Below are 98,720 nucleotides of genomic sequence, written 5' to 3' on the forward strand. Positions count from 1 at the left end.
GCGTGGCGGATTTCACCGCACGCTCGCCGGGGCTGACCGAGCAGCAGAAGACGGACATCGGGCGCTGGTACGTCGCGGAGCAGAAACATGTCGCCCGCCTGGTGACCGAGCACATCGCCGACAGCATCCGCGCGGCGGAGGAGCAGCACCGTATCGGCTTCAGGCGATGGCTGCGAGGAACACTGATCGCGATGGTCCTGATCACCGTTGCCATGGGAGTGTGCGTGACCGTGATCCTCGGAACACTGGGCTGAACCGGCGCGGCCGTGTCGTCAGGAACGCTTGGCGCAGGCCTCGGTCGGTGTTCGCCCATGTCACATATGGGCCGCCCATCGGTCTCAGCTACGAGAGGCGTGAAGCGTTCCCTACGGCGAGGAGGCTTCCGTTGGCCGGCGTGGCAGGGCGATCTGCTGGGGCGAAGACCCGGACCTGTTCTTTCCCGTGGGAAACAGCGGCAGCGGTCCGACGCCGATCCAGACGGACGAGGCGAAGGCCGTGTGCCGTCGGTGCCCCGTGCTGCGGCAGTGCCTGCAGTGGGCCATCGAGGCCGATTCCGTGGAAGGAATCTGGGGCGGCACCGAACCAGGTGCCGGGGTGAAGACCAGCAGCCGCTGCGCCCGATCGGGAATGAGGGTCTTCCACCGTGGGCAGCGGGCACCAGCCGGTCATGAGGGTCGACGTCGCCGTTCAGGGTGGCTGCGGGCGGCGTCGAGGTCGCCGAGGGCGATGGGGGCCTCGGCGGTGCGGGAGCGGCCAGGGTCTACGGGCCGATGTGGACGTAGCCGGCCCATCTGGCTGGGAATTGTGGGTAGCGGGTCCGTAGTTCGACCGCTGTCGTGTGTAAGGCCTGTGCTGCCTGGTCCGCGTCCAGGTCGGGGGGCAGGTTGTCGTAGAACAGGCGTGCTGTTTCCGTGGCCGTGCCGTCGGTGACGCGCCACAGGGTGCCGATGACGTGGCGGAAGCCCGCCGTGTGGAAGGCGGAGCCCAGGTGGATCACCTCGTCGGCCAGAGCGGAGCCGGCCAAGCGCCAGTGATACGGCGAAGGCCACGTGGATGACAGACCGCATGCCCTGGCCCCGGCTCCCCCCTGGGCCACCCATCAACTGCAATCTGTGCACTGGTCGGGTTGTAGTTGACGCGGCTCTCTCCGGGGACGTGCCGGGATTGAAGCGTCACTGGTGAAGTTACCTGTACCAACGCGACCGTCGGGATGCCCTCATGCAGTGAACTGTGTCCCGTCCTGAACACCTGGAGCCCGTTGCTGGGCGCGAGCCGGCCTCGTCTTGTCAACAAGACTCTCAGGCCCGGGCATACTCGAAGGCTCGGCTCGCGCCCTTAAGGCCAACTCGTGCCGACCTTCGCTTCCCATTAGGCCTACTCGTCCCGCGCCAACCGCGCCTACCTGCGCAAGCGCCACATCAAGGCGGTCATCCCGGAGAAGAAGGGCCAGGCCGTCAACCGCAAGAAGAAGGGCAGCCGGGGCGGCCGCCCGAGAAGAAACGGCCTGAGCGCCCGTCAGGGGGCATCTGCCGCAGCCCGCCCGTCGGCAGGTGCCCTCCGCGGGTCCGCGTACATCCACGAAGCCGGGAACGTCGGCCCGATTCCAGCGAGCCAGGAACTTTCCTGCGCTCCGGGCGGCGCTGTCACCACTCGTCGTGGTCGCCGATCACCCGGAAGCTGCCCACGACGCCATCGTCACCGAACACGCCCCCGTGGACGGTACGGGTCACCACGCCATTGGTGTCGCCGTGGGGACCCACGGTGGCGACCGGAGCGCCGTTGTCACAGGTGAAGCCGCGGTAGACCTCGACAGTCTTCCGGCTGTCATTGAAAATACTGAAGCTGCTGGAGCCCAGTCCGCTGGCTGCAGTGATGCAGCCATCAGCGGTGGCGGAGTACTCACGCTCGTTGAAGTAGATCCTCCCCGCGTCCTCGTGGCCTTGGCCTCGTCCGCCACCCTCACGGTCGCGACCCTCGGTCTTCTCTCCGCTTGCGCTGCCGCTGCCCGCGGGAGCCGCGGCAGGGGCGGCTCGTTGGACGGGCGGGGCTGCCCGGTGGGCAGGCGGGGCTGCTTGGTGGGCAGGCGGGGCTGCCTTGTGGGCAGGCCGAGCTGCCTGGTGGACAGTCGGGGACGCCGGGGCGGCTCCGGCGGTCGAGGTGTAGGCGATAGCGGTGGCTGCAAGGACCGCCGCGCCTACTCCGGCAGCGGCAACAGCAAAGGTGCGTGTGGGCATGTCACATCTCTCCCTCTCGAGGCGTCGGCAGGGAAACCGACCTGCGATGAACGTAACGACAGCCCGCATAGCCGTCATTTCGGACATGTTCAAGGTGTGACACGGCGAGTCCAGCCGGGTGAAAACGCGGCACTCATCGCATATCGATGAAACATCTGCACCTCGCGCGACGCGTACTCCCAGGGCATGTGCCGAGCTCCGCAGCCCCGATGAAGATCTGAACTGATACGCCCCTAGGGTCTGTTGCGAAAGTGGATCTCGGTCGTGGATGATCACGTCCTGGGGGGGGTGATCTGACGAACGGCCAGTGGGCCAGGCTGGAGCGGCTGTTACCGAAGGGCATCAAGCCGGGCCGTCCGCCGGTGTGGATGCGGCGGCAGCTGATAGAGGGCATACGGTGGCGGACCCGGACCGGTGCCCCCTGGTGTGATGTGCCCGAGCGGTACGGCCCGTGGGACCGGGTCTACGACCTCTTCCGCCGTTGGCAGCGGGACGGCTCCGGGGCGCGGATCGTCACCCACTTCCAGGCCGAGGCGGGCGCGAAGGGCCTGATCACCTGAGACGTGAGCGTCGACTCAACCGTTTGCCGGGCCCACCGGCCCGCGGCCGGTGCGGCGAAAAGGGGGACCTCCCAAATGAGCTGCCCGGCGGCGTCGCTGTTGAGCCGGCCGGCCACGGGCTCGGACGCTCCCGAGGCGGACTGACCACCAAGATCCACCTCGCCGTCGAGCAGGGCAGAAACCTCTGTCGGTGCTGATCACGGCCAGCCAACGGGGCGATTCCCCGCAGTTCGAGGCGGTCCTGGAGGTGATCCGGGGGCCCGGCTAGGACGCGGGCGCCCCCGCAGGCGCCCGGACCGGGTCCGGGCCGACAAGGCGCACGGCTCCCGCCGCAACCGGGCCTACCTGCGCAGACGCGGGATCAAGGCGACCATTCCGGTTCCCGCGGACCGAGTCCGCAACCGACAGAAACGCGGCTCCCGGGGCGGTCGGCCGCCGAAATTCGGCAAGACCGACTACCGCGAGCGTCACGCGGTCGAATGCGGGATCAACCGCCTGCTGGAGCTGCTCTTCGCTCTCGACCATCGCCCCCGCCCCTACAACAAGTACCTGGAGTGGGAACTCGCCCGACACCCACTGCCGGGCTGGGACACCGACGTGCAGCTCCGTGCCGTGGACCGCATCTCGGCAACAGGCGACGTATCCCTGCAGCGGCACCTTTTCGCCCTCGTCGAGGCGGCGGCCCGACAGGCCGGGTACGGCGAGGTGCTGGACGCATGGAGCGAGGACCTTGACCTTATGCGACCGCAGTAGGGGGCAGAAAGACTTCCCTCCGGCCGTGGTCTACGGCCGTAGGCGGTGCTCTGACCTTCCCAACAGGCCCTGTGCCAGCCCCAGGCCCTGTCAGGTCGCTGTAGCGGACGACGAGTCACGGGCCCGGACCGTGGTGGTACACCACGCCGCTGCGAAGGCCGCCGCTGGTGGCGAAGAGCTGGGGAACGGTGACGAGCTTGTATCCGCGAGCCCTGAGCACGTCGATCAGACGGGGCACGGCCGGTGGGGTCGTCGCGTAGCGGTCGTGCAGATCGACGATTGCGCCCGGCCGCACCCGGGCGAGGACTGCCCGGTCGATGAAGGCCGGGTCGTGGTGCTTCCAGTCCCGGGGGTTGACGTTCCACATCACCACCGCCATCCCCGCGGTGCCCGCCGCCTTCCGCACACGGGCGTTCCACGCCCCGAAGGGCGGCCGGAAGAGCACCGGCCTGTGGCCCGTGACCGAGGCGATCTGCTGCGCCGCGGCCTCGATCTGGTGGTGGACCCGGGGCAGGGTCAGGAGGGTGAGGTGGGGATGGGTGACTGTGTGGTCGCCGATCGCGTCGCCGTCCCGGTACTCCCTCAGCACGTCCGCCCGGTGCTGGAGCGCGTGTGGTCCGATCAGGAAGAACGTCGCGAGGGCGTGGCTGTGTTCCAGGGTGGTGAGGAGGGCGGCCGTGTACCGGGTCGGGCCGTCGTCGAAGGTGAGGGCCACACATTTGACGGCCCGGCAGTCGACGGTGTGGGGGTGCACAGGGCGCGTGAAGGGTGGGTGCTGCGCTGCGGCTGCTGCCGTCGTCGTACCGAGTGCGGATACGGCGACCGACAGGACGGTGGCGCAAAGAGCCGCCGCCGTACGGTGCCGACTCGGCCTGGCAGTCATCGTGATACCTCGCCGTCGCGGCCGCGCCTTCCAGCGACCTGGCCAATTCCAGTCTGGTCGGTCGTCCGGACCCGCGCGCGCCGGCAAACAACGGGAGAGGTAAGAGGAGCGCAAGCTGCAGCGCAGACCCGGCGGCACCACGGTCCACAGCCTGACGATATTCAAGTATTCCTCTTACCTCGCCCTCGCGGTCCGTCGGGTGCCACCGACGGGAGGTGAGGCTTCTGGTCGCCCCAAATGCCGGCAAGCAAAGTTGCAGCGCCCAATGCTGCGACGGACCGCGAGACCCGGCTCTGCCGGTTTGCACAGGTCGCCCGCCGTCGTCCTCGCCCTTCCCTCGGTCGGGGCGGCGGCCAGGTGCGGGCCGACCTGCGCGGCCGGATGCTCCGCCGCCAGCCGTCCCGCCCCGGCCGACGGCGGCGTCCGCTCGATGCTCCACTGCTCCTGACTCGCGTCACATGAGGCAGTAGGACCGCGGGACACCGAACCGACTACAGCCCGCCCCGGCGGAGCCCACCAGTCCCACGGCCGAGGTGGTCAGGTCGGGTTGTTGGCGTGGGTGGCCGGATCAGACTGAGTGGTCGGTGGAAGGGCGGTGTGCTGCATCGCGCCTGTCAGGGGTGCCTGCCGCACAGCCCGGTTGGCCGTGGTGAGGAAGGCCAAGGCGAGTAGCCATGCCCCGCAGAGCCAGACCAGAGGCTTGGCGCCAAGTGCAGTGATCAGCACACCGCCTGAGAGCGTGCCGACCGACAAAGCTCCCGTGGTGAGCGTCGAGACCGCACTCGTCGTGCGGCCCCGCAACTCGTCGGGGGTAATGGCCAGCTGGTGAGTAGTCATGGCCACCATGTACACCGGAGCCACCAGCGACTCGGCGGCCGCGACCGCGGCCAGCAGTATCGGATTGGGGGCGAGCGCGTACAGCGGGAACATCAGTGCCTCCAACCACAGCATCACCACGGCGATCCGTCCGAGCGGGAAGCGGCGTGTGGCCCTTTCCGAGACCAGCGCCCCCGCCAATGCGCCGACCGCCGCACCGCTGAAGATGACGCCGATCCACAGCGAGGAGGCACCAAGCTGCCGGGCGAGGGTGATGATCAGCAGGTAACCCGCGCCGTAGCGCACCTTGTCAGCGGCCGATACCAGGGTGAGAAAGCGGATGACCGGCTGGTGCCGGAGCCAGCCGAGCCCGTCGCGGATCTCGGTGGCGAGCCCGGCTTTCGTCCGCTGGGCGTGCCCGTCCCCCTGAAACCGGGCGCGCATGAGGCGCAGTGAGGCAGCGGACAGTGCGAAGGAGACGGCGTTGACGGCGAAGGGCACGGTCCGACCGAGGGCGTAGAGTGCCCCGGCGAGCGAGGCGCCGAAGACGCCCACCGCGTTGCCGGCGGACTGCGAGTAGCCGAGTGCGGCGGACAGTTGCCGCGGACCGACCACGTTGGGCAGCGCGGCGGTGTTCGCCACCTGGAAGAGAGTGGTCAGGATTCCGGAGAGGACGGCCGTCGCGTACAGCTGGGGCATCGTGAGCCTGTCCAGCCACAGCTCGACGGTGACGCCGGCCGTGAGAGCGGCCCGGCCGAGCTCGCACCAGATCATGGTGCGCTTGCGATCCCATCGGTCGACGAGCGCCCCGGCGATCAGCCCGAATGCCAGGAACGAAAGGGTGCCCAAGCCGAGTACGTACCCGGCGTGGGTGGCCGACCCGGTGAGGGCCAGCACGATCAGCGGTAGGGCGATGGACTGAGCCTGATCGCCTATGGAGGAGACCAGCTGGCCGCTCAGCAACAGAGAGAAGTCCCGGTTCTGGAGCACGCCGAGACCACGAAAGGTGTCCACCGAAGTTACGCTCCGTAACAGCTCAAGGATACGAGGGTGGTGTCGAGGCCGGTATCCGAGCTAGACGTCACAGAGCAGAACGGACATGTGCGGACCGTATCCATCGCATGGCCGAACCACAATCGATTTGTCGGCGCACTCGCTGGTGGGTGCCCGACGGACGGCACGGCGAGTCAGCCACACCCGCTGCTGCTGGTCTTCAATCGGGTCGTCGTCAGGTGAGCCTGACCGTCCCGCAATTCCGCGTACTGAACGCACGTGAGGAGATGAACCTCGCCTGGAGCACGTGCTCCGCCCCGGAGGAGGACGTCGCCGCGTAGCAGTCGATCCCCGGAGTTCCGCAGCAGAGGCGCCGTCATAGTTCACGAAACCCAGGGCTGACCAGCGAGAATGTGCGATGGCATGGCGACGGACAGTGTCACTAGGCGCGGACGTTTCCGCAGGTCAGCGCGCTAGACTCGTCAAGTCCCTTGTACCGGTACCGGATTGCGGAGCCCCAGAGTACTTGATCTACTCCGCACCGATCCTTGCCGCCTTCGCCGACCCGTCGCCTCAAGATGCGGACAGAAGCGGACAATCGGTCGCTGCTTCGTCTCCTATTCCTGCTTCGGATCGCCGCTGGCGCAGTGCGCTGACCAGGGCGTTCTCCCGGCCCTAGTGACACGCCTCAGCCTTGATCGTTTAGGTCTTGCCGCAGGTCAGCGATGCTTTTCGTGCACTATTACGGCCCCGCTGCTGCGGAACCCTGGGATCCGGTTGTACCACTTTGCGGCCAACGATTTCCTTCGGGCGGCGATCAGCCGGGCGGCAGGTGACGGTGAAGGATCTGCACCTCGTGCCCTGCCGACGCGTGTGCGCTCGCATGCCGGAACACCGCGCGCCGTCTCGTCGGCCTCGTACGCGTTCAGCAGCGGGAAGCGGATCGTCAACAGACCCGCCCGCGTGTGCATCTGAGGGACAGATTTTTCTTGATCGTGAAGTACGGCTCCACCACGGCTCCCGCCGCATGCTGCGACGGGCCGTCGATGATGTCTTGCCTGCCGGTCGCGCCGTCCGGATGCCTGCCCAGCCGTAGGGGCTCCTCCCCGGTGCGGGGGTCGACGTACAGGTCCCAGATCCACTGGTGGGCGGTGCGCGCGGTGGCCAGGGATTCCAGGCGAAGGCGGATCTGGAATTGATCTCCGGTGGGGACGGCCGGCAGGCGCATCTCGCAGTGGCCGCGGCCCCGGGCCATGAGGAGGAGAACCGCCCTGTCGGTGTCCGTGCCGACCAGGGTCCACAGCAGCCTGATCTGCCCGTCGCGGAGCGAGACCTCGTCCACTTCCGCGCTGCGCGTCCGGGAGTCGCGGGTTAGCTTGACCATGTTCTGATCCCTCGCTCTCGCCCCCTGTCCTACAGGCTGTAGGGTTCAAAAATTACCCTACACGCTGTAGGGGTGAAGGGCTGTGAATGACCAGGACGTTGAACACGAAACGTGGGCACACATCCCGCAGCGGGCCGACGCCCGTCACCGACGCCTGGTGGCACCGACTGCGGGACGGCGGGACCGCAGCGGTCGCGGGAGCCTTCACCCTCGCCCAGCTCGCGCTCGTCCGGCCCGGCATGGGGCTGGGTTGGGACGAGTCGGTGTACGTCAGCCAGGTCAGCGCGCATGCCCCGGCGGCGTTCTTCAGCGCGCCACGGGCCCGCGGCGTCCCACTGCTGGTGGCACCGGTCGCTTCCTGGTCGTCGTCCACTCCGCTGCTGCGGATCTATCTGGCCCTGCTGTCCGGGTTGGCATTGTTTCTTGCCCTTCGCGCCTGGCACGGCCTGTTCTCCTCACGCGTTCTTGCCCTCGGCGGCGCGCTGTTCGCGTCGCTGTGGGTGACGCTCTTCTACGGCCCGCAGGCCATGCCCAACTTCTGGGTCGCGGTCGGTGCGCTCGCCGGTGTCGGCTGCTTCCTGCGGGCCCAGGCGGACCGGGCGCGGCGCGGTCCGGTGTGGGGGCTGGCGGCGAGCGGGGCGCTGATGGCGCTGATGCGGCCGATGGACGCGGTCTATGTGTGCCTGCCGTTGCTGGCCGCGCTGGTGGTCGTACGACGGTGGTGGCACTGGCAGTTGCTGGTCGCGCTCGCGGCGGGGCTGGTGGCCGGGGTGGGCGAGTGGGTGGTCGAGGCGTACGTCAGTCATGGCGGTCTGGTCCAGCGATTGGCCGACGGCTCCCGGATCCAGGGCGGCTTGGGCTGGAACCTGGCCGTCGATGACCAGATGCGGAGCCTTGCCGGCCGCACGCTGTGCCGTCCGTGCGGCGGCGCGATGCCGAATCCGGCGGTGTTCGCCTGGTGGTTCGCGCTCCCGGTGCTCGCGGTGCTCGCGCTGGTGATTGCGGCCCGGGCCGGGCGCACGGCCCGCACGCTGGTGCCGCTGGCCTGCGCCGCCACGGCCGCCTTTCCGTACCTTTTCATGATCGGCTACGCCGCTCCCCGCTTCCTGCTCCCGGCCTACGCGTTGCTTGCGATCCCTGTCGCGGATGCCCTCGTGTACCTGGTCACCGCGGCGCCCCGCGCCTGGCGTGCGGCGGCCGTGACGCTGGTGGCACTCGGGCTCGCCGGGCATCTGGCCGTCCAGTTCGCGGTGCTGGAGCACACGGTGCGGGGGAGCACCGCCGCGCACCAGGGCTGGGCGCGTACGGCGGCGGCGCTGCACCGCCTGGGAGTTCGGCCGCCGTGCCTGGTGACCGGCGACAACGGCCCTCCGGTCGCCTTCTACGCCGGATGCGCCTCCGTCGACACCGGCGGCCACAACGCGAACACCACGGCTGCTGCCCTCACCCGGACGGCCCAGCGGACACCGGTGGCGATCCTGACCGCCGACACGAGCGCTCCGCCCTCCTACGCCCGCACCTGGACGTCCGTCCGGCAGGAAGGACTGCTCATCTACCTGTCCCCCGCGGTCACGAGGACGTCGGCGCATGAGTCCTGATGATCTGCGGGAACTGAGGCTCGGCCCCGCCGTAGTGACGCCGCGCCCCCGATGCGGTGTGGCCCGGTGGATCAGCCGGTCCGAGGGGTGCGGCGACCCGGCTGCGCGCGTCCCGCTGCGGGCTTGGTCGGCCAGCACGGTGGGTGTTCTCGTCATCGGTGTGATCGTCTCCCGATGGTCCTCCATCGTGTCGGGAGCCGTACGGCTTGGCTTCGCGGACCCCGGCTGGCTTCCGGTGGCGGCTGGGGCGACCGCGATGACGTGACGTGGGTGTGCTCGGCGGTGGCCCTGCAGGGCGCGGTGCCTGACCGGCTTCCCCACGGGAGGCTGGTCGCGGCGCAGTTCGCCGCCTCCGCCGCCGACCACGTCCTGCCCACCGGCGTGGTCAACGGGCGTTTTCCGTCGACTGCGGGCTGTCCACGGGCGGGTGTGCGGCGGCCCTGGCGCTGAGGGCGCTCGTCGCAGGTGTGGTGCGGTTGGCGCCGGCTGTCTTACCCGTGTTCGCCTCGGCCGGTGTACTGAGCCTTCCGCACCGTGTGTTGGCGCCGTCCGGCCCGCTGTTGTGGGGCGCGGTGGTGGTCGGCGGGTTGTTCGGGCCGGTCCTGGCGACACCGGGGCGGGCGCGGGTCTCGCGGGTGCGGGCGGCCGCTGCCGGACACGCGCGCGTCGTGCACGCCGGCGCGGCCAGGGCGGGCGCGCTGTGGAGCGGGGCCCTGGGATTCGTCTGCCTGCACACCGCGGTGGTCGTCGCGGCCGTACGGGCACTGAACGTGCCGGCCTGGAGACGGTAGGCCTCGCGGGTGTGGAAGTCCACGGCCGTACGCACCCCTGGCGCCGCAGCGGTCGCGTCCCTGCCGGCGAAGCTCATTCGTCCTTCCCGACCCGACAGCGCCACAGCCGCGACGCCAGACACCGTGGGCAACGCCAGACGTCCCAGACACCCGAACGCCAAGCCACGTCCGGCAGTTGGGAAAGCCGGCGGCATCCCGATCCCGGAGGGCCCCGGCTTACGAGTCCGTGACGCCGTCGCGAAGTGCCGGCGCAGCGGGATGGGCGTCCGTATCGGCCGGCCGGTGAGCGGCGTGGGCAGGACGGACCGAGGCGAAGGCTGTCGCAAGTTGGTCGAGCAGGGGAGCTGTGCAGGGGTGGGGGCCGCGACCTGGCGTGATCGTGTGGATGCCGCGGGTCGGGGGATCGACGAGGCTCACCGTGGTGACATCGGGCCGCAGCGCGCGCGTCAGCACCCCGGGTATCAGCGCGATGGCATGGCCGGTTGCGACCAGGGCCAGCTTGCCGGGCAGATCGGCCGCGGTGAGGTCGATGCGGGCGCTGACCCCGGCGCGGGCGGCGTGCTGCCGCAGGAGTGCCGCTGAGCCGTCGTTGTCCTCGGCCCAGGTCTGGTCGGCCAGCGTCTGCATGTGTACCGGGCCGCGCCCGGCCTGTGGATGGTCCACGGGCAGCGCGACGACCATGTCGTCCAGCCCGAGGAACCGGCGTTCGACCCGCGGGTCATGGGGCAGTCCTGGCGGTGCATCAGTCACGACGGCGATGTCGAGCTCGCCGACGAGCACACGATGGTGCAGTTGCGTACTCAGGCCGGGGAAGAGGCTCCACCGGACGGATCCGGCTTGCTTCAGCAAGGAACGAATGGCCTCGGGGACGATCCCTGCGGCAAGAGAGGGTGTCGCGCCGACGGCCAGCGGCCGGTCGAACGCCCCGTCGCCGGCCTCCCGCGCCGCGCGAACGGCGCGGTCGGCCTCGTTGAGCGTGGCCAGAGCGTGGTGCCGGAACACCTGGCCGGCAGGCGTCGGACGCACACCGCGCGCATGGCGCTCCACCAGAGGCACGCCGAGCTGCCGTTCCAGCCCGGCGATCTGCCGGGAGACGGCCGACTGCGTGTGATGGAGCTCGGCGGCCGCCGCCGACAGCGACCCGAGCCGGCACACGGTCACGAAGGTCCGCCACACCGTCAGTTCCATGGCGCCAGTATGCCCGACCGGTATGCGAGTTCCGCAGGGCTGGCCTGCGAAATCTGCGCTTGTCGCAGTCCTCGTGGTGCACCACTCTGGTGCGCATGACCACACCGCACACGATCGCCGTCCTCGGCCTGGGGCGCATGGGCGAGGCGATCGCGACACGACTGGCCACCCAGGGCTGGGACGTCGTCGGCTGGACACGCTCCGGGCGCACATCAGGCGCCGTCAAGACGACCGGCGATCCGAACGACGCCGTGGCGAACGCCGACCTCGTGCTCCTGGCGCTGTTCGACGGCCCGGCCTGCCAGCAGGTCCTCGACGACGTCCGTGACTCGCTGCGAACGGACACGATCGTGCTGAACACCAGCACCATCGCCCCCGCCGAAGCGTCGAACCTGGCCCGGCAACTCGGCCCGGCCTACGTCCACGCGCCTGTACTCGGCTCTGTGCCGACCGCTGCCGCCGGCGCTCTGCAGATCCTCGCCTCCGCAGATCAAGATGCGCTCGACCGAGCGCGGCCCGTTCTGGAAGCACTGGGCACCGTCCGGCACGTCGATGACGCCGCCACAGCCGCCGCGCTCAAGCTGATCGCCAACAACAGCCTCACCGGAGCCGTCCTCGCGCTGCGCGATGCACTACGGCAAGCCGACGCCCTCGACCTGCCCCGTGCCCAGGTACTGGACGTTCTCGAACTCGGCCAGCTCGGCGGGCTCGTGACCCGCAAACGCCCCTTCCTCACCAACCAGCAGGGAACTGCCACGGCCGAATTCACCATCGGCGCGCTGACCAAGGACATGGCTCTGCTGGCCGCCGTGTCCAACACCCCCCTGCGCAGCGCAGCCGGCCTGGCCGACACGCCTGCCGGCTCTGAAGCCGACATCGCCGTTGCCGCCACGGCGCCGGCCGTGGAAGGCGCCGTACTCGAACCACTCCGCGCCTACATCCGCGGACACGCCACCGGCGACCCCACCCACTTCCGCGACGCGTTCCTTCCCACCGCCCACATCGAGGGACTTCGCGACGGCGCATTCGTCTCGTGGCCCCTGGACGAGTACTGCGCTCTCTTCCCCGGTCGACCGGCCCCGGACGAACCGACGCGATCCCGCCGCATCGACACCATCGACGTCCACGGCACCATCGCGACCGCAACCATGACGCTCTCGCACGGCGCAGACACGTTCACCGACATCTTCCTGCTGGTCCGCGTCGATGACAGTTGGCGCATCGCCAACAAGGCTTATTACCGACATCCTTGAGGAGCCGGGGAACGACCACTACGTGAACGGGGAACGATCTTCAGCGAGTCGCGAAGGCGCTGGTCAGCCGTAGACGGTGGGCTCGACGCCGTCGTCCGGCTGCGGTGTGCCGAGAGGCGCACTCACTCGGAACGCACCTTTCCGGAGGCCGGCTGTGCAGGCCGCGCACGTCACCGGACGGCCCACAGCAGTGTGGTGTCGGCGCGAGGGCGGCCGGTAAGCACCCGACCAGAGCGGTGAATACGGCAGAAGGGGGTCCCCGGGCTTCATCACCGGGGTGTTGCCACGTGCATGACGCGGATCTTCGACTGGCCGTGCGGGCGCTGTTCCCAGTCGTCCATGAAACGGGCGGTCAGGCCGTGCCGTTCGGCCAGCGAGATGAGGGTCTCGGTGCGGTAGTAGAAGTCCTCGCGGAGCACGTGGTGTTCGGAGCCCTCGGTGCGGTCGAAGGTGAAGTCGAAGAAGCCGCCCGGCGCCAGCACCCTCCCGACGTTGGCCAGGCACTCGTCGATCACCTGCAGCGGCGAATGCGAGAAGACGCTGTGGGCGTGCACCACGGTGAACCAGCGCGAGGGCAGGAAGCCGAGCGTCAGATTCTCGACGAGGGCGAGGTGGGCGAGGCGGTCCTGCAGGCCGTGGCGGACGAGGGTGCGCTGTGCCTCGACGAGGATGTCCGGCGAGATGTCGATCCCGTAGTAGTGGCCGGGCTCGAGGTAGTCGATGAACCGCCACCCCGCGCGCAGGTTCCCGCAGCCGATCTCCAGCATCCGGTCGTGCGGCTTCAGGCCGTGTTCGATCAGGTAGTCGAACTGCATCGCCCCGAGTGCCAGCCAGCGGGCCTGCGAGCTGCTGCCGACGGCCAGCTCGGGGCTGCGCGCGGTGTCGCAGGCCATGACGGCGCGGTAGTACGCGACGTGGTCGCGGTGGCGCAGGCGCAGCCAGGTGTCCCGCGCGGCGCGGTGCAGGAAGGGGCGGATCCATCCGGGGTGCTGCAGGGCGTAGCGGACCTTATGCCGCAGAGACGACCGGTTCTTCGACAGTTCGGGCTTCGGCATGGCTGGCTCCGTGATCCGCGACAGCCCCCGCCGGGCAGCGTAGCCCGCACGGCGCGGTGTGGCCCCCGCGCACAGTGGCGTGTCCGGGCGGGGCGGGGATGTCCGCCGGAGCGGTCCCCGCCCGGTGCGTCGTACGCGGGTGCTCTGCCGTCAGTCCTCGTCGTTGTCGCCGGAGGTGCTGCTGCCGTCGACCTTGGCGAGGGCCGCGTCGACGGCGTCGGCCAGCTCGGTCCTGGCGGACCTGGCCAGGGCCGCGTCGCCGCCGCGGTCGTCGAAGTCATTGTCCTGGTCGGCCTTGGCCGCGGTGCCTTGCCGTCGGTGGCGTCGACGGTGACCTCGTGTGGCGGCCACCGGGGTGCCGTCGTGGTCGCCCTCCTCGGCGAAGGAGGAGGCGGTCGCGGCCGGCGCCGCCGAGGACCACGGTGGCCGCAAGCACGCCGCCGACGGTGCGACTGCGGCCGGTCAGACTGCGCTTGAGGGACTTTATGAGGACGCCCCTTCTGTCTGGTCTGTCTGGGTGACGGTGCTGTCCTGAGGCGAACCACCATGGGGAATGCTCCTGAAGCCCGCTGAAACTTCCTGGCCCGCCGCACATGGGCCGCGGCGCTATGGAGGCGCAGTAGTTCGGCCACTCCTGAGGATGTAGGTGCGGGCTGCCGGATCGCTGGTCGCGGACAGGCGCACCCGGCGGGCCTCGCGAGTGGCGAGTCCGTAGCGGGTTGCTCAGGACGGATACGGGTCGTAGCAGTCCAGGGCAGGATGGTAGAGCACGTGCCAAGTGCGGTTCTCGATGACACCGCTCTGCGGCAGGCCGTGGCAGCCTTGGATCCACTCGATCTTCTTCAGCATGGTGGAGCCGAACACCCCGTCGAGGGCCAGCTTGGGCGGCTGGCCTCCCCAGATGTTGCTCAGGCACTGGGCCTGCTTGACGGCCGTGCCGGTGTCACCGTACGTAAGCGTGGGTCGAGACGTCGGTGATGTGTGGGAACAGTCGCCGGGGGCGGCCAGGGCGGGATGTGGCGATACCAGGCCCAGCGTTGCGGCTGTGCACAGTCCTGCCCCCAAGGTGAGCAATCTGCGCTGTCTCATGCCGCTCCTTTCGGTCTGGCCTCTTGCCGGCGAGGCTCGCGTCCGGAGGCTGGTGATTCCTCATCATGCCCACCATGAACCAACGACCGCGAGTTTCGAGCCTCACGCATGGTGAGCAAGGAGCCGAGGAGCGGTGGCGGCTTCCCCTGGCCCGGGCGGTCAGTGCAGGCGCGGGGCCTCGCGGATCGGGGTGAACAGGTCGGTCTGCCTGGTGTTACTCGCGGACGCCCGCCAGCTCCACCGCCCTGCGGCGCAGGGCGAGTGAGGCGGGGGCCACGGACGAGACCACGGCGAGCACCGCACAGGCGCCCACTGCCGCGCCGATGGCCGTCCAGGGAAGCTGGATTGTGGTCCACACCGACAGCAGGCCCAGGGCGCTCCATATGCCCGCCAGATTGAGCGTGGCGACGAGGAGTCCGAGCACTGCGCCGACCGCCACGACCATCAGTGCCTCGGCGCCCACGAACCGCAGCACCTGCCACCTGGTGGCCCCGGCCAGCCTCAGCACCGCCAGGTCGCGCGCCCTGTCCGAGGTCGCCATGACCATGGTGTTGGCCAGCGAGATACCGGTGTAGAGAAGGGCGATGCCGAGGACCAGCAGGAAGCCCATCCGGGTGGTCCGGTTCGTCTCGGGGTAATTGGCCTGCACCCACTGGTCCCTGGTGAAGACCTGTCCGCCCGTGGTCCGCACGGCGGAACGCAGGCGGGCGGCCACGTCGCTCATGTCGGCGCCGTGCTCGAGGGCCACGTCGATCCGGTCGATGGACGCGCCGGGGGCGTTGCGCGGGGTGACGTAGACGCCGTTGTTACCGGTCCCGGCGGTCATCACCGCGGCGATCCTCAGGGTTTTCTGCGTACCGTCGCCGAGCCACACCCGCACCCGCTGTCCGACGGTGTGCTGCCGCCACTCCTCGTTGACGATGATCGAGCCGTCATCGAGGTCGCTCGCCTTGCCGGAAGCGATCGGCAGACGGGTGGTGGCGGTGAGCGGACCGGGGTTCGCCGCGCGGGCCTCGTCCTTGTCGAGCGATACGCCGTCCTCCAGGACGTAGACGGCGCTCGAGGAGGTGGGGGACACCTCGGCGCCGTGCACGTTGCGCAGCTTGCGCAGGGTCGCCGCGTCGAAGCCCGCATCGTCCGTCGGGGTGACGACGAAGGCGGCGGCCGTCTGCTCGCGCGTCTCGGTGGCCTTGGCCTCGTTCAGCGTCGCGGTGGCACCGAGCAGCGAGCCCGCGAGGGCGATCGTGACCAGGACCGGCGCCGCGATCGCAGCGGTGCGCCGCACGCCGGCGGCGGCGTTCTCCCGCACCAGCATGCCGCCGGCACCGGGCAGCCGGGCCGGAAGACAGGCGAGCAACCGGGTCGACGGGCGCACCACCACCGGCGCGAGCAGCGCCACCGCGGTGATCAGCAGCATCGGCCGACTCACATAGGTCTTGCGGTGCAGCAGGTCACCAGGGTCGCTGAACAGCGACAGGGCCAGTGTCACGACCGCGGTCAGCAACAGCGCCACGCCGCACAGCCAACGGCCCCACGTCATCGTCCGGGTGTCCACGGACGCCTCGCGCAGCGCCTGGGTGGGGCCGGTACGGCCCGCCCGCCAGGACGCCGCCACCACACCGCACAGCGCGACGGCCAGACCCGTCGAGAAAGCCATGTAGTACGGCCAGATGGCGGCGCCGATGCTGAACCAGCTCGGGGCGAGGCCGCCGTCGACCACGCACGCTGCCAGCCAGGGCGCGCCGTACACGCCGAGCACGCAGCCGGTGGCCGAGGCGAGCACGCCGACCAGGAAGGCCTCGAGGAACACCATCCTGCGGATCTGCCCCGGGGTCGCGCCGGCCGTGCGCAGCAGCCCGAACTCCCGGCGCCGCTGCGCGACCGAGAACGCGAAGGTGGATGCCACCACGAACAGCGACACGAAGGTGGTGACGCCCCCCGCGGTGCCGAACATGGCGTTCATCGCGGTGAAGGCCTCGCTGTCCCGGTCCGGGTCGGCGTCGGCGTAGCGACGCCCGTCACCGGTGAGGACCCGCACGCCGTCGCTGCCGCGCACCGCCGAGCGCACCGCCGCCGCGTTCGCGTCCACGACCAACTGCGTGCTGTTCGGAGACAGTTGGACGGCGCGTGCGTCGGTGTAGAAGACGGCGTGCTCGAAGCCACGCCCGGCGACGTTTCCCACCACCTGCACGGTTCCTCGATCGGTCCGCACGCGCTTGCCCGGCTTCGCCCAGTCGCCGCTGACGACGACCTCGTCGGCCGCCCGGGGCGCTCGACCCGCGTCGATCTCGTACGGGGCGTAGGCGGCGGTGGACCAGGGGTGCCCGACCAGGTCGCCCGGCCCGCTCCGGGCCCGTACGGCGAACGACCGGTCCTGGACGACGGTGCCGAGCTTCTTCAGCCTCGCGACGACCTCGGCCGGCACGGCGCGCGGCAGGGCGAGCTTTTGCACCCGGTCGCCGATGGGCGTGGGGACGCGAAGACTGTCCGCTCCCTTGACCACGACCGGCGCTGCGGCGAACCGCTCCGGCTTGCGGTCGGGCGCGTCCAGCGACGAGGCCAGGGCCAGGCCCATCACGGCGATCAGCGCGACACCGAGCGAGAGCGCGACGAAGCTGCCGACCAAGGTGATCCACCGGGCGCGCAGGGTGCGCAGGGCGACACTCAGCACGGCGCGGCCTCCAGCCTGGTCATGCGTGCGGCGATGGCGTCGGCGCTCGCCCCGATCAACTCGCCGTTGACCCCTCCGTCCACGAGGAAGACGACACGGTCGGCGTAGGAGGCGGCCACCGGGTCGTGCGTGACCATGACGACCGTGTGCTCCTCGGAGTCGACCATGCTGCGCAGCAGCTTCAGCACCTCACGGCTGGTCTGCGAGTCGAGGGCGCCGGTCGGCTCGTCGCCGAAGAGCACCTCGGGGCGGGTGATCAGGGCGCGGGCGAGGGCGACGCGCTGCTGCTGGCCCCCAGACATCTCCGTCGGCCGATGCCGCGCATGCCCGCCGAGCCCGACCTGTTCCAGCACCTCGCGCACCCGGGCCCTGGTGGGGCGCCGGCCGGCGAGCCGCAGGGGCAGCGCCACGTTCTGTTCGGCGGTCAGGCACGGCATCAGATTGAACGCCTGGAAGACGAATCCGATGCGCTCGCGCCGCAGCAGGGTCAGCTCGGTCTCGTTCAGCCTCGTCAACTCGGTCCCGCCCACGGTGACCGCCCCCGACGTGGGCCGATCGAGCCCCGCGGCGCACTGCAGCAGAGTCGACTTGCCCGAACCGGAAGGCCCCATGACCGCGGTGAACGTTCCCTGGGAGAAGGACAGTGAGACTTGGTCGAGCGCGGTGACGGTGCTGTGGCCCGACCCGTACCGTCTGCTGACGGAGCGCAGCTGGATCGCCTCGCCGTTGCTGCGTCTGTTCCCGGGTTCGTGCATGTGTCCCCCCACTGGTCCGGCCCGTCCTCAGGGCGCCGTCGTCTGTGGCTACACGAAACCGCGCGGGGCATCGCGGTGCACTACGGCAGAACCGAGACCTGGGGTAGGGCTACGCATACCCCCGTTCCTCCCCCTGGACCGATGGCACCGGACGGGGCCGGTCACCTACGGTGATCGCCATGCATGCTCGGAACGTGTGGCAGGCCATGTCCCGGCCGGACTTCCTGCTGTCGCCGTGGCCTTGGCGCTCGGTCGGGTACCTGGTCACCGGCGCTATGACCGGCGCCGCCGCTCTTCTCGCGATCGTGGTGCTGGCAGTGTCCGGCGGGGCCTTGGCCATCGTGCTGGTCGGGCTGCCACTGCTCGTCGCCGCGGCCCTCGTCGGAATACCGGTGGCCGCGGTGGAGCGGCGCAGGCTGCGCCTGGTCGACCGCGATCCGGCACCCGACCAGCACACTGCGCCCGCCGCCGTGGGCCTGCGGGCATGGCTGACGACGCGCCTCAAGGAGCGGGCAACCTGGCGGGAGCTCGGGTACGCCCTGCTGTTCGCGGGGCTGCTGTGGCCGGTCGACGCCCTTGCGGTCACGGTTGCCCTGCTCTTTCCGCTGTCCATGAGCGTGGCCCCGCTGCTGATGGCCACGGTGGGCGAGCGCCGGGAGACCAAGGTGCTCAAGCTGTGGACGATCACCACCTGGCCGACGGCCTTCGGCGTCGCCGCGCTCGGGCTCCTCCTCCTGGGCCTGGGCGCCTACGTCCTGGGGGTCGCGGCCGGCGCCCGGGCCCAACTGACCCGCCTTCTGATCGCCTCACCGGAGAGCGAGTTGGGAGAGCGGCTCGCCGAATTGACGCAGTCCCGCGTTCGGCTGGTGGGCGCCTTCGAGGCGGAACGGCGGCGCATCGAGCGCGATCTGCACGATGGGGCGCAGCAGCGGCTGGTGGCACTGACGATGGCGCTCGGCCTGGCCCGCCTCGACGCACCGCCCGGGCCGCTCGCCGACCAGCTCGCCATCGCCCAGGAGGAGGCCGGCCAGGCGCTTGCCGAGCTGCGCGAGCTCATTCACGGAATCCACCCGAAAGTCCTCACGGACTACGGCCTGCCGGCGGCGATCGACGATGTCGCCGACCGCTCCGCGGTCGCCGTGGACGTCGACCTTGAACTGCCAGGACGGCTGCCCCAGGAGGTCGAGTCCGCCGCGTACTTCGTGATCTGCGAGGCGCTCGCCAACGTCGCCAAGCACAGCGGGGCGAGCCGTGCGGAGGTGAGTGGTGGGCACCGCGACGGGCGGCTGTTCCTCCGGGTGCGCGACGACGGCCGGGGCGGCGCGGATGCCGCCGACGGAAGCGGGCTGGCCGGACTCGCGGACCGGGTGTCGGTTCTGGATGGAAGACTCTCCCTGTCCAGTCCGCCGGGCGGACCGACCCTGTTGGATGTGGAGTTCCCTTGCGAGTCGACCGATCGCTCCGCGTAGTGCTGGCCGAGGACAGCGTGCTGCTGCGGGAAGGGCTTATCGGCCTGCTCGGCCGCTACAGGCACGAGGTCGTGGCGGCCGTCGGGGATGCCGAGGCGCTGGTCGTCGCGGTCGAGGAGCACGCGCCCGACATCGTCGTAACGGATGTGCGCATGCCTCCCCGTTTCCAGGATGAGGGATTGCACGCCGCGGTGCGGCTACGCGAAAAGCGGCCCACGCTGCCTGTCCTGGTCCTCAGCCAGTACGTGCAGCGGACGTACGCCTCGGAACTCCTGGACTCCGGTGACGGATCGGGCGTCGGCTATCTGCTCAAGGACCGAGTCGGGCAGGTCGAGGAGTTCGTGGACGCGCTGTGCCAGGTCGCGGGCGGCGGCACGGTCGTCGATCCCGAAGTCGTGCGCCAGCTCCTGCGCCGCCGCCGCGATCCGCTGGAGCGGCTCACCCCACGCGAGCGGGAGGTCCTGGCCCTGATCGCGGCAGGCAGGTCGAACAGTGCGATCGCCCGCGAACTGGTGGTGTCCGAGGCAGCCGTCGGCAAACACATCGGCAGCATCCTCACCAAGCTGGACCTGCCCCCGGCGGTCGAAACCCATCGCAGGGTACTGGCGGTTCTCTCCTACCTGCGGGCGTAACGCCCGCAGGCCGAGAACGCCCAGCGCCTTCTGGGACGAATGCGCGAAACGAGCCGGGTCTGCTCCCCCGAGGACGAACAGCAGCCGTGGGGGGAGCGGCATCCGCACGGAGCGGATCTCGTTTCACTTCCACGACACCTACATGCAGGCTCTCGCCAACGTGCATGCCGCGCTGACCGCGGGCTTCACCTATTTCGACAGCTCGGCCGGCGGTATCGGGGGCTGAGGCCGTTCCCGCCGGTCGCCACCGGCCACCGCGGCCGGTAGGGAGATCATCGCTGGTCGTGGCAGCGTTCTCTGCCCGGCGGGCGGTTCCTTGTTCTCGTGGGCGTGGCCGCGACTGTCCCAAGAACCGGTCCCTGCACGACCGTTGACAGTCGAATCAGTCGCTTCATAGTCTCCACCAAGCATCGAGATTAATACGTTTCAACTTGCGTTCGACCTGGGGCCTTTAGTTGTTCCTTCAGGTCATGGCATGCCATCGGCCCAGCTCGGTGGGGTCGCAAGGTCTGTCGGATTGAAATGTTTAAAATCCTTGGGCGAGGGGTGGAACATGAGATTGCGGTCATGGCAGATGCGTCGGCTGGGAGTGGTGGTGTCGGCCCTTGGGCTGACGCTGACCGCCGTACCGCACGCGTTCGCGGGTCAGACCGGGGCCGATCACGCGCCGCAGGCGCCGACCGGGCTGACGGTGGGGGACCAGGCCGACCCTCCGGCCTTGGACGGCACACCGCAGTTCGGCTGGCTGCCTCGGGACGTCGACGCCAATGAGGTGCAGTCGGCCTACGAGCTGGTCGTACGTGACACGGAAGGCCGTACCGTCTGGGACAGCGGGAAGGTGTCCGGCTCGGAGCAGTCCTGGGTCTCCTATGCGGGTGGCGCGCTGAAGCCGGGGAACACCTACAAGTGGACCGTGCGGACGTGGGACCGCAGTGGCCAGGCGTCCGCATACGCTGCTCCCGCGGTCTTCACGACCGGCCTGGGGGACCAGGACTGGTCCGGAGCCCAGTGGATCCGCCGACCTGCCACCGGCAACGACGCGAGCAACCAGTGGACAGCTGCCCGCAAGGTGATGAAGGTCTCGACGAGCAGCCCGGTGACCGACGCCCGCGTCTACGTCGCCGCCATGGGGGACTGGCAGGTCGACATCGCCGGCCACGTGGTGCAGCGCAGCTCTTCGTACGAGTACGCCGGCGAGGGCTACTACGACGTCGCCCCGCTCAAGAACGTGCGAGCGGGCCAGGAGTTGCCGGTCGGCGTCATCACCCACTACTGGTCCTGCAAGTGCCAGGGTCGCGCGAACGGGCCGAGCAGCCCCGAGGGCCCCGACGGACTGCTCGTGAAGGTCGTCGTCGACCACAGCGACGGCAGCCAGGACGTCATGGTGTCCGACGGCTCCTGGAAGGTGCACCGTTACGACCCGCAGCGCGTCGACACCCTGACCTATCGCAACAGTGATGCCGGCGACCGTGTCGAGTACTACGACGCGCAGGCGGAACTGACCGGTTGGGACACCGCGGAGTACGACGACAGCGGCTGGGCGGCGGCCACGGCCATCGGGCCGCACCCACGCCCGAACCCGGCCAACTGCTCTTCCTACGAGGGCAGTTCTTCACCCTGCGCCTTTACGCACCTGTCGGCGCTGCAAGCCCACCTGACACAGAAGGTCGTCCACCCTGTCTCCCTGCTGCACCTGCCCGACGGCACCGTCTTCGCCGACTTCGGCAAGGTCTACGCCGCCGTTCCCTCGGTGCGTCTGCACAACGGCGCCGCCGGGCGGCAGTTGACGCTCACCACGAGCTACCGCCGCAACAACAGCACGCTGTCCACGGCCGTCTCGGCCGGCGACACCACCCTCACCCTGGCCGCCGCCGGCAACGTCCACGTCGGCGACCGGATCACCGTGGACGCCCCCGCCGACGGATACGGAGCCGGCGAGCCCGAGGCGCACACCGTCGAGGCAGTGGACGGCACGACGGTGACCCTTGACGGTGGGCTGGGCAAGGACCACGCGAAGGGCAGCTGGGTGGAGAACTCCCGCGCGGGCACCTCGGCGCTGGACACGCAGGGCAGCACCATGCGCTTCTCCTACACCGAGAAGGACGGCGCCCAGACGGCGCGGCCCTTCACCTACTGGGGCTGGCGCTACCTGCAGATCAGCGACCCGGGCGAGAACCTGACGGCCGACGACGTCAGCGCCGTCGTGCAGAACACGGACGCCGCCCACCCCGCCGCCTTCTCCAGCAGCGACCCCACCCTCGACGCCGTCTTCGCCCTGATGCAGCGCTCCGCTCTGCAATCGGCACAGAACGTCTTCCTCGACACCCCGACCCGTGAGAAGGGCCAGTTCCTCGGCGACAGCATCGACGAGTCCTTCGCCACCATGGCCTCGGCCGGCGAACGCAGTCTGACCCGGCAGGCGATCGTCTCCTTCATGAACTCGCAGGCCCGCTACTGGAACAACGGCGCCCTGAACTCCGTGTACCCCAACGGTGACGCCAAGCGGGACATCCCCGACTACACCGAGATGTTCCCCGAGTGGGTGCTGCGGTACTACCGGACCACCGGTGACAAGGAACTCCTGCGCCAGGCCCTGCCGGTGATGAAAAACGTCGCCGACTACATCTGGGCGGCCGTCGACAGCCGCGGACTGGTCGCAGACCTGCCCGGCGGCAGCGGCGCCTATCAGTACGGCATCATCGACTGGCCCGCGCCCATGCGCTACGGCTACGTCACCACCGGCAACGTCAACCGCACCGTCGTCAACGCACTCGGCGTGGGCGCGTTGCGCTCGGTCGCCCAGGCGGCCGACTCACTGGGCGACACCGGAACCCGGGCGACGTACGACGACCGGGCCGATGACCTGGCCGCGGCGATGCGCCGGCAGCTGAGGGATCCGGACACCGGTGCCTGGTCCGACGGCCTGACCTCGTCGGGCACCCGGATCGACCACTTCGGCGAGCACGCGCAGTCCTTCCCCGCCGCCTACGGGATCGCGGACCCCTCCGAATACGCCGCACTGGGCGACCGCATATCCGAACTGGGCATGCAACAGGGCCCGATGACCTTGCGCACCCTGCTCGACGCACTGCGGACCACCGACCGCCCGGACACCTTGGTCAAGATTCTGACCGACCCCGCCCACGACGGTCCGGCACAGGTCCTCGCCGAGGGCGGTACCTTCCTGTGGGAGCAGTGGACGCCCGGTTGCGCCACCTCCGACTGCACCGGTCCCCAGGTCTCCCAGAGCAGCAGCGAAAGCTTCTCGCACGGTTGGGGAGGCGCCGGAATCACGGGCATCCTCGAAAGCGTCCTCGGTCTGACGGTCACCTCGCCCGGCGCCGAGACGATCCGCATCGCACCGGCGGACAAGGGCCTGACCGCTGCCTCCGGAACCCAGTGGACCGAGCGCGGCACGGTCGGCGTCGACTGGCGTCGCGGCCAGTACGGCGTGAACACCAAGGTCGACATCCCGGTGAACGTCACCGCGACGGTCGCCCTGCCCGCCGTGGCCGGCGGCACCTACCGTGTGACCGGCCAGGCCACGTACCTCGGCACCTCGGACGGCAGGGCCCTGTACCGGGTCGGATCCGGCCACACCGACTTCCACGCGACGCGGGCGTGATCGCCACCTCCTGATCGGGAGGGCAGCCCGGGCCCCAGAAGTCTTCAGGCACAGCCCGCCCGTCGGTTCCCTGACAACGCTCCCTTTCTGACGGTCTGCGCCGAGGCGGGATCACCGCCTCGGCGCAGACCGTCCCGGCTTCGCAGCGGCGGCCCTGTTCAGGGATACCGAGGCCCCGCCGTCATGTCCCGCACCATGAGGCCTCGTACGCGGCATGTCGGCTCCGTCTGCTGCATATGGCTGTCTCGGCCCGGACCCGCCTGCGCGCCACCCGGCCGTGCACGAGCAGCTCTCACCGACGCATGAGCGCGGCGGATTCGCAAAGTCAGTACGCGTGAGCCGCGGTGACCTCTGCGGAGCGGGCCAGGGCCTGTTGGGCGTCCGAACCGCGCAGGGCCAGCAGGGTGAGGGCCAGTGCGTCAACCACGACCAGATGAGCGAGGCGGCCTGCAACGGCTTCGAGGCCGAGGGTGAGGTCCTGGCCACCGGCGAGCAGCGTGCACTGGCTGGTCTCGGTCAGCGGTGAACGGGCGTAGCTGGTGAGCGAGATGACGGTGGCTCCGCGCGCGTGGGCCCGTCGGGCGGCGTCCACGGTGGTGCGCGTGGAGCCGGTGTGACTGACGGCCAGGCAGACGGCGTCCGCCGGAAGCAACGAGGCGCCTACCTCGGCGGTAAGTGGGTCGGTGGGGGCGTCGACGGCGCAGCCCAGGGCTCTGAGACGGTAGGCCACGTCGGTGGCCACGGCGGTGGACAGGCCCGCACCGATGACCAGGATCCGGCTCGCGCCGTGCAACGCCTCGGCGGCGGTGCGCAGGTGGTCGGGAGAGACGGTCGCGGATAGCCCGTCCAGGGTCTCGCGTGCCGCTTGCACGGTGTCGGCCAACGCGCGGGAGGTGGGATCGGCGCCCTGCGGTGTGGTGGGCCGGGGCGCCTCCCTGGCCGCCGTGATCTTCACCTCCTGATAGCCGCGGAAGCCCAGCCGCTGACAGGCGCGGATCACGGAGGAGGGCGCCGTGTGCGCCATCGCGGCGACGTCACTGACGCTCAGCCGGACGAGTTCGGGGCCCTGATCGAGCAGGACCTGCGCGACCCTGGCCTCCGCGTCGCGCAGTTGCGGCAGCCGGGCGCGTACATGAGCAGCGAGATTCTGCACGTCAACGGCCCGTGCGTCCGCAGAAGTACCCCCGGTCGGGGAATGCTGTTCCATGTGAGTAGCATAATACGGAATTCGATTCCCTAACGCTTCAGCTTCTGGAACGGGCGACGCTCATGGATGTGCTCATGCAAGCAGGCACCGCCGTGCCCGTAGTGGTGCTGGCCGCAGCGGTGCTGCACGCCGTGTGGAACGCACTGGCGCACGCGATGCCGAACAAGCTCGCCGGCTTCACGCTGATCAACCTCGCCTTCGTCGGCGTCAGTGTGATCTGGGTCTGTTTCACCCCGCTCCCTGACTCTGCCGCCTGGCCATTTATCGCGGCGTCGGCCGCGCTCCAGGTCGCCTATCAGACGCTGCTGCTCCAGGCTTACAGGCTCGGTGACTTCGGCCAGATGTACCCGGTGGCGCGCGGCGTCGCACCCATGCTGGTCGCCGTCCTCTCGGTGAGCGTTCTCGGCCAGGAGCTGTCAGCCCCCGAACTCACCGGCATCCTGGTCATTTCCGCCGGGCTGGTTGCCCTCGCTCTGGCGGACGGCTTGCCGGACCGCACCCAGTTGCCGGCACTGATGGCTGCCCTCGGCACCGGCGTCATGATCGCCTCATACACAATCGTCGACGGCACGGGCGTACGGCGCTCGGACAGCGTCTTCGGCTACATAGCCTGGAGTTTCCTGCTACAGGGCATGCTCTTCTGCGCCGGTGCCTTCGCACTGGGCCGGCGTGGACTGTCATCCCGGCTGCGCGGCGCCCCGATACGCGGACTGACGGGTGGGATGCTCTCACTGACCGCGTACGCACTGGTGGTATGGGCGCAGGATCACGGCGACCTGGCGTCCATCGCCGCACTCCGGGAGACCAGCATCGTCATCGCCGCGCTGCTCGGTACCGTGTTCTTCCGTGAGCGACTGGGCAGCCGACGGCTGGCCGCGAGCGCCACCGTGGTGGTCGGCATCGCCGTGCTCCAACTCGCGCACGCCTGAACGTCCGAGCCGACAAGCGCAATGCGTCGGTCGATCACGTGAGGAGCCGGCTAGTGCTTCTCCACCGCCTTGCGCGTCGTGAACGGCAGCACCAGCCGGGACCGGTGGACGGCGTCGCGGTAGATCTTGTGGGTGACCGGGCGGCCCACCGGCAGGTGGAAGGCGTCCGGCGGCAGCAGTGAGTTGTGCTCGTCGGCCAGCGGCTCGTCGTTCGACAGCTCCGCCACGATGCGGTGACCGGGCTGGAACGTCGCCGCGAACGGGTAGAGCCGCAGCACGTACTCCTCGATCTTCCCGGGCTCGACGGGCACGGCGCGGGTGTGCGGGTGGTAGGGGCTGCCCTCGGTGGTGCGGTCGTCGAGTTCGCGGTGGGATGCCTTGAGATAGCCGGTGGTGATCAGCTGGCGCGAGCCGTCCGGCGCGGTGTCCCACATGCGCAGGATGAAGTTCGTGTCGTCCTGGTCGATCTCCGCGAAGATGTGCGCGGCACCTGTGCCGATCATCTCCGTGCGCTGCTCGAACGGCGCGGTGCTCCAGCTCAGGATCTCCACCTTGTCTGTGACCGTGAGCGGCGCCTGGTAGAAGCCGTCCGGGGCGGCGTGCTCCACGCCCATCGCCTCGGGCTCGAAGGAGAGCTTGCGGCGCGTGCGCAGGTACAGCGACTTGTACTCGATGTCCTTCGGCGGCCACTGCTCCGCCGTGACCACCTCACGCGAGCCCTCGACGAAGACGCTCACGGCCAGCTCGTCCATGATCCCGTTGTCGATGCCCTTGAGCCAGTACTCGTACCAGCGGAACATCTTGTCGTGCTCCTCGATCCAGGGGCGCGACTGCATCGGCGGGTACGAGCCGATGTCCAGCTTCTTGGGACCCTTCAGCACGTCGAAAAGTTCGATGTGGCCGTCCACGGTCCAGCCACGTCCCTGGTCGATCTGCAGATAGACGGGGATGTCGATGTTCTTGGCCAGCGTGATGGGGTTGCGCTCCTCGTACCACTCCCCGTCGAGGTGGTTCATCACGATGTCGAACCAGAACTCGCGGTTCTTGGGGTACTTCAGCACGTGGACCAGGTTCGGCCAGGCGGCCACGTCCGGGTCCAGGAGCCGCTCGTCGACGAGCTTCTTGAGCTCTTCGGCGGAGTAGACCTCCTGCATACGGGACTTGACGTCGGCGTGCGCGATACCGGAGTCGCCGCCGCGGCCCTCGCGGGCAGCACGCGGCATGAACCACATGATGCCGCCGTGGTAGGTGGTCTCGTAGAAGTCGTAGTGGCCACCGCTGACGAAGATCGCCTTCAGGTGCGGCGGGCGCTCTGCGGCGGCCAGCACCTGCATCGAGCCGAAGTAGGAGATGCCGATCATGCCGACGTTGCCGTCGCACCACGGCTGCGCGGCGACCCACTCGATGACGTCGTACAGATCCTGACCCTGAGGAACGCCACCGAAGTTGTAGTTGCCGATCATCACGCCGCCCGAATCGCCGGAGCCGCGCATGTCACCGATGACATGGACGTAGTCCTCCTTGACCACGCGCGCGATGTCACCGGCCTCGATGCAGCCGTCCCACATCGGGCTGGGGCGACGCTGCGGTGGCATCGTCAGGGCGAGCGCCTGAAGCTCCTTGCCGTAGGCGCTCATCGCGATCAGAGCGGGCCGCGGCTTGTCCTCCGGGCCGTGGTAGGCGTCCACGGCGAGCTCGACGCCGTCCCGCATGGGGACCCGGAGGTCCTTGCGGACGGCGATCGTCTGCTCGCCCGCCTGGATCGTACGGAAGTCAGCCATGAGTGCGAAGTTCCTTGTCTTCTTCACGAGTTCACGAGGTCACGAGTTCTGGGTGAAGTGCGCTCGGTAGCCGTGCATCGACGTGAAGAACGGCGACGGCTCGAGCGTGGGGTCGCCGGTGTAGCCGAGCTCCTCGGCGACAGGGGCGAAGGGGGAGTACGGCGAGTCCGTCTCCTGCCGGCCGTCCTGCAGGCAGCGGCAAGCGGCCCTGCTGACGCCGGCCTCGATGTCCAGGCTGCCCTGGAGTGCCTCCCGGGCCTGGTCGGCGTCCAGTTCGACGCCGTACGGCACGCCGTCGGCCGTGCGGTACGGGTGGCCGAGGTACAGGTGCCGCGGCCTGACCTCGTCGCGCAGGTGCTCGAGGCCGGCGCGGTAGGCGACCGGGTCGACGTACCCGGGGAAGCCGTTGGCGGCCCCGTGGACCTGGACGGCGTCGCCGACGAAGGCCGAACGCCGGCCGTTGATCACATAGGCGACCGATCCGGGCGTGTGGCCGGGGACGGAGTGGACGGAGACGGTGACGTCGCCACCGAGGGACAGGGTCTCGCCGCCCTTGACCAGCACGGTCGGCTCCATCTCCCCGGAGATGACCGCATCGGCCGCGGCCGTCACCTTGGCCTCTCCGTCCGGGTCGTGGAGGTACTGCCCACGGCCGGCGAGGTACTCGTCCACGTGGGCACGCCGCGAACGCAGCATCGGTGCGTCCGCCTCGTGGATCACGACCTGAGCGCGCCGGCCGGTGAGCTCCCACAGGGCGTACGCACCACCGACATGGTCGATGTGACCGTGGGTCAGCAGGATCCAGCGGACGTCCTCGATGCTGCGCCCGAGCGCCTCGAGGGCAGGGGCCATGCCCTCGGCGGGCGAGGAGGCGATCCCCGTGTCGACGACGGCCGGCTCCGGTGCGTCGATGAAGAAGCTGTAGAGGCCGAACCGGCCCCATGGCGAGACCAGGGGATGGACTCCCACTTCGTGCGTCATGGCTCTCCTTCGAGCTCGTTCGTGGCGTCGCGCGCGTCAGCGGCCGAGGAAGTCGCGCGTCTCCTCGAAGACCCGGTGGTACTCCGGGATCCAGGAGAAGTGCTGGACGAATCCGTGTCCGGCGCCCGCGTAGCGGCTGACCGTCGCATCCACCCCGGCCGCTTTCAGCCGTTCGCCGTACAGCTCGCCCTCGTCGCGCAGGGGGTCGTGCTCCGCGGTGACGATCAGGGCGGCGGGGAGCCCGGAGAGGTCGTCGCGCTTGATCGGGGAGACCAGTGCGTCCGCCGGGTCCGCGCCGCTGTCGAGGTAGAAGGCGTTGAAGGGCTTCAGCCCGGCCGTCTCGAGGCCGTACCCCTCCGCGTTGTCCCGCAGGGAGGCATAGCGGTCGACGTCGAAGTCCAGGTCGAGGGACGGATAGAACAGGATCTGGTGCGTGATGCGGTCGAAGCCGTCGTCGTGGGCCATGGCGGCGACGGCGGCGACGAACGTGCCGCCCGAGCTGTCACCGGCGATGGCGAGGGTCGTGCCGTCCCACTTCAGGGTCTCGCCGTTCTCCTGAGCCCACCGGACCGCGCCGTAGCAGTCCTGGAGACCGGCCGGAAAGGCGGCTTCGGGCGCCCGGCGGTAGCCGACGGAGAGGACCTTCAGGCCGGTCTCCTTCGCCAGCGACCGCGCGACGTGATCGTGCGTCTCGAGGCTGCCGAGGAAGAACGCACCGCCGTGGTAGTAGACCAGCAGGCCGTACTCGTCGGCGTCGAGCGGTGTGTAGACCCGCACCGGAACCTCACCCGACGGGGTCTGCGCGGTCACGTCCTCGACGTGGGCAAGCGGCAGACGCTCCTCGAGGGGAGGAACCTGTGTCTCCTCCGTGGCGCGGATCGCCACCGGGTCGAGCGGTCCGTCGGGCGGGGGCGGCAGGTGACGGAGCACCTCGGCGATCCGGGGATGCAGTGTCATGCCGTCAGCCCCGTCCGGTCGTGGCGCCGGGCTTCTGCCCGGGGAAGACGTCATTGACCTCGTCCTCGGACCACCCCTGACGCGAGATGCGCTGCAGCTCGTCCGTCACCGGTTTGCGAGTGGCCTGGTACCGGGCCAGCGCCTCCTTGACGGAGTCCGCCTCCAGCAGGGCGTCGGCGAGGGCACCGCCGTCCAGGATCGCCGAGTTCGCGCCCTGGCCCTGGTGATGCAGCATCGAGTGGGCCGCGTCGCCCACGAGGACGACGGAGTCCGAGTGCCACCTGTCGACCGGGTCGATGTCGTAGACCGCGCGGATGTTCACGGCGTCCATGGCGAGGCCGCGCGTGATGTTCACGATCCGCTCGTCGAAGCCGTCCACCGTCGCCAGCAGGTCGTCCTTCGTCACCTCCGGCGCCCAGGTGCTGTCCGCGCACAGCGCCGTGATGTCGAAGGACACCTGGTTGCGGTGGCGCAGCGGCAGCAGATAGACCTTCGTGCCCCGCCCGATGTACATCCGGAGGTTGTCGTCGACGACCATCCCGTGGGCCTCGTCGGCCGGGATCACCGCGCGGTAGGCGTGTTCACCGGAGAACAGCGGCCCCTTCTCGTCGAACAGCCGCCGTCGGACCACGGAGCGGATGCCGTCGGCCCCGATCACGAGGTCGGCCGTCACCTTCTCGCCGTCCGCAAAGGTGATCGTCGCGTGGTCGCCCTGGTCCTCGATGGTCTCCAGCCTGTGACCGAGGTGCACCATGCCATCCGGGAGCACACCCAGGAGAGCGTCGATGAAGTCCCCGCGGTGGATCAGGTGGGTCCTGGTCTCCTCGGCGAAGTCGTGGATCCCCGGCCACGACTCCTTCATGATCGGGTCACCGGTGGCGGTGAGGATCTCGAAGTAGTCGCTCGGCGAGCTGACCTTCGCGATCGCGTCGAAGATTCCCCATTGGCGGAACCGGTCCATGGTGGAAGGACGCAGACCTATGCCGGCGCCGACCTCCCGGATCCGGTTCGCCTGCTCGTACACGTGCACGTCGGCGCCGAGCAGGCTCAGGGCCTTGGCCGCCGCCGCGCCGCCGTACCCCGCGCCGACGACGGCGACAGTCAGGTTCTTCAGGTCTGAGGGCTGCATCTCTTGTCCTTGTCAGTTCTTGATCGTGAGGAAGTCGGCGGGGTTGTCGACGAAGATCGTCTTGATCGCGGACTCGTCGAGTCCGGCGGCCCGGAGGTCCGGGATGAGGTCCTCGAAGATGTAGTTGACGGTGTGGCCCTTCACGCCCGGCCAGCCCAGCGGGCTGCAGTTGGCGTCGGCCGAGGCGAGCACCTGGCCGAGGTGGCCCTGCCCGATGAACCGGAGGAAGTGGTCGAGGCGCTCCTTGCGCGGGCGGGCCCAGAACGGCGGGTCCTCCAGCTCGGTCTCGTAGCCGAAGGTGTCGAAGCCGATGCGCCCGCCCTGCTCGGCGATCCAGGTGTCGCGGGTCTTGTCCGCGTTCACGCCGTCGTCGACGTGCCCGAACAGCACCCGGTCCAGCGGGAGTCCTTCCTCGTTGAAGACCGTGATCGCGTTCTCGGCGTCGATGGCCAGGTGCGTCAGGATCGGAACGCCGGTGGCCAGGGCGGCGCGTGCCGCCGCGCGGTAGATGCGCTTGTCGAGGTCCGTCATGCGTCCGCCGCGGCTCACGCCGACCTTGATGATGCCGGCGCGGCCCCCGGTGGTGCCGATGCCGACGGTGATCTCGTGGATGAAGTGCCGGGCGAGGTAGTCCACGGTCGCCCGGGCGAAGAACGGCAGCGCGGTGTCGCCGCCGACGAAGCCGGTGCTCGCGACGATGTGCACACCGGTCTTCGCCGAGAGCGACTTGTAGTAGTCGACGTCGCGCCCGTTGCAGATGCCGGTCGCGTCGACGAAGGTGCCGCCGCCCAACTCGTGGAACCGGCGCAGCTTGGGGACGGTCTCCTCGTACCGCTGCTCCGGGGTCCTCCACCACCGCGTGTCCAGCTCGGAGCCGGGCATGCCGTACCCGATGTGCTCGTGGACGGCCACGAGGCCCAGCTCCTCGGCCGGGATCGGCCCCAGGACGGTGTTCACTCTCGACACAACACTCACCTCAGATGGTCACAGCTCGAAGGGGTTTGGGCGGTCGCGCGGTCAGCGCACCGTCAGCAGGTCGCGCGGGTTGTCGACGAGGATGCGCTGGACGTCCTCGTCGCTGAGGCCCTGTGCCGTGAGCAGGGGGACGAAGTCCGACAGGACGTAGCTGTACGGCAGGTCGTGGTCGGGCCGGCCCTTGGCCGCCCCGATCGCGTTGCTCGACAGCAGGATCCGGTCGCCGTGGCCGGCCTTGACGAGCTCGGCCACCAGGGCGGCGCGCTCCTTGTCGGTGACGTGGTCGTCGTCCTCCAGGCCGACGTGGTCCAGGGCGACGTACGCCCCGAGCCGGGCGATCTCGAGGGGCGCGCCCGCGGCGACGGAGTCCGAGCGGTCGAGGCCGCCGACGATCACACGGTCGGCCGGGAGCTTCTCCTCCAGGACGATCCCGAGGTCGTGCACGGCGTCGTCGCCGAAGCGGATGGAGACCGGAACGCCGGTGTGCAGAGCGGTGCGGGCGGCACCGCGGAACAGGCTCTCGTCGGTGGGGGTCATGCCGTCGCGACTCGCGGTGGTGGCCACCAGGCCCGCGGCGCCGCGCCGCTCCACGCGCGGGACCACCATGCCCTCGGTGACCTCCTTGGTGAAGAGATCGGCGAACTTCTCGGCGGGCCACGGCGTCGGGGGATTGGTCTGCGGCGTCAGGAAGTAGCCGCCGAGCAGCTCCTCCGGGCCCATGCCGGTCGACGCGACGATGTGGACGTCGGCCGAGCGGGAGAGGGCCTCGTACAGCCGCACGTCGCGACCGTGGAACATGCCGGTGCTGTCGACGATCGTCCTGCCGCCCTTGGCGCGGAAGTCCGCCAGCTTCGCCGCCAAGGTCTCGAAGATCTCGGCGCGGTCCATGGAGATGTCGAACGCGTGTTCCGCCCCCGGGACCACCGACAGCAGCGCCTCGTGGACCGAGACGATCCCCAGCTCGTCGGCGGGGACGGGACCGAGGACGGTGTTGACGGTGTTGCTCTTGGCGCTCATGTCTGCCTCACGAGTCCGGGATGACGGTGCAGGGCACCAGGGGCGGTCGTCACCGTAGCTCTTCGATTTACATAGCGTCAATGAACTGTACGCATCATTAGATTTTTTTGCGCGAAGGATGCTCATCGTCGGTTCGCTGCTCGGCCGAGGCCGTGCGTGGTGCCCTGAACTGCGGCAACCGGCCGAGCGGAGGCGCACGGCCGGTGCGGGTGTCGGGTTCTTGTCCCTGATGGCCGGGGACGGGAGACGGGCGCCCGCGCGCCTGCCCGGAGTGACGGGCCATGACCTGTCGGGAGCCCGGAGGGCGCCGGCCGTCGTGACCGGTGCCCTCCGGGCGCGGCTCCGCTCAGGAAGTCCTGCGGCCGGGCCGCCTACAGGGGGGCCGGTTCCGGGGTGCCGTCATGATCTGGCGGCAGGAGCGCGGATACCTCGTTCTCGTCGGGACGGCGGGTGTGAAGCCCGATCATGCCGAAGGCGGTCAGCGCCGCGGCGACGACGGCCGCGACGCCGCACACGAGGTACGCGGTGTTGTAGCCGCTGCCCAGGGCGTCGAGGGCGAGCCCGTGTGCCGCGGAACCCGGGGTGCCGGGCGGCAGGCTGTTCACGGCGATGGGCCCTCCGGCCTCGGCTGTCCCGCGTGCCGCCGCCAGCTGACCGGCCGGCAGGTTCGCGCCGGGCAGGTGCGCCGCGAACGCCGACCCCGCGTTGCTCAGGGCGACCGCGCCGACGACGACGGGGCCGAGGGCGAAACCGAGGTCGCGCAGCATGTTGGTGGTGGCGCTGGCCATGCCCGCCAGCTTCAGGGGCACGCTGTTCAGCGCCACGGCTGTCAGCGAGCTGACGGTCAGGGCGAAACCGATGCCGATCAGCAGGGCGGGTGCGACGAACGCACCGAGTCCCGGATCGGTCACGTCCAGCCGGGTGAAGAGGAGGCAGCCGATCGCCATCAGGGCGAATCCGGCGGTCAGCAGCCAGGATGCGGCGACGCGGTGGAGGAGCCGCGAGATGACCGGGATGAGCAGGAAGGCGGGCCCCTGGAGGAGCAGGAAGGGGATCGCGACGCGGATCGGGTCCTGGTGCTGCACGGGCCCCATCCACATGCTCGTCGCGAAGCAGGCGCCCAGGAAGGCGATCATGCCGATGACCGCGGCGACGGACGACACGGTGAAGGCCCGGTTGCGGAACAGGGTCAGATCGAAGATCGGGGACTCGGCCCCCAGCTCCACCACGGCGAATCCGGCGAGGAAGACGGCGCCGAAGGTGAAGGCGAGTATGACGGGAAGAGTCGTCCAGCCCGACTCGGGCCCCTCGACGGCGCCGTACAGCACCAGGACGAGACCGACCGTGAACGTGATCTGACCGGGTACGTCGAGCCTGCGGCCCTCGGGTGCCTTCGACTCCGTGGCGAGGATCAGGGTGAGCACCATGCTGACCACGGCGAGTCCGACGAGCACCCAGAAGGAACCGCGCCACGACCCGATCTTGGAGAACATGCCGCCGACCAGAGGCGAGACGGCGGCGCCGGCGGACAGGAAGCCGCTCCAGACCGCCACCGCGTGGGCCCGCTGCCGCATGCCGCGGGTGACGGCGGTGATCGCGGTGAGCGAGCCGGGGAACATGGCGCCGGCGCCAAGTCCGTTGAGCGCGGCGCCGATCCACAGCACCTGGACGGTGGGGGCGAGCGCGGCCACGGTGCTGCCCGCGGCGACCAGGGCCGTGCCGGACACGACGAGCTTTCGCCGCCCGAAGAGGTCACCGAGGACGCCGAAGGTGAACTCGAAGCAGACCACGGCGATCATGAATGCGGCCGTGATCCACGTGAGTTGGGATCCGTGGGTGTGCAGGTCCTCCTGGAAGAGCCCGTTGAGCGAGACGGGCAGCGCGTTCGCGACCTGGGCCACGAAGACCGCGCCGCAGGCGGCAGCCAGTGTTCCCGCGTAGCCCGGTGTCCGGGCGGCCCCCGCGGTCGGGCCAGGGGACGTCGTCGTCCCATTGCTGAGCGTCATTGCTGTTCTCCCTGGCTGGGAAAGGTGAGCGTCCCGGAACGGGAGCCTCTGGGGCGTGGATGGGCTCGGCCCTGCGTGCGCGGTGGGGGAGAGAGTCGCGACGAGAGCCGGGCGCAATGCCGTGGAGAATGACACTCGCTTTACGTTGCGTCAATGATATATGCACGATCTAAGGAATAAGTCTTGCTGTAAGGTTTGCATTCTCACTGTCGTTCGGTCAGGGGCTCAGTGCTGCGCGGCCAGGTCCTTCTCCAGGGCGTGTGCCGTGGCGTCCAGGGCGGCCACCAGGGACTGGAGGCGGTGTGGGTCGTAGCGCACGCTGGGCATCGACACCGACAGGCCGGCCAGCGCGGGGCCCTCCCGGTCGCGTACGGGCACGCCGACGGCGACGAGACCGCGTTCGGAACGCTCCTTGTTGACGGCGAACCCGTTGCGGCGCAGACGCCTCAGCTCCGTCCGCAGACGGGCGAGATCCGGACGCTCCGCCGGCCGGTCCCGGTATCGCTCGAGGGCGTAGACCTCGTCCAGTTCTTCGTCGGTGAGGTCGGCGAGCAGGAGCAGCCCCGCCGTCGTGCGATGGGCCGGGAACACCATGCCCTCCCGGGAACCGACCCGCAGCGCCTGCCGGCACTCGACACTGGCGATGAACCGTGCCGTGTCCCCCGTACGCACGATCAGGTTCGTGGTTTCGTCCAGAAGATCGACGACCCGGTACAGATGCGGCAGGGCCGCCGCCCGCAGTCGCGACACGAGGGACTGGGAGTGCGCGGCCAGTTCCAGAACCGGCCCCGCACGGTAGACGCGGTCCTCGCCCTGCACGGCGAAGTCCCGGTAGACCAGCATCGCCAGAACCCGGTGGGCGGTCGACCTGGCGACACCCAGCCGCTCGGCGATCTGCGACACGGTCGCGCCCCCCTCCATCTGCAGGATGGTCGCCGCGCGCAGTGCGTGGTCCACGCTGGCGATGGGGTAGGGCGGCGGTGTCTTGAGCGGCTTGTCCATGGCTTGCCCTTCAAATTCTGCTCTCCAGAATCTACATGTTCTCCTGGAAGACACAGTGCACGCTGACGCTGTGACTCAGACCTCCACTCCAGACATCGTCACGGGTTCCCCGGTACGGCTCGAGGCCGTCTCGGCGCCGGGCCAGCCCGAGGTCACCCCGGCGCTCGAAGAGCTGTACCGGGGCTTCGAGAAAGAACTCCTCGTCCCGCTGTGGACCGAGATCGGCGACCTGATGCCGGCGCACCCGCGCTCCCGTGCCGTGCCGCACGTGTGGCGCTGGGAGCAGCTGCGCCGGCTCGCCGACCGGGCCGGACACCTGGTTCCCGTGGGCCGTGGCGGTGAGCGCCGCGCCATCGCGCTGGCCAACCCCTCGCTCGGTGGCCGGCCGTTCGCGACGCCGACGCTGTGGGCGGCCATCCAGTATCTGATGCCGGGCGAGGACGCCCCCGAGCACCGGCACACCCAGCACGCGTTCCGTTTCGTCGTCGAGGGCGAGGGCGTGTGGACGGTCGTCGGCGGCGACCCCGTGGCCATGCGGCGCGGCGACTTCCTGCCGCAGGCCGGCTGGAACTGGCACGCCCACCACAACGCCACCGCCGAGCCGATGGCCTGGATCGACGGCCTGGACATCCCGCTCCAGTACGTCACCGAGGCGCAGTTCTTCGAGTTCGGCCGGGACGAGATCAGCGACGCCGAGCGGATCACCCCCGAGCGCTCGCGCGCCGAGCGCCTGTGGGGCCACCCCGGACTCCGTCCCGTCTCGGCGGGTCGCACGACGGCCCCCGGCTCGCCCCTGCTGGCGTACCGCTGGGAGCACACCGACCGCGCCCTGGCCGACCAACTCGCCGTCGAGGCCGAGGGGTTCGGCGGCACCGTCGAGCCCGGCCACGCCGCCGTCCGCTTCACCGACCCGGCCACCGGCGCCGACGTGCTGCCCACGATCCGTGCCGAGATGCACCGTGTGGTGCGCGGCGCCGAGACCGCGCCGGTCCGCGAGACCGGTTCGTCCGTCTACCAGGTCTTCGACGGCTCCGGCACCGTCACCGTCGGCGAGAAGTCGTGGTCGGTGACGCGCGGCGACCTGTTCGTCGTGCCGTCCTGGCAGCCGTTCTCCGTGCGCTCCGAGGCCGGCGCGAGCGACTCCGACTCCGGCGCCCTGGATCTTTTCCGGTTCAGCGACACCCCCGTCTTCGAAGCCCTCCGGCTCGACCGCACCCATGTGGAAGGAACCACCCGATGAAGCTCGCGACCCTCCGTCTCGACGGCGCCACCCGTGCCGTGAAGCTGGACGGCGACGTCCTGGTCGACCTCGGCGTCCCGGACGTCGGCACGCTGCTCGCCCAGGACGACTGGGCGGAGCGCGCCGCGTCGGCCACCGGGACGACGTACGCGGTGGACGGCGCCGACTTCGCGCCCGTTGTCCCCGCCCCGTCGAAGGTCGTGTGCGTCGGCCTCAACTACCGCAACCACATCCAGGAGATGGGCCGCGACCTGCCCGAACACCCCACCCTGTTCGCCAAGTTCGCCGACTGCCTGATCGGCGCGGGTGACGACATCGTCCGGCCCGAGGAGACCGAGCAGTTCGACTGGGAGGTCGAACTCGCCGTGGTCGTAGGCAAGCAGGTGCGCCGAGCGCGCGGTGCCGAGGCGGAGGCGGCGATCGCCGGCTTCACCGTCCTGAACGACATCACCTGCCGCGACTGGCAGTTCCGCACCCGTGAGTGGCTGCAGGGCAAGATGTGGGACTCCAGCACGCCCGTCGGACCGTACCTGGTCACCCCGGACGAACTGCCGGGCGGCGTGCGCCCCTCGCTCGATGTGAGGCTCCTGGTGGACGGCGAGGTCATGCAGTCCGACACCACCGGTGACCTGCTGTTCGACCCGGTGGCGCTGGTGGAGTACGTGTCCACGGTGATCCGGCTCAACCCCGGCGACATCATCGCCACCGGCACGCCCGGCGGTGTCGGCCACGCCCGCAAGCCGCAGCGCTATCTGGTCGGCGGCGAGACCGTGGTCACCGAGATCGAGGGCATCGGCCGCCTGGAGAACCGCGTGGTCAAGGAGACGTCCGTCTGATGGCCCGTACCTTCGACGACGCCCGTCGCTGGGCCCGCATCGGCACCGAACTCCTCGTCAAAACAGCCGACCTGGACGATGGCGGGCTCAACGCGCCGAGCGCGCTGCCTGGTTGGAGCCGCAAGCACCTGGTGGCGCATGTGGCGGCCAACGCCGACGCGCTGTGCAACCTGGTCCACTGGGCTGCCACGGGCGAGCCGACCCCGATGTACGCCTCGCCCGAGGAGCGGCTCGAGGGTATCGAGAAGGGCGCGCGGCTGCCCGCCGCCGACCTCACCGGCTGGCTCCGCCGGTCCGCGGAGAACCTCACTGCCGGCATGGACGCGCTCGACGACGACCAGTGGCTGGCGAAGGTGGTGACCGCGCAGGGCCGCACCGTCCCCGCGACCGAACTCCCCTGGATGCGCTCGCGCGAGGTGTGCGTCCACGCGATCGACCTGGCCACGGGAGTGACCTTCGCGGACCTGCCGGACGACTTCCTCGCCGCGCTCTGCGACGACGTCGTGGCCAAGCGGGCCAAGGCACCGGGCCCGGCCCTGAACCTCCGGGCGCCGGGCGTCGGTTGGGACCTGTCCGGCGAGGGTGAGCCCGTCGAACTCGTCGCGGATCTGCCCACCCTGACCGCCTATCTCACCGGCCGGGCCGACGGCCCCACCACCGCGGACGCCACGCCCGCCCCCACGCTGGGTGCCTGGCTCTGACCCGGGCCTGCCCCGTGACCGAAGGAACAGATCATGAATCCTGAATCCAGCCCCGCCGGGCGGCCCGACGTCCTCGTGGTCGGCGGCGGCATCGGCGGCCTCAGTTCCGCCTTCGCCCTGGCCCGCCAGGGACTGCAGGTGCGCGTCCTCGAACGGGCCAAGGAGTTCGGCGAGGTGGGCGCCGGCCTGCAGATCGCGCCCAACTGCACCCGCATCCTCGCTGAGCACGGCCTGCTGGACGAGGCCAAGACTCTGGGCGTCGTCCCGGAGAACATGGTGATGCGTGACGCGCTCGACTCCCGGGAACTGACCCGGCTGGACCTGCGCGACCTCGAACACCGCTACGGGTTCCCGTACATGGTCATCCACCGCAGCGATCTGCACGGCATCTTCCTGCGTGCCTGCGAACGCGCCGGTGTCGAGCTGCTGACCGACCAGACCGTCGTCGGCTACGAGAACATCGAGGGCGGCGCCCGGGTCCTCCTCGAGGACGGGCGGACGGAGGAGGCCTCGCTGGTCGTCGCGGCCGACGGGCTGCATTCGGTGGCCCGCCGTCAACTGGTGGGCGACGACGTGGTCAGCTCCGACTACGTCGCCTACCGGGCGGCTGTCCCGATCGACCACGTGCGGGAGAACGGCGTCGCGGAGAAGGACGTCACCGTCTACGTCGGCCCGCGCTGCCACTTCGTCCAGTACGCGCTGCGCGGCGGCGAGATGTTCAATCAGGTCGCCGTGTTCCAGTCGCCCAAGGCCCTGGCGGGACAGGAGGACTGGGGCACGCCCGACGAGCTCGACGCGGCCTTCGAGGCCACCTGCGACACCGTACGCAAGGGCATCCCGCTGATGTGGCGGGACCGCTGGTGGCAGATGCTCGACCGGGACCCGATCGACACCTGGGTGCACGGCCGTATCGCACTGCTCGGTGACGCCGCGCATCCGCCGCTGCAGTACATGGCGCAGGGCGCGATCATGGCGATCGAGGACGGGTGGGTGCTCGCCCGGCACCTGAGCAACACCGCCGCGCAGCGCGACTGGGACACCGCGCTCGCGGCGTACCAGGCTGTGCGCGTCGAGCACTGCCGCCGCGTACTGACGACGGCCCGCGCCTGGGGCGACCTGTGGCACCTCGACGGTGAGGCGCGCCTGCAGCGCAACACGATCATGCGGGGGCGCGACACCTACGACTACTCCTTCACCGACTGGGTGTACGGCCCGACCGCGCTCACCCCCGACGAGGAACCCGCGATGTTCACGTCGATCCCGCTGTCCTCGGTGTCCGTCGAGAGCGAGGGGACGGAACTCACCGGGGGCGCGGCCAGGTGAGCGACGCCTTCCGGTGCGCGTAGGTGCGGACGCCGTTCGGCCGGGTTCAACGGCCGGCTGTCCGGTGTCCGCCCCGACGGCCTGGCCGCTACCGCCTCTCCGGCGTGCCGGCCACCGCGCCCGCCCTCGACCCGGCCGACGTCGGCGACGTGGTGTGGGGCAACGCGAACGCCGCCGGTGAGGACAATGTCGAGCTGGAGGTGGTGCCGCAGGGCACCCTCGCCGAGCGGATGCGGGCCGCCGCTCCGCGGTGACCTGGCCAACTGGCACACCGGTGATCCCGACGCCGTCCCCGCCGTGGGCGGCGCGATGGATCTCGCGATCGGAGCGCGGCAGATCCTGGTGATGATGAAGCTGTTCACCCGGGACGGCGCCGCCGAGCTCGTCCCCGCGTGCACGCGCACCGGCACCGCCTGTGTCACCCCCGTCCTCACCGACCACGGCATCTTCGCCCCCCCGGCCCGGACGGGGTTCCGGGTCCGGGAGACTTACGCCGTCACGGTCGCGGAACTGCGGGAACGAGTCATCGTCGACCTGCTTCCTCGAGCATCCTTCGGGCTGCGCGCTGATCGGACGTGGTGCTCAACCGGCCGGCGTCAGCACGGTCGTCGGGCCGCCGACCGCCGTGGAGAACCGGTCGGTGATCTGTGCCAGGGCGTCGGCGGCGGCCGGTGCGAGGGTCGTCGTGGCGTCCACGCCGACGGTGATGTCCTTGTCGAGAGTGAACCAGCCCGGCACGATGTGCGCCGCGCCCATCGAACTCAGCACCGGGCGCAGCGCGTAGTCGATGGCCAGCACGTGCGCCGTACTCCCGCCGGTGGCCAGCGGAAGAACGGTCTTGCCGGTCAGCGCGTACTGGGGGAGCACGTCGAGCAGCGCCTTCAACAGGCCCGAATAGGCTGCCTTGTAGACGGGGGTGCCGATCACTACGCCGTCGGCCTGTTCGAACTGCGCCGTGGCCTGGACGATGGCGGGGTGTCGCAAGTCGGCGTGGAGCAGGGCGTCGGCCGGCAGGGTGCGCACGTCCAGGACGGTCACGTCGTGGCCCTGCAGGCGGAGCCGCTCGTAGAGATGGCGCAGGAGCCGGGCGGTGCGGGACGTGGCGGAGGGGCTTCCGGAGACGGACAGGATGGCGGCCATGGAGGGACCTTCCAGGGTGGGTTTCGTCAGGGGCGGTGAGGTGGGCCGGGCGGAACGGCGCCTTGGCTCAGGGGTTCACCATGCGCTTGTCTCCACCGCGATCAAGGGCTTCAACCCATTGCGCAGGGTTTCCAGGAACGTGACGATTTCGGCGGCCACCGACCGGTGCTGCAGGTCGTTGAGGACGTCGTGGTGGGCGTCCCGGACCACCGAAAGGCGGGCTCGGACAAGTGACTTCGTGGTGCGGGTGAGCGCCGTGTGGTCGGCGAGCGGGTCGGCGTCGCCGACGAGGAGCAGAACCGGCACGCTCAGGTCGGCGGCGTAGGCGGCTGTGAGCAGGGCATCGGGCAGCGGGTCACCGAGTGAACCTCTCCGCACCCCGGAGTCCTGGGTGAGCGTGCCTCGGTGCGCGGGGCAGAAGGTACGTATGTCGAGTTCCTGGTCCCAGGTACCGACGACGGCGGAGGTCGGGCCGGGCAGGCCCGCCAGGACGACGGCGTCCGCATGCGGAAGGCCGGGTGCGTCTGCCCGGCCGAGGAGCGCGGCGACGGCAGCGGCTCCCGAGTCGGATGCCACCAGGACGACGGGGTCGACGACGCCGTCGTCGTCTCCGGTGTCCTCGACGGCGTGAGCAAGTCGGTGGCCGAAGTCGGTCAGTGACGTGGTCGCGTCGCCGTCCTCGACGGCCGGGGTGTCGATCACCCGGACCCGGTAGGCGTCGGCGGCCAGTCGCTTGCCGAGCCGCGCATACGTCGCCTGCGTCTCGCCTCGGCCGGGCACCACGATGACGGTGCCGCGCGTCCGCAGACCGTCGGGGGCGTGGTAGTCGGTGTACTGGGTCATCTCGGCTCACACTTCTGATTGCTGGGGTTCGGATCCGGATGCGGTGGCGGGCTTCCAGCCCAGGGCGGGTGCCACCTCGGTCGCGATGAGCTCGAGGGCGCGGATCGCGGCGTCGTGGTCGGGGACGGCGGGGTTGAACTGGGCGATGAGGTCGGTTGCGACGGGCAGGACCCGCTCCTGACGGAGCGCCACGACGACGTCGTCGGGATGGCCGTAGAAGCAGTGGAAGCGGCGCAGGGCCTCGTCCTGGCCCAGGCCCCTGGGGAAGGCGCCGTGCTCGGCCATGCGCAGCGCCGCCCGGTGGACGTCGTCGCCGATATGCCGCAGCGCGGTGCGCCGGTCCTTCGCCGGGAACACGAACCGGGACAACCCGATCCGGGGGCGGTGCGGCTCGTCCCAGGCGGCGAGGAAGGCGTCCGCCCAGGGGCGCTGCACCTCGTCGGTGGGGGCGTCGTAGCCGTACGCGGCACGGTTGAGCAGCAGATGGGAGCCGCCCCGCGCGGCGTACATGGCGCCGCCGGCACTGAATACGCCCTGCCAGATCCGGTCGGTGAATCCGGTGGTGGCCGGCTGGATGCGGAAGCCGGGTGTGCGCACCTCCTCGTTGGCCAGCGCCTTGCGCAGCAACGTCAGGTGTTCGCTGGTGAGTTCGCGTCTGCGGGCGGCGTCCTTGCCGAACGCGGCGTACTCCGCGGAGCTGGAGCCGCTGCCCACGCCGAGTTCCACACGGCCGCCGCTGAGGGTGTCGACGGCGGCGACGTCCTCGGCGAGCCGGACCGGGTCCTCCAGCGGGAGGACGGTGATGGCGGTGCCGAGCCGGATGCGGGTGGTGCGGGCCGCGGCGTGGGCCAGGAAGGTCCATGGCGAGGAGAGGCCGCCACCGCCGAGCGGTACGTGGTGCTGGGCGACCCAGCCGACGTCGAAGCCGAGTTCGTCGGCGGCGACGAAGAGTTCCTGGGCGTTGCGGTAGGTGCGGGCCGGGTCGTCGTCCCGGCCCTGGACGTGGGTGAGGAAGCCGAGCCTGAAGCGCGGCGTCTGTGTGGTCATGGTGGCTGCCTCTCCTGGAGCGGGCGCCCGAGGGCTGCCCGGGCGCCGTGGTGTCCCGGCTCCTCGTGGGCGGAGGGTCAGGCGTGCACGTGCCCGGCCGCCGCGGTGTGGCGGTTGACGGGGACGGGCAGGCCGAGGTTGCCGCGCAGGGTGTCGGCCTCGTACTCGGTACGGAACAGTCCGCGCTTCTGCAGGATCGGGACGACGCCGTCGACGAACAGGTTCAGCTCGTCCTCGGTGCGGAAGGCGAGGTTGATGCCGTCGAAGGTCCCTGCGTCGAACCACCGCTCGATGGTGTCCGCGACGGTCTCGGGCGCGCCGACGAACGGCGAGCGGCGGAACTCGCTGACGGACCAGGCCACTTGGCGCAGCGTCAGGTTCTCCTCCCGGGCCCGTGTGATGATCTTCGTCGCTCCGGTGCGGCCACCCTTCTCCGCGAGATGGGCGACGTCCGGGAACGGCGCGTCGAGGTCGTGCACGCTGAAGTCGTAGGCGCCGAAGGAGCGGCCGAGCAGGGCCAGGTTGCGCTCGAAGTCGTTGTCCTCCTCGAAGATCTCCCGCTCGCGGCGCCTGGCGGCCTCGTCGGTCGCGGCGACGACCGGACCGCCGTGGATGAAGATCTTGATGTGCTCGGGGGCGCGGCCGTAGGAGGCGGTGCGCCGCTTGATGTCCGCGTAGTACTCCTGCGCCTGCTCCAGCGAGCCGCCGGGCGCGTAGATGCCCTCGGCGACCCGTGCGGCGAGATCGCGGCCCTCCTCGGAGACCCCGGCCTGGAAGATCACCGGCTGGCCCTGCGGGGACCGCGAGAGGTTGAGGGGGCCCACGACCTTGAAGTGCTCGCCCTCGTGGCCCAGTTCGTGCAGCTTGGCCGGGTCGAGGAAGACGCCCCGCTCGACGTCGGCCGGGAACGCGTCGTCCTCGTAGGAGTCCCACAGGCCGCGCGCCACCTCGACGAACTCCAGGGCGCGGCCGTAGCGGGTGGTGTAGTCGAGGTGCTCTTCGAGCCCGAAGTTGCGGGAGGCTCCGGTGTCGAAGCTGGTCACGACGTTCCAGCCGGCCCGGCCGCCGCTGATGTGGTCGAGGGAGGCGAAGCGGCGGGCAAGGTTGAAGGGCGAGTTGTACGTCGAACTCGCCGTGCCGACCAGTCCGATGTGCCGGGTGTGGGTGGCGACCGCCGACAGCAGGGTGAGCGGCTCCAGCCGGTTGAGGTAGTGCGCCGGGTAGGTGGCGTTGATGAACTGACTGTCGACGATGAACAAGGCGTCGAACAGGGCGTGTTCGGCCGCCTGCGCCTGCCGGATGTAGTAGTTGATGTCGATGCTGGCGTTCTTCGCGACGCGCGGGTCCTTCCACAGACCGTGCTGGCCGGGGCCGCCGACACCGTACGGGTGCAGTGCGAGATGGATCGTGCGGGACATGTGGGGTCCTCTCTCTGGTTCGTCAGGCGTGCAGCAGCGCACGGAGGGCTTCGCGTTCGGCCCGGTCGGCGGGGGCCGCCCGCAGGGTGGGGGCGGAGTTCACGAGCAGCCGGGTGTAGGCGTGCCCGGGATGGTTGACGACGTCGCGGGCGGCGCCGGTCTCGACGAGTTCACCCTGGTAGAGCACCCCGATGCGGTCGGCGATCCCGGCCACGGAGCCGAGGTCGTGGGAGATGAAGACGAGGGCGGTGCCGTCGGCGCGCAGTTCCTTGAGGATCCGCAGGATCTGGACGCGGTTGGCGGAATCCAGAGCGCTGACCGGCTCGTCCAGGATGACCAGTCGGGGCTCGGTGACCAGGGCGCGGGCCACCGCGACGCGCTGGCGCTGGCCGCCGGACAACTCCCCGGGCAGCCGGTCCAGCAGGTCTTCGGACAGGCGCATCCGGGAGACGTAGGCCCGCACACGCGCCGCGGCCTCGTCGGCCGCCGTGCCCCGGATCAGGAGCGGCTCGGTCAGGGAGGCCTCGATGGTGAGGTCCGGGTCGAGACTGCGCAGGGGATCCTGGAAGACGTACTGGACCACACCGCTGCGGCGCAGGCCGCGCCACTGCCGCCGGCTGTAGGCCGTGACGTTCTGCCCGCCGATGACGATCGACCCTGCCGAGGCGCGCACCAGGCCGAGCACCGTCCGCGCGAGCGTCGACTTGCCGGAGCCCGTTTCGCCGATGAGGCCGACGGTCTCGCCCGGCGCCACGCTCAGCGAGACACCGTGCAGAGCGCGCCGGCGTCGGCGGCGCAGGCCGTAGTGGACCTCCAGTCCGGACACCTCGAGGACGGGTCCCCCGCCGGTGAGGGCGCCGGCGGACGGTTCCTCCTGAGACAACTCGGCGCTCACGTCTCCTCCTTCGGGTCGAGGAACTTCTCCAGGCCGTACTGCTCGTGTTCGGCGATCAGCAGCCGGGTGTAGTCGTGGCGCGGGTCGTGCAGCACCCTCTCGGCCGGCCCCTGCTCGACGACTTCGCCCTGCTGCATGACCAGGACCTCGTCGCACAACTGGGCGACGACGGCGAGATCGTGGGAGACCACGACCAGGGCCAGGCCCGCCTGCTCGCGCAGGTCGGCGAGCAGGTCGAGGATCTCGGCCTGGACGGTGACGTCGAGCGCGGTCGTGGCTTCGTCGGCGATGAGGATGTGCGGGTCGGCCGCGATCGCCGCCGCGATGAGGACGCGCTGGAGCATGCCGCCCGACAGTTCGTGCGGGTACTGGCCGTAGACCAGCTCCGGCTCCCGCAGGTGGACGGCCCGCAGCAGGTCGACGGCGCGTCGGCGTGCAGCGCGGCGCGGCAGCTTCTTCTTGACCCTGACGACCTCGGCGATCTGCGCGCCCACGCGGAGCGAGGGGTTGAGATAGGAGGCCGGGTCCTGGAAGACCGCGCTGATCGTCGTGCCGCGCAGGGCTGTCCACTGTGCGGGGGACAGGTCCGCGATGTCGGTGCCCCGGATTTCGATCGACCCGCCGGTGACCTCGAAATGAGCCGGCAGGATCCCCAGTGCCGCGCGGCAGGTGAGGGTCTTTCCGCTGCCGGACTCGCCGACGATGCCGACCACCCGGCCGGGTGTGAGGGTGAAGCTGACGCCGTGGACGATCTCGCGACCGCCGGCCTGGTCGCTGATCCGTACGTCGTGGAGCGACAGCACGGGCCGGCGCGGCCCGGTCGGGTCGCCGGGTCCGAGATCGAGGGTCTCCTCAGGGGCGAGGTTGTCGGACAGCGTCGCCATCACGCACCTCCGGTGGGGGCGGGTTCGGACTGGTCGGGGCGGTCGGTGCGGGTTTTGCGGCTGTTGACCAGCGCACGGCCCGCCTCGCCGGAGACGTCGCGGAGGGCGTCGGCGAGGAGGTTGCCGGCCCAGACGGTGATCATGATCAGCAGCGCGGGTGCGAGCGGTGCCCACGGCTGGTGGCTGAGATAACCGAGGTCCGAGGCGAGCAGCCCGCCCCAGGTGGGGGCCGGTGGCTGGACGCCGATGCCGAGGAAGGTCAGGCTCGACACGATGACGAAGCCGACACCGAAGGTCTGGGCGAGCGCGACCGCGATCGGCGGAAGCACCTTGACCCACACATGGCGGCGGACCACCCAGCCGATGGAGGCCCCGGACAGCAGCGCGGCCTCCACGTACTGCGAGCGGGCCACCGCCAGCGTGGCGGCGCGGGAGACCCGGTAGAACAGCGGGGCCACCAGTACGCCGGTGACGAGCATCGCCTGGGTGATCCCGTTGCCGAGCAGCGCGATCACGGCGACGGCGAACAGCAGGAACGGCAGCGCCACCAGAGTGTCCGCCAGGCGGAGGGTGATCCATTCGAAGGCCCGGCCGAGGTAGACCGACAGGATGCCCGGGACGGATCCGACGACCAGCGCGGTGACGGCGACCTCGAGCGAGCCGAGGACGCTGAGGCGCGAGCCGTCGAGGAGGCGGCTGAGCACGTCACGGCCGAGGTAGTCCGTGCCCAGCCAGTGCGAACCGGACGCCGACGCAAGGGTGTTGTCGCTGGTGGCGAGTGGGTTCTGCGGAGCCAGCAGCGGACCGAAGAGGGCCAGCAGCGCGATGACCGCGAGGATGGCGACGGCGATCCGGCCGGAAGGGAGGACGAGGACGCGGCGCAGCATGGTTCACACCCCCCGCTGAGAGGCCGGCGTCACACGCGCCAGCACCAGGTTGACGATCAGGTTGAAGGCGACGACCAGCACGATCGACACCACCAGGACGCCCTGGACCGCGGGCACGTCTCCGGCTTGGGCGGAGTCGTTGGCGAACCGGCCGAAGCCCTGCAGGCCGAAGATCCACTCCGTGACGACGGAGGCGCCGACGAGGGAGGGAAACTTCAGGCCGAGCGTCGCGAGCGCCGGGCCCAGCCCGTTGCGCAGCACATGGACGAAGAAGATCCGCCGGGGGCTGAGGCCCCGTACGACTGCGCCCGTCACGTAGTTCTCGCGGTAGGCCGCGATGAGGCTGCTGCGCAGCTGGCGGGCGACATCGGCGACGACGTCGAAGCTCAACGCGACGGCCGGCAGCGTGATGTGGGCCAGCCACGGGCCGAACCCCTGCGCCGCCGGGACGTATCCGGCGGACGGGAAGAGATGCAGTCCGACGGCGAAGACCGTCACCAGCACGATGCCGACCACGAACGCCGGCATCACCGAGATCACCGTCACGAATCCGGTGATCGCACGGTCGACCCAGGTGGTGCGGCGCAGGGCCGCCGCCGTGCCGAGGACGAAGCCCACGACCACGCCGATGATCAGCGCGAACGTGGCGACCGACAGGCTCACGCCCAGGCCGAGGCCGATCAGCGTGGAGATGTCGGCGCCGTTGGTCCAACTGCCACCGAGCCGGCCGTGCAGGACACCGGTGAACCAGTCCCAGTACTGGACCAGGAAGGGCCGGTCGAGGCCCCACTGCGCTTCGACTCTGGCGACGGCGTCGGGGGTCGCCTCCTCGCCCAGCTGGATACGCGCCGGGCTGAGCCCGCTCAGCGACCGCAGCGCGAACGTCACGAACGTCGCGAGCAGGAACACGGGCACGAAGATGGCGATCGATCGGGCGACGGTGACCGTGACGCGGCCCAGCGTGTGCCGCGTCCTGGACAAGACGTCCCCGCGACGGAGGTCAGGTGCCGCCTGTGCCTCGGTCGTCGTCATGGGTTGCCCCTGTCTGTAGTGGACGGTTGTCAGCGGGTGCCGGAGATGGTCACGCCGGTCCAGTCGATGTGGGCCGGGTTCTTGGGCAGGCCGGAGATCGACTTGCTCTTGGCGATGAGGTTGGGCTGGGAGTATGTGAAGATCAGCGCCTTGCTCCGCAGGCCGGCCCGCGTCGCCGCCCGCAGGACCTGCGGGTACGCGGGGGAGCCCAGCGGGGTCTGGCGCACCCTGGCGATAGCCGCCTCGAACCCGGAGGGCTCGTAGGGGGAACTGAGGTTCAGCGGGCCGTTGGGGCCGAAGTGAGCGGTCAGCGTCTGCGCGGCGGAGTCACGGCCGGTGGTCCCGTACAGGGAGAAGGTCAGGTCCTTGGCGAAGAACGGGGTGGCCCAGTTCTTGTCGATCTTGATGGTGACGGTGATGCCGACCGCGGCCAGCTGCGACTGGACGATCTCCGCCTGCGGGTCCTCGGCGGGAATGACCAGGTCGAGCTTGATCTGGCCACTCTTGTGGCCCGCCTCGGCGAGGAGCTTCCTCGACTTCGCCGGGTCGTAGGAGTAGTCGTTCTCGGACTTCGGGTCGTAGGCCACGTACCCCTTCGGGAAGGGCTGGTCGGTCACCTCGCCGTAGCCGAAGGTCAGCTTGTCCACGAACTCCTTGCGGTTGATCGCGTAGCGGACGGCGTCGACGACCTTGTCGTCGTCGAACGGCGCCTTGTTGATGTTGAGGCTGATGTTGGAGGCGTTGAAGCCGGGCTGCACGAAGACCTCGAGCCCCGCCTTCTTAGCGGCCTGGGCCTGATTGGGTTCGATGTCGGCGAAGTTGTACACGCCCGTCTGCAGACCGTTGACGACGGTGGCGGCGTCGGGTGCGGAGGTCAGCTCGACGTTGTCGATGTGGATGTTCTTCGCGTCCCAGTAGTCGGGGTTCTTCTTCAGCAGGACCTTGGTGCCGGGGATGAGCTGCGTGACGATGAACGGGCCGGCGCCGACCGGGTTCTGGTCCAGCTCGGCCGGGGACGCGGCCGCCTTGGGGCTGGCGATCTGCAGGACGCGCTCGCCGAGCAGCTGCGGAATCTGGTAGTCGACCTGTGTGAGGTGGATGACCGCGTCCAGCCCTTCGGCGTCCACCGACTTGATCGAGGTCAGATCGCCGAACAGCGCCGAGTTCTGCTGCTTCTTGGCCCGATCGATGGCCGCCTTGACGGCGGCGCCGTCGACCGGTTCGCCGTCGCTGAACTTGAGGCCGGGCCGCAGATGGAAGGTGATCCGGTCGCCCTTGACGTTGTACTCCCAGCTCTTGGCCAGATCGGGCACCGCCTTGCCGTTCTCGTCCGTGCGCGTCAACGAGGCGTACACCAGGGCGAGTTCGCGGAACTGGGCGCCGCTTCCGCCGACTACCGGGTCCCAGTGGGTGGGGAAGTAGGACGACGTCCACTTCAGGGTGGCGTTGCCGCTGCCGGCCGCGGCGTCGCCGCCGCAGGCGCTGAGAGCGGGCACGAGCACGGTCAGCAGGGCGGTGCCCAGGGCGGCGGCGCGCAACTGCCGTCCCCCTCGGGCGGGTCGACGGTCGATGACGGGGCGGCGTGGTGCGAGGCGTGCGGACATCGGATTCTTTCTGCGAAGGCGGTGACCCTGTCGGGGCGCGGAAGCGGAGGTCGGCCCACCGCCGCGCCGGGACCACGCCCGAACGGGCATGCAGGCGCGCGGCGTTGGAGCACGCGGCGGGCATGCCGGCCTCAGGGCGCGGGGCGTCGGCGGGTCAGCGGGGGAGGACCGGGATGCGGAACGAGGGAGCGCGGCGATGCGCGAAGGAAGCGGCGCGTGACGGCGGGAACGGCGCGGTGGTACGACGGGCGGGCGGTGCCGGCGGACGAAGAAAGGCGCCTGAGGCCGTGGGCGGCGGGTGGTTCAGCGACAGAGAGCGCTGCAGGTGCGCCGCAGGTCCACGTAGCGGCACACCACACCGGGGTGCGTCGTGAGCATGCTGCAATCCTGGGGCCGGCCTTCACCCGCTGTCAATGGACACTAATTGGTGTCTCATTGGGCGGGACGGCGTCTGACCGCAGATCAGAGGCCTGTCATGGCGCGGAGGGAGATGTGCGACCTGCCGCCGGGTGCACGGCGGCCTCCGCGGGATGCAGCCACAACGGCCCGTTCCCGGTCTGGATCCGGACCGCACCAGGAGGCGGCCACTCCCCGTGCGAAAGGAGCTTTCGCTCCGGGTCGGTGAGGCTCCGGTAGTGCTGGAGTGCCTGTGCCGCGGACAGGGCGGGCGGGTCCGGCAGCGGCCCGGAGCACAGCGCGCCGAAGGCCGATGCGTACTCGTCGTAGCTTCGCCAGCCCGGCATCACCCGGTACCCGGCCGGGCCCCGGACCAGCACGGTCGGCAACGCATACCGGAAGTCGCCGCCGGCGGTCTCCTTCGCCGCGCCCGGGTGCGGCGACGCGCTGCGTACCGACAGCACCTCGCGGACCGGCCGACGCGCCTCGGCGTGGTCGGCACGCACCGCCCGCATCACTTCCGCTGACGCCGCGTCAACGGACAAGCGCCTCAGGTCCAGACCCGGCGTGCCCCGCACCGCGGACAGGGCCAGTGCGGGTGTGTCCGCCGGTTCACCCAGCACGAAGACCGTCTCCCGCAGCCGACGCAGCACTCGCTCGGCCACGTCGGCACCCTGAAGCTCCGCCGCCTTGGCGACCAGCGACGACGGCCAGGAACTCGCCGCCACGCGATCCAGACGCGCCGCCCAAGGGGCCCCGGTGTGCGTGCCGATCTCCTCGACATAGCGCGCGTACCAGGCGGTCTCCGCCGCCGGATCAGGCGGAGGATCGTCGTTGCCGTCGAAGAGAATGCAGAAGACGCGGCGCCACACGACCTGGCCGGACGACGCCGCGCGCAACCGGCGGAAGACGGGCTCCGACCCCCAGGCCCACGGACACAACGGATCGGTGTACTCCACCACTTCCACCACGGGTTGCTCGGGTACGGACGTCACGCGGCTCCCTTCCGGCTCAGCCGCTCGCCCGTGGCCGCGGGCAGCAGGGACGCCAGGGTCACCCCGTCCAGGACCGCGGCCGCGTCCGCCTCGATCCGACGCCATATCCCCGGCAGGCCCGACGCGGGACCGGGGTAGTCGAGCCCCGCCAGCGCCTCGCCGCGCAATGTGATCAACTCGCCGTCAACGGCGCGCGACACGTCGAGCAGCGTGATCTCGCCGGCGGGACGACCGAGCCAGTAACCGCCCTCGCATCCGCGCTGGCTGCGCACCAGGCCGGCCCTGCGCAGCTCGCCCACGACGGATTTCAGGAACCTGAAGGGGATCTGCTGGGAGGAGGCCATGGCCTCGCAGGTGAGCGGGCGGGTCGGTTCACGGGCGAGCTCCAGCAGCGCGCGCGTGGCGTAGTCCGCCTTCGCGGAGATATGCATGCGCCCCATCATGCCCGACGAGGGGTCCGGGACAAGGCCCTCCACCGGCCGCCCTGAATCATTGCGGGAACATTGCCGCAGGTGAAACGCAATGGACACCTATTGACATCCTTTTCGCCGCCGCTCTAGCGTCCCTCACCATGAGCGAGCCGCTGACGAATCCCGGTGAAGGCTTCCATCCCCATCTGCACGAGACGCCCGGGCACCCGACGGCCCCCCTGCGCACGCGGCTGCACCACATCCGCGCCGACTCCCTCGACGTGGACACGGCGCAGACCGGCGGCATGCGCAGGTTCGCCGCGGTCAGCGGCAAGACGGTCGGGTCGGAGAAACTGTGGATGGGGCAGACCCATGTCGCCCCCGCGACCTCCTCCTCCGACCACCACCACGGCGAGTCCGAGACCGCCATCTACATCGTCAGCGGACACCCCGAGTTCGTCTTCCTCGACGACAGCGGCGACCAGGCGGAGGAAGTACGTCTGCGTACCGCGCCCGGCGACTACATCTTCGTCCCCCCGTTCGTGCCGCACCGGGAGGAGAACCCCGACCCCACCGAGGAGGCGGTGGTCGTCATCGCCCGCAGCACGCAGGAGGCGATCGTGGTCAACCTGCCCCACCTGTACGCGCTGCCGACAGCGGAAGCCTGAATCGCCCACGGGGCGCGGACCGTGCCGGACCTTCGAACACGTCCATACAGCTCTGGGCCACCGCGTCGGTGCCGACGATGGGAGGATCGTCGTGCCGCTGCGCCGTGTCGAAGAGGGGGCCGAGGTGCCGTCCGCCGAGCTGAAGCACACGTTCCAGATCGCCGCGTCGCCGGAGGAGGTCTTCGCGCACCTGGCCGAACCGTCGCACTACGTCGGCCTGTCGCCGTTGGTGGTCGCGGTCCGCGATGTGCGCCGCAGCGGCGGGACCGTGCACTACACGGCCGTCGAGCGCTTCCGGTTCCTGGGCGTCCTGCGGCACGACAACGTCATCGACGTCACTCTGGCCGCGGTGCGGGAGGGCCTGCCGTACTCCGCCGAGATCTCGGGAGACGTCCGCAGCCCCGGCCGGGTCCGCATGAACTACCGCTTCGCCATCGAGAGCCACGCGGCCGGCAGCGTCGTGACCGACACCCTGCACCTGCACACGCCCCCGGGCCTGCTGCGCTTCGCCGCCTCCCGGGCGGGGGCGGTCCAGCGGGCCCGGGCTCGTATTCTGACGACCCGTCTGGCGCGGCCCGCCTGACGGTGATGGTGATGGGTCGTTGAAACGTGCTGGTTCCCCGATGCCGTCGACCGTGTTGGCATTCCCGTAGCAGCTCAACTCACCACGAGTTCGTTCACATCTCGCGCCAGTTGCCGACGATGCTCGTCACCCTTCGTCAACCCAAGTACGGGGCAGAGCAGGGCGATTGACAGTCGCGTCTGTTACGAGATGGCCCGGAGCCGGTCCTGGGGGCGGCGGCGGAGTCGGTCGACTGCCTGTGCCGTCTTCTCGTCCGCTGGGAGGAAGACGACCAGTTGTTGTGCGTCCGAGGGGAGTTCGAGCGTCTCGCGGAGCATCTGAAGCTCGCACCCGGAAGGGTGGTTGAGCCGGAGGACTCCCCGTCGTGGCACCACGTGACGGTTCAGGCGGCGCGTGAAGTCGGGGCCGTGGCGCGGCCTGAACGCGGACCTCCTGCTTCCGGAAGCGGGCAGGGCCGTGGCCGTGGTCTCGGGGTCCGGGCGGCTTTGCTCGTCCACCCGCCGGTTCTGCCGCGGCGCGCGCGAGGGCAGGTCGTACGAACAACTGAGCGTCGTCAGGACGGCAGGTGTCGCATGACGTCACCGGAACCGGGCGGCGGCGTACCCGTGCTTCGATGCCGACGTGCTCGATCCCGGGCACGGGGACGCTCGAGCCGTGGCGGATCTGGTGGGGTGCCCTTGGCATCGTCGCGCGGCGCTGCCGGCTGCGAAGCCGCACAACTCCCGGGCCGGATCCGCTCGCACGCCGATCCCGACCGTGGGCTCGGCGCCCTCGACGCGGCCGGGCGAAGACGGACGTCGGTCTCGGCCGCACCCTGGAGAGCCTGGTCCTGGCTGCACGCGCGAGCGGCCACGCTTGCCGTCGAACCGTCCGCAGCCGGCGAGGCCGGTAACACCGGACGCGAAGTTCGACCACTGCCCAGCACCACACCGGGCAGGGGATTCGCCGAGAGCCGGATCGCCGCACGGTGTCTCCCGTCTCCGGCGGCGCGGGCCGGAGACGGGAGTGACTGCCTTACTCGGCGGTCAGGAATTGAGCTCCACCAGGCCGTGACCCCAGTTGGTCGTCGGGTAGGTGTCGTTCAGCGGGTAGTGGTTGAACTGCGGCTCGCGGCCGTTGTTCGAGATGGAGAGCCGAGGCCCGGTTCAGCAGCTGTCGCCCGGCATGTGCGTCCGAGTCGGGTCGGCGGCTGGGTGTTGGGCAGGCGCGCGCTGAGCAGGCCCTCGACCGCTGTTCGCCCGCGGCCGGGTGCCGGGCGCCAGGCTCGCGATCGTGGCGGCCACGGTGACTGGTGTCGTCGGGACGGTACTCTCGGCGGCACGTGGAATGACGGCCGGGGCACCGGCCACTGCCCCGGCCGGTGTCGTTCGCATCACCGCCGCGGGACCGAACGGACCACCCCGGTTGCGAGCTGGTCGTGCGCGCCACAGGCTGCCCCCATGAACCACACCCCGGACGCAAGCGTGCGCCCCATTCTGGTGACGGGTGCTGCGGGCAGGGTCGGCGCCGTCGGCCGGACCATTGCCGAAGGCCTTCGGCGGCGGGGCTTTCGGGTACGGGCCCTGGTGCGTCGGGACGACGATCGTGCTGAGGCGCTGCGCGCGGCCGGCGCCGAAGTCGTGGTGGGAGACCTGACGCGGGCCCGTGATGTCGCCGACGCCATGGACGGCTGTGGACGGATGTATTTCGGCATGGCCGTGTCGGAGGAGTATCTGCTGGCCGCCGTGACGACAGCGGCGGTCGCGCGCGCCTACGGGGAGCTGCGTGCGTTCGTGAACATGTCGCAGCTGACTGTCTCCGAGATGGACGTCACCAGCACGTCCGAGTCGCATCAGCATTGGCAGCAGTGGCTGGTCGAGCAGGTGCTCGGTTGGTCGGGCCTGCCCGTGGTCCAGGTCAGGCCCACCGTCTTCATGGAGAATCCGCTCTTCCAGGTCGCGTTTTCCTCGATCTCGCAGGACGGCACCATCAGTTGGCCCTTCGGTCGGGCGAAGACCTCCCCGATCCCGGCCGGTGACGTTGCCGCGGCCGTCGAGGAGATCCTGGCCGATCCGGCCCGCCATATCGGCCGGATCTACGAGCTGACCGGCCCCCGATCACAGGACATCGCTGCCATCGCCGCGGAGATTTCCGCGGCTCTGGGCCGAACGGTCAGCTACACCGATGTCCCCTTGCAGGAATGGCTCGACAACGATCTCCGAGCGCTGGGACTGCCGGATCACGTCTTCCAGCACATCTCCACCATGGCTCGCCTCCACGCGGCCGACCGCTACGACCGCCAGGCGGACGGCATGGAAGAGGTCACCGGACGGCCCGCTTCAGGTGTAGCCGACTTCGTCCGCAGGAACCCTGAGCTGTTCACTCGCTGAGGCTGCCTGCCGTCCGGGCCGACAAGGTCGACCGGCAGGGCAGTCAGGACGAACTCGCCACGCCGGTCCTCTCGCCGCAGGACATCGCCGACCAACACGGCATCTCGCTGTGCCATCTGCACCGGTTGTTCGCAGCGGCAGCACTCGACTCTCAGACCTCCCCGGCAACACGGTGCACTGGCAGCCGGAAAGCCGTGCACGGTCGGACAAGTTCCCCCACCGCTGATTCTTAGCCTGGAGAACGGCAACGAACCAGTGAGCCTCAACGCCCTGCGCGAGCCCCACGCCGACGAAGCCGCCGACACCCAGGCGACCCAGATCCTGCGCACCGCCCTGCGCACGACTTGACGAACCGACCCCGGCCTCGACCGAAGTCACCTGACCCCGGCAGTGTCCGCTCCCTGAAGGAGCTCCTCCATGGCCCAGACCACCGCACCCACCGTCGTCCTGGTCCACGGCGCGTTCGCCGACGCATCGAGCTACGCCCGTGTCATCCCCGAACTGCTGGCCGACGGCCTCGACGTGGTGGCCCCGGCCGTCCCGAACCGGAGTCTGATCGGCGACGCCGCCTACATCGCCTCCGTGGTCCGCCGGATACCCGGCCCCGTCGTCCTCGTCGGCCACTCCTACGGCCGCGCGGTCATCACCGTGGCCGGCGTCGAGGACAACGTCCAGGCCCTGGTCTACCTGGCCGGCTATGCCCTGGAGCAGGGCGAGAGCCTCGGCGAGCTGCAGGGCCGCTCCCCCGACTCGGACCTGGCCGAAGCCCTCGTCCACACGCCCTTCCCGCGCGAGGGCGCCGAGGACGGCACCGACGTCTCCGTCGACGTCGCCAAGTTCCCGGAGATCTTCGCCGCCGACGTCGAGCACGAGCTGGCCGAGGTGCTCGCCGTGTCCCAGCGCCCGCTGGCGGCCCAGGCCTTCACGGAGGCCACCCCGGCAGCGGCGTGGAAGACCAAGCCCGCCTGGGGGCTGGTCTCCACGTCGGATCACACCATCAACCCCGATGTCGAGTGCTTCGGTTACCAGCGTGCCGGGATGACCACCATCGAGGTCGACTCCTCGCACCTGGTCATGCTCGCCCACCCCAAGCGCGTGGCCGACCTGATCCGCGAAGCCGTCAGGGCCGCCGGCTGACAGCGCCCTCCACGCACAGTGCGCAGCCCCACCCGGTCGGCGAGGCTGCGACTTTTTGACCGAACAGCCCCGAAGACCGCGACCGCCCCCGACTACCCGGCACGCCGGGGCACCGGCCAAGCCAACGATCGTGCTCGTCCACGGAACCTGGACCGACGCTTCCAGCCGGCTTCACCGGATGCTTCGCCAAGGGTGTCCCGGCCGCGCAGGCCAAGCTCCCCGTCGCGGCCGGCGGCCCTTCGCGGTGAGCGCGGGATCGCAGCTGTCTGGTACACCCGCGTGCAAGTCGCTGTCGTCCTGGGGGTGTCGGCACCTGGGACCGGGTCATCCCCCCGGCTGAGCACCCCGGCAGGGCCCTGGACGCTCGCCTTGCCTAGAAGGCAAGGATTTTGCCTGACGGGAAACATCCCCGGTTGAATCGGGTCATGAGCTCTGACACCGAGAAGCGCACGCGGGTCCTGGTCGACGCCGACTGGTTGGAAGCGCACCTGGACGATCCCGCAGTCGTCGTGGTGGAGGTGGACGAGGACACCGCCGCCTACGACGTCGCCCACATCGCCGGCGCCATCCGCATCGACTGGCGTGCCGACCTCCAGGACCCCGTCCGCCGCGACTTCGTCGACGCGGCAGGCTTCGAGTCGCTGCTGTCCCGCAAGGGCATCACGCCTGGCGACACGGTCGTGCTGTACGGCGGCAACAACAACTGGTTCGCCGCGTTCGCCTACTGGTACTTCAAGGTCTACGGCCACCAGGACGTACGGCTCCTGGACGGCGGTCGCAAGAAGTGGGAGCTGGACGGCCGTCCGCTCGTCACCGACGTATCCGAGCGCCCGGCGACCCACTACACGGCGGCGCCCGCGGACGACTCCCTGCGCGCCCTGCGTGACGAGGTGCTGGCGTCGATCGGCACCCGCAACCTGGTCGACGTGCGCTCCCCGGAGGAGTTCTCCGGCGCGCTGAGCGCCCCGGCCCATCTGGCACAGGAGGCCGCCATGCAGCGCGGCCACATCCCCACCGCCCTCAACGTGCCCTGGTCGAAGAGCGCCAACGACGACGGCACGTTCAAGTCCGACGAGGAACTCGCCACTCTCTACGCGGATCTCGACCCCGACCGTGACACCGTCGTGTACTGCCGGATCGGCGAGCGCAGCGCGCACACCTGGTTCGTGCTGCATGAACTCCTCGGGCTCGACCGGGTGAAGAACTACGACGGTTCCTGGGCGGAGTACGGCTCCCTGGTCGGCGTGCCCATCACCCGGCCCCACGCCGCCTGACACCCCCTCGAATCCGGTGGCCGAGGCGGGACCGACGCCCCCTCGGCCCCCGGCGGTCGCGGTTCGTTGACATCCGGTTCGACGGCGGCGACCTTCCCGCGTGCGGGCGGATCCCGGGATCGAACGCTACGTACGCGAAGGGGGCGCGTCGCGTGAGGGGCGCGCCCCCTTGTGGCTGCGGCGACCGTTACCGGAGCACGATGATCACGAAGGACCCGCGGTCGAATCGGTGATCGAAGTGGCGGCCGAAGCAGAATCCGGAGTGGTTGAAGCAGGATCCGCGGTGGTCGAAGCGGAACCCACCGTGGTCGAAGCGGAACCCACCGTGGTCGAAACCGAACCTACCGTGGTCGAAGCAGCGCCAGTCGCTGCGGTCGAAGCACCCGATGCTGGTCACACGAGTGTGCACGGCAGGGGCTGCCGCGGCCGTGCCTGCTGTGCTGATCGCAGCGCCGCCGGCCATTAGAACGCCGGCCGCGGACGCCGCGACGAGGCGCCGCACGCGTTGTGCTCGCATGATGGATGCACCCTTCCTTCCATCGTCTCGCGCGACTCTCAGCGACACGAGGTGAACGACCGCAGCCGTGACAAGGGCGCGGAATGACCGTAGGCGTCGTCCCTTGCACATGAACAGAACTCACATCCGCTGTCTGCGCTGCACGGGAACCAGACGACCAGAGGCGCACCCCAGGCTGCGGCTTTACTTTGGATACGGCGGCGCCCTTTTGGATTGCCTGGGATCGGCTGTTTTGTTAGGAAATGTTCTACGGCTTTCATCGCTGGTCCATGCCAGGTCTCCGGACGAACCGGCTTGGGCGGACCTCCCCCGGATACCGGCGTCGGACGCGTGGTGTCCTGGCCGGTCGGCATTCTGAGCCGGCAGGGGGAGGGAGTGGTTCTTCCATGACCTTGAGCCGTCACGTGTGACCGGGACCGCCGTTGCAACAGCTGATCACCTCGGCTCCGAGAGCCGCGGTCCGGCCGGCAAGGGAAACGATCGCCGTGGCGCCATGGCCGTCGACCTCTTCGCAGACATCCCGGTGAACTACTACGCAGCGGCGCCCTGGACACGTCGGCCGTGCCCTGTGCGCCGTCATCGTCGACGACCTCGCCACGCGCATCGCCGCGACGGCTGATCGGGGCCTGTAGCCGAGGAGTTGCGAGACCTTCTCGAATGGCGTTCGCAACGTCACGTACCAGGATCCGGATGGAAACGAGATCGGTTCGGCGGCTCTTCGCTCCGGCTCCGACTCAGACTCAGGGGTGGTCAGCGACCACCAGCGGTTCGAGGCTCATGCTGCCGTGCCCCGCGGGTGATCCTCCGGCGTCTCAAGCAGACGGGTTCGCAGGCCGGCCAACAGGACGACTGTGACCGCCCTTTGCAAATGAGCACACCCGCACCCACTGCACACCCAGGCGCGGTCCACCCCGCATCCCTTCTCCGCCCGGTCACCGTTACTCGCGACTGTCCGAAAAACGTGTCGCAGACATCTTGACCTTGTCCGAACGGGCGGCTTAGCGTCTCGGCGTTTGGGATGCTTGAAACGATTCAATTCAATACTTCTCTTGGGGCGCACTCATGCATGAACGCATCTCGCAGCGCGGCGGGATCTCACGCCGTACGGTCCTGGCCGCAGGTCTGGTGGCCGGCACCGCGGCGACCCTGTGGACCGCGGCACCGGCCGCGGTCGCGCTGCCCGCGGCGGACGGAAGCGGATCGGGTGGTGACTGGTTCGCCGATCCCTCGGCTTCGGTGCGCCCCAAGTTCCGGTGGTGGTGGCCGGACGGCCTGGTCGACCCGGACGAGATCGCTCGGGAGATCGACCAGATCGCGGACGCGGGCTTCGGCGGGGTCGAGATAGCTGCCGTGCACCACAGCATCAAGGACAAGTCGGTCCTCGACGTCACCCATCACGGCTGGGGGAGCAGACCCTGGCGCGACGGCGTCGAGGCGGCGCTTCGCCGAGCCGTGCGGCGCGGCGTCACCGTCGACATCACCCTCGGCCCGAGCTGGCCCGTGGCCATGCCGGGGCTCACTCCCGACGACGAGGCGGCCGCGCAGGAACTCGTCCACGGCCGGGCCATGTTGAGCGCCGGCGCCACCTACCAGGGTCCGGTCCCGCCGCCCCTCCGCGAAGCCACCGCCGGCGTCACCCGGCAGCGACTGCTCGCCGTACAGGCGGCCCGCGTCGAACCGGCGAACACCACGCGCAAGGAGACCGGGCTCGACGCCGCCAGCGTCCGCGACCTCACCGACACGGTCACGGACGGCACCGTGACGTGGACGGCACCCGACGACGGCGACTGGGTGCTGATCTCCTACTGGCGGCGCGGCTCGGGACAGCAGCCCGAGTCCGGCCCCCACTCCGCACCGGCCGCCTACGTCGTCGATCACTTCAGCGCCGACGGCACCGCCGCGGTCACCGGCTACTGGGAGAACCAGCTGCTGACCCCATCCGTGCGGCAACTGCTCAGGGCCGCGGGCGGCGTGTTCTTCGAGGACTCCGTGGAGCTGGAGACCGACGGCCTGACCTGGACCCCCTTGCTGCCTGACGCCTTCGAGGAGCACACCGGCCGCCCCCTGCTGCCGTATCTGCCGGCGATCGTCCTGGACGACAGCAACCAGGTCTTCGCCTTCGAGGCCGGACTGACCCGGCAGATCAGGCACGACTTCTGGGAGACGGTCTCCGGACTGTTCAACCGCCATCATCTGCGGGCCCTGCGGGACTGGGCGCACTCGCTGGGCATGGGCCTGCGGGCGCAGCCCTACGGCCTGCAGACCGACGCCATCGCCTCGGCGGCGATCCTCGACATCCCCGAGGGCGAGTCCCTCGGCTTCAAGAATCTGGACGACTTCCGGTGCCTGGCCGGCGGCCGCGACATGGCCGGGCACACGGTGCTTTCCTGCGAGGCGGGCGCGTACAACGGCTCGGCGTACAGCACCACTTGGGACCGCTTCCTGCGGACCATGGGCGGTGCCTACGCGGCGGGCGTCAACCAGACGGTCGTGCACGGATTCTCCTATGCCACCGCGCCCCAGGTGAGCTGGCCCGGCTTCGCGGCCTTCAGCCCGTACAACGGCGCGCCCGGCTACGGCGAGTCATGGGGACCCCGGCAGCCCACCTGGCGGCACATCACCGACGTCTCCGGATACCTCGGCCGCGTGCACCAGGTCCTCCAGACCGGTACGGCCAGGGCGGACGTCGCGGTGTTCCGGCAGACCGGCTACACCGCCACCGGAATCGGCGCGTCCTGGCTCACCTCGACCGGTGTTCCGCTCGGCTGGACTCACCAGTTCATCAGCGGCCCACTGCTCGATCTGCCTGGCGCCATCGTGTCCGGCGGCCGGCTCGCACCGGACGGTCCCGCGTACAAGGCACTGCTCATCGACGGTGACTTCTTCTACGGCTCCACGCCCACGCTGTCCGTGGACGACGCCGGCAAGGTGCTGAAGCTGGCCCGGGCAGGGCTCCCGGTCGTCCTGCTCGGCGCCTTCGACCAGGCGCTGACCCCGGGCGTGCCCGCGCCGGGCGAGACGGACCGGCTGCGCGAGATCCTCGATCGGCTGCTCGCCCTGCCCAACGTCGTCCGGGTCACCGACAAGACGGCGATCGGGGACGCCCTCGCCGGGCTCGGCGTGACGCCCGATGTCCGCCACGCGACCTCGTCGACGCTCCTCAACGCCCACCGGGCCACCCGGGAGGCGGACTTCTACTACCTCTGCAACGGCAAGCACGCCGAGACCGTCAAGCCGCCGGTGGCGGCGATCGACCACGAGGTGACGCTGCGCCGCACGCAGGACGGCGCCACCGTGCCGTACCTGCTCGACCCGTGGACGGGCGAGGCCGTGCGGCTTGCCCGGTACACCCGGGACGGCCGCGACTTCACCCTGCGCGTCGCGCTCCAGCCGGGACAGACCATGATCGTCGCGCTGGGTCGGCCCGGCCTGTTCGGCGACCGCAATGGCGACCGCCCGTACGCCGTCGCCACGGACGCGGACGCCGTGCTGTTCACCCGAGGGGGACTGACCGTGCGCGCGAGCGCCGCGGGTACGGTCACGACGCGCCTGTCGAGCGGGCGTACCGTCTCCACGGTCGTCCCGGCCGTGCCCGAGGCGATCACCCCGACCCGCTGGCAGGTGGAGGTCGAGGACTGGTACCCCGGATCCGAGGCGACCCGGACGGAGACGGTCAGCCGATCCCTGACGCTCGACACCCTCGTCCCCTGGTCACAGACCGCGGAGCTCGCCGACTCCGCCGGAATCGGCCGGTACCGGACCACGGTCGCTCTGCCGGCCGACTGGGATGAGTCCCACGGCGCGTTGCTGGACCTCGGGCAGGTCAGCGACACGTTCCGGGTGACCGTCAACGGCACACGGCTGGCACCGGCCGACCGCCTGCACCCCGTTGTCGACGTCGGCGCCCTGCTGCGGCGCGGTGACAACACCATCGAGGTCGAGGTGGCGACACCGCTCATCAACCGGCTCAGGGTCGCCCAGCCCGCCGTGTTCGGCGGCGTCGCCCGCCAGGCCTACGGCCTTGTCGGACCTGTCCGCCTGCTGCCGTACGTGCAGGCGACCGTGGGCTGACGAGGACGGGTCGGCACCGTGTGCGAACAGGCGCCGGTGCCGACCCGGACTTGAACGTTTCAACCCCGTCCTTCCCCCACGGTGCGCCCCCGTCCTTCCCCCACGGTGCGCCCCCGTCCTTCCCTCACGGTGCGACCCCGCCGCACCTTCCCGTCACGCCCTCACCCCCGTCAGCGCTCCACCGGACCCGCCTGAGCCGCATTCGCAGCCACCGCTGCCCGTCCGAAGGGAAACCGGCACCTTGCCCGAACAGCGCGACACCCCGAGCCCGTCCCGGCGCCAGATCCTGATCGCCGCGTCGGCCGCGGCAGCCACCACCGCGATGTCGTCCACCGTTGCCTCTGCGGCTTCCGCACCGTCGGCGGAGCCGCCGGAAGCCGAGGCGCCGCTCGCCGCCCTGCCGCTCTCCGCGGTACGGCTCCTCGACAGCCCGTTCCTGGAGAACATGCGTCGTACTTGCGCCTATCTGCTCTTCGTCGACATCGACCGGCTCCTGCACACCTTCCGCCTCAACGTGGGCCTGGTCTCGTCGGCCGACCCCTGCGGAGGGTGGGAAGCCCCCGGCGTCCAGTTGCGCGGTCACACCACCGGCCATCTGCTCAGCGCCTTGGCCCAGGCGCACGCCAACACCGGTGACGACGCCTACGCTGACAAGGGCCGCGCCCTCGTCGCGGCGCTGGCCCGGTGCCAGGAGGCCGCCCCGGCCGCAGGATTCCACCGCGGCTACCTGTCCGCCTTCCCCGAGTCGGTCTTCGACCAGCTCGAGGCGGGTGGCAAGCCCTGGGCGCCGTACTACACCCTCCACAAGATCATGGCCGGTCTGCTCGACCAGTACCAACTCAGCGGCAACCGGCAGGCGTTGACCGTCCTCCTGGAGATGGCGGCCTGGGTGGACGCGCGCACCGCTCCGCTGTCCCACGAGCGGATGCAGCTGGTGCTGAAGGTGGAGTTCGGCGGCATGAACGACGTGCTCACCCGGCTCCACCTCGTCACCGGAGATCCCGTACACCTGCGTACGGCGCAGCGCTTCGACCACGAGGAGCTGTACGATCCGCTGGCCGCAGGCCGGGACCAACTCGCCGGACGGCACGCCAACACCGAGATCGCCAAGGTGGTCGGTGCGGTACCGGCCTTCGAGGCCACCGGGGACAGCCGCTACCTGGACATCGCCGACACCTTCTGGACGACCGTCGTACAGCACCACTCGTACGCCATCGGAGGCAACTCCAACCAGGAGCTCTTCGGGCCTCCCGGTGAGATCGTCAGCAGGCTCTCCGACGTGACCTGCGAGAACTGCAACAGCTACAACATGCTCAAACTGGGCCGGCAACTGTTCCTGCACCGGCCGTCGCACGCCGCCTACATGGACCACTACGAGTGGACGCTCTACAACCAGATGCTCGGTGAGCAGGACCCCGATTCCGAGCACGGCTTCGTCACCTACTACACCGGACTGTGGGCCGGTTCCCAGCGGCAGCCCAAAGGCGGACTCGGGGCTGCTCCCGGAAGCTACAGCGGGGACTACGACAACTTCTCCTGCGACCACGGAACGGGCTTGGAGACGCACACCAAGTTCGCCGACAGCATCTATTTCCGCTCGCGGGAGGGCCAGGCCGCCGAGCTGTACGTCAACCTGTTCATCCCGTCCGAAGTGCACTGGCCCGAAACCGGGGTGACGATACGTCAGGAGACGCGGTACCCGACGGCGGAACGTACGCGGCTCACCGTCACCGGGGGAGAGGGGCGCTTCGCGCTGAAGATCCGCATCCCCGCATGGGTGGCGGACACCGGCCGACCGGCCGTGCTGAAGGTCAACCACCGCCCCTTCGTCTCCCGGCCACGGCCGGGGACGTACGCCACCGTCGACCGGCACTGGCGCACCGGAGACAGCGTCGAACTCGTCCTGCCGCGCGAACCCGTCTGGCGCCCCGCCCCCGACAACCCACAGGTGAAGGCGCTCTCGTACGGGCCGCTGGTGCTGGCCGGGGAGTACGGGGACACCCCGCTCGCCACCCTGCCCACCATCCGCCCCGACACGCTGCGCCGCGCTTCCGGCGACCCCACCGCGTTCACGGCGGTCGCCGACGACCGCCCGGTGTCCCTGCGGCCGTTCCACCAGGTGCACCACCAGAGGTACAACGTCTACTGGGCGGTGACTCCGCGACCGGCCCGTGAACGCGACGTGGTCCACTACCCGTTGGACGAGGCGAGCGGCACCACGGCGGCCGACCTGACGGGCACCTTCGGCGACGCCCTGCTCGTCGGCGGAGCGACCTGGAGCCGGGAGGGATCCGCGGACGCCGTGTCCCTGGACGGCCAGAGCGGCCACATCGCGCTCCCGGCCGGCCTGCCCAGTGGACTGGACGAACTGACGGTCAGCGTCCGGGTCCGCGTCGACTCCCTCGCCGCCTCGGCCCGTGTCTTCGACCTCGGATACCACAAGGACACCTACCTGTTCCTCGCCGTGACCACCGGTGCGGGGCGCGCCCGCGCCGCATTGAAGATCGCCGGGATGGACGCCGAGGACGTCATCGACGCGACCGCCCCGTTGCCCGTGGGCCGGTGGACGCACGTGGCACTCACACTGGGCGGCGGCACGGGCGTGCTCTACCTCGACGGCGTCGAAGCCGGCCGCAACCCGTCGATGGTGGCCAGTCCGCTCCTGCTCGGCGCGACGAGCCGCAACTTCCTGGGCCGTTCGCAGAACACCACCCACCCGTATCTGCGCGGCGCCGTGCGGGACTTCCGGCTGCACAACCGAGCCCTGACCGCCTCCCAGGTAGCCCAACTGGCCGCAGGCTGACCGCTCTTCAGCTCGCGAGCGCCCTCCCGACCTCCGCGGTACGCCCTGCGCGTCCGCCGTCACACTGCAGGAGTTCACCCATGCCTGAAAACGACCTGTCCAGACGCCGCTTCGTCGCCGCTGCCGGTGCCGGCACGGTGCTCGCGGCGGGGCTGCCCGGCCTCGCCTTCGCCGCGCCGGCCGCGGCGAGCGACACGGACGCAGGTCCGGCGGGGTATTCGGCGCGGCACTTCGCCGATCCCCGCAAGGACAGCCGACCCACCGTGTACTGGTACTGGAACGGGCCCGTCACTCCCGACCTGGTCGACCGTCAACTCGCCGACCTGCGGGCCAAGGGCATGTACGAAGTCGTCCTCTTCCCCTACGACAACGCCGAGATGCAGCCCGTGTTCTTCAGCGAGGAGTGGTTCGACATCGTCGGACACGTGCTGCGCACCGCGGAACTCACCGGCATGCGGGTCTGGTTGTTCAACGACGACCACTTCCCGAGCGGCCGGGCCGGCGAGTACGTCGTCAAGGGCGGCACGGTCGGTTCGCGCACCTACGCGCCACGCCCCGAACTGCGCCTGAAGGCACTGTGGCGCTCGACCACCGTCGTGACGGGACCCGCCACCGTCGATCTGCGCCGCACCACCGGAGTCGGGGTGGAAGCGGGATCCCTGGTCGCCGACGCCGCTGTCCTCGACGGCGCCGCCGTGCTGCGCGGCAGCGAGCAGTGGACCGACTGCACCGTCACCGGCAGCGCCAAGGCCGACCACACGGCCGCCGGCCTCGTCGTCCGCGCATCCTCGGACGGCCTCGACGGCTACGCGGTCACCTTCGACCAGACCGGTGTCGTCACAGTGCTGCGTCTCGCGCGCGGTGCGGACCCCGTCGAGGTGCTGAGCAGCAGCCGGACCGACGGCTTCAACAGGACCAAGTTCCACACCCTGGCCGTCACCGTCAGCGGTGCGCGCCTGTCCGTCACCCTGGACGGCAAGGACAAGGGCGCCGTCGACGACGACCACTATGCCTCGGGCGGAGCGGGCGTGTGGGCGGTCGCGGACCAGCGGGGCCTGTGGGACAGCCTGGCCGTCACGGCGGCCGACGGCAGCACGCTGTACACCTCGGCCTTCGACGCCCCGGCCGCCGCGGGCGACTTCCCGGAGCGGGCGTCCCTCGGCATCCAGGCCGTGGCCGCCGCGGCCCGGCCCGCCGGCTCCGCGGACGCGGGTGAGGCGCTGGACCTGACGAGGGAGCTGGCCGACGGTCACACCTGGCGGGCGCCCGCGGGCCGCTGGCAGATCGACCTGTTCGGCAGCGTCCCCCTGATCGACGACAGCCAGGGTTACCGGCGCAGTTACCTCGACCTGCTCGACGACGAACCCGTGGACCTGTTCCTGGACATCGTGCCGGGGGAGTACCACCGGCGCTTCGGCCGCTACTTCGGCACGGTCATCCCCGGGTTCTGGGACGACGAGCCGTTCTTCGCCTCCGCGGAGGCCCACTTCAAGCGGCTCCCCTGGTCACCGGCCCTCGAGGAGGCGCTGCGGGCCGTGGGCGCCGAACCCGGGGTGGCGTACGCCAGCGCCTTCGACGACCTGGGCCGGCGGGGCCGGATCGCACGCGGCCGCTACTGGCAGGCCGTGTCCAACCGTTTCTCCCGCTACTTCGAGAAGCAGGCACGCTGGTACGAGCAGCGCGACGTCGCCCTGATCACCAACCCGCTCTACGACGAGACGGCTCCGGCCAAGCGGATCCCCTCCACCGGCGACCTGCACAAGGTCAACCAGTGGGCGCACGTGCCCGGCGGCGACATCATCACCGCCGAATACGTCGCCGGACAGCAGACCATGATCCCCCGCAACCCGGCATCGGCCGCCCATCAGGCGGGCCGCGAGCGGGCGTTGCTGGAGATGTTCGGCAACATGGGCTGGCAGGTCACTCCCGGATTCGTGCACGCGACCGTCGGCGCCCAGGCCGCCCGCGGCATCAACCTGACGGTCCTGCACGCCCTGTGGACCGACGAGACACGGGTGTTCTTCCCGCCGCCGTTCGGACCGCGCGCCCCCTGGTGGTGGGCCATGCGCCCGCTCGCCGAGTGGATCGGCCGGCTCATGGAGGCCTCCCGAGGCACGTCCGGCGCGCGAACCGCCCTGCTGCAACCGCAGCGCGCGGCCGAGCAGTGGACCGGCACCAGCCGGCAGGGCGAGGTCGACGGCTCGCTCTCCGATGCCGCGTACGCGCTGGAGCGAGCCCAGGTCGACTTCGACCTGCTCCACGAGGGCGCACTGTCCGCGGACCCGGACCTGCTGTACCGGGCCGATGTCCGCGGCGGCCGTCTCGCCGTGGGTGCGGCACGCTACGACCTCGTGGTGCTCCCGGTGACGCCGACCCTGGACGCGGCCTGCGTCCAGGTGCTGCGCGACTTCGTGCGCACCGGAGGGACGGTCGTCGGTGTGGGCACGCTCCCCGCGGACGAGGCGGACGGCAACGACCGCTCCCTCGCCCGCGCCCTGTCCGACCTGTTCGGCGACCAGATCCCGGGCACCCGCCCGCTGGGCGGCGGGCGCGCGGTGCGCGTCACCGACACCTCCGGGCTTCGCGACGCCGCCCAGGAGGCCGGAGTCGCCGCCGCCGTCCTCGAACCCGCACAGGACTCCGTCCGGGTCCTGCGTGTACGACGCGGCACGGACACGGCGTTCGTCCTCAACAACGAGAGCGGGAGCTCCGCCGAGACGGTCGCCACTTTCCCGGTCACCGGAGTGCCCGAACTGTGGGACCCGGCAACGGGCAGCACTGCACCCGCACCCGTGTACCGCGGCACCAAGCACGGTATCCAGGTGCCGCTCACCTTCGAGCCGTACCAGACCCGGATCGTCGTGGTCCGCGGCGCCGGGCACGCCGTCGCGCACCTGACCGCCTCCCCGCTGCCCGTCATCGGCGTCGAGGCGGACGGGAACGTCCTGCGCGCGACGCTCGAGGCCGCCGCGCCCGGTGTCCACCAGCTCATCGGCACCGACGGCAGCCGCACCTACCGTGGCACGGTCGACATCGACGACCCGCTCGAACCGGTCGCCGTGGACGGCGACTGGACCCTCACCCTGGAACGCGACGGCGCCACCCCCGTCACCGGCCCGCTGGGCAGCTGGACGGACCACGACCGCCTGTTCTCCGGCAGCGGCACCTACACCATCGGGATCGACGTCGAACGTTCCCTGCTCGACGGGCGCCGCGTCCTGCTCGACCTCGGGGATGTGCGCGACGTGGCGGGCGTGACCGTCAACGGCACACAGCTGCCGCCCCTGCTGTGGGCCCCGTTCACCGTCGACGTCACCGGTCTCATCACCCCGGGTCACAACCGCCTCGACGTACGCGTCTCCAACACGCTCTCCAACGAGCGCAACAAGCCGCTGCCGTCGGGACTGCTCGGCCCCGTGACCCTGCGCTTCCGCCGCCGCGTCACCGCCGCCCTCACCCGCGTCTGACGACACCCCGCACTCAGAGGAGCATCATGCTCAGATCCCGCTTCCCCGGCGCATACCGGCGCCGCCGCGTCGCTCTCCTCCCGGCCGCGGTCACCGCGTTCGTGACCGTACTGGCCGGCGCCGTGCACGCCGACGCCACGACCTCCGTCTCCCTCACGCCCGCCCACCTGCGCACCCAGCACCTGAGCCGGGCCCTCGGCATCGACGACACCACACCCTTGCTCAGCTGGCAGCCCACCACCCACGCGGCGAACGTCCTCCAGTCCGCCTACCGTGTCCAGGCCGCCACCTCCCCCGAGTTGCTGCGCAGCGGCCGACCCGACCTGTGGGACTCGGGCGACGTCCGCTCGAGCACGCCGGAGACCACGTACGCGGGCCGGGAACTCGGCTCCCGCACCCGCGTGTACTGGCGGGTCATGCTGTGGTCGCAGCACGGGCAACAGGATTCCGACTGGAGCGACATCGCCGTCTTCGAGACCGGCCTGACCCGGCAGTCCGACTGGGACGCCGACTGGATCACCCACCCCGACTGGCAGCTGAGCAAGCACACCGTCGAACCCGTCGTCGTCAAGGTTCCCCGCACCACGGCGCGTTACATACGCCTTGACGTCACCAAGCTCGGCCTCCCACTGGCTGAGGACTTCCCCACCCGCACCTGGCGCGTACAACTCGGCGAAATAGACGTCCGCGACACCGCAACCTCGGCCACCGGCCTCGCCAAGGGCGCCGCCGTCACCGCGTCGGAGACCACGACGATCCGCAAGACCTGGGAACCCGCCCTCGCCGTCGACGGCCTGACCAACAGCGCCCTGCAGACCGCGGCCGGGTACTCGAGCGCCCCGCACCCCGGCGCCGATGTCTCCGACACCCCCGTCACTCTCACCCTCGACCTGAAGACGCCGAAGACCTTCGACGAGGTCGCCCTCTACCCGCGCGCCGACGTCCTCACCGACGACGGCCAGGTCCCCGACTTCCCGGTCGACTACGGCTTCGCAGCCGCGGACGACCCCACCGGACCGTTCACCACGCTCACCCAGGTCACCGGCCAGGAGCCGCCCAAGCCCTATCTGCCGTCCGGACTGCCGCTGCTCGCCGACGACTTCACGCTGCCGCGCGCCGTGCGCAGCGCCCGGCTGTACATCTCCGGGCTCGGCATCTACGACGCCACGATCAACGGCGAACCGGTCGGTGACGCCGTCCTGGAACCCGCCAACACCGACTACGGCGACCGCGTCCAGTACGCCACCTACGACGTCACGGACCGGCTGCGGACCGGCGCCAACACCATCGGCGTCGCCCTGGGCAACGGCATGTCCAACGTCGTCAGCACGGCCGACCGCTACCGCAAGCTGTACGGCAACGTCAGCGATCCCAAACTGATCGCGCGCCTGGAGGTCACCCTCGCCGACGGCAGCGTCCGCACCGTCACCAGCGGCGACGACTGGCGGGCCACCCTCGGACCCACCACCTCCTCCAACTGGTACGGAGGAGAGGACTACGACGCGCGCCGGGAGATCCCGCACTGGGACGAACCCGACGGCGACCGGCACGGATGGGACCGGGCGATCGCGGTGCCGGGCCCCGGCACCGCACAGAAACCGGCACAGCTCAGCGCGCGCGAGACCGAGCCCATCCGGGTCCTCGAGACCCTCACGGGCAAGCAGGTCGACGGCGCCGCCGGCAGCCGCGTCTTCGACCTGGGCCGTAACATCGCCGGCTGGCCCGAGATCACGGTCAGCGCCCCCGCCGGAACCGAGATCCGCGCCTACCCGGCGGAGAGCCTCAAGGACGGGCACGCCTTCCAGTCCATCAGCAACGTCGGCGCCCCGCTGTGGGACAGCTACACCACCCGTGGCGCCCGCACCGAGACCTGGCACCCGCGGTTCAGCTACCACGGCTTCCGCTACCTGGAGCTGAAGGGCGTACCGGAGGGCGCCACGGTCTCCGTGCGCGGCATGGTCCTGCACACCGACAACAGCTCGGCCGGCGGCTTCACCAGCTCCGATCCGCTCATCAACAGCATCCACGGACTGATCCGCCGGGCGATCGAGGGCAACATGATGAGCGTCCTGACCGACTGCCCGAGCCGGGAGAAGCTCGGCTGGCTGGAACAGGACCAACTCGTCTTCCCCGCGCTCGCCGGCAACTACGACGTTCAGGCCCAACTCAGCAAGATCGTCCGGGACATGGCCGACGCGCAGACGCAGGACGGGCTCGTCCCCAGCACGGTGCCGGAGTACACCAGTCTGTCGGGTGGCTACCGCAACGACGCCAACTGGGGCGGCGCGTTCGTCCTCGTGCCCTGGCAGCTGTACACCACCTACGGCGACCGCGACACGCTGCGCGACTACTACCCCGGCATGCGGAGGTATGCGGCCTTCCTGGAGACCCAGGTGTCCGGCGGCATCCTCGACTACGGGCTGGGCGACTGGTTCACCCCCGACCGCACCTTCCCGCGGGCGGTGGCCGGGACCTACGGCTACTGGCGGGTCGTCGACACCCTCGCGCGGATCGCCACGGTCCTCGGCGACCAGGCGGCGGCCGACGACTACCGGGCGAAGGCCGCCGCCAGCGCCAAGGCCCTCGCGGCGAAGTACTACGACACCACGACCGGCACCTTCGGGGGCGGCGGTCAGGGCGCCGAGGCCCTGGCACTCGACATGGGTGCCTACCCGGCGGGGGAGCGGGACCGGCTGCTCGCCCACTTCACCACCGCCGTCAAGGACGCCGGATACCACCTGCTGCTGGGCGAGATCTCCCTGCCGGCCGCGTTCCGCGTCCTGTCCGGCGCCGGTCGCGACGACATCGTCCACAAGATCGCGACCCAGACGACCAGCCCCAGCTACGGCTACCAGGTGCTGGCCGGCAACACCACCCTGGGCGAGTCCTGGGACGGCGGCTCTGGCCAGTCGCAGAACCACTTCATGCTCGGCGCCATCGACTCCTGGTTCACCAGCCGCGTCGCGGGCATCGCGCAGACCGCCGACTCGGTCGGGTACGCCGAACTCCTCATCGCCCCCGCCGTCGAAGGGGACATGACCTCGGCGTCCGGCTCCTACCGCACTCCCTACGGCATGGCGCGCACCGAGTGGAAGCGGGACGGCGACAGCTTCCGGCTGACCCTGGAGGTGCCCGCCGGAAGCACGGCAGAGGTCCACGTCCCCGCCTATGCCGGGCGTGCCCGGGCTCCTGAGGGAGCACACGTGCTGAGCACTGGTGCAGCGGAGGTGGTGTACAAGGTCGGCTCGGGCAACTGGACGTTCCACTCGACGATGCCACCGGCCTGAGACACCCGGAAGCCCCGCCCGGTCTTCTTCCGCGGTTCGACCCGTGTGCGGACCAGAGGACCGGGAAGGCGGCTTCGTCGGCCGACCGAGCCATGATCGGGGCCGGACCGCCCACGCGGCCCGGCCCCGATCGGCCAGCCCTCCGAGTCCGTACGTCGACGGTGGGGCGGCGCGCGGGCGAGCGCGCAGGGTGACCCGAGGGTGAGGGGACGGGGGCCACAGCAGCGAGATCGCGGGCAGCGCGGCGGCGGCAGCGAGTCCGGCTCCGGCCGGCCACGCGGGCAGCACCGAGAAAGTCACGGGAGCCGTCAGCGGCAGGACGAAGGCCGGCAACAGCGGAGTCGACGTGCCCGCCGGCACCGAGCTGACCACGCCCGCGAAGAGCACCAGGAAACCGATCACCGCGATGCCGGTGATCGCCGGCCAGGTCTGCCGCGCCGCGGTCAGTCCGGGTTGACGGCCTCCTCGACAGGCGGCATGAAGGCGCGCAGCCATCGCTCCGTCTGGGCGACGTGCGCCTGCGCCGCGCCGGCCGCGGCGACGGGATCGCGGTCGGCGATGGCGGTGGCCAGGACACGGTGGTCCTCGTCGCTCTTGCTGCGCAGCTGCGGCCCGTCCGGCAGGGTGAAGACCTGATACTTGCGGGAGCGGGCACGAAAGACCGCCAGCAGGGACGCGAGGGCGGGGTTGCCGCCCACCCGGGCGATCTCCGCGTGAAAGCTGTGGTCGAGCTCGGAGGCCCTGGTGGGGTCGTCGGTGGTCTCCATCTCCTCGATCAGGGAGAAGAGTGTGCGCACCGTCTCCGGCGTGCAGCGGGCCGCGGCCTGGGCCGCGACGTGCGCCTCGAGGACACGCCGGATCTCGTAGACCTCCAACAGGCCGGACAGCGGCAGGAGTTCGACCGTCAGGGCGAGGCTGCCGATGACGTCCTCAGGCCTGAGCGGGGAGACGTACGTGCCGGAGCCGTGTCGCGGCTCGATGACGCCGAGGGCGGCGAGCATCCGTACGGCCTCGCGCAACGACCCACGGGAGACACCCAGTTCGTCACAGAGGTCGCCTTCGGGCGGTATGCGCTCGCCCGGACCGAGGCGTCCGGTCGCGATCATGTGCCGTAGGCCGTGGAGCGCCTTGTCGACCGCGGAGACTGCGGACATCCGACCCCTCTTCTTGTGCTGACGGGCCGGCGTCACCGCCGGATTCCCCCGGCGCACCTTATCGAGTCGAGTCATCAGATGTCCCGGAAGAGACCAGCGAGCCCCCTGACCTGCTGGGTTGCCTGATCGCAAGCAGCTGACCTGAACAATTGCCGTTTCAGGTATTTCATGCTCGTGCATCGTTGATGCAGCGCTCGGCCTCCGGCAGGAGGACACCGACACGTTCGCCCAGTTCGTCGAGAACACCCGCACCATCATCACTCACGAGTGATTGGATCGGTGAAGAGTTCCCGGGTTGCGCGGGCCAGGGCGTCCCGGACCCGGTCCGTGTCCGCTTCGGTCGTGCGCCAGTTGCTGAACGCGGCACGCAGCGCGGGCGTCCCGTGGAGGACCGTGGGGGTGAGGAACGCCTCGCCGGAGTCGGCGACCGCCCGTGCCAGGGCGCCCAGCCGTTCCGGCGTCGGGCCGTCGGCGAGCGTGAAGCACACGACGTTCAGGCGCACCGGCGCTAGGAGCCTCAGTCCCGGGACGGCCGAGATCCCCTCGCCCAGCCGCCGGGCCAGCGCGATGCAGCGTTCGACGATCTCGGCGTGGCCCTCGCGTCCGTACGCGGTCAGTGAGAACCAGGCGGCCAGGGCACGCAGCCGCCGTGAGTTCTCCGGGGTCAGATGGAGGAAGTCGGGGGTTCCTGTGTGCGGGCCGAGATAGGGCGACTCGTTGTGGAAGACCCGCAGCTGGAGGTCCTGGCGGCGGGTGAACTGGACGGCGGCGGCGTAGGGGACGTTCAGCCACTTGTGCAGGTCCACACAGATCGAGTCGGCGGCGTCGAGCCCCTCGACGAGGGAAGCGTGTGCGGGGGAGAGCGCGGCGAACGCGCCGAACGCGGCGTCCACGTGCAGCCAGAAGTCGTAACGCTCCTTGAGGGCCGCGATCGCCCGCAGGTCGTCGAAGTCGACGGTGTTCACCGTTCCGGCGTTGGCGACCACGACGGCAGGGCGCCCGTTGAGCGAGTCCAGCTCCTCGGCCAGCCGGACTACGTCCACGGCCTCGCGATCCCCGCCCAGCAGCGGAACGGGTCGCAGCCGGTCGCGGCCGACGCCCAGGACGGACAGCGCCTTGGTGATGCTGGAGTGGGGGCTGCCGGACAGCAGGTCGACCGGGCCGAGCGCGGCCGCTCCGGCGCGGGACACCGAGACGCCCAGGCGCTCGCCCAGCCACTCCCGGGCGACGGCAAGCCCCACGGTGTTGGACATCGTGGCACCGCTGACGAACGCGCCCCGGTGCGCTTCGCTCAGCCCGAACAACTCGCGCAGCCAGCCCAGCGTCTCGCGCTCCAGGGCATCGACGGTCGAGCCCCCGGCGCTCGAGCCGTTCTGGTCGTAGGCACCGGTGAGCCAGTCGCCGGTGAGGGCCGCCGGGGTGGTGCCGCCCGTGACGAACCCGAGGTAGCGCGGACCCGCCGAACCGGAGAACCCGGGCTGCCAGCGCCGGGCGAAGCGTTCCAGCGCGCCCTGGGCGCCGACGCCGGTTGCCGGGAGCGGCTCCGGATCGGGGGCCTTTCGGGCGGTGGAGGCCGGCCGCTCTCCGATCCCGGAAAGCTCACCGGCTGCGAAGTCGCGGACGGACTGGAGGAGTTCGGGGAGTCGGTCGAGGTCGGCGGCGAGCGTTGGATGCATGGCCGCAGCGTAGGCAGATGATGAGGACGGGTGCGGGGGCCAATACGAGGAAAGTGGCCTGGGATCGGGAGGTATGAGTGCGCCGAACGACGCCGTTGGTATTCGGCCGGTAGGCGGTACGGGCCCCGAGCCCCGCGACGTGTCAGCGGGGGACTGCGTCGGAGCAGGACCCGGGACGGGCCGAGGCGTGGCCACCGCGGTGACGCCTCGGCCCGAACAGGCAGGTCACAGGAACTGTGTGGGTGGGATCACAGACCTGGTGCAAGGTGATTGCCCCATACAGTGGTCTGGTCGGCCCGCTCCGGTTGGGAGCCCGTCGGCGCGGCAACCGGCGTACGAGGAGACCGACATGACAAGCCCCGCTGCACCGCCGACGAGGCCGCTGCCGCCGGTCGGCCAGGTACGTCCCGGCGTGTGGAGCATCCCGGTGCCGCTGCCCAACACCTCCCTGCGCTACGTTCTGGTCTACGTCTTCGAGACGGAGGCCGGTCCCTACCTGATCGACGCGGGCTGGGACACGGAGGAGGCCTACGAGGCCCTGGCCGCCGGGCTGGCTTCGATCGGCACCCGTCTGGAGGACGTCCAGGGCGTCCTGGTCACCCATATGCACGCTGATCACTACGGGCTCGCGCCGCGCGTGCGTGAGGAGTCGGGTGCGTGGGTCTCCCTGCACCCTGCGGACGCCGCCGTCCTCGAACGGTTCGACAGGGCCGACTTCCCGGCCCGCACGCTGGAGATGATGAGCGGCGCCGGAGCGTCGGCCGAGGTACTGGAGCGTCACCGGGAGCGGCTGGCCGCGATCAAGGAGAACCGCCGCGCGGAGACGCCCAAGCCGGACATCCTGACGGAGGACGGCGCCCGGCCCGACATCCCGGGCTGGGACCTGACCGCGATCTGGACACCCGGTCACTCACCGGGCCACCTCTGCTTCTGGGAGCCACGCCACCGGCTGATGCTCACCGGCGACCACGTCCTGCCGCGCATCACCCCCAACATGCCCCCGCCCTCCGCCGAGCACCCCGACCCGCTGGGCAGCTACCTCAACTCCCTGGACCGTCTCGGCGGACACGATGCCACCGAGACACTCCCCGCCCACGAATGGCGCTTCCCGGACCTCGAGCGCCGTCTGGAGGAACTGCGCGACCACCACGACAAGCGCTTCGGCGAGGTGCTGGCCGCGCTGGAGGCCGGCGCGGAGGTCACCTGGGACGTCGCAGCTCAGATGCACTGGTCGCGCCCCTGGACAGAGATGGAGGGCTTCGCCCAGCAGGCGGCCGTGGGCGAGGCGTTCGCCCACCTGCGTGCCTTGGCGCGACGCGGGATGGTGGAGGAGAGGTCAGGGGAGACCATCCGCTGGCGGGTCGCCACCGGCAGCTGAGCGGCGTGGGCGGAGGCGCGTCGATCTGACCCCCGGCAGGTCGCGTGCGGCGCCGTGGCTCGCCACGCAGGTTGCCGGGGGGATGGCAGGGACGTCGTGCAGCACGGGGCAATGGCTCGCCGAACCTGCTGCTCAACACCCAGTTCCTGCAGGGATGAGCAGCAGGATCACAACGGTTGGCATCTCCGACCGACCGACCGCCCCCGGCTCCACTCGGAGCCGGGGGGCTCATCGTGTGCGGTCAGGACTGGGGAGGGTTGCGGCACAGGCAGAACGGATGCCCGGCCGGGTCGATGTAGACCTGCAGCCGTAGCCGGACTCGCCGGCGAAGCTTTTTTGGAGGGTGGCGCCCAGCTTGATCACCCGGCACTGCTCGGGCTCGAACTCGTCCACTTCGAAGTCGAGGTGGAACTGCTGCGGATGCTCCTGGCCTGGCCGGCTGGGCCGCTGGTAGTTCTCCACCCGCTGAAACGACAGCTCGACGTCGTCGGTGCGCAGGTTGCCCCAGTCCTCGGTGCTGATGTCGGTGCTGATCTCCCAGCCCAGCAGCCCGGCGTAGAACTCGGCCAGCTTCCAGGGGCGGGACAGTCGACGATGGCATCGGACGACATCGCTGTCGATTCCCTACAGAGCGGTCTGTTCGCAATTCCTGATTGGCGGCCGAGTCGCGGTGGGGCGGCGGGCGGCCGATCATGACGAACCATCAACGGCAAAGCACTGCAAGCCACACCCGTCACCCCTGGGCGGGCCAACCATACGAGGGGCTCGCCCTGTCCCGCAGGAGAGCGTAGGGAAGCGCTACCCGCCGGAGTTCAAGGCGGACGCGGTCGCGCTGTACCAGTCGCGGCCGGGAGCGACGATCAGGTCGGTCGCCGTTGATTTGGGAGTCAACCCGGAGACGCTGCGGAACTGGGTACGGGCGGCCGGGGCAAGCCGGCCCCCGGGGACGCCGGGCGGAGATGCCCGCCGAGCCTCCTCCGCACCGTTGGAGGCGGAGAACGCGGCCCTGCGCAGGAAGGTCCGCGAGCTGGAGGAGGAGCGCGAGATTCTGCGGAAGGCGGCGAAGCATTTCGCCGGGGAGACGCGCGGTGAACCGCTTGTGCAGGCCGTACAGGGTGCGGCGGCATCCGCCGGTCAGCTGTCCCGGATGCGTCAAGCAGAAATCATCTGATGACTTTCGCTATGCGGCCCTTGTTTCCCGCGAAAGGGCCGTGCCAGGATGCCGAGTCGTCATATGTGTCCCGGGAGTCGTCTGGATCTCCTGCGGGCATGCCCGGCTCGGTAGGAGTGGAGTCACGTGAGCGAGACCGAGGTGACCACCGCGCCGCACCCGCTGCGGCTGGCCGACGGCCGACCCGCCGTCCAGGCCTGGTCGCTCGACCCCGCCCTGAAGCACCTGAACCACGGTTCGTTCGGGGCGGTTCCGCTGGTGGCACAGGAGCGTCAGGAAACGCTGCGCGCGGAGATGGAACGTTCGCCCGTGGTGTGGTTCCCGGCCCTGTCTCAGCGGATCGCCGCCACCCGGGTCGAACTCGCCGCGTTCCTGCACGTCGACGTCGGCGACCTCGCCCTGGTGCCGAATGCCAGCGCCGGTGCCAGCGTCGCCTACGCCGCCCTCACCCGGCGTCGAGGCGGAGAGATCATCGTGACCGACCACGGCTACGGGGCCGTGACCATGGGTGCCGAACGGCTGGCACGCCGCTGGGGCGGACGCGTGCGCACCGCCCGGGTGCCGCTGGACGCGGACGCGGACACGGCGTACGAGGCCGTGGTCGCCGAGATCGGCGAGGCCACCGACCTGGTCGTGGTCGACCAGATCACCTCGGCGACCGCACGCAGGATGCCGGTGGAACGGATCGGCGAGGAAGCGCGGCGCCGGGGCGTCCCGATGCTCGTCGACGGCGCCCATGCACCGGGACTCATCGCGGCCCCGCTCGCCGATGCCACGTACGACTTCTGGACCGGCAACCTGCACAAGTGGGGCTGCGCTCCGCGCGGCACCGCGGCGCTGGTCGCCCGCGGACCGCTGCGCGACCAGCTCTACCCTCTGATCGACTCCTGGGGCGCGGCGGATCCCTACCCCGACCGCTTCGACCAGCAGGGCACGATCGACGCCACCTCCTACCTGGCCGCCCCGACGGCGCTCGCCTTCGTCGAGCGCACCTGGGGCTGGCCCGCCGCGCGCCGCTACATGGATGAACTGGCCGACTACGCCGCCCATGTGATCGGCGCGGCCTTCGCCGAACTGACCGGTGAGGACAGCCGCGTCGACGTCGGGATGCCCGTTCCCGGCATGCGCCTGGTGCGGCTCCCGCAGGGTCTGGCCGCCAGCCGTATCGATGCCGACGCGCTGCGCGACAGGGTGGCCGGCGAACTGGGTGTGGAGGCGGCCTTCACCAGCTTCGACGGCATCGGCTACATGCGCCTGTCCGCCCACGTCTACAACGACGCCGTCGACTACGAGTACTTCGCCGAGGAATGCGTCCCCGTCCTCGGCGAGTGGGCGCAACGGGGTCGTCAGGTCGGTGGGCAGCCGAACCAGTTCACCGTGCCGTTCCCGGACGTGTAGCCCATGCACCTGATGGTTTCGTTGTGCAGGGTCTCGGTTCGGTTGATCCCTCCGTTCAGATACTCCGTCTTGTAGTGGGTCTGTACGAGGGTGTCGATCTCGACGGTGTACCAGCGGCGCTTGTCGTCCGGCAGGCTGCAGTGGTGGGCGGTCACGTTGCGGCTGGGCCCTTCTGTCCACATGGCCTGTTCGGCGCGGCCGCAGTGCGCGCTGTCGGCGGCGCCGGCGGTGCCGACGCCGGTGCCGAGCAGGGTCGTGGCGCCAGTGGCCACAGCCGCGGTAGCGCCGAGCAGGCGCTTCAGAGCGAAGTTCATCGGTTGGTCCTCCTGCCAAGTGGGGTGACGGCCGGGAGCCGCCAGGTCACCTTGGGGTGATAGTCACACTTGTTCGGGATATCCGGCTCGGTGGTCGGCGGCGCACTCCTCCGACCCGGTGACGTCGGTGATGCCAATGCAGGAGGCTGCGGTCACACTCCGGCCGCCCCTGGAACAAGCTTCAGTTCGTGTCGTGGAGCGCCGTCCCGTCACCGCCAAGGGCCAACCGAAGCCGGTGCGACGGGCCCCACCGGACGACGGTCGACGAGGACGGCAGGCAGCTCGCCACCGCGGTCGTCGCGCCGGGCGAAACCCTGCTCAGCGCGGGGCTGGCGCCGGACTGCCGATGCCCCACTCGTGCACTGTCGGCAACTGCGGCGAGTGCATGGTCGTACTCCGCAGCGGAGACGTCACCATCCGAACCGCCGGACGCTCAGCCTGCCGCAGGCAGCGGGCACCTGGACCAGCAGGCTCCTGGAGTTCAGCACGATGCCGGCGGGGGGCCCGGGTGGGCCGCAAGCTCCGCATCTCCCCGGCAGCCACGATCTGGTACGTGGCGCGGCTGAGGCTCGTGGACGGCGCGCCGATGGCCATCGAGTACCTCCATGTCCCGGTGGACCTGATGGCGGACCTGACCAGCGACGAACTGGAACGGGGTGACCTGTACGAGCACCTGCGCGAGCGGCACGGCGTCCAGGTCAGCGAGGCGGTCCAGGCCATCGAGCCGACCGTGGTGACCCGTGCGGAGGCTGACCTGCTCGACGTGCCGGAGTTGTCACCGGCCCTGCTCTTCGAGCGCCTGACCTGCGATATCCGTAACCGGCCGGTCGAGTACGTGCACTCGCTCTACCGCGGCGACCGCTATCGCATCGTCTCGCGGCTGGAGCTTGGCCCTCGCACCGAGTTCCAGCCATCGGGCGAGGGCCACCCTCCGGGCATACCTCCGGGAGTCTTCACACGCGACCGACCGGTCACCTGCTCCATGCTGGGGGTGGTGCACGAGGACCTGTGAGGCAGGCCGCCGTAGGGCTTCGGTGGTGTCCAGGAGGTCGCGGAACGTGTCGAAGGCCACCGCACGATCGCCGATCGCATTACGCCGGTACGAGCGACGCTGCGAAGAGCAGCAGACGGGAGATCCCGGACGGTGACGCCGGATCCGCGCCACCGGCCCGGGATCTGACGGAGCTTCATCTCCGTCGGCCGAAGGCCGCACCGGCGGGCGGCCCCCGGCGTGTCTCATCCCGCGTGCACGGTTCCCGCGTATCGCTGGGCGAACCGGGTGCCGGTACCCGCGGTGACGGTGACGTCGTACCGTCCGTCGTCGGTACGCCACGTCAGACGTGTGCGGTCGCCCGCGCGGACCCACACGGTCTGCTCCTTGCCGGCGAAGTCGTTCGGCGTGAGCGTGAAGGAGACGGGCCTGTGAACGAGGGGTTGCCGCCATTCGGGAAGTAGACGGAAATCTGAAGATCTCGTGCTCGGTTCGAGTGGCAGCTCCTCGGCCCCAACATCCGCCTGAGCAGCGACGTCCCGAGGTCGTCGGCCGCGCATTGATCCGCGGGGACGGGCAGGGACGGCAACTTTCCGACCGGCGGCTCAGGTGGGTGAGAGGTCGTGTGCCCTGGAACGGCCGACGCCGTGCCGTGCACACACCCGGACTTCTCAGGACGCGTTCAGCACCGGTCTTGTCTCGCACTCGACTCGACCGCTCCTGCGTCAGGCCGGCGTGGGGTTGTTGGCGCCACGGGCAGTGACGCGGCCCAGCAGGAATGGCCAGTTGAACGCCCAAGGCAGCTTCCTCTGCCGTGTTCGCGCCGGCTCACCGAGAACAGTCGCCGCGGGGACAGGAACACTTCTGAGGAGCAGCGCTGCACGGGCGTACAGCCGGTGCGGCCGTACGCCCCTGGCGGGCGCCGAGTTGGGGTCGGCTCACCGAGGCCGGCCTCGGGGTGGATGCCGCCGACTGAAACGGTACGGCTGGCGGGGGCCGCCGACATATCTGGACGTCGGGGTGGGCGGAAGGGACGAGACGCCCACTTTGCGCCCATGGCACGTGAGGATCAACACGCGGTGGACTGCTTCGTCCGCCGGAAACACAAGGATGCCACGCTGATGCCTGGAGGGCCGGTGTTCACCTCCTGCCGCGCTGTCCCGGCACGCCTCGGCAATATTGGTGGACACGTGTTGACGAGTGGCCACGGGCTCCGCGGGGCCGTGAGGAAGCCGCCGGCGAACTGTTGAGCGTCTGAGAGTCGGCGAGTGGGGCGGGACTGGCTCGGTCGGCACTTGGCTTTGCCGCCGCCACAGGAGCATGCTGGATTCATCAGGCTGGGCGGAGTGGTCATCTCATCCACGGCAGGCCTGGATGGAGCAGCGTGATGAGCGCGTATGACGAGTCGCGTCCGGCGGTGGAAGCCCAGGGCGCGCTCATTGCTGTCGATGGGCAAGGTCGTATCACCCTGTGGACCGAGGCTGCTGAATCCCTGCTGGGCTACTCGCCGAGCCACGTCCTCGGCCGGCATCTCAATGATCTTCTTCCGGCACCAGCCTTCTTGGGTGCTCTGCGGACGGAGGGGGAATGGGTCGGCACCCTTGAGGTCGTCCTGGCATCCGGCAAGAAGCGGTCACTCTCCGCGCACACCTGCAAGGCGACCGCGACCGTCCCCTGTCACGGACTCCGGATCGTCCACCTGGCGCCTGTCAGCGCTGTGCACCACGATGACGAGACCGATCAGGCGCTTCTGCGATGGCTCTTCGACCGGGCGCCCGTTGCACTGAGCGTCTATGACGCCGATCTACGGCTCCTGCGGCAGAACGCGGCCATGACCAGGGTGATCGGGGTACCGGAAGTGGAGCGCCGCGGTATGCGACCGTCGCAACTCCTTCCTGGCTCTGCCGGAGTCGAATGGGAGGAGGAACTACGGCAGGCCGTCGAGCGAGGGTCTGAGGTGCCCGACCGCGAGGTGCCAGCACATGTAGTGGCAGCCTCGGAACGGGACCGTGTGTATCTCACATCGGCCAGTCCCTTGTTCACCGCTTCCGGCCGCACGATCGGTATCTGCGCCGCGGTATCGGACATCAGCGAGCGGCAGCGAGCCCGGGAGCGGCTGGTACTCCTGAACGAGGCAAGCACGACGATCGGCAGCACGCTCGACGTACTGACCACAGCTCACGAACTGGCTGACGTCTTGTGTCCTCGGCTGGCTGACTGGGCCAACATCGATCTGCTGGAGAGCATGCTGCACGGCGAGGAGCCAGGGCCTTTCACCGGCCGTGTCGCGCTCTCTCGGGCCGCGTTCAAATCCTTCCGGAAAGGCGCTCCGGAGACCACCAGACAGCTTGGGGAAATCGTCTTCTACCCCGCCCACTCGCCTCCTGTCCGGTCCATGGCGGAGGTCCGGTCGGTCGTGCTCGCCACGGCCGATAAGGCCACACGTGCCTGGCTCGCCGAAGACCCCGAGCGTGCGGCCAGATTCCGTAAGTACAGGTGGCACTCCGTCTTGGTGGTTCCCATCGCGGCACGAGGGGCGATCCTCGGCGTTGCCATCCTGTTGAAGAAGGAACCCGACATCTTCACCGACGAGGACCGGCTCCTTGCCGAAGAGCTCGTTTCGCGGGCCGCTGTCTGCCTGGACAACGCACGACGCTACACACGTGAGCGCGCTGCTGCGCTCACTCTCCAGCGGAGTCTGCTGCCACGGACACTGCCGCGCCAGGCCGCGGTCGAGATCGCGAGTCGCTACCTGCCCTCCGACACCCGGTCCGGAATCGGGGGCGACTGGTTCGATGCCATTCCTCTGTCGGGTCAGCGCGTCGCACTGGTCGTCGGCGATGTGGTCGGCCACGGTATCAACGCCGCGGCAACCATGGGTCGACTGCGCACAGCCGTACGGACCCTGGCCGATGTGGATCTCCCGCCCGAAGAGCTCCTCACTCACCTCGACGACGTCCTCACCCGCTTGCGTGAAGAGAACGAAAACCCGGACCAGAGCGGTGACTTGGGCGCCACCTGCATCTATGCCGTCTACGATCCGACCTCACAGCTGTGCTCGATCGCATGCGCCGGACATCCGCCCCCCGCCATGGTCCAGCCCGACGGCACGGCAACCTTCCTCGACATCCCCATCGGCCCTCCTCTCGGTATCGGCGGTCTGCCGTTCGAATGCGGCGAGCTGTCCCTGACCGAAGGGACGCTGCTGGCGTTCTACTCCGATGGCGTCCTCAACATGCGCGGCCGCGACATCGATCACGCCCTTGAGGAACTGCGCGAGTCGCTGCTGACTCCCATGCCCTCGCTCGAGGGGCTCTGCGATGAGGTCCTTCGACGTCTGCTCCCTGCGCGTCCGGCGGACGATGCCGCCCTCCTCCTGGCTCGTACGCATGTCCTCAACCCCGACCAGGTCGCCGTTCTCGATGTCCCAGTGGAAGGAGCGTTCGTCTCCAGCGCCCGCTCGTGGGCCCTCCAGCGCCTCGAGGACTGGGGGCTTGCCGAATTCGGCTTCGTCACCGAACTGGTGGTCAGCGAGCTCGTCACCAACGCCATCCGATACGGACGCGCCCCTGTCCAACTGCGCCTGATCCATGACGACACCCTCATCTGCGAGGTTTCCGACGCAAGCAGCACGTCGCCCTACATGCGACGGGCACTTCTCTCCGACGAAGGAGGGAGGGGCCTTCTTCTGGTCGCCCAGCTGACTCAGAAATGGGGAACACGCCACGCGCGGCGTGGAAAGACCATCTGGTGCGAACAGGACATCAAAGCAGACCGACTTGCTTGCCTGGCATCCCTCGCCCTCGCCTGATGCGAAATGGTGCGGCCGGCCCAGGACTACGCCGGAAGCGGTCCCGTTCGGTACCGGGGGCGGGAAGTTTGGTGGGTGGTGTGTGTTGGTGGGTTTGAGTGGGGGGTTGGGGTGGGGGGTTGGTGGGGTGTGGGTGTGGGTGTGGGTGGGTGGTGGGTGGTGGGTGGTGGGTTAGTGGGGGTGGGGTGTGGTGTGGATGAGTGCGGTGAAGATGGTGTGGTGGTGTTGGTGGGCGGTGATGTGGATGGGGGTGGGGTTGGTGTGTTTGGTGGGGGGGAGGGTGGCGTGGATGAGGGTGGGGGTGTGGTGTTCGGCGTAGTGGTGGAAGTCGATGGTGAGGTGGGTGGTGGTGGTGGGGGTGGGGTGGAGGAGGGCGGTGGCGGCTTGGCGTGCGGCTTCGATGAGGACCATGCCGGGGTAGTGGTCGGTGGTGTGGTCGAAGAGGATGGGGTGGGTGGGGTCGGGGTTGAGGTGCCAGTGGTTGGGGTGGTGGGTGGGGGAGAGGACGACGTCGTGGGGGTGGGTTTTGCCGACGGTGTGGGGGTGGGCGCGGGGTTGGGGGTGGGGTTGGGGGTGGGGGGTGGTGGGGGTGTGGTGGCGTAGTCGTTGGTAGGTGGTGGGGGGGAGGCAGGTGAAGTGTCCTGCGCCGGTGGCCCAGGGTGTGCCGGCGTGGTGGATGGTGATGTCGAGGTTGAATTCGGTCAGGCGTGTGCGGTGTCGGGTGGTGCGGTGTCGGGTGGTGTCGGTGACGTCGGCGGTGAGGGTGAGGTTGCTGGGTGTGGTGCCGATGGTCATGCGGTCGGGGTGGGTGGTGAGGTTGAGGTCCCACATGAGGAAGTGGTGGCCGAGGGGGACGCCGAGGGCGGCGTGGGCGAGGAAGAGTCCGGTCTGGCGGAGGGTTTCTGCGGCTTGGAGGGGGTCGTGGTGGGTGCCGTCGGGTGTGGTGAAGAAGGTGTGGGCGCGGGGCCATTGGGCGGTGAGGGTGTAGCGGGTGGGGGTGAGTTTCTCGTAGCCGGTGAGGAACACCTCGGCGTGGGAGGAGCGGTGGACGTATTCGCGGGGGACTGTGGTGGTCAGCGGGGGCAGGAGCCCGGTCCAGGCTCCGGTGCCGGCTCCGGTCGAGGTCGCGGCCCCGGTCGAGGTCGCGGCCCCGGTCGAGGTCGCGGTGCCGGTGGGGGTTGCGATCCCGGTGGCGGGGCGGGTGCCGGTCGCGGTGGCAGTGGCGTGGCCGGTCGTGGTCCCGGTCCCGGTGGCGGGGCCGGTGCCGGTCGCGGTGGTGGTGCCGGTCGTGGTCTCGGTCCTGGTCTCGGTCCTGGTCGCGGTGGTGGTGGTGCTGGTGCCGGTGGCGGTGCCGGTCGTGGTGCCGGTGCTGGTGGCGGGTTCGGTGCTGGTGCTGGTTGCGGGGCTGGTGGTGGGGTGGGCCGTGGCCGGGGCGGGGCCGGTGTCGGGTGTTCTTGTGTCCGGGCGGTGCTTCCGGAGGGTCGGGACGGTCATCTGGATCTCCGCTCGTTGCCGATGTGGGACCAGTGCGGACCATAAGATACGAACCTACCGGTTTTCTTTTCAAGGCTTCCCGGTATGTTTGTGGGTGGGAATCGTCCCCGGGGGGCGGGTGGTGCCGGAGCGGTGGCGGTCTGTCTCCGGTTGCGGGGTGATCGCAGATGGAAGCGGTGGGGGTCATTCCACTCGGTGGTGTTCTTCTGCGGGGTGGGGTGGGTGGTGCTGCCGGGCGGGGGGTGGTCCTGGTGTCCGGTGGGCCGGTGGCGCCGTGATCAAAACCAGCTGTGCGGTTTGTACTGGGCTGGTGTGGTGTCCGAGTCCGTGCATGTCCGAGTCCCGAGTCCCTTGTCCGAGTCCGAGTCGTCCGAGTTCCGGGGTCCCGGGTCCCGGGTCCCGTGTCCGGTTCCGTGTCCCAGTTCCCGAGTCCGTGGTCCCTTTCCGAGGTCGGAGTCCGAGTCCGTGTTCCGAGTCCGTGTTCCGGGTCTAAGTCCGGGTCCAAGTCCGGGTCCGGGTCTGGGGTCCCTTGTCCGAGTCCGGGTCCGTGTTCCGGGTCCGGGTCCCGTGTCCCGTGTTCCGGGGTCCGGGTCCCGGGTCCGGGATCCCGAGTCAGGGGTTCCTTGTCCGAGTTCGAGTCCAGGGTCCCGTGTCCCTTGTCCGAGTCCGAGTGGTCCGAGTTCCGGGGTCCCGGGTCCCGGGTCCCGTGTCCGGTTCCGTGTCCCAGTTCCCGAGTCCGGGGTCCCTTTCCGAGGTCGGAGTCCGAGTCCGTGTTCCGGGTCCGAGTCTGGGGCCCTAGTCCGGGTCCGGGGTTCCGGTCCGGGTTCCGGTCCGGGTCCGGGGTCCCTTTCCGAGGTCGGAGTCCGAGTCCGTGTTCCGAGTCCGTGTTCCGGGTCTAAGTCCGGGTCCAAGTCCGGGTCCGGGTCTGGGGTCCCTTTCCGAGGTCGGAGTCCGGGTCCGTGTTCCGGGTCCGGGTCCCGTGTCCCTTGTCCGAGTCCGAGTGGTCCGAGTTCCCGGGTCCCGGGTCCCGGGTCCCGGGTCCGGTTCCGTGTCCGAGCTTCCGGGGTCCCTTGTCCGGGTCCGGGTCCGGGTTCGGGTCCGAGTCCGAGTCCGGGGTCCCGTGTCCGGTTCCGTGTTCCGAGTCCGGGGTCCCGGGTCCCGGGTTCCGGGTCCCGGGCTCGGGTGTTCCGTGTGCCGGGTCGGTTCCGGTTCCGGGTTCTGTGTTCTGTGTCTGGTCCGGTCATCCGTGTCCGGTCTGTGTCTGTGTCCGTGTCCGTGTCCGTGTTCGTGTTCGTGTTCGTGTTTGGGGGTTGGTTGATGTCTGGTCGGCTGGGGTGTCCGTTTGTGATTGATCCGTTGGGTCGGGATGTTCATGGGGAGGCGGCTCGTCTGGGTGAGGGGGGTCCGGTGAGTCGGGTGGTGTTGCCTGGGGGGGTTGAGGCGTGGTTTGTGACGGGTTATGAGGTGGTGAGGGGGTTGCTTGGGGATCCGCGGGTGTCGAAGGATGCTTATCGGCACTGGCCGGCGTGGATCGAGGGTGAGGTGTCGGGGCAGTGGCCGTTGGCGATCTGGGTGTCGGTGCAGAACATGGTCACTGCTTATGGGGGTGAGCATCGTCGGCTGCGTCGTTTGGTGGCGTCGGCGTTCACGCCGCGGCGTATTGCCCGGCTGGGGCCGCGGATCGAGGAGATCACGGGTGGTCTGCTGGATGGGCTGGCGGCGGTGGAGGGGGGTGTGCCGGTGGATTTCCGTCGTTGTTTTGCGCATGGTCTGCCGACGCAGGTGTTGATTGATCTCTTTGGTATTCCGGGGGAGTTCCGGGTGGCGCTGGAGAAGATCATTGCGGGTTTTTTCGAGACGGCGGCCACGGTGGAGGCTGCGCGGCAGAATCAGCTGGATCTGTACCGGACGATGGGGGAGCTGGTCGCGTACAAGCGGGTGAGGCCCGGGGATGATCTCACCAGTGGTCTGATCGCGGTGCGGGACGGGGAGGGGGGGAGGCGGCTGGGTGAGAAGGAGCTGGTGGACAATCTGATCCTGTTGTTCACCGCGGGGTATGAGACCACGGTCAATCTCCTGGACAATGCGGTGGCTCTGCTGCTGAGTCATCCCGCGCAGCTGGCGCATGTGCGGGCCGGGCGTGCCTCGTGGGCGGATGCGGTGGAGGAGACGCTGCGGGTTCAGGCGCCGGGTGCGAGCGGTCTGCTGCGCTATGCGGTGGAGGATCTGGCCGTCGGGGATGTTGTGATCGGCAAGGGGGAGGCGATGGTCATCTCCTTCGCGGGTGCCGGCCGTGACCGTGCGGTGCACGGCGCGGACGCGGACCGGTTCGACGTCACCCGGGCCACGCGTCGTGAGCATGTCTCCTTCGGGCACGGGGTGCACTTTTGTGTGGGGGCGCCGCTGGCCCGTCTGGAGGCGGAGATCGCCCTGCGCGCTTTGTTCGGGCGGTTTCCCGATGTGCGGCTGGCTGTTCCCGCCGGGCAGCTGCGCCCGTTGGAGTCGTTCATCTCCAACGGGCACCGGGAGCTGCCCCTGCTGCTGGGTGCGCCCCGTTCAGCGCCCGGTTCCGGTGCCGGTGCCGGTGCCGGGGAGGGGGCGGGGGCGGGGGTGTGAGCGCAGTTGCTGCTCGTACCAGGGTGCGTGGCGGGCCAGTCCGGTGAGGGGGTCGGGGCCGGTGTCGAGGTTCAGCAGCTGCCAGATCGGCTCGCTGTCGAACCAGTGGTCGGTGGTGAGCATGCCGAGGTGGTGTGCCGCCCGGGGGGTCTGTGTCAGGCGGGCGGCGGCCTGGGTGGTGCTCAGCGGGCGGCGGGCGGGCAGTGCGAGGTGTGTGAGCGCCGCGGCCATCAGGTCGGTGGCGTGCACGGGGCGGGGGTGGTTGACGTGGTGTGCCCCGGCGAGGTCGGTGTCGGCCAGTGCGGCGGCCAGCGCCGCCCGGGCGAGTGCGTCCGCCTCGACGGCCGAGTGCAGGGTGTTGGTCTCGACGGCGGCGCCCAGGTGTCCCAGTAGCAGGGCGAGGCCGGGTATCACCCAGGTGTCGCCCGTCCCGTAGACGAGGTGGGGACGCAGGACGGTTCCTCCCGCTTCGAGGACGTGGCGTTCGGCGGCGGCGCGGGTACGGCTGGTGGCGGAGTGCGGCCGTACGGCCAGGGCCTGCGCGCCGGCCCGCCGGAAGGGGCCGGGGCCGTAGACGGCGGCGGTGCTCACATACACCACGCGGCGGATTCCGTGCCGTTGTGCGTCGGCCACCAGGGCCCGGGTGCCGCGGTCGTTGACGGCCTCGAGGCTCGCGTCGTCGCCGGTGATGAGCGAGGCGCAGTGCACCACGGTGTCCACGCCGCGGCACAGGCCCCGCAGGGAGGAGATCTCCCGCAGGTCCGCGCGGACGTGCTCCGCGCGGTGGGGGGGATGGCCGTCCGGCGTGCCGGTGTGCGTCACGAGCCGGACGGCGAGGTCTTGCCGGGCGAGCGCGGCACGGGCGACGTGCCGGCCGATGAAGCCGCTTGCTCCGGTGATGAGGATGCGCCGCGCCATCCGAGGGCCTCCCGGGGGTGTCGTGGACGGACGTGATTCGGCCGGGGACACCACTTCGTGCCGCCGCCCAGGTTGTGAAAATACGGACTAGCTGGTTTGGTTTCCAGAGGGGGTGCAAGATTAGGTGAACGCGCAACGTTCACCGAGTGACGACAGTTGGAGGGGCCCGTGGCACAGCAGGAGCGTGCGATCCGCACCCGGCACGCGATCTTGAAGGCCGCGGCGTCCGTGTTCGACGAGCGCGGCTACGAAGCCGCCACGATCGGTGAGATCCTCGCCCGCGCGGGCGTCACCAAGGGCGCGCTGTACTTCCACTTCCCCTCCAAGCAGGCGCTCGCCGAGGGCGTGTTCACCGAGCAGTTCACCGTACTCGCCCTGCCGCCGAGGACCTGCAAGCTCCAGGAACTGGTCGACGTCGGGCTGCTGACCGCGTACCGGATGCGGCGTGATCCGCTCGTCAGCGGCGCTGCCCGGCTCTCCCTGGAGGGGGAGATGGGCATGCAGCTCGGTCCCCAGCTGATCGGCGGGTGGATAGGGGCGACGGAGAAGCTGCTGACGGAGGCCAAGGCGCAGGGCGAGCTCCTGCCGCACGTCGACCCCGCCGAGAGCGCGTGGATCTTCTCCGCCGCCTGGACCGGCGTGCAGGTCTACTCCCACAACACCGCCCGCCGCAGCGACCTGGAGGAGCGCATCGCCCAGCTCTTCACCCACCTGCTGCCCTCGGTGGCGGTGCCCGCGGTGCTGGGCAGACTCCTCATCAGCGCCGGGCGGGCGCGGGAGGTCGGCGAGGAGAGCGAGCGGTTCACCCGGGAGACGGCCGCCGCCGAGGAGGACGCCGTTCCCGCCGCCGGCTGAACCCGCCGCCGCCGGCCGGCGGGGTGCGGCGCGGGGCGGGGCGGCGGGGAGTGATGACCGCGGGCCGGGGCCGGGGCGCCCCCGCAGCCGGCCGGCGGGCGCGGACCGGGCGGGCGGCCTGCCGGCACGAGACCTTCCCCGGACCGGCCCCCCTGCACGCGACCTTCCCCGGACGGTTTGTGCCGATGCGGGTGAGCCGACCGTCCGCCGTGGGCGGGCCGTGCCGGGCGCGGGAGGGGCGCGGGAGGGGTGGCCTGCCGGAGTCCGCCTGGAGACCTGCTTGACCGCAGCGCCCCGGACGGGCCCGGCACCGGAGAAACAGACCCGCTATGCGGTTAAGTGGGAGGGGGCCGGCGCGCGGCCGGGCACGGGGTGACGTGCGGCCCGCGGCGGGCACGCCCGCGGCGGGCACGCCCGCGGCGGGCACGCCTGCGGCGTGAGCGGCCCGGCACCCGAAAGGAGAGCGATGGTCAAGCAGGTTCGGGCGGCGCGCACACGCCGGGCCCTCCTTCAGGCGGCCGCCGAGGTGTTCGCCGCCGACGGATACGCCATGGCCTCGCTGCCCTCGATCAGCGCGCGGGCCGGCGTGAGTGCCGGCGCCCTGCACTTCCACTTCTCCAGCAAGGCCCTGCTGGCCACGGAGGTGGAGAACGCGGCCGCGGAGGTGCTGCGCTCGGCGGTGGAGCGGTCACGGTCCTCGTCCGCCACCTGGCTGGAGACCCTGGTGGACGCCACGTCCGGACTGCTCGTCGCCATGGCCGCCGACCCCGTCGTGTGCGCGGGCTTCAGGCTGGGCAGCGATCCCTCGCGCAAGAACGGGCCCGGGCTGCCGGGCTGGTGGCGCACCTGGGTGCACGACCTCGTCGTCCAGGCGCGGGCGGCCGGGGAACTGGCCGACGACGTCTCGCCCGAGGGGGCCACCGCGGTGATCGTCGCGGCCACCGTCGGCTTCGGGGCGCTCGGCAGCCGGGAGCACGACTGGCTCTCACCGGAACGCGCCGGGCAGTTCTGGGCCTTCGTCCTGCCGCGCCTGGCCGCCTCCCCCCAGCAGGCGACGGGCGCGGTGACGGGCGCATCCGGCGCCGAGTGAACCGCGCGGCGGGCGGGGCGCCGTGCGGCGGGCAGTGAACCGTGCGCGGGCGGGGCGCCGGCGGACAGCCCCTCGAGGACCGGCGGACAGCTCTTCGAGGGACCGGCGCACACCCCCCGGTAAACAGCACGCATGGTCTGGTATGGGAAAGGTCAAGCGGCCGGTTCTCTGGAGGGGTTACGAAACTTTCGCTCGGGATGTCCACTATCTCCCGTAATACCCTGGCGACTTGAGGGGGTCTCGCGGTCTGGTCGAATCGAAGCAGGGGAAACGGTATGGTATTGACATACCGCATGCGCTGTTTTTTACTCGGGGGTGCCGGGAATCGGCTCCAGGGCAGCCAGCAGTGACGGGGAGACGGCGTGGACATCGACATACTCGGCACACTCGCCGTGCGGGAGAAGGGCGTCTCGATCACCCCGACGGCGCCCAAGCCCCGTCAGGTGCTGGCGCTGCTCACCCTCGGTGCCGACCAGGTCGTGCACGTGGACACGCTCAGCGAGGAGCTCTGGGGTGCGGCACCGCCGCGCAGTGCCCGGCCCACCCTGCAGACCTACATTCTGCAGCTGCGGGAGCTGATCACCGTCGCGCTCGGGTCCGGGGAGGGTGAGGAGACCCGGAGCGCCAAGGACGTCTTACTCACCGTTCCCGGCGGCTATCTCCTCAAGAGCGGTCAGGGCAGCAGCGATGTCCGTGAGTTCGAGCGGCTGGCGGGCATGGGCTACCGGGCCATGGACGCCGAGGAGTACCCGGAGGCCGCGCGCCTGCTGCGTGAGGCGCTCGCGCTGTGGAACGGGCCCGCTCTCGCCGATGTCCAGGCCGGTGTCCATCTGCAGACGCAGGTCAAACGGCTCGAGGAGAGCCGGCTGTGCGCGCTGGACCAGCGCATCGAGGCCGATCTGAAGCTCGGCCGGCACCGTGAACTGCTCGCCGAGCTGACCGTGCTGGTCAGCCGGTATCCCACCCACGAGAGTCTGTGCGGTCAGTACATGCTGGCCCTGTACCGCTCCGGCCGGCGGGGTGAGGCGCTGGATGCCTATCAGCGGCTGCGCGCCACCCTCGTACGGACGCTGGGCCTGGAGCCGTCGACCGCGCTGGGAAAGCTGCAGCGTTCCATCCTCATGGCCGGGCCCGAGGGCGTGCCGCCCGCTGCCGGCTCCGGCCGGCTCACCGCCATCGGCTGACCCGCCCCCACCCCGGCCCCCGCGGACCCCCGGCCCCCGGAGCAGCCCCTGGCCTCCGGCCTGGGGTCTCCGGTTCCTGGTCTCGGGTCTTCGGCCCCCGGAGCAGCCCCTGGTCTCCGGCCTGGGGTCTCCGGTTCCTGGTCTCGGGTCTTCGGTTCCCGGGCCTCCTGGTCTCCGGGCTTCCGGTCTTTGGCCTCCGGGCCTCCTGGTCTCGGGCCTCCTGGTCTCGGGCCTCCTGGTCTCGGGCCTCCTGGTCTCCGGGCCTGGTCTCGGGCCTCCGGCCCCTGGTCTTCGGTTGCCGGACCTCCTGGTCTCAGACCTCTGGCCTCCTGGCCTCCGGCCTTCGGCCCTGGTCTCGGGCCTTCGGGCCTGGTCTCGGGCCTTCGGGCCTGGTCTCGGGTCTTCGGGTCTTCTTGGGTCTTCGGGCCCGGGCGGGCGGGTGTGGTCCGTGGGCCGTCTCCGCTCTTGTTCGAGTACCGCTCAAGGCGCGCGGCGCAGTTTTGAGCACGTATGCGGGAGGAGGCCAGTCATGTCGTCGATGCGAGGGCACCGGGTGGGGCACACCGTGCCGGTGGCCGCCCCGGCCGGTGTCGTCTACGGCGTGCTCGCCGACGCCGCGCGGTGGCCGGTGTTGCTGTCCTCGCACGTCCATGTCGAACGGCTGGACTTCGACGGGGACACCGAGCACCTGCGCGAGTGGGAGGTGACGGGCGGCGGTGTCCGTGCCTCGCGCACCCGGCGTGTCCTGGATGCCCGCTCCCGTGTGATCGAGTTCGAGCAGCGGTATGCCCCGGGTCCGGGGGCCTGGGCCGCCGGCGCCTGGAGTGTCGAGGCCCAGGACACCGGCCGGTGCCTGCTCACCCTGCGCCAGGACCTGCCCCGGGACGGATCAACCGGGACGGCGGGGGAGGTGGAGGCGCAGGTGCGCGGCCGGCTGGAGCGGGTCCGCCGGGTGGCCGAGCAGTGGGAGACGTTCGACGAGCTGCTGCTGTCTTTCGAGGACGGTGTGCTGGTCAACGGCCCCGCCGAACTCGTCTACGACTTCCTCTACCGGGCCGGGGAGTGGGCCGAGACCGTTCCGCACGTCGACTGGACGAGCGTGAGCGAGGACCAGCCCGGTGTGCAGCTGGCCGTCATGGACACCTGTGCCGGGCAGACGGGCGAGCCGGCCAGGGTCGAGGCCGTACGCCTGTGCTTTCCGCACGCCGGGCGGATCGTCTTCAAGGACACCCGCGTGCCCGGACCGATCGCGGCGCACGCCGGCGAGTGGTACCTGCTGCCCACCGAGTCGGGGGTGCGGGCCGGCTGCGTCCACCACGTCCTGCTCGGGCAGGAGGACGTCGCCCGGGCCCTGGGTGAGGACGCCACCCTTGCCGACGCCCGCCGTCAGGTACGCGAGTGGCTGGGCCGCGCGAGCACCGAAGCGCTGGGCCTGGCCAAGTGGCATGCGGAGAGCGCCGTGTGCCGTCTGCGATGAGGAGGCCCCGTCATGGCCCTGGTCCGAGGCGATTCCACCGGGGAACGCACCCTGCCCACGGCCCGGGCGCCGCGCCCGGCCGGCCGGCCGTATCTGGCGAGGGCGTACGCCGAGCTGCCGCCGCCGGTCGGGATGGCGCTGCGCGCGGTACGGCTGGAGGCGCAGCTCGGTGACCCCGCCGACCCCGCCAACCGCTACGGCCTGCCCGCGCTGAGTGCCCTCACCGGCCCCGACGGGCCGCCGCCCCCCGCCGACCTGCGCGCCGAGTTCCTTGCGCCGGAGGCCGGCGGGCACTTCACCGGCGCCGCCGAACTCGCCCGCGTGCTGCGTCCGCTGTTGTGCCGCGACCTGGCCCTGGGCCACACCTGGGCCACCCGCCCGCTGTCCGGGCCGGGCGGTGACCTGCGTGCGGCCGGTGGGCGGGAGACGGAACTGGCCGCGCTGCTCGGGCCGTTCGCGTTGATCGCGGCGACGGGCCGCGCGCTGCGCACCGCCGTGGGGATCGTCGACGGCCTGGGCGCCGACCCCGCCGCCCGGCAGTGGCACGGCACCCTCGCCGGCGCCTTCGCCGACCTGCTGGCCTGCGAGAGCCTGACGACCGTGGCGCTGCGCTGTCTGGTGCTGCCCGCCGAGGCCACCGCCGTGCTGGGTGCCGCGGTCGGCCATGTCGTCCCGCAGCTCGCGGCCGACATCCTCGGTGACCTCGAACTCGTCCTGAACGAGAGCGGTCTCGCACCCGCAAGCCTCCAGCAGCGCACCCTCGCCAAGCTCACCGCCGACCTCGCCGCCGCCCCGGCGCGGTGGCCCGGCGCGGCCGGGTGCCGCGACCGGCTGGTCACCGCCCTGCCCGACCTGGCCGCCCCCGGGCAGGTCCCGGCCGCCGCCGGCGGCGTGCTGTTCGGGCTCGGCGAGGCGGTGGCCGTACCGGCCGGGCTGCTGCCCGCGGGCACCGGCTGTCACCATGTCCTGGCCGACGCGCTGGCCGGCGCGGCGGCGGCCCGTCCGGCCGAGGGACACGGTGCGCTCGCCCGTCTCGCCCGGCGCCTGCGCACCGAGCGGCGCACCCTGCACCTGCCGTCCCTTACGGCCGCCGACGCCGTCGAGGCCGACGCCGGCGTGTGGGCGCTGGCGGACCGTCAGGCCCTGCTGCTGCTGGCCGGCGCGGTGCTCGGCGTTCACCGCGCGGCCCAGGACGGCACGTTCCTGGCCGCGGCCGACTGGGCCCTGCTCGCCCTCGTCCGCGTCACCGAACGCCTCGGCGTGCCGCTGCCGCCGCTGCCGGCCGATCCGCGCACCGGCGTGTGGGCGCACCTGGCCGAGCGCGGCCGCCGCGGTCTCGACTGCGACGTGTACGCCACGAAGACGCTGTGGTGAGCGGGCGCGGGAACGGCCAGGACCACGGGCAGCGGACCGGGGCCCCTTGTGCGGCCGGGGCGCCGCTCCCGCCGCCGCGGCACGTCGCCGGGCCCGAGGGGCCGTGGGAGGAGGCGGCCGGCGACCTCGAGGACAGCGGGGTCGCCGTCGTGCACACCACCTGGGGCGAGTGGCTCACCGCCACCCTGCTCGACCCCGGGCTGCGGGCGCTGCTCGGGCACGACTGGCCGCGCTACCGGCAGACCCGGGCGGCGGCCGGCCGGCTGCGGTTCGCCGTCTCCCGCGCGGTCGTCAAACACGCCGCCGGAGCGGTCCTGGAGATGCCCGCCGACACCCTCGACCTCGCCTACCGGCCCGGCGGACAGCCCCGGCTGCGCGGGCTGGGCGATCAGCTCGGGGTGAGCCTGGCACACACCGACGACCTGATCGTCGTCGGCCTCAGCCGCACCGGGCCGATCGGGGTGGACACCGAACCCGTGGGCCGGCCCGCCCCGCTGGAACTGCTGGGCGAATACGTGTGCACACCGCAGGAGACGGCCGCGCTCGCCGCGCTGCCCGAGGCCGAGCGCACCCTGCGGCTGCTGGAGCTGTGGACACTGAAGGAGGCCTACACCAAGGCCCTCGGCCAGGGCATGCGGCGCCGCTTCGCCGCGTTCGGGTTCTGCCGCGACACCGAGGGGCGCATCGCCCTGGCCGGGCCCCAGGCGGACGGTCCCGCCTGGGCGTTCGACACCCACGTCGTCCTGGGCCGCTACCTGGTGAGCACCGCCCATCGGCCCCCGCACACGGCGCGTACGGCACCGGCACCCGCCGCCCGGCCCGGATCTCCCACCGGACGGGCAACCGGCCGCGGAGGGCAGGGGAGTTGAGCCGCATGACGACGGACACCGCAGACAGGCGACGGCGGCGCCGGACAGGAACGGCCCGCCACGGAACACGCCGGCAACGCCACGCGGGAGCGACACCGGCGAAGCCGCCGCAGCGGCTCCGCACGACAACGCGACCGGCGCCGCACCGGGCCCGGATGCCGGCGGGACCGGCGCCGCACCGGGCGCGGGTGCCGGCGGGATCGGTGGTGTGCGGGCCGCGGATGCCGGTGGTCGGGGTGGTGTGCGGGGTGGGGTCGGGGAGGGCGTTTGTGGTGTGCGGGGTGCGGTCGGCGGCGGTGTCCGCGGCGTGGTCGGGCACGGTGCTCGTGGCGCGCGGGATGCGGGTGTCGGCGGGATCGGTGGTGTGCGGGCCGCGGATGCCGGTGGCGGTGGTGTGCCGGGTGTGCGGACCGGCCGTGGTGGCCCGGGCGGGTCCGGGCGGGCGCGGGGGTGTGCAGAAACGATACGAACTCGGGGGCGGGCGAGCCGGGAAGGGGGGCGGGGAGTTGGTCCTGTCCGCCGCGGCGGCGGGTTTCGGTGCCCGGGACGCCGGATGAGCAGCCATCACCTGTCCGAGGACACCGTCCTGGCCGTGGTCCACGAGCCGGGCAGCCACCCGCCTCGCTACCCGGTCGTGCTGGAACTGTGCGGCCCGCTGGACGCCGCGCAGGCGGAGAGCATGGCGGCCCGGCTCGCCGAACGCCACCGCGCGTACGCGGTCACCGTCGGCGACCACGGCGGACGGCACCGCCTGACCCTGTTCCCGGCCGCCCCCGGCGACCGCGGCCAGGAGCCGGTCACCGCCGCCCTGCTGGCCGACGTGGTGACCCTGCGGCCCGGTATCGAGGGCGTCGTGCCGGTCACCGGCCACCAGCGCGAGCTGATCCTGGCGGCCGCCGCCCAGGCGCCGGACCGCCAGGTCGAGCAGCTCTTCTGGAACTGGTCCGGGCCGCTGGACATGATGCGTTTCGCCACGGCCTGGCAGTCCCTCGCGGACCGCGAGGTCGTCCTGCGTGCGTCGTTCGACTGGACGGCCGCACCCCGTCTGGTCCTGCACGACCGGGCCGGGATCGAGGTCGTGCGGCATGCGCACGCCGCCGTCACCTGGGGCGAGCTGGTCAAGCGGGAGCGGGCGCGGGGCTTCGACCTGCACCGGCCGGGCCTGCTGCGGGTGGCCCTGCTGGACGGGCCGCCGGATGCGGCGGCCTGGGACCGGCCGCCGGCGGAACGGCCGCCGGCGGCGCAACGGCCGCCGGTGCGGGTGCTGCTGACCTACCACCGCGCCCTGCTGGACGAGCACGGTGTCCATCTCCTGCTGCGCGAGTTTCTGCGCGCCTACGTCAGTGGCGGCACCCTGCCCGGCGGCGAGCGGCGTCCCGACGTCCGCGACCACGCCCGCTGGCTGGCCGGCCAGGACACCCACGCCGCGCGCGGGTTCTTCCCGGCCGCCGCGCCGGCTGCGGGGGCCGCCGTCCGGCCCGGCCGCAGCGGGCCTCCCACCGGGCAGAGCGGCCCCGGCCGGCTGCAGCGCCGGCTGCGGCCGGCGCAGACCGCGCGGCTGCGGTCCTGGGCGGCGCTGCGGGGCGTCGGCGAGAGCAGTGCGCTGCACGTGGTCTGGGCCCTGCTGCTGTACCGGGCGTCGGGCGCGGTGGGGCCGGCGCCGGTCAGTTTCGGTGTGCACATGTCCGGGCGGGACGTCCCCGTGCCGGGCGCCGCGGGCATTCCCGGACTGCTCGGCACCCCGCTGCCGATGACCGTCACCGTGGACCCGGCGGCCGATCTGGCCGACCTGCTGCACGAGGTGCGCGACAGCGCGCTCGACCTGATCGCGCACTCCTGGTGGCCCGCCGACCGCCCGCACGGCGCCGGCCTCGCCGACACCGTCGTCGTCTTCGACCGCCGGCCCGAGCTGCCGCGCGCCCTGCTGGCCGAACTGCGGGAGCAGGGCGTGCGGGTGGACGTGCCGCAGGGCGCCGGCGGTGACACGGCCGCCCCCTTCAGCCTCGTCGCCCAGCACGGCCCCGACGGCGGGCTGCTGCTGACGGGCCTGTACGACCGCGCGAGCCTGGCGGACAGCGACGCCTCCGCGACGCTGTCGCAGTGCGTGCACCTGCTGCGCTGTCTGCCCGACCACCGGGACGCGCACAGCAGCGTCGCGGCGGTGCTTCAGGCGCTGAACACCTCCGGCGTGCCCCGGGCGATGCCGCGCCCGGCCACGCCGCACGGCCTCGCCCTCGCCGTGCTGCGGCACGGGCAGGCGCGGGCGGACGTCATCTGCCTGATCGGCGTGCCGGGTGTGCCGGCCGGCGCCTACGAGGTCCTCGCCCGTGACCACCCCGGGCCCGAGCGGATCGTGGCCCTGCGCATGACGCAGGCGGCGGACGTGTCGCTGCCGGTGCTGCGCGAGATGCTCGCCCCCCACCGGCGGCTCGTCCTGGGCGGCTGCGGGCCGGGCGGCAGCGCCGCCCACGAGATCGCCCGGCGCGGGCCGGCCGGCCCCGGCCCCTCCGTGATCGTGGTCATGACCGGGGTGGGCGGCCCGGCCGAGAGCGCGCGGGCCCTCGCGCGGGGACTGCTCCTGGTGCGCGCGAGCGGCCCGTGACGGCTCTCGAGCGAGGAAGAAGCACTTCTCGAGCGGTCCGTCCGACGGTGGCCGGGAGCCTGAGGAGGGGCCATGACCGATACGGACCAAGGACAGCCGGTGGCGCTGCGCGTCGTGCGCGGCCGGGCGAGCGAGGAGGAACTGGCCGCCCTCACGGTCGTCCTGCTCGCGCTGAGCGAGCAGGCGCAGCAGCGCACGCGGCAGCGCGCGGTCAACGGCTCCCGCTGGTGGGGCAGGCCGCACTCCTACCGGGCCCCGCGCAGCTGGCAGTGACACGGATCCGATGCGGATCTCGGTGCTCCAGGAAGGAACCTGACCACATGTCAACGACGACAGCCACCGCCGCGGCCGCCACCGGGCCCGCCGACATCCGCGGCCGGGTGGCGGAGCTGCACGGGCTACGGGCGCAGGCGCTGGCGGGTCCGAGCCAGAAGGCGACCGAGGCGCAGCACGCCAAGGGCAAGCTGACGGCCCGGGAGCGCATCGAGCTGCTCCTCGACCCCGGCTCCTTCCAGGAGGTCGAGCAGTTGCGCCGGCACCGGGCGAGCGGGTTCGGCCTGGAGGCGAAGAAGCCGTACACCGACGGTGTCATCACCGGCTGGGGCACGGTGGAGGGCCGCACGGTCTTCGTCTACGCCCACGACTTCCGCATCTTCGGCGGCGCGCTGGGCGAGGCCCACGCCACAAAGATCCACAAGATCATGGACATGGCCATCGCGGCCGGCGCACCGCTGGTGTCGCTGAACGACGGGGCCGGCGCGCGTATCCAGGAGGGCGTGTCCGCCCTC

At 70.6% G+C, this 98,720-nt stretch carries 78 protein-coding genes and 6 pseudogenes; 44 read left to right on the forward strand and 40 right to left on the reverse strand.

Annotated elements, in window-relative coordinates:
* A pseudogene (locus tag IEZ19_RS31705) lies at positions 1–254 on the forward strand (hypothetical protein); the annotation flags it as partial.
* Positions 255–405: 151 nt separating this feature from the next.
* Positions 406–633, forward strand: a pseudogene (locus IEZ19_RS31710) (WhiB family transcriptional regulator); the annotation flags it as partial.
* Positions 634–760: 127 nt separating this feature from the next.
* Here the strand turns inward: IEZ19_RS31710 and IEZ19_RS31715 are convergent.
* On the reverse strand, positions 761–1,024 hold the full coding sequence (locus IEZ19_RS31715; protein ID WP_189314754.1) for a CHAT domain-containing protein: 264 nt from the start codon (positions 1,022–1,024) through the stop codon (positions 761–763).
* 348 nt (positions 1,025–1,372) lie between these two features.
* Between IEZ19_RS31715 and IEZ19_RS31720 the strand changes: the two are divergent.
* Positions 1,373–1,492: pseudogene (locus tag IEZ19_RS31720) on the forward strand (IS5 family transposase); the annotation flags it as partial.
* A 151-nt stretch (positions 1,493–1,643) separates the two neighbouring features.
* On the opposite strand, the gene IEZ19_RS31725 reads toward IEZ19_RS31720, so the two are convergent.
* Complete coding sequence (locus tag IEZ19_RS31725; RefSeq protein WP_189314755.1) at positions 1,644–2,234, reverse strand: hypothetical protein; 591 nt, start codon at positions 2,232–2,234, stop codon at positions 1,644–1,646.
* Between the two features lie 293 nt (positions 2,235–2,527).
* Between IEZ19_RS31725 and IEZ19_RS53725 the strand changes: the two are divergent.
* Together IEZ19_RS53725 and IEZ19_RS53730 are read left to right on the forward strand one after the other, a co-directional pair.
* Positions 2,528–3,334 (forward strand): annotated as a pseudogene (locus IEZ19_RS53725) (IS5 family transposase); the annotation flags it as partial.
* Between the two features lie 57 nt (positions 3,335–3,391).
* Entirely contained in the window at positions 3,392–3,547 is a 156-nt protein-coding gene (locus IEZ19_RS53730; protein WP_373297087.1) for a hypothetical protein, read from the forward strand.
* A 115-nt stretch (positions 3,548–3,662) separates the two neighbouring features.
* Here the strand turns inward: IEZ19_RS53730 and IEZ19_RS31740 are convergent, their stop codons facing one another.
* The 3 genes from IEZ19_RS31740 to IEZ19_RS31750 all read right to left on the reverse strand — a co-directional run bounded on the left by IEZ19_RS31740 (position 3,663) and on the right by IEZ19_RS31750 (position 7,623).
* The gene (locus IEZ19_RS31740; RefSeq protein WP_189314756.1) at positions 3,663–4,430 is read right to left on the reverse strand and encodes a polysaccharide deacetylase family protein; all 768 of its coding nucleotides are present in this window, start codon (positions 4,428–4,430) and stop codon (positions 3,663–3,665) included.
* Positions 4,431–4,967: 537 nt separating this feature from the next.
* A complete protein-coding gene (locus tag IEZ19_RS31745; RefSeq protein WP_189314757.1) occupies positions 4,968–6,260 on the reverse strand; it encodes an MFS transporter in 1,293 nt (430 codons plus the stop codon).
* Positions 6,261–7,185: 925 nt separating this feature from the next.
* Complete coding sequence (locus IEZ19_RS31750) at positions 7,186–7,623, reverse strand: hypothetical protein (protein ID WP_189314758.1); 438 nt, start codon at positions 7,621–7,623, stop codon at positions 7,186–7,188.
* Between the two features lie 86 nt (positions 7,624–7,709).
* Between IEZ19_RS31750 and IEZ19_RS31755 the strand changes: the two genes are divergently transcribed.
* The 4 genes from IEZ19_RS31755 (at position 7,710) to IEZ19_RS31770 (ending at position 10,012) form a co-directional block, all read left to right on the forward strand.
* Positions 7,710–9,221 (forward strand): glycosyltransferase family protein, encoded by a 1,512-nt coding sequence (locus IEZ19_RS31755; RefSeq protein WP_373297086.1) that lies wholly within the window; start codon positions 7,710–7,712, stop codon positions 9,219–9,221.
* Positions 9,211–9,486: a hypothetical protein gene (locus IEZ19_RS31760; protein WP_189314759.1), complete on the forward strand. Its 276-nt coding sequence runs from the start codon at positions 9,211–9,213 to the stop codon at positions 9,484–9,486. Before IEZ19_RS31755 ends, IEZ19_RS31760 begins: the two co-directional genes overlap by 11 nt.
* The gene (locus IEZ19_RS31765) at positions 9,483–9,671 is read left to right on the forward strand and encodes a hypothetical protein (RefSeq protein ID WP_189314760.1); all 189 of its coding nucleotides are present in this window, start codon (positions 9,483–9,485) and stop codon (positions 9,669–9,671) included. The genes IEZ19_RS31760 and IEZ19_RS31765 overlap by 4 nt, the downstream gene beginning before the upstream one ends.
* Positions 9,672–9,757: 86 nt before the next feature.
* Positions 9,758–10,012 (forward strand): hypothetical protein, encoded by a 255-nt coding sequence (locus IEZ19_RS31770; RefSeq protein WP_189314761.1) that lies wholly within the window; start codon positions 9,758–9,760, stop codon positions 10,010–10,012.
* A 216-nt stretch (positions 10,013–10,228) separates the two neighbouring features.
* Here IEZ19_RS31770 and IEZ19_RS31775 read toward each other — a convergent pair whose 3' ends face one another.
* The gene (locus tag IEZ19_RS31775) at positions 10,229–11,200 is read right to left on the reverse strand and encodes a LysR family transcriptional regulator (protein WP_189314762.1); all 972 of its coding nucleotides are present in this window, start codon (positions 11,198–11,200) and stop codon (positions 10,229–10,231) included.
* A gap of 95 nt (positions 11,201–11,295) precedes the next feature.
* Here IEZ19_RS31775 and IEZ19_RS31780 point away from each other — a divergent pair, with 95 nt between their 5' ends.
* Positions 11,296–12,453 carry a nuclear transport factor 2 family protein gene (locus IEZ19_RS31780; protein WP_229841094.1) on the forward strand — a complete coding sequence of 386 codons (1,158 nt, stop codon included), beginning with the start codon at positions 11,296–11,298 and terminating at the stop codon, positions 12,451–12,453.
* A gap of 269 nt (positions 12,454–12,722) precedes the next feature.
* Here the strand turns inward: IEZ19_RS31780 and IEZ19_RS31785 are convergent, their stop codons facing one another.
* The 5 genes from IEZ19_RS31785 to IEZ19_RS31805 all read right to left on the reverse strand — a co-directional run bounded on the left by IEZ19_RS31785 (position 12,723) and on the right by IEZ19_RS31805 (position 18,023).
* Positions 12,723–13,508, reverse strand: a complete 786-nt coding sequence (locus IEZ19_RS31785) for a class I SAM-dependent methyltransferase (RefSeq protein WP_189314763.1) — start codon at positions 13,506–13,508, stop codon at positions 12,723–12,725.
* A 150-nt stretch (positions 13,509–13,658) separates the two neighbouring features.
* Complete coding sequence (locus IEZ19_RS31790) at positions 13,659–13,940, reverse strand: hypothetical protein (protein WP_189314764.1); 282 nt, start codon at positions 13,938–13,940, stop codon at positions 13,659–13,661.
* Positions 13,941–14,231: 291 nt separating this feature from the next.
* A complete protein-coding gene (locus IEZ19_RS31795; RefSeq protein WP_189314765.1) occupies positions 14,232–14,597 on the reverse strand; it encodes a peptidoglycan-binding domain-containing protein in 366 nt (121 codons plus the stop codon).
* Positions 14,598–14,811: 214 nt separating this feature from the next.
* Positions 14,812–17,268 (reverse strand): FtsX-like permease family protein, encoded by a 2,457-nt coding sequence (locus IEZ19_RS31800; RefSeq protein WP_189314766.1) that lies wholly within the window; start codon positions 17,266–17,268, stop codon positions 14,812–14,814.
* On the reverse strand, positions 17,262–18,023 hold the full coding sequence (locus IEZ19_RS31805; RefSeq protein WP_189314767.1) for an ABC transporter ATP-binding protein: 762 nt from the start codon (positions 18,021–18,023) through the stop codon (positions 17,262–17,264). Before IEZ19_RS31805 ends, IEZ19_RS31800 begins: the two co-directional genes overlap by 7 nt.
* A gap of 179 nt (positions 18,024–18,202) precedes the next feature.
* On the opposite strand from IEZ19_RS31805, the gene IEZ19_RS31810 reads away from it, so the two are divergent.
* The 3 genes from IEZ19_RS31810 to IEZ19_RS31820 all read left to right on the forward strand — a co-directional run bounded on the left by IEZ19_RS31810 (position 18,203) and on the right by IEZ19_RS31820 (position 23,749).
* Complete coding sequence (locus tag IEZ19_RS31810) at positions 18,203–19,492, forward strand: sensor histidine kinase (RefSeq protein WP_229841096.1); 1,290 nt, start codon at positions 18,203–18,205, stop codon at positions 19,490–19,492.
* A complete protein-coding gene (locus IEZ19_RS31815; RefSeq protein WP_229841098.1) occupies positions 19,465–20,124 on the forward strand; it encodes a response regulator in 660 nt (219 codons plus the stop codon). The genes IEZ19_RS31810 and IEZ19_RS31815 overlap by 28 nt, the downstream gene beginning before the upstream one ends.
* A 553-nt stretch (positions 20,125–20,677) precedes the next feature.
* Positions 20,678–23,749, forward strand: a complete 3,072-nt coding sequence (locus tag IEZ19_RS31820) for an alpha-L-rhamnosidase-related protein (RefSeq protein ID WP_189314768.1) — start codon at positions 20,678–20,680, stop codon at positions 23,747–23,749.
* A 325-nt stretch (positions 23,750–24,074) separates the two neighbouring features.
* On the opposite strand, the gene IEZ19_RS31825 is transcribed toward IEZ19_RS31820, so the two are convergent.
* A complete protein-coding gene (locus IEZ19_RS31825; protein ID WP_189314769.1) occupies positions 24,075–24,956 on the reverse strand; it encodes a MurR/RpiR family transcriptional regulator in 882 nt (293 codons plus the stop codon).
* Between the two features lie 74 nt (positions 24,957–25,030).
* Here IEZ19_RS31825 and IEZ19_RS31830 point away from each other — a divergent pair, with 74 nt between their 5' ends.
* Positions 25,031–25,885, forward strand: coding sequence for an EamA family transporter (locus IEZ19_RS31830; protein ID WP_189314770.1), 855 nt, complete (start codon positions 25,031–25,033; stop codon positions 25,883–25,885).
* A gap of 50 nt (positions 25,886–25,935) precedes the next feature.
* Here the strand turns inward: IEZ19_RS31830 and IEZ19_RS31835 are convergent, their stop codons facing one another.
* The 8 genes from IEZ19_RS31835 to IEZ19_RS31870 all read right to left on the reverse strand — a co-directional run bounded on the left by IEZ19_RS31835 (position 25,936) and on the right by IEZ19_RS31870 (position 35,733).
* Entirely contained in the window at positions 25,936–27,666 is a 1,731-nt protein-coding gene (locus tag IEZ19_RS31835; RefSeq protein WP_189314771.1) for a CocE/NonD family hydrolase, read from the reverse strand.
* Between the two features lie 39 nt (positions 27,667–27,705).
* A complete protein-coding gene (locus tag IEZ19_RS31840; RefSeq protein WP_189314772.1) occupies positions 27,706–28,647 on the reverse strand; it encodes an MBL fold metallo-hydrolase in 942 nt (313 codons plus the stop codon).
* Positions 28,648–28,683: 36 nt separating this feature from the next.
* Positions 28,684–29,604, reverse strand: coding sequence for an alpha/beta hydrolase (locus tag IEZ19_RS31845; protein WP_189314773.1), 921 nt, complete (start codon positions 29,602–29,604; stop codon positions 28,684–28,686).
* 4 nt (positions 29,605–29,608) lie between these two features.
* Positions 29,609–30,733, reverse strand: coding sequence for an FAD-dependent monooxygenase (locus tag IEZ19_RS31850; protein WP_189314774.1), 1,125 nt, complete (start codon positions 30,731–30,733; stop codon positions 29,609–29,611).
* 12 nt (positions 30,734–30,745) lie between these two features.
* Positions 30,746–31,699: a phosphotriesterase family protein gene (locus IEZ19_RS31855; protein ID WP_189314775.1), complete on the reverse strand. Its 954-nt coding sequence runs from the start codon at positions 31,697–31,699 to the stop codon at positions 30,746–30,748.
* 51 nt (positions 31,700–31,750) lie between these two features.
* A complete protein-coding gene (locus IEZ19_RS31860; RefSeq protein ID WP_189314776.1) occupies positions 31,751–32,725 on the reverse strand; it encodes a phosphotriesterase family protein in 975 nt (324 codons plus the stop codon).
* 371 nt (positions 32,726–33,096) lie between these two features.
* Positions 33,097–34,731, reverse strand: a complete 1,635-nt coding sequence (locus tag IEZ19_RS31865) for an MFS transporter (protein WP_189314777.1) — start codon at positions 34,729–34,731, stop codon at positions 33,097–33,099.
* 225 nt (positions 34,732–34,956) lie between these two features.
* Positions 34,957–35,733: an IclR family transcriptional regulator gene (locus IEZ19_RS31870; protein ID WP_189314778.1), complete on the reverse strand. Its 777-nt coding sequence runs from the start codon at positions 35,731–35,733 to the stop codon at positions 34,957–34,959.
* A gap of 70 nt (positions 35,734–35,803) precedes the next feature.
* Here IEZ19_RS31870 and IEZ19_RS31875 point away from each other — a divergent pair, with 70 nt between their 5' ends.
* The 5 genes from IEZ19_RS31875 (at position 35,804) to IEZ19_RS53145 (ending at position 40,087) form a co-directional block, all read left to right on the forward strand.
* On the forward strand, positions 35,804–36,973 hold the full coding sequence (locus IEZ19_RS31875) for a cupin domain-containing protein (RefSeq protein WP_229841101.1): 1,170 nt from the start codon (positions 35,804–35,806) through the stop codon (positions 36,971–36,973).
* Positions 36,970–37,809 (forward strand): fumarylacetoacetate hydrolase family protein, encoded by an 840-nt coding sequence (locus tag IEZ19_RS31880; protein WP_189314780.1) that lies wholly within the window; start codon positions 36,970–36,972, stop codon positions 37,807–37,809. The genes IEZ19_RS31875 and IEZ19_RS31880 overlap by 4 nt, the downstream gene beginning before the upstream one ends.
* Positions 37,809–38,510 (forward strand): maleylpyruvate isomerase family mycothiol-dependent enzyme, encoded by a 702-nt coding sequence (locus IEZ19_RS31885; protein ID WP_189314781.1) that lies wholly within the window; start codon positions 37,809–37,811, stop codon positions 38,508–38,510. The genes IEZ19_RS31880 and IEZ19_RS31885 overlap by 1 nt, the downstream gene beginning before the upstream one ends.
* Positions 38,511–38,543: 33 nt before the next feature.
* Positions 38,544–39,833 carry an FAD-dependent oxidoreductase gene (locus tag IEZ19_RS31890; protein ID WP_189314782.1) on the forward strand — a complete coding sequence of 430 codons (1,290 nt, stop codon included), beginning with the start codon at positions 38,544–38,546 and terminating at the stop codon, positions 39,831–39,833.
* Between the two features lie 104 nt (positions 39,834–39,937).
* Positions 39,938–40,087, forward strand: a complete 150-nt coding sequence (locus tag IEZ19_RS53145) for a hypothetical protein (protein WP_189314783.1) — start codon at positions 39,938–39,940, stop codon at positions 40,085–40,087.
* Between the two features lie 328 nt (positions 40,088–40,415).
* Here the strand turns inward: IEZ19_RS53145 and ssuE are convergent, their stop codons facing one another.
* The 11 genes from ssuE to IEZ19_RS31955 form a co-directional block, all read right to left on the reverse strand.
* Positions 40,416–40,973: an NADPH-dependent FMN reductase gene (ssuE, locus tag IEZ19_RS31905; RefSeq protein ID WP_189314784.1), complete on the reverse strand. Its 558-nt coding sequence runs from the start codon at positions 40,971–40,973 to the stop codon at positions 40,416–40,418.
* A 75-nt stretch (positions 40,974–41,048) separates the two neighbouring features.
* Complete coding sequence (locus tag IEZ19_RS31910; RefSeq protein ID WP_189314785.1) at positions 41,049–41,816, reverse strand: alpha/beta hydrolase; 768 nt, start codon at positions 41,814–41,816, stop codon at positions 41,049–41,051.
* 6 nt (positions 41,817–41,822) lie between these two features.
* On the reverse strand, positions 41,823–42,863 hold the full coding sequence (locus IEZ19_RS31915) for an LLM class flavin-dependent oxidoreductase (RefSeq protein WP_189314786.1): 1,041 nt from the start codon (positions 42,861–42,863) through the stop codon (positions 41,823–41,825).
* Positions 42,864–42,940: 77 nt separating this feature from the next.
* Positions 42,941–44,281: an LLM class flavin-dependent oxidoreductase gene (locus IEZ19_RS31920; RefSeq protein WP_189314787.1), complete on the reverse strand. Its 1,341-nt coding sequence runs from the start codon at positions 44,279–44,281 to the stop codon at positions 42,941–42,943.
* Positions 44,282–44,303: 22 nt separating this feature from the next.
* On the reverse strand, positions 44,304–45,164 hold the full coding sequence (locus IEZ19_RS31925) for an ABC transporter ATP-binding protein (RefSeq protein ID WP_189314820.1): 861 nt from the start codon (positions 45,162–45,164) through the stop codon (positions 44,304–44,306).
* Positions 45,165–45,172: 8 nt separating this feature from the next.
* Complete coding sequence (locus tag IEZ19_RS31930) at positions 45,173–46,060, reverse strand: ABC transporter ATP-binding protein (RefSeq protein WP_189314788.1); 888 nt, start codon at positions 46,058–46,060, stop codon at positions 45,173–45,175.
* Entirely contained in the window at positions 46,060–46,947 is an 888-nt protein-coding gene (locus IEZ19_RS31935; RefSeq protein WP_189314789.1) for an ABC transporter permease, read from the reverse strand. The genes IEZ19_RS31930 and IEZ19_RS31935 overlap by 1 nt, the downstream gene beginning before the upstream one ends.
* Before the next feature lie 3 nt (positions 46,948–46,950).
* Positions 46,951–47,979: an ABC transporter permease gene (locus IEZ19_RS31940; protein ID WP_189314790.1), complete on the reverse strand. Its 1,029-nt coding sequence runs from the start codon at positions 47,977–47,979 to the stop codon at positions 46,951–46,953.
* Positions 47,980–48,008: 29 nt separating this feature from the next.
* Positions 48,009–49,583 (reverse strand): ABC transporter substrate-binding protein, encoded by a 1,575-nt coding sequence (locus tag IEZ19_RS31945; protein WP_189314791.1) that lies wholly within the window; start codon positions 49,581–49,583, stop codon positions 48,009–48,011.
* 473 nt (positions 49,584–50,056) lie between these two features.
* On the reverse strand, positions 50,057–50,974 hold the full coding sequence (locus IEZ19_RS31950; protein ID WP_189314792.1) for a DsbA family oxidoreductase: 918 nt from the start codon (positions 50,972–50,974) through the stop codon (positions 50,057–50,059).
* Positions 50,971–51,405 (reverse strand): RrF2 family transcriptional regulator, encoded by a 435-nt coding sequence (locus IEZ19_RS31955; protein WP_189314793.1) that lies wholly within the window; start codon positions 51,403–51,405, stop codon positions 50,971–50,973. Before IEZ19_RS31955 ends, IEZ19_RS31950 begins: the two co-directional genes overlap by 4 nt.
* Positions 51,406–51,545: 140 nt before the next feature.
* Here IEZ19_RS31955 and IEZ19_RS31960 point away from each other — a divergent pair, with 140 nt between their 5' ends.
* Complete coding sequence (locus tag IEZ19_RS31960; protein WP_189314794.1) at positions 51,546–52,052, forward strand: cupin domain-containing protein; 507 nt, start codon at positions 51,546–51,548, stop codon at positions 52,050–52,052.
* A 91-nt stretch (positions 52,053–52,143) separates the two neighbouring features.
* Positions 52,144–52,635 carry an SRPBCC family protein gene (locus IEZ19_RS31965; protein WP_229841102.1) on the forward strand — a complete coding sequence of 164 codons (492 nt, stop codon included), beginning with the start codon at positions 52,144–52,146 and terminating at the stop codon, positions 52,633–52,635.
* Positions 52,636–52,817: 182 nt separating this feature from the next.
* Here the strand turns inward: IEZ19_RS31965 and IEZ19_RS31970 are convergent.
* Positions 52,818–53,051 (reverse strand): annotated as a pseudogene (locus IEZ19_RS31970) (MmyB family transcriptional regulator); the annotation flags it as partial.
* Positions 53,052–54,074: 1,023 nt separating this feature from the next.
* Here IEZ19_RS31970 and IEZ19_RS31975 point away from each other — a divergent pair.
* The 3 genes from IEZ19_RS31975 (at position 54,075) to IEZ19_RS31985 (ending at position 57,415) form a co-directional block, all read left to right on the forward strand.
* Positions 54,075–55,004: an NmrA family NAD(P)-binding protein gene (locus tag IEZ19_RS31975; RefSeq protein ID WP_189314795.1), complete on the forward strand. Its 930-nt coding sequence runs from the start codon at positions 54,075–54,077 to the stop codon at positions 55,002–55,004.
* Positions 55,005–55,421: 417 nt separating this feature from the next.
* Complete coding sequence (locus IEZ19_RS31980; protein WP_189314796.1) at positions 55,422–56,141, forward strand: alpha/beta hydrolase; 720 nt, start codon at positions 55,422–55,424, stop codon at positions 56,139–56,141.
* A 425-nt stretch (positions 56,142–56,566) separates the two neighbouring features.
* Positions 56,567–57,415 (forward strand): sulfurtransferase, encoded by an 849-nt coding sequence (locus tag IEZ19_RS31985; RefSeq protein WP_189314797.1) that lies wholly within the window; start codon positions 56,567–56,569, stop codon positions 57,413–57,415.
* A gap of 187 nt (positions 57,416–57,602) precedes the next feature.
* Here the strand turns inward: IEZ19_RS31985 and IEZ19_RS31990 are convergent, their stop codons facing one another.
* A complete protein-coding gene (locus IEZ19_RS31990; protein ID WP_189314827.1) occupies positions 57,603–57,932 on the reverse strand; it encodes a hypothetical protein in 330 nt (109 codons plus the stop codon).
* A gap of 1,062 nt (positions 57,933–58,994) precedes the next feature.
* Between IEZ19_RS31990 and IEZ19_RS31995 the strand changes: the two genes are divergently transcribed.
* The 4 genes from IEZ19_RS31995 to IEZ19_RS32010 all read left to right on the forward strand — a co-directional run bounded on the left by IEZ19_RS31995 (position 58,995) and on the right by IEZ19_RS32010 (position 71,560).
* Positions 58,995–62,003 (forward strand): glycosyl hydrolase, encoded by a 3,009-nt coding sequence (locus IEZ19_RS31995; protein WP_189314798.1) that lies wholly within the window; start codon positions 58,995–58,997, stop codon positions 62,001–62,003.
* Between the two features lie 241 nt (positions 62,004–62,244).
* Positions 62,245–64,806 (forward strand): glycoside hydrolase family 127 protein, encoded by a 2,562-nt coding sequence (locus IEZ19_RS32000; protein ID WP_268248692.1) that lies wholly within the window; start codon positions 62,245–62,247, stop codon positions 64,804–64,806.
* 80 nt (positions 64,807–64,886) lie between these two features.
* The gene (locus tag IEZ19_RS32005) at positions 64,887–68,273 is read left to right on the forward strand and encodes a glycosyl hydrolase (protein WP_189314799.1); all 3,387 of its coding nucleotides are present in this window, start codon (positions 64,887–64,889) and stop codon (positions 68,271–68,273) included.
* 26 nt (positions 68,274–68,299) lie between these two features.
* Positions 68,300–71,560: a family 78 glycoside hydrolase catalytic domain gene (locus tag IEZ19_RS32010; RefSeq protein ID WP_189314800.1), complete on the forward strand. Its 3,261-nt coding sequence runs from the start codon at positions 68,300–68,302 to the stop codon at positions 71,558–71,560.
* 443 nt (positions 71,561–72,003) lie between these two features.
* On the opposite strand, the gene IEZ19_RS32015 is transcribed toward IEZ19_RS32010, so the two are convergent.
* Complete coding sequence (locus tag IEZ19_RS32015) at positions 72,004–72,714, reverse strand: FadR/GntR family transcriptional regulator (protein ID WP_229841103.1); 711 nt, start codon at positions 72,712–72,714, stop codon at positions 72,004–72,006.
* Between the two features lie 257 nt (positions 72,715–72,971).
* Positions 72,972–74,390 carry a pyridoxal phosphate-dependent decarboxylase family protein gene (locus IEZ19_RS32020; RefSeq protein ID WP_189314801.1) on the reverse strand — a complete coding sequence of 473 codons (1,419 nt, stop codon included), beginning with the start codon at positions 74,388–74,390 and terminating at the stop codon, positions 72,972–72,974.
* A gap of 349 nt (positions 74,391–74,739) precedes the next feature.
* On the opposite strand from IEZ19_RS32020, the gene IEZ19_RS32025 reads away from it, so the two are divergent.
* Positions 74,740–75,768, forward strand: coding sequence for an MBL fold metallo-hydrolase (locus IEZ19_RS32025; RefSeq protein ID WP_189314802.1), 1,029 nt, complete (start codon positions 74,740–74,742; stop codon positions 75,766–75,768).
* A 228-nt stretch (positions 75,769–75,996) separates the two neighbouring features.
* On the opposite strand, the gene IEZ19_RS32030 is transcribed toward IEZ19_RS32025, so the two are convergent.
* Positions 75,997–76,389, reverse strand: a complete 393-nt coding sequence (locus IEZ19_RS32030) for a VOC family protein (protein ID WP_308429035.1) — start codon at positions 76,387–76,389, stop codon at positions 75,997–75,999.
* 49 nt (positions 76,390–76,438) lie between these two features.
* On the opposite strand from IEZ19_RS32030, the gene IEZ19_RS52720 reads away from it, so the two are divergent.
* Positions 76,439–76,939: a transposase gene (locus tag IEZ19_RS52720; RefSeq protein ID WP_268248693.1), complete on the forward strand. Its 501-nt coding sequence runs from the start codon at positions 76,439–76,441 to the stop codon at positions 76,937–76,939.
* 126 nt (positions 76,940–77,065) lie between these two features.
* A complete protein-coding gene (locus tag IEZ19_RS32040) occupies positions 77,066–78,337 on the forward strand; it encodes an aminotransferase class V-fold PLP-dependent enzyme (protein WP_189314803.1) in 1,272 nt (423 codons plus the stop codon).
* Here IEZ19_RS32040 and IEZ19_RS32045 read toward each other — a convergent pair.
* Positions 78,286–78,651, reverse strand: coding sequence for a hypothetical protein (locus IEZ19_RS32045; RefSeq protein ID WP_189314804.1), 366 nt, complete (start codon positions 78,649–78,651; stop codon positions 78,286–78,288). The genes IEZ19_RS32040 and IEZ19_RS32045 overlap by 52 nt on opposite strands.
* A gap of 372 nt (positions 78,652–79,023) precedes the next feature.
* Between IEZ19_RS32045 and IEZ19_RS32050 the strand changes: the two are divergent.
* Positions 79,024–79,663: pseudogene (locus IEZ19_RS32050) on the forward strand (GntR family transcriptional regulator).
* A gap of 224 nt (positions 79,664–79,887) precedes the next feature.
* On the opposite strand, the gene IEZ19_RS52725 reads toward IEZ19_RS32050, so the two are convergent.
* Positions 79,888–80,202, reverse strand: a complete 315-nt coding sequence (locus IEZ19_RS52725) for a phospholipase domain-containing protein (protein ID WP_268248695.1) — start codon at positions 80,200–80,202, stop codon at positions 79,888–79,890.
* 827 nt (positions 80,203–81,029) lie between these two features.
* On the opposite strand from IEZ19_RS52725, the gene IEZ19_RS32060 reads away from it, so the two are divergent.
* Positions 81,030–83,453, forward strand: a complete 2,424-nt coding sequence (locus IEZ19_RS32060; protein WP_189314805.1) for a SpoIIE family protein phosphatase — start codon at positions 81,030–81,032, stop codon at positions 83,451–83,453.
* A 171-nt stretch (positions 83,454–83,624) separates the two neighbouring features.
* Here the strand turns inward: IEZ19_RS32060 and IEZ19_RS52730 are convergent, their stop codons facing one another.
* The gene (locus IEZ19_RS52730) at positions 83,625–84,947 is read right to left on the reverse strand and encodes a ScbA/BarX family gamma-butyrolactone biosynthesis protein (protein ID WP_189314806.1); all 1,323 of its coding nucleotides are present in this window, start codon (positions 84,945–84,947) and stop codon (positions 83,625–83,627) included.
* A gap of 1,317 nt (positions 84,948–86,264) precedes the next feature.
* On the opposite strand from IEZ19_RS52730, the gene IEZ19_RS32070 reads away from it, so the two are divergent.
* Positions 86,265–87,563 carry a cytochrome P450 family protein gene (locus IEZ19_RS32070; RefSeq protein ID WP_189314825.1) on the forward strand — a complete coding sequence of 433 codons (1,299 nt, stop codon included), beginning with the start codon at positions 86,265–86,267 and terminating at the stop codon, positions 87,561–87,563.
* Here the strand turns inward: IEZ19_RS32070 and IEZ19_RS32075 are convergent.
* Positions 87,504–88,481 carry an NAD-dependent epimerase/dehydratase family protein gene (locus IEZ19_RS32075; RefSeq protein WP_189314807.1) on the reverse strand — a complete coding sequence of 326 codons (978 nt, stop codon included), beginning with the start codon at positions 88,479–88,481 and terminating at the stop codon, positions 87,504–87,506. The genes IEZ19_RS32070 and IEZ19_RS32075 overlap by 60 nt on opposite strands.
* 168 nt (positions 88,482–88,649) lie before the next feature.
* Between IEZ19_RS32075 and IEZ19_RS32080 the strand changes: the two genes are divergently transcribed.
* The 10 genes from IEZ19_RS32080 to IEZ19_RS32125 all read left to right on the forward strand — a co-directional run.
* On the forward strand, positions 88,650–89,336 hold the full coding sequence (locus IEZ19_RS32080; protein ID WP_189314808.1) for a ScbR family autoregulator-binding transcription factor: 687 nt from the start codon (positions 88,650–88,652) through the stop codon (positions 89,334–89,336).
* Between the two features lie 466 nt (positions 89,337–89,802).
* On the forward strand, positions 89,803–90,426 hold the full coding sequence (locus IEZ19_RS32085; RefSeq protein ID WP_189314809.1) for a ScbR family autoregulator-binding transcription factor: 624 nt from the start codon (positions 89,803–89,805) through the stop codon (positions 90,424–90,426).
* Positions 90,427–90,788: 362 nt separating this feature from the next.
* Entirely contained in the window at positions 90,789–91,610 is an 822-nt protein-coding gene (locus IEZ19_RS32090; RefSeq protein WP_189314810.1) for an AfsR/SARP family transcriptional regulator, read from the forward strand.
* Between the two features lie 529 nt (positions 91,611–92,139).
* Positions 92,140–93,087 carry an aromatase/cyclase gene (locus tag IEZ19_RS32095; RefSeq protein WP_189314811.1) on the forward strand — a complete coding sequence of 316 codons (948 nt, stop codon included), beginning with the start codon at positions 92,140–92,142 and terminating at the stop codon, positions 93,085–93,087.
* A gap of 12 nt (positions 93,088–93,099) precedes the next feature.
* Entirely contained in the window at positions 93,100–94,461 is a 1,362-nt protein-coding gene (locus IEZ19_RS32100; RefSeq protein ID WP_229841109.1) for an amino acid adenylation domain-containing protein, read from the forward strand.
* Positions 94,458–95,330, forward strand: coding sequence for a 4'-phosphopantetheinyl transferase family protein (locus IEZ19_RS32105; protein ID WP_189314812.1), 873 nt, complete (start codon positions 94,458–94,460; stop codon positions 95,328–95,330). Before IEZ19_RS32100 ends, IEZ19_RS32105 begins: the two co-directional genes overlap by 4 nt.
* A gap of 155 nt (positions 95,331–95,485) precedes the next feature.
* Positions 95,486–95,887 carry a hypothetical protein gene (locus IEZ19_RS32110; RefSeq protein ID WP_189314813.1) on the forward strand — a complete coding sequence of 134 codons (402 nt, stop codon included), beginning with the start codon at positions 95,486–95,488 and terminating at the stop codon, positions 95,885–95,887.
* Positions 95,884–97,932 (forward strand): condensation domain-containing protein, encoded by a 2,049-nt coding sequence (locus tag IEZ19_RS32115; RefSeq protein ID WP_189314814.1) that lies wholly within the window; start codon positions 95,884–95,886, stop codon positions 97,930–97,932. The genes IEZ19_RS32110 and IEZ19_RS32115 overlap by 4 nt, the downstream gene beginning before the upstream one ends.
* A gap of 72 nt (positions 97,933–98,004) precedes the next feature.
* The gene (locus IEZ19_RS32120) at positions 98,005–98,205 is read left to right on the forward strand and encodes an acyl-CoA carboxylase subunit epsilon (RefSeq protein ID WP_189314815.1); all 201 of its coding nucleotides are present in this window, start codon (positions 98,005–98,007) and stop codon (positions 98,203–98,205) included.
* A gap of 47 nt (positions 98,206–98,252) precedes the next feature.
* Positions 98,253–98,720 (forward strand): carboxyl transferase domain-containing protein (locus tag IEZ19_RS32125; protein WP_308429034.1); only part of this gene is annotated, 468 nt, incomplete at its 3' end.

The sequence above is a fragment of the Streptomyces brasiliensis genome (assembly GCF_014647875.1).
Lineage (GTDB): Bacteria > Actinomycetota > Actinomycetes > Streptomycetales > Streptomycetaceae > Streptomyces > Streptomyces brasiliensis.

Bases quoted from the DNA above. Each gene is read 5' to 3' on its own strand.
- IEZ19_RS31955 (WP_189314793.1), bottom strand. From the start codon at position 51,405: ATGCATATCTCCGCGAAGGCGGACTACGCCACGCGCGCGCTGCTGGAG.
- IEZ19_RS31835 (WP_189314771.1), bottom strand. From the start codon at position 27,666: ATGGCTGACTTCCGTACGATCCAGGCGGGCGAGCAGACGATCGCCGTC.
- IEZ19_RS31990 (WP_189314827.1), bottom strand. From the start codon at position 57,932: ATGCGAGCACAACGCGTGCGGCGCCTCGTCGCGGCGTCCGCGGCCGGC.
- IEZ19_RS31960 (WP_189314794.1), top strand. From the start codon at position 51,546: ATGAGCGAGCCGCTGACGAATCCCGGTGAAGGCTTCCATCCCCATCTG.
- IEZ19_RS32020 (WP_189314801.1), bottom strand. From the start codon at position 74,390: ATGCATCCAACGCTCGCCGCCGACCTCGACCGACTCCCCGAACTCCTC.
- IEZ19_RS32115 (WP_189314814.1), top strand. From the start codon at position 95,884: ATGAGCAGCCATCACCTGTCCGAGGACACCGTCCTGGCCGTGGTCCAC.
- IEZ19_RS52730 (WP_189314806.1), bottom strand. From the start codon at position 84,947: ATGACCGTCCCGACCCTCCGGAAGCACCGCCCGGACACAAGAACACCC.
- IEZ19_RS31840 (WP_189314772.1), bottom strand. From the start codon at position 28,647: ATGACGCACGAAGTGGGAGTCCATCCCCTGGTCTCGCCATGGGGCCGG.
- IEZ19_RS31820 (WP_189314768.1), top strand. From the start codon at position 20,678: ATGAGATTGCGGTCATGGCAGATGCGTCGGCTGGGAGTGGTGGTGTCG.
- IEZ19_RS32045 (WP_189314804.1), bottom strand. From the start codon at position 78,651: ATGAACTTCGCTCTGAAGCGCCTGCTCGGCGCTACCGCGGCTGTGGCC.
- IEZ19_RS32120 (WP_189314815.1), top strand. From the start codon at position 98,005: ATGACCGATACGGACCAAGGACAGCCGGTGGCGCTGCGCGTCGTGCGC.
- IEZ19_RS31805 (WP_189314767.1), bottom strand. From the start codon at position 18,023: ATGCACGAACCCGGGAACAGACGCAGCAACGGCGAGGCGATCCAGCTG.
- IEZ19_RS31935 (WP_189314789.1), bottom strand. From the start codon at position 46,947: ATGCTGCGCCGCGTCCTCGTCCTCCCTTCCGGCCGGATCGCCGTCGCC.
- IEZ19_RS32110 (WP_189314813.1), top strand. From the start codon at position 95,486: ATGCCGGCGGGACCGGCGCCGCACCGGGCGCGGGTGCCGGCGGGATCG.
- IEZ19_RS31880 (WP_189314780.1), top strand. From the start codon at position 36,970: ATGAAGCTCGCGACCCTCCGTCTCGACGGCGCCACCCGTGCCGTGAAG.
- IEZ19_RS31885 (WP_189314781.1), top strand. From the start codon at position 37,809: ATGGCCCGTACCTTCGACGACGCCCGTCGCTGGGCCCGCATCGGCACC.
- IEZ19_RS31740 (WP_189314756.1), bottom strand. From the start codon at position 4,430: ATGACTGCCAGGCCGAGTCGGCACCGTACGGCGGCGGCTCTTTGCGCC.
- IEZ19_RS32095 (WP_189314811.1), top strand. From the start codon at position 92,140: ATGTCGTCGATGCGAGGGCACCGGGTGGGGCACACCGTGCCGGTGGCC.
- IEZ19_RS31915 (WP_189314786.1), bottom strand. From the start codon at position 42,863: ATGACCACACAGACGCCGCGCTTCAGGCTCGGCTTCCTCACCCACGTC.
- IEZ19_RS31795 (WP_189314765.1), bottom strand. From the start codon at position 14,597: ATGAGACAGCGCAGATTGCTCACCTTGGGGGCAGGACTGTGCACAGCC.
- IEZ19_RS32070 (WP_189314825.1), top strand. From the start codon at position 86,265: ATGTCTGGTCGGCTGGGGTGTCCGTTTGTGATTGATCCGTTGGGTCGG.
- IEZ19_RS32075 (WP_189314807.1), bottom strand. From the start codon at position 88,481: ATGGCGCGGCGCATCCTCATCACCGGAGCAAGCGGCTTCATCGGCCGG.
- IEZ19_RS32060 (WP_189314805.1), top strand. From the start codon at position 81,030: ATGAGCGCGTATGACGAGTCGCGTCCGGCGGTGGAAGCCCAGGGCGCG.
- IEZ19_RS31760 (WP_189314759.1), top strand. From the start codon at position 9,211: ATGAGTCCTGATGATCTGCGGGAACTGAGGCTCGGCCCCGCCGTAGTG.
- IEZ19_RS32085 (WP_189314809.1), top strand. From the start codon at position 89,803: ATGGTCAAGCAGGTTCGGGCGGCGCGCACACGCCGGGCCCTCCTTCAG.
- IEZ19_RS31890 (WP_189314782.1), top strand. From the start codon at position 38,544: ATGAATCCTGAATCCAGCCCCGCCGGGCGGCCCGACGTCCTCGTGGTC.
- IEZ19_RS31910 (WP_189314785.1), bottom strand. From the start codon at position 41,816: ATGACCCAGTACACCGACTACCACGCCCCCGACGGTCTGCGGACGCGC.
- IEZ19_RS32010 (WP_189314800.1), top strand. From the start codon at position 68,300: ATGCTCAGATCCCGCTTCCCCGGCGCATACCGGCGCCGCCGCGTCGCT.
- IEZ19_RS31850 (WP_189314774.1), bottom strand. From the start codon at position 30,733: ATGCAGCCCTCAGACCTGAAGAACCTGACTGTCGCCGTCGTCGGCGCG.
- IEZ19_RS31865 (WP_189314777.1), bottom strand. From the start codon at position 34,731: ATGACGCTCAGCAATGGGACGACGACGTCCCCTGGCCCGACCGCGGGG.
- IEZ19_RS32015 (WP_229841103.1), bottom strand. From the start codon at position 72,714: ATGTCCGCAGTCTCCGCGGTCGACAAGGCGCTCCACGGCCTACGGCAC.
- IEZ19_RS31920 (WP_189314787.1), bottom strand. From the start codon at position 44,281: ATGTCCCGCACGATCCATCTCGCACTGCACCCGTACGGTGTCGGCGGC.
- IEZ19_RS31975 (WP_189314795.1), top strand. From the start codon at position 54,075: ATGAACCACACCCCGGACGCAAGCGTGCGCCCCATTCTGGTGACGGGT.
- IEZ19_RS31940 (WP_189314790.1), bottom strand. From the start codon at position 47,979: ATGACGACGACCGAGGCACAGGCGGCACCTGACCTCCGTCGCGGGGAC.
- IEZ19_RS31870 (WP_189314778.1), bottom strand. From the start codon at position 35,733: ATGGACAAGCCGCTCAAGACACCGCCGCCCTACCCCATCGCCAGCGTG.
- IEZ19_RS31830 (WP_189314770.1), top strand. From the start codon at position 25,031: ATGCAAGCAGGCACCGCCGTGCCCGTAGTGGTGCTGGCCGCAGCGGTG.
- IEZ19_RS31995 (WP_189314798.1), top strand. From the start codon at position 58,995: ATGCATGAACGCATCTCGCAGCGCGGCGGGATCTCACGCCGTACGGTC.
- IEZ19_RS31825 (WP_189314769.1), bottom strand. From the start codon at position 24,956: ATGGAACAGCATTCCCCGACCGGGGGTACTTCTGCGGACGCACGGGCC.
- ssuE (WP_189314784.1), bottom strand. From the start codon at position 40,973: ATGGCCGCCATCCTGTCCGTCTCCGGAAGCCCCTCCGCCACGTCCCGC.
- IEZ19_RS31945 (WP_189314791.1), bottom strand. From the start codon at position 49,583: ATGTCCGCACGCCTCGCACCACGCCGCCCCGTCATCGACCGTCGACCC.
- IEZ19_RS31775 (WP_189314762.1), bottom strand. From the start codon at position 11,200: ATGGAACTGACGGTGTGGCGGACCTTCGTGACCGTGTGCCGGCTCGGG.
- IEZ19_RS31780 (WP_229841094.1), top strand. From the start codon at position 11,296: ATGACCACACCGCACACGATCGCCGTCCTCGGCCTGGGGCGCATGGGC.
- IEZ19_RS31785 (WP_189314763.1), bottom strand. From the start codon at position 13,508: ATGCCGAAGCCCGAACTGTCGAAGAACCGGTCGTCTCTGCGGCATAAG.
- IEZ19_RS31725 (WP_189314755.1), bottom strand. From the start codon at position 2,234: ATGCCCACACGCACCTTTGCTGTTGCCGCTGCCGGAGTAGGCGCGGCG.
- IEZ19_RS52725 (WP_268248695.1), bottom strand. From the start codon at position 80,202: ATGCGCGGCCGACGACCTCGGGACGTCGCTGCTCAGGCGGATGTTGGG.
- IEZ19_RS32005 (WP_189314799.1), top strand. From the start codon at position 64,887: ATGCCTGAAAACGACCTGTCCAGACGCCGCTTCGTCGCCGCTGCCGGT.
- IEZ19_RS31860 (WP_189314776.1), bottom strand. From the start codon at position 32,725: ATGAGCGCCAAGAGCAACACCGTCAACACCGTCCTCGGTCCCGTCCCC.
- IEZ19_RS32025 (WP_189314802.1), top strand. From the start codon at position 74,740: ATGACAAGCCCCGCTGCACCGCCGACGAGGCCGCTGCCGCCGGTCGGC.
- IEZ19_RS31810 (WP_229841096.1), top strand. From the start codon at position 18,203: ATGCATGCTCGGAACGTGTGGCAGGCCATGTCCCGGCCGGACTTCCTG.
- IEZ19_RS32100 (WP_229841109.1), top strand. From the start codon at position 93,100: ATGGCCCTGGTCCGAGGCGATTCCACCGGGGAACGCACCCTGCCCACG.
- IEZ19_RS31985 (WP_189314797.1), top strand. From the start codon at position 56,567: ATGAGCTCTGACACCGAGAAGCGCACGCGGGTCCTGGTCGACGCCGAC.
- IEZ19_RS31930 (WP_189314788.1), bottom strand. From the start codon at position 46,060: ATGGCGACGCTGTCCGACAACCTCGCCCCTGAGGAGACCCTCGATCTC.
- IEZ19_RS31845 (WP_189314773.1), bottom strand. From the start codon at position 29,604: ATGACACTGCATCCCCGGATCGCCGAGGTGCTCCGTCACCTGCCGCCC.
- IEZ19_RS31755 (WP_373297086.1), top strand. From the start codon at position 7,710: ATGACCAGGACGTTGAACACGAAACGTGGGCACACATCCCGCAGCGGG.
- IEZ19_RS31750 (WP_189314758.1), bottom strand. From the start codon at position 7,623: ATGGTCAAGCTAACCCGCGACTCCCGGACGCGCAGCGCGGAAGTGGAC.
- IEZ19_RS31980 (WP_189314796.1), top strand. From the start codon at position 55,422: ATGGCCCAGACCACCGCACCCACCGTCGTCCTGGTCCACGGCGCGTTC.